Below are 115,343 nucleotides of genomic sequence, written 5' to 3'. Positions count from 1 at the left end.
TGAAGGTGAATTATGGGGTAGTCACTCGATGAAGGGTTCCGCTACCGCGTTCAAAAGCGTCAATATTAGCCAACGTCGTCTCAGCGATATTGGTTAGCGCTTCGGCGGTGAAGAAGGCTTGGTGTCCGGTGATCAGTACCTTATGGAAGGTCGTCAGGCGCATAAATTGGTCATCGTCAATCACGCTTTGAGAGAGGTCTTCGAAGAACAGCTGCTCTTCCTCTTCATAGACATCCAGCCCTAAGCGGCCGATTTTGCCGCTTTTCAGGCCTGCTATAACGGCTTGGGTATCGACCACCCTTCCGCGGCCGGTATTGATCAGCATGACGCCTTCCTTCATTTGCGCGATGGCATCGGCATCAATCAAATGGTGAGTCTCAGGCGTCAACGGGCAGTGCAGCGAGATAATGTCGGCGCTGGCAAACAGCGTTGCTAGCGGCACGTACTCAACAAAGGATTTAGCATCCGGGCTGGGAAACGGGTCGCTGGCCACTACCCGGCAACCAAAGCCGTGCATAATATCGGCAAAAATCAGCCCAATATGCCCAGTTCCAATAATGCCTACCGTTTTACCGTGCAGGTCGAACCCCAGCAGGCCATCCAGGGCAAAATTGCCCTCCCGCACACGGTTGTAAGCGCGATAAGTCATGCGATTAAGGCTCAGCACTAGGGCGACCGCATGTTCTGCCACTGCGTGGGGGGAGTAGGCAGGCCCCCGTACCACTGTGATGCCTAACCGTTCGGCGGCAGCCAAATCAACATGGTTGAAGCCCGCCGAACGCAGCGCCACTAATCTTGTGCCACCGTTATGCAGTTGCTCTAACACGGCGGCATCAAGGCAGTCATTCACGAAGGCGCAAATCGCGTCAAAACCGTTGGACAAAGGGGCCGTATCGAACGTCAGGCGCGCCTCTAAGAAGCTCAACGAGTGACGCTCTGCCGCGTTGGCGCGAGTGATAAAGGTGCGATCGTAGGGCTTAGCGCTAAATACGGCAATGCGCATGTCTTTGTTCTCCCAAAGCAACGTAAAGGTTGGTTATAGGGACAGCATAGGCGACGTGAGTGACACGAGCAGCACCTTTTCGCGCTGGGCGCTGGCAGAGGTTGATCAATGATAAAGGGGGTAGAAAAAAGAAAGCCGCTCCAAGGGAGCGGCAAAAAGACCGTGACTAGCAATGAGAGGGAGAAACCATGACAGTAAACTGGCGGTTTCTGTCGTGGTTGCCAACGTCTCATCAAACGCTGACAATCACACTATAATCATTCTCATTTACCTCGTCAATACAAATACGAATATTTTTTATTTACTTTTTATCGTAGCAACCGCGCGCCTCTATCTGCATTGTTTCTCAGCGAACAGCGATAGTTTAGATGGTTTAACTGACACGCGAGGCAGACAAACACTTAATGAGCATTTGCCCGGATCTTCATTTCGATTGACACAAGATGATAAAAAGAGAGATCCACAAAAAAAGAAAGCCGCTCCAATGGAGCGGCAAAAGACCGTGACTAGCAATGAGAGGGAGAAACCATGACAGGAAACTGGCGATAATTTTGCCGAGCAGCTGTCGTGGTTGCCAGCGTCTCATCAAACGCTGATAAACACACTGTAATAGTTCTCATTTACCTCGTCAATACAAATACGAATATTTTTTATTTAAAGCCTGAGTCTGCCTATCCATCAGCTTACCAATCGCAGCCAAAACGGTAGCGTCGCCATGGCCAATAGGGTTTGTCCGGTGATAATGGCCGCCATCAGTTCAGCATCGCCGCCCAGTTGGCGGGCTAAAATATAGGCAGACGTAGCGGTGGGCAGCGCTGCAAACAGGAGCGCCACGTCACGACTGACCGGATCTAGTTGCAGCACCCAGGTTAATGCCAAGACAAACGCGGGCAGCAGCAGCAGCTTAACGCTATTGGTAGCCAGCACGCCGCGGTCAATACGCATCAACGCCGCCGGGCGCAGCGCTACCCCCACCGCTACCAGCCCCAGTGGCAACGCCGCACGCCCCAATAACTCGACCGTGTCCTGACTCCAACCAGGTAGACCGACACCGGAAAGGTTCAGGCCAATGCCCGCCAAGCAGGCCAGAATTAGCGGATTTTTAATCAGCGCCATTGCGCTTTTACCCACGCTAGCGCCGCCCAGAGTGCCAGCGGCCACAAAGCTAGCCACACACATCACGTTAACCACCGGTACCATTAGTGCCACAGCGACTGCTGCAGTGGTCGCTCCCAAGCTGCCGTGTAGCGCAGCGGCACCAGCAACGCCCACATAAGTATTAAAGCGTACCGCCCCTTGAAACACCGAGGTAAACGCAGCGGGCGTAAGCCGTAACCAGCCCCGTAAACGCCAAAGCAGTATGCCAAACAGCACCATCGCGCCCAGTAATACCAGTGCTAGGCGGCCTACCGGCACTTGGCTCACATCGGCAGTCGCCAACGTTCCCACCAGCATGGCGGGGAACAGTACAAAATAAATAAGCCGCTCCATCTGCGGCCAGAAAGTATCGCTAGGCCAACGCCAATAGCCGAGCACGGTGCCCAGTAAAATCAATAAAAACAGGGGGCCTAAAGCGCCAGTGATACTCTCCATTTGCGTCCCTTTTGCCTGCGACATCCCAGCACAGCGATATCGGCTCGATTACTGTTACCATGGCGAAACACCCGCCTCACGGCTTGCGTAGCGATTATTCTGCCATGAAGATGATATCAAAACCTGCACACCCGGCAGGCTTTCCTGCTTTAAGGGTACTGATACTGGTCACTGGTATAGCGCTGGCTGCCTGTGCCTGGTATGCCTTTGCCCATTGGTTGCACCGCGATAGCGATGTGACTTGGTTTCCCCCCGCTGCAAGCTGCAACTTGCATACAGCGCCTTGTTCCGCCACGTTGGGCGATAAAGGCAGCATCACCCTCCATGTTCAAGCGAGCGGGCGGATTGATGCATTAGAGGTATTACCACTGGAAGTTGAGGTTGATGGCGTTACGGCCACGCAGGTTGACGTTTATTTTGTTGGCCGTGATATGGACTTAGGGCTGCACCGTTTTGCCCTCAGTGCAGGTGCGCCCGGCCATTTTCAAGGACAAGGCCAAGTGGGGATTTGCACCCAAACCGTTATGCCCTGGCGAGCGCGTGTCATACTGGACACTGCAGAAGGCAAAGTGGGTAGTTGGTTCGATTTTGACGTGATTCGGAGTTAACGTATATGGCAAGGAAACCGTTATGGCTAGGCGCGGGGGTGATCGCAGTCTTGCTGGTGACCAGCGGCATAGGCCTCTATCATTATGCTTTCGCCCCCAAAGATGGGGAGCCCGTGGGCGGCCCGGTTGAACTACCCTCTACCCAGGGTGATTTTTCGCTGACCCAGCTGGATGACGATCAGCTAGCCATTTTGTCGTTTGGTTACACGTTCTGCCCTGATATATGCCCGATGACCCAGTCGGTCAAACGCCAAGCCTTGGCTCAACTCTCTGAGGAACAGCGCGAGCGGGTGGTGCCGGTGATGATTACCGTTGACCCCGAACGCGACACCATTGAGCGCATGCAGGAGTACATGGGCTTTTTCGGCGAGGAATTCATTGGTGCGGTAGGCAGTCAGGAGCAGCTTGAGGATGTTGCGTCGCGCTATGGCGTGATATGGCGAAAAGTCGAAGCGCCGGATTCTGCAATGGCATATACCATTGATCACAGCGCCTCGCTCTTTTTAGTTAACCGTGAGGGCGATATTTTGCAGCGAGTGCTCTATTCGCCAACTCCCCATGGGTTAGTCTCGGCATTAGAGAGCGAACTGGGCAGTTAGTCCACTCACTCTGATGCGCTTTCGGGAGCAGTTTGCAAGCGATCCAGCATCGCCAGCAGCGCGCCAATTTGGGTACCGCTACGGGTATCGTGCTGCGGGCTTAGTTGCCACGTACTTTCAGCAAACCCCCACCAGTCCCAGCAGCCCTGCGGGTTCGCCATACTGCTCTCCGCCTGGGGATAAAGCACAATTTGCTGATGCGCTGCCGCCCAGGCATTTAGCCCGGTATAGCGTATGAACGTATCGCCAATCGCTTCTTCATTCATTTGGCAGCCGTGCAGTGCCAGCGTTACCGGGCACTCGCCCGCTTCGCAGCCTTCAGGTATAAACACATAGCCAGTGTCGGCTAAGCCTTTTACCGCAAATTCTGACTGATCAAAGGCAACTAGTTCGCCACCCTGCTCGCCCTCTGGCTGACTACTAGGCTCGCCAGCGTCCGAGGCCTCACGTTCGGGGTAGAGCCAATCCAGCATTTCTCCGGCAATATCTTCATCGCAAGATAATAAGAAACTACCGCCCCCCTGACGACAATCTCCCCACTCCTGGGGCCCAGGGGCGGCTTCACTGGGTAACCGTACCGGCCAACCATGCCCCGCATTTTCGCTGCGCGCAACGCGTAGCTGGTCAGGCGAGTCAAGCCACTGCTGCCACTGCTCAGCCAGCAGGTCGCCGAGCAGTGGCTCAACCACTTCGTCCTCTTCGCCGTGCCACAAATAGGCTCTGAGCTGGCTAAGCGCCTCGGCGCTACCTACCTGTTCAAGCCCGAGATAGCGCTGGTGGCGAGACTCAAGCTCATCTAATGAAGGCGCGCCGCGGCGCGTCATCATGCACTGGTTAAGCGCCAAACTCAGCGAGCCTTGTGCACAACTCCAAGGCCCCGCCGCCAGTACGCCCAGGCCACTAAACCGTTCTGGCCAAGCCACCGCCAGCTGGGTCGCCATATAACCGCCCGACGACACCCCCACCACGCTGGCCTGCTCACTCGCAGCACTCAATGCAGGCAAATCTTCGGGCTCACTGGCCGTCTCGGCTTGTGCTAGTAGCGGTGTGCATAGACCTAAGCAAGCTACTGCCCGAGCAAAAGAATACAGGCTGGAAGAGGGGGTTGAAGTCATCGCTTATTCGACGCCTAACAGTTCAACGCGAAAGGTCAGTACTTCATTGGGTCCAATCGGCCCTTGGCCATTCTCGCCATAAGCAATATTCGCAGGGATGTATAGCATCCAGCTATCGCCAACGCTCATCATCTGCAGCGCTTCCTGCCAACCTTCGATCACTTGGTTGGTTTGGAAACTGACTGATTCACCGCGCTCAAAAGAGCTATCGAAAACGGTGCCATCCAGCAGCATGCCTTCATAGTTCACTTCGACGGTATCTTCAGGGCCAGGCGTGGCACCATCACCAGATTCAAGCACTTCATACTGAAGGCCAGAGTCCGTCACTGTCACTTCTTCACGTTCGGCGTTTTCAGCCAGGAAAGCTTCGCCCTCTTCGAGATTGTTCTGCGCCATCTCTTCAGCTTCGGCTTCACGTGCTTGCATTGATTGCTCTTGGAACGCCATCAACGCTTCAGTCATCTCTTCTTCACTAAGCGCTAAATCATTACCTTCAAACACGTCACTCATACCGCCGTGAAACGCATCCAAGTCGAGGTCTTTGATATCGGCCTGCATGCTTTCACCCAGAGTGACACCCAGGCTGTAAGCCAAACGCTGTTCATCGGTTTCGGGCGCTGCCGCTGCAAAAGGGGCGACCAAAAGCAAACCTGTCAAAGCCGTGGTAGAGAGCAGTAGTTTCATGAAAGATCCTTTTATCTTTTATATGGCGGCGCCGAACGCCTATCTGGGTCACTTAAAGATTAACACCCACCGCCCCAAGCTGCATCTTTAGGGCGGTGGGTGTTAATAAGACCATAAAGCAAGCAAGAGGTTTAACGGATTTAGACGACCAATGTAGGACAGTGAGCGGCGCCAGCAACCCGCTGAGAGACACTGCCCAGCAGCGGATTCTTTTCGCCGTTGGTGCCCTGGGCGCCAATCACGATCAGATCGCACTCTCGTTTACGGGCGAAACGCACAATAATTCGCGAGGGGCGCCCGCCTTTTACAAAGGCACGCACGCGGGAGTCATCAGCGCCCAGCTCAATAGCATGCGCTTTCGCATGTATAGCGATCTCGGTGGCGTACTCTTTTAACGCATCGTCAGGAATATCCAACTGATTGGGCCGCACCATGGAAAGCGAGGCTTCCAACAGGCTGTGGTGTTTAAACACGCACAGCAGATAAAGCTCGGCGCCCGTTAGCATCTGCAAGCCTACCGCCTTCTCCAGTGCCCTTAAGGCACCTTTTGAGCCATCCACCGGGACTAATATGCGATTAAACATTCGCGTACTCCTTGTGGCTGTTTAGCGGAAGGCAACATCGCGCAGGAACAGCGCAATTTGCGGGAACATAATCAACAAGGCGGCCGCTAAAATCAGCATGAAAATAAACGGCGGTGTGCCTTTTATCACATCCCAGTAAGGACGTTTGAAAATCGCAATCGCAGTGAAAATATCGCAGCCGAAGGGCGGCGTTGCCGAACCTATCGCCACCTGCAGTGTTATCAAAATACCCACCAGCACAGGGTCTAAGCCTGTTGCGGCAATAGCCGGTGCGAAAATCGGTGTTAGCACTAGGATGACCACAATCGGGTCAACGAACATGCACGCCACAAAGAAGGAGATACAGATGGCAATCAGCACGCCCGTCGGCCCGGCGTCATTAACACCCACGGACTCTAAGATCATCTGTGGAATCTGAGCAAACGAAATAATCCACGAGAAACCATTGCCCACGGCCACCAGAATAAACACCACCGCGGTGATCAAGCCGGTTGATTTTGCGATGGCATAAATGTCATGCATTTTGAGCGAGCGGAAGACCACAAACTCTAGCAAAACGGCATACAGCACGCAGGCGGCAGCGGCTTCCGTTGGGCTGAAGATGCCGCCGTAAATACCGCCAACGATAATCACCGGGAAACCGAGCGGCCACAGCGCTTGCTGCACGGCCACGGCACGCTGTTTCCAGCTTGACTTTGGTTCGGTAGGTACGTCTTTTACGATGGCATAAATAATGCTGTAGGCCGAAAACATCAGCAGGATCATTAAGCCTGGCCCAATCCCGGCAATAAACAACTCGCCAATTGATGTACCCGAGATAACCCCGTAGATAATCATGCCGATACTAGGTGGGATCAGAAAGGCAATATCGCTGGCATTAATGATCAGCGCCAGCGTAAACGAGTCAGAGTAGCCCGCTTTGAGCATTTTGGGTCGCAATGGTGAGCCCACGGCCACTACCGTGGCCTGAGTAGAGCCTGAGACGGCGCCGAATAGCGTACATGAAGCTGCGGTGCTCACCGCCAACCCACCTTTGATATGACCGATAAACGACATCACCATATCAATTAAGCGATTCGCGGACTGCCCGCGGGTCATGATGTCAGCAGCAAGAATAAACATCGGCACGGCAATCAGCGAAGCAGGCCGAATCCCTGCCATCATTTGCTGGATTAACGTATCCATCTGACCGAAGCCGTTAAACATCATATAGAAGCCGATTACCGCAGCGGTAATCAACGGGATCATCATAGGAAAGCCCAGCAGCAGCAGGGCAATCATAGTGGAGACCATTATTGTCGTCATAGCTATTCCCCTAGAGTGCAGTGCTCTGCATCAGACTTCAGTTTCGGTGTCTTTGTAACCATCCACCACACCCGTCGAGAGATACACATCGTGAGAGGTGAAGTTTTTAACGGCGGTCAGCAGGTATTGAATACCGGTAATCAAAAAGCCTATTGGCACCCATAGGTAGATAATCCAGATCGGCAAGCCCATGGAAGGCAGTACGCGACCTTTGCTATACAAATCCAGAATATAAACAACCGAATAGTAGAGCAGGAAAAACATCACTAGCGCTGTGAAAAGCGCAATGCAGATCATTAGCACTCTGCGCCCACCTACCGGCAATGCATCGTAGATCGCCGACATGCGAATATGGCGACCATGACGAGCGGCATAGCCAATACCCGCAAAGGTAATCATGATAATCAAAATCCGGTTTAACTCACCGGAAAACATGATGCTGTTGCCAAATACAAAACGGGCAACGACGTTGGTGACCGTATTCAGCGCCATTAGCAAAACGCCCATCGCGAGGATCACGGCTTCCATTTTGCTAATTACAGTGTCGATCACACCTAATATCCCCGGCAAACCGGAGTGGTAACTATTTTCCATCTCTTCGTCGGTCATGGCCGGACTCCTTTCTAACGGCTTTAACGGAATCAGTTCAGTGCCGTTGGCACCATTAATACAGCGTTATTCCAGACCCACCCTGCCTATTTAGCGAGGAATTAACTCTAGCGTAACTAGCGTAACGGCATGCCGCCGTGGGTGATTCAACGCTAGATGTACGTAACCAACGGTAATGTTGGTAAAACCCAGCTAAATAATTTGTACCTTAGCCCTGCAACATAAAAAAGGGGCAGCATTTGCTGCCCCTTCGGGTTAATCGCCCATCTAACCGATGCGGTTTGAGGATGATTACTCGTTGCTTACAGCTTCAAGATCGGCTTTAAACTGATCAAGCAGTTCTTGGCCCTTGTCGCCGGTCATTTCCAAGAACGCTTCTTCAACCTGCGGCGCGCGATCACGGAACGCTTGGATTTGCTCTTCATCCAGGCGCGTTACGGTCACTTCGTCAGAGGCTTCCTGAATCTTCGCTAGCGACTCTTCAGCCAAACCTTGGATATGTTCAATGGTGTGGTCGTAAGCCGCTTGCGAAGCTTCTTGAACCAGGGTTTGATCTTCTTCAGACAAGCCTGAATAGAAGTCCTGGTTGGCCATCATCGCGGTAGTGAACCAGCCATGGCCAGTAAACGTTAGGTGCGGAGACACCTCATACAAACCACCTGACTCGATCCAGAAAATCGGGTTCTCTTGACCGTCGATGATGCCAGTCTGGAGACCACCGTATACTTCACCCCATGGTAGCGGCGTTGGGGTAGCACCAAAGGCGTCATAGGTTTCTGACAGTAGCGGGTTGGTCATGGTACGGATTTTCTTATTATCCATATCTTCCGGCGAGCTGATCGGCTCGTCGGTAGTGATGACCATTTCACCCTCTGGGTACATCTTCAGCAGCTCAAGGCCTTGTTCGGCATAAAGCTCTGGGAACATCTCATTAATTGCTTCGCTTTCTTCGAAGAACGTCAGTACGGTCTCTTCATCGGTCGGCAGCAGATAAGGAATGAAGAAGATTTGTGCTTCAGGAATCAGTGCACCGGTAAAGCCGGGCGACTGGTTTACAAACTGCAGAATACCGTTCTGAGTCTGCTCCATTATGTCGTCAGACTCGCCCAGCTCACCAAAGCGGTAAACCTGAACCGTGTGATCGGAATTCTCTTCGATATGCTCTTTAAAAGCATAGGCAAAGACATCCTGTACGTCGCCTTCATACTCTTCATGAGCGTAACGCCAGTTGTCTGCCTGCGCGACAGCCGTCATGCCCATCAACAGTGCACCCACGCTTGCCGATGTGACTAATTTGGTGGTGAAAGAACGATTAAATACGGGTTTGTTTGCCTTCATACGGTGTTCCCCTTTCAGTGGTAAGCGCGCTATATAAGTGCGCAAGAACCTAGATAATCCACGCGTATCTCAACACGACACTGTTATCCGCTATTCAGCGTTCGCTAACAGACAATGGCGCTGCTTTTATTGTGTTAGCCAACGAATAACGCTAGGTATTTTAAAATCAGCTTAAATTCAGGCTAGCGCGCTCCTTGATGAGGGTCAAGCTGACAAGTAAGCGTTTGTAGCGCCTGACACAGTGCCGACGCGGTATTTAAGCTACTCTCCGAGTGGATATTAGGTTGGCTAAAAAGCAGCTGATTTCGCAGCCATTTAGCCGAATCTTGCGGCATTTCGACGATATTAATTACACGTTGCTCATCACTATGCGCTTCTAAAACCCATTCTTGCCAACGTTGAAGGTTCTCACGCTCGGCCATTAGTTCCGCCTGCTTAATGGTTTCCCGCAGCGCAGCCACAGAGTCACTAGACGCTGCCGAGGCTTTTAAATCGCGGCGTAAACCACGCAAAACTGCTGTTACACTGCTCTGCCATTGGCGACGCTGCTTGCGCTGGCGAGCAGCCGCACGCGGGATCGCTTCTAAACCATATGAGTAGAGCCAGCAATGGAATAGTAGCTCGCAAACATCCAGCTCAGCCTCCTCCTGGAGCGTCAGGCAAGCAGTCTCAACACCAGGTTTGGCGTAAAGTGCCAGCGCAAATTCCCATAACGGTGTCTGCTGTAGGCGCTGCAATCGGGTAGAATCAAGCGTATTAGAATCTCGCATCAAATGACCCACTTTCTTCGGGAGAAGGCATGATCGCACTGCGCCAAGTCGCCCTGCAACGCGGCACGCAAACGCTACTCGACAACGCGGACGTTACCCTTAATAACGGGGTAAAGGCCGGGATTATCGGGGCAAACGGCGCCGGTAAATCGAGCCTATTCAAACTCCTGCTCGGCGAGCTTGCGCCCGACCAGGGCGAGGTAGAGATGAGCGGCGGCCAGCGCATCGCGCATATGGCTCAGGAAGTTGACGCCCTCGACCGCCCGATTATCGAGTATGTACTCGATGGCGACTTGGCGCTACGCCAAGCAGAAGCTGACTTACTGGCCGCCCGAGAAGCCGGGGAAGCCCACCGCGAAGCCGAACTGCACGGCTTGATTGAAACCCTGGATGGCTACCGTGCCGAGTCGCGAGCGGCGCAGCTGCTGGTGGGGCTGGGCTTCCTTCAGACCGATCTCACCCGCCCACTCTCGGCGTTTTCCGGCGGTTGGCGGATGCGGGTCAACCTCGCCCGTACGCTGTTTATGCCTTCTGACCTACTATTGCTGGATGAGCCCACCAACCACCTGGATCTGGACGCCCTGCTATGGCTGGAGCAGTGGCTGACCCGCTATCCGGGCACGCTGCTGCTGATTTCACACGACCGCGACTTTTTAGATGCCGTGTGTGACCACATCGTGCATATGCACCACCAAACCCTGGAGCTTTACCGCGGCAACTACTCCCAGTTTGAGCGCACGCGCGCTGAAAAGCTCGCTCTGCAACAGGCTGAAGCCGCCAAACAGCAGGCCCGCAGGGAAGAGATCGAGCGCTTTATCGCCCGCTTTAAAGCCCAGGCAACAAAGGCGAAGCAGGCACAAAGCCGGGTTAAGATGCTGGAGCGGATGGAAGATATCGCTGTAGCCCATGTGGATTCTCCCTTCCACTTCACCTTGCCTGCTGCCGATAAAACATCGCGTCCGCTACTGGTGCTTGATCAGGCGCAGCTAGGTTATCGCGGTAAAAAGGGCGACGGAAGCGACGACAACATCCAGTTGGACAAGGTCAACGTTACCCTGCTGCCCGGCAGTCGCATTGGCCTGTTAGGCCCCAACGGTGCAGGTAAATCGACACTCATTAAATCACTCACCGGCGAACTCGAGTTACTTAACGGCAAGCGCGTGCCCGGCGAGCATTTGGCGATTGGCTATTTTGCTCAGCATCAGCTTGAGAGCCTGGACGTATCATCGACGCCCTTTGTGCACGTGCAGCGTCTCTCGCCTACCGCCAGCGACCAGGAGATCCGCAACTTTCTGGGCGGCTTTGGCTTTAAGGGCGACGACGCCTTCGGCACAGTCGCCAACTACTCAGGCGGTGAAAAAGCTCGCCTGGCGCTGGCGCTGGTCGCTTGGCAAAAACCCAACCTACTACTGCTCGATGAGCCCACCAACCATCTGGACTTAGAGATGCGCGAAGCGCTGACCCAAGCGCTGGCAAGCTTCGAAGGCACGGTTATTCTGGTCTCCCACGACCGTCACCTGCTGCGCGCCACGGTCGATGAGTTTTGGAAGGTGGCGGATAACCGCGTCGAGCCCTTCGATGGCGATTTGGAAGATTACCGGGTTTGGCTCAAAGCGCGCCTGGAAGAGAGTCGTCGGGATTCACGCGGTGAAAAAGCTGAACGCCAGAACCAGCAGCCCAGCGGCGACAGCCGTGAAGCGCGCAAAGCGTCCCGTAAAGCGGCCGCCGAGCTGCGGGAGAAGCTGCGCCCACTGAAAAAACAGCGTGACCAGGCGGAAAAGGCGATGGAGAAGGCCCAGCAGGAACTCGATAAGGTAGAGCAAGTGCTGGCAGATCCAGAGCTATACACCAACAGCGGCCGCAAAGCCGAACTGACCAAGACACTGAGTCAGCAAGCGGAGATTAAAGCACGCCTGGATGCGTCAGAAAGGCAGTGGCTGAGCGCCGAGGAGGCGCTGGAGACAATGGAAGCAGAGCTCCTTGCCAGCGAAGAGACGGCTAGCTAGCAAAAAGCGAAGTCTCTAAAACCGGGCTAGCTTTCCAACAAAAACGTCACCGGGCCATCATTGATTAGCGCCACCTGCATATCGGCGCCAAATTCACCGGTCGCCACGTGCGGCCAGGCAACGCGGGTCTGGGTAACCAGCAAATTGAACAGCGCTTCACCGTGGGCTGGCGGAGCGGCGCTGGAGAAGCTGGGCCGTAGCCCTTTATGGGTATCCGCCGCCAGGGTGAACTGGGAGACAAGCAGCAAACCACCGTTCACCTGCTGCAGGTTGTGATTCATCTTGCCGTCCGCATCGCTAAATACCCGGTAGTGAAGGAGTTTATGCAGCAGCTTTTCCACGTTGGCCGCGTCATCGTGTTTTTCCACACCTACCAGCGCCAACAACCCGTGGTCGATACTCCCGACGATATTGCCTTCCACTTCCACGCTGGCGCGCTTAACGCGCTGGATGAGTGCCTTCACAAAGCTTCTCCGAACTGACAAACGGCCATTATAACGACCGCTTGTTAGTTTTTCCCTAGCAGCTCATCGCGAAAGTCGTCATCCAGGGGGCGCTCGCCCAGCCATATACTGAACATGGCACTGGCCAATTCTGCGTTACCGCCCTCAAATAGCGTTTCGCCATTAAGCGCCAGGCGCAAAGCAGCGCCGTCCCAACTCAACACATAACGATCTTGCGGCTCGACGTCCTGATAGCTTCGATTAAAAGCGTTAATATCGGCTTCTAGCTGCGAATACTCATAGGCAGTGAGGCTCTTCTTAAGGCTTTCTGTGGTGGCCTCGGCGAAGTCCGGGGCGTCGATGGCGTGAAAATAGGCAAGTTCCAGGCGCCGTGGCAGGTCATCCAACGGCTGCGGCTGCGTTTCACCTGCCGCTTGGTAATAGGCGCCCGCGTAGGCAGTCCAAATCATGTAACGAAACACACCGCTACCGATAAGACTATAGCGCTGGCCGTGCTCCTCTACCGTGCGCTCAAACGCTTCGCCTTTCTCAGTCACACTGCTGGCCATCGCCCAAGGCATTAGCAATAGGCCAGTTAACAGCAATGATAATTGTACGGTGCGCCTAGCACCTAATAAGCATGTGGGCATAGAACCTCCTCCTGGCAGCATAACTATACATACCTTTGCGCCAAATAAAGGTTCCGTACAATATTCATTACTGCCCGTACACTATTGAATTACCCGTACTCTCTTGAAATACCCGTATTCTGTTGAATAAATAGTGCCCGCTTACCAAGCGCGGCAGAGCATTAAATCGCAGTGCGGTTCACTTAGCAGCATCTCGGTTAGCAAGCTGGTGTGATGGGGCTGTCCACGGCTGCCGATCATCACGAGATCGGGCGAGTGGCGTTTCATATATGCCTGCAGCACATCGCAGGGTGTGCCTTGCTCTAGCACCAACTCAACATCGGGCACCCCGTCTAACTCGCGCATCAGGCTATCGACTTCGTTACTCAACTGCTCGCGCAGTCGCTGCACTTCATGTTCACGCCAATGGGCGTAATAGGCCTGCGAACCCAGTTCACGTTCGCCGGGCAGTGTCCAGGCGTGCAGCAGGGTGAGCGCCGCTTCAGGAAAGCGGATTAGCGCCTCTTTCAAGGTATGTCGCGCCGTTAGCGAAAAATCGATAGGCACCAGGATATGTTGCCAGGGCTGGGTCGGCTGGTGAGAAGAGACCACCACAGGACATGGCGCACTGCGCAGCACGCGTATGGTGGTGGTACCCGCCAGCAGGTCTTTTTGCCCACGCTTGCGATGCATGCCCAGCACAATCAGCTCGGCGTTACGCTCATGGGCTTCGCGGACGATTTCAACGTGAGGCGAGCCGGTCACGGTTTGGATCAACGTTTTCGGCGCCTCTAGGGCGTAGTCTTCGCGTAGATCCGTCAACATAGTGGTGATGTCTTCCACTACCGCGCTCTCGACATCCAGTAGTACTCGCCTGGGTAGGTAAGGGTCCAGCACGTGCAGCACGTCGAGCTGAACGCCCTGGGCATAGGCCAACCGTAGCGCCCGCGCAAAAGCGGCGCGATTATCAGCGGAAAGATCGGTGGCAAACAGAATAGTGCGAGGCATGGCGAAACGCTCCTCGGCTGAGCAGCTCAGCCTTACAAGCCGTTAAGCAAACACTCTTTATCATGGTGCGCAATATCCATTCTCGCAAGCTAACTGCTGCCCAAATGCTTCAAAGCAGTACACTAAATCACCACCAAGCGTGAAAATGGTGCACCGGGCCGCGCCCTTTCCCCACATTCAAGCGTACGCTCGCCTCCAAGGCCGCATGCAGCCACTGCTTGGCATCGCTGATGGCAGTTACCGGGGCATCCGCATCGGCATCCACGGGGAGCTTCGCCAGACAGGCGGCAATCGCCGAAGAGAGCGCGCAACCGGTACCGTGCAAATTGTCGGTATCGATGCGCGAGGCGGGCAACCACTCATGGCCGTTGGGGGTTGCCAGCAGATCCGGACAGGTCGCTCCACGCAGATGGCCGCCTTTCAGCACCACATAGGGTGCACCCAGCTGCGTTAACCCCGGCAACATCGTTTCCATGGCGTCTAAACTGGTGGGCGACGATGTATCGAGCAGTACCGCTGCTTCCGGCAGGTTGGGGGTAATCACATCGGCCAATGGCACGAGAATATCGCGTACGGCTCGAATGCCGGCGTCATCGACCAGAATATCGCCGCTCTTGGCGACCATCACCGGGTCGAGCACGATCCAGCGTGGGCGCCGCTGACGCAGCACATCGGCTATCACCTCGGCGACCTCGCGGCTGGCCACCATGCCAATTTTGACCGCGTCTAGCGAGACATCATCCAGCAGGTGTTCCAACTGCTCGCGAATAGCCTGGGGCGAGACGGGGTACACCGAGGCCACACCACAGGTGTTCTGAGCGATCACTGCAGTAATCACGTTGGTGCCGTAAACGCCAAGGGCTGAAAAGGTTTTCAGATCCCCTTGCAGCCCGGCGCCCCCCGAAGGATCGGAGCCGGCGATGGTAAGCACATTGCGAAGACGGGAATGGGTAGACATGGGGCTCCTTTTCGTCAAAACCGGCAGCAAAAACGTCACTATGCTCCTAGGATACCCAAGCTGCGCGCCTTATGCTGCCGAAAACGTAAATGCCAAACACACAAAAGCCGCCCGAAGGCGGCTCGTTAATGTGCGTCAAGCACCGGCAAACTATTGCGCGGTATCACCTTCCGGGTTGCGGGCGTTGTAGTACGCCTGCTCGGAGATGGCGTGGTAATCCTCGACCTTCTCTTGGAACGCCTGATAAGAGTCATAGATACGCGTAGCTAATTCGCTCGATTCCGCTAACTCGGCAACCACATCTTGCGAGTGCTCACGCGCCTGGGCCAGTACGTCGTCGGGAATGCGGCGTAGCTCAACATCGTGCTCATTCACCAGGGTTTCCAGCGCATCGTTGTTACGTGCGGTGTACTCATCCAGTACGCTTTGGTTAATGTCGCTAATAGCGGTTCGCAGGATCGCCTGTAGATCCGCTGGCAGCTCCGCGAAAGCTTCTTCGTTAACGATTGCCTCGAACATGACCGTGGGCTCGTGCCAGCCTGGATAGTAGTAATAATCGGCGGCTTGGTGCAGGCCGAATGCCAGGTCGTTGTAAGGGCCAATCCACTCGGTTGCGTCAATCGCACCAGATTGCAACGAAGTAAAGATCTCGCCGCCCGGCATGTTCACAATCGCGACACCCATACGGCTCATTACTTCGCCGCCCAGGCCCGGCATGCGCATTTTCAGGCCGTCGAGATCGTCAACCGAGTTGATCTCTTTGTTGTACCAGCCGCCCATCTGCACGCCTGAGGCACCCGCCACCATGACGTCAACGCCGAAGTCATCGTAGAGCTCGTTCCACAGCTCCATACCGCCGCCATAGCTTAGCCAGGCGTTCATCTCTTGAGCATTCATCCCAAACGGCACGGCGGCGAAGAACTGTGCGGCAGGCGCTTTGCCCTTCCAGTAGTAGGAAGCGGAGTGGCCTAGCTCAGCGGTACCGTCAGAAACAGCGTCAAACACCTCAAACCCCGGCACCAACTGGCCAGCACCGAAGACTTCAATGGTCAGCCGGCCATCCGACATTTCGTCGACCAGCTGCGATAGACGCTCTGGACCCTGGCCAACACCTGGGAAATTCTTTGGCCAGGAGGTGACCATTTTCCAGCGGAACTCGTCCTCTTGCGCCTGGGCGTGATTATCGAAGCTAGAAACCACCAGCAAACTGGCGGAGAGAGCGGTCGTCATCGCGATGGCGACTGGGAGTGTTTTGGCTTTCATACAATAACCCTCTTACTTTCTATTATTACTATTATGAGTAGGGAATACCCCGCCTAGCGTAGAACGCTAGGCGGTTTGCTACAGTCCATTATTTGCTATAAGACACTAATGGCTCGTTGCTGCTTTTTAGTTAGGTTGCCACATATATTCGTTGATAACTGCGTTGATCACAGCAATGCTTTTCAACTTACCTCTTGTTGACTAGAACTGCGAGGGAAGCCAGGTTGCCAACTGCGGGAAGAAGCTAAGCATGAGCAGCATACCCAACTGCATCAGAATAAATGGGATAACGCCACGGTAAATAGCCGACGTCGACACCGACGGCGGCGCGACACCGCGCAAGTAAAACAGCGCGAAACCAAACGGCGGCGTTAAGAACGATGTCTGCAGATTGATAGCAATCATGATGCCCAGCCAAATCGGGTCAAGCCCCATGGCAAGCAGAATTGGCCCGACAATCGGCACCACCACGAAAGTGATTTCGATAAAGTCGAGAATAAAGCCGAGCAGGAAGATCACCAGCATGACGATAATCGTTGCGCCCACCACGCCGCCAGGCATTCCCTCGAACAGCTCGGTCACCATGTGTTCGCCGCCGTAGGCACGAAACACCAGCGAAAACAGCGCTGCACCGATCAGGATCAGAAACACCATGGTAGTGACGTGAGTGGTCGAACGCAGCACGTCTTTCAGGGTCGCCCAATCGAGCTGACGATAAGCCAGTGCCAGCACCAGAGCGCCAAAGGCGCCTACCGCGGAGGCTTCAGTCGGTGTGGCAAAGCCGCTTAGGATCGAGCCTAGCACCGCCACAATCAGCACCACGGGAGGCACCAGACCTTTGAGCAGCAGCATGCCAATGCCTGAGGTGTGGCCAAGCTCAGCCATTAACTCTTCGCGGTCAGCAGCAGGCGCCATATGCGGGCGCAACCACGCCACCAGCGCCACATAGATCATGTACATCACGACCAGCAGTAGCCCAGGCACCAGCGCGCCCATAAACAGGTCGCCCACAGAGACCGTTTTAGGGCTAAAAATGCCCATATCCAGCTGCGCTTGCTGATACGCCGATGACAGAACGTCACCCAGCAATACCAGGGCGATGGAGGGGGGAATGATTTGGCCCAGGGTGCCGGTAGCGCAAATGGTGCCGGTGGCCAACGATGTGCTGTAGCCACGCTTGAGCATGGTGGGTAGCGACATCAGCCCCATGGTGACCACTGTGGCCCCTACAATGCCGGTAGAGGCAGCCATCAACATGCCTACCAGCGTCACCGAAATACCCAACCCACCGCGCATGGCACCAAATAGCAGGGCCATGGCATCCAGCAGCGTTTCCGCCACTTTGGATTTTTCCAGCAAGACGCCCATCAACACAAATAGCGGCACCGCCAACAGCGTTTGGTTGGTCATAATGCCGTAGAGCCGGTTGGGCAAGGCGGCGAGATAGCCGCTATCAAAATTGGCGTCGATACCAATGGCTTCCAGACCCAGCCCCATACCGGCAAACAGCAGCGCCGTTCCCGCCAACGAAAGCGCTACGGGAAAGCCGAACATCAACACAATGCAAATGACGGCAAATAAAATAATCGGCATGAATTCCAGCATCAAACACGCTCCTCAAGATGGTTGCCGCCAGCAGCAGCCGGCACTATCCGTCCAGCCATCACATAGCCATTACGCACGATCTCAACCACGCCTTGCACGATCATCAGCACGGCAAACAGTGGAATTAAGGTTTTCAGTGCATAGACAGCCGGAATGCCACCGTAATCAGGGGAGGTTTCCAGAATGCGCCAGGAGTTGGCCACGTAGCCCAGGCTGGAAGCGATGATAAAGACCATCACGGGAATCAAAAGCGTGATAATACCTACAACATTGATTAACGCCTGACGGCGCGGGGTCATACCTCGATAGAAGATATCCACTCGCACGTGGCCGTCGTGGCGAAAGGTATAGGCAGCGGCAAGCATAAAGACACTAGCGTGCATGTACATCACTAGTTCTTGCATGAAAATGCTGTTGATACTGAACATATAACGAAGCAGTACAATCGCGAACTGAATCAACATCATAATGATGATCAGCCACGCAAGGGTACGCCCGAACCACTCTGAAGCGCGGTCCAGCGCACCAATAAATGCAGGTAGTTGTGTTGTGTCCGACATGGAAGTGTCTCGCGTAAAACGACTAAGGGGAGTCAGCGCCCCAGACAATAGCGCATATACGCGGACAATGCAGCGCTCACAGACGACAAAGACAAGCTTGTTAGCCTAAACACTTAGCCTAAGCGCTTGAGCGAATAGCCGCTAAACAAGCCTCAGGCAGCGGAAGATTGACGGCTATCGGCAGATGATCAGAGAACAGATGATCCAGCACGTGCACTTCCGCGGCCTCTAGCGATTGCGACAACAGAATATGATCCAGCGCATGGCGCGGTTGCCAGGAAGGATAGCTGAAAAGGGGTTTAACCGGGTGCAGGGGCAGCGACAAACTAAAGCGCTCGTGAGCGTGTAGTTGGTCAGGCGTACAATTGAGATCGCCCATCACCACTACGTGGCGCAGCGGCTGAATAATATCGCTTAGATAGTTGAGTTGGCGCACACGACCGCGGTGGCTAAGCGCCAAGTGAGCAACAAAAATATGCAGGGCATCCGGGCCTTCGCCAAAGCGGGCATGAATAGCGCCTCGGCCAGGCATTGCGCCCGGCAAGCGGTGCTCAACAATCTGACTAGGTACCAAGCGCGACAGTAACCCATTGCTGTGCTGGGCAATACGTCCCAGGTTGCGGTTTAACTGCTGAACATGGTGCGGAAATCCCGCTTTGGTAGCGAGATACTCCACTTGGTTAACGCGGCTGGAGCGAAAGCTGCCGCCATCAACTTCTTGTAGCCCAACTATGTCGAACTTACTCAGTACTTCGCCCATCATGTCCAGCCGCTGCTGGCGACGGGGATGCGGCAATAAGTGCTGCCAGCTGCGCGTGAGATAGTGATGATACGCTGACGTCTGGATGCCCACCTGCAGGTTAAACGTCAGCAAACGCAGATGGCCATCTTCCAGCAGCGTCGAGCGTGGGCTGCTTACCTGCGAGTTATCACGCTCTCTCGCTTCACGCAACACGGTTATTCTGCGCGCTCTGCACGCACCTGCTCGACCAGCGCATCAGCGATTTTAGGCATATTTTCCAGGCTACCGGCTGAACTCGGCGAAACAACGTAGCGACCATCAATCACCAGCGCGGGCACACCCATCAACTTCATCTCACGCATACGGTTGTTGGCTTCATTGACATCGCTACGAACACTAAAGTCGGTCAGCGCTTTTTTGGCCTCTTCTTCGCTGACACCGTAGTTAGCGAAGAAAGCGGCAATCTCATCGGCCTCGGTGAGCGACTGATTTTCCTGATGGATAGCATTAAAAAAATCGGCGTGTAGCTCCTCTTCAATACCCAGCGACTCAGCCGCGTAGAAAGCGGTAGCGTGGGTATTCCAGTCGCTGCCCATGGTAGCAGGCATATGTTCTACGCTAACGTCGTCTTCCAGCGTCTCGTACCACTCATTAACCGGTGTTTGTAGGCGGTAACAGTGCGGGCAGCCAAACCAGAACACTTCAGTAACTGCAATTTGCCCGTCTTCAGCGTGGGTTTCTACCGGGGACTCAAGCACTTCATAGTGCTGGCCTTCAACGACATCCTGAGCACTCACTAGCGCAGAAAAACCTAGACCGGCTAGCGTAACCATTAGCGTTTTAAACACTGTTGTTTTAAACATTGTCGTTTTAAACATCGTATAAATTTCTCCATGGGTAAGCGAGGACTAAGACCGTGGTTATATTAGCGGGTTCCCTCATTTCAAGCACATCGGCAAATGAGGGAACCAAACGGCACAAGGAGGTATAAAATTTTGCAGCCTTAATTCAGTCCTAAAACGTAGTTCGCCACAGCTTCCATATCCCTGTCACTCATTTTGGAAGCAATATCGCCCATAATATTATTGGGGTCATTGGTGCGATCGCCGGACGCAAATGCCTGCAGCGTAGAAACCGTATATTGAGCATGCTGCCCGGAAAGGCCAGGATAAACGGCACTGCCAATGCCTACGCCGGTTGGCGTGTGACAGGCTGAACAGGCAGGGATACCCTTGGCCATATCGCCAGCACGGTAAATCTCTTCGCCGCGCGCCAATAGTTCAGCGTCTTCGTCGTTGGTTTGACCCAAGTTAGCGTCTTGTTCCGCAAAGTAGGCCGCGGCATCCCAAGCATCTTGGTCAGAGTAGTCATCCACGATGCCCGCCATTTGAGGCACCACGCGTTCACCGTCGCGGATATCCATAATCTGCTTGGCCAAGTAAGACATTTGCTGCCCCGCCAGGTTAGGGAAAGCGCCCGATGGGCTAATGCCCTGTTGACCATGACAGGCGGCGCAGGTTTGGGCCATTTCCTGGCCAGCGGATGCGTCAGCATCGGCTTGGTAGTCCGTTTGAGCGTGGGCGATGCCAACGGCGCCCATGGTAATTGCCAGGCTTGCCAGTAACTTTCTCATTGCTATTCCACTATGCCGTTTTATGTTTGACTGGTACGCACCCTGGGCGCTTCCCAGGCTCCACAAATTACCAGGGTTAGCTCCGCCAAAACGAACAACGTATCGCATTGGTCGCTGTCGGCTAGAGGGCGATGGTACACTAGCGCCCCAGGTCGCAGATATAAACCGCTTGCATTATAACGAATCACCCCAGCGGCGGGAATGCAAGTCCTGGTCTGCTTTAGGGGTAATTCGTCGCAGTCCTGCTCTCATTTCTCTATTATGCGTCACTACCAAGCGTTCTACTTTACGCGCTGAAGAAGCCATGCTGGGTTGATAGTACGTTGATGATAGCGCATTGATGAGAACATTGATGATAGTGCGTTGAGTAGGCCGCTTTTATGTTCGTTTTTCAGGATTAAGTCCATGACTACCCCCCACGATAGCCCAGTCCCTCGGCTGAACTACCCGACGGCAAGTTTTATTATCAGCGCGCCTACCTTGGCTTTGTGCCCAGATGATACCGGCGCAGAAGTCGCCTTTGCCGGGCGCTCTAACGCGGGAAAATCAAGCGCTATCAACGCCTTAACGCAACAAAATGCGTTAGCGCGCACGTCGCGCACACCGGGGCGCACTCAGTTAATTAACTTCTTCAGTGTCATGAACGATGAGTCGCTGCGTTTGGTTGACCTGCCCGGCTACGGCTACGCCAAGGTGCCAGAATCGGTCAAGCTAGAATGGCAAAAGCACTTAGCAGAATACCTACGCAACCGCTTTAGTCTACGCGGCTTAGTACTGCTAATGGACGTGCGCCACCCGCTCACTGAGTTCGATCAGATGATGCTCAATTATGCCGACCAGCGCGAAATGCCGGTGCATATTCTGCTGACTAAAGCGGACAAGCTTAAAAAAGGGCCCGCCAGCGCTTCGTTGCAGAAAGTACGCTCGCGCTTGAAGGAGTGGGAAGACTTGGTCTCTGTACAGCTGTTCTCTTCGCTTAAGCGCGACGGCGTCGATACACTATCCCAGAAACTCAATCAGTGGCTGTATACACCGCCTGAATGATGCGTTTCCAAGCCCGCCTTTTCTAACATCTCAAGCACGCGGGGCAGCTCTTTCACATGGGCAATACGGTGTACCCGCGGGGGAAGCGGTTGATCCTCCGCTTCAGAAATCCATACCGCGTGCATTCCCAGCTGCTGGGCAGGGAGCACGTCCTCCTGCCACGAATCGCCCACGTGCATGGCGCACTCAGGGGCGACTTTTAAACGCGACAGTGCGGTGAGGAAAGGCTTCGGGTCGGGCTTGGGCGCCAGTAACTCGCCCGCCGCAATGGCGACCGGAAAATAGCCAGCCAGCGGCTGACGTTTAAGATGTATATTGCCATTGGTAATCGCCGCCAACTGATAGCGCTCCGCCAGGGCAGCCAGCAGCCCGGCCGCTTCTGGGTGTGGCGTGACCTGCACGCGTAAGCGGTGAAACTCATTCATCGCCGCTGATGCCCACATCAACGCAGCACTGCGGTGCAGACCTGCGTCTTCTAACTGGGCCTCCAGGGCGCGCAAACGTAGCCAGGTAAAGTCACCGCGCCGTTCAGACACCTGTTTGGCTAACTGTTGACGGCGCTGAAGGTAATCTCGCCCGCCGCCTTCGTGGGTTAGCACCAAGGCAGGCTCCTGACGCGCCGCACGCCAAGCCTCAAGGGCTTCCAGCAGCCAGCGATAGTGCCCCTCTTCGGTGCGCGCCATCACCCCGTGGTTATCCCAAAGCGTGTCATCCAAATCGAAGGTAATCGCCTTCAGCATCGTCATGGTTTGCTCCTGGGGCTATTTTTGCGGTCGCTGGGGCCTCGTTTGGCGCGGGGGTGGGCGGCATCGTAACTGGTTGCAAGATGCTGCCAATCAAGTCGGGTATAGATTTGCGTGGTCGAAAGATTGGCGTGCCCCAGCAATTCTTGCACGGCGCGCAGATCCTGGCTCGACTCCAGTAGATGGCTGGCAAAGGAGTGGCGTAAACGGTGGGGGTGAAGATGTTCGGGTAGGCCACGGGCAAGCGACAGCTGCGCTAAGCGCTTTTGGATGGCGCGATGGCCTAATCGTTGCCCGCGCTGGCCCACAAATAGCGCCTGCTCATTAATGGGGGCTAGCGCTGAGCGGCAACCCAACCACTCAGCCAGTGCCTGTTGAGCGCGACGCCCGACGGGCACCTGGCGCGGCTTTCCCCCTTTGCCAATGACCCTTACCCGGCTATTTTGCAAATCGCCCAAATCAAGCGCGGCAAGCTCCGCTAAACGTAGGCCGCTGGAGTAAAACAGCTCAAGAATGGCCTGATCCCGGGCACCCAGCGGCGAACCATCGTGGGGGGTATCGAGAAAACGCGCCAGGGCGTCGACATCCACGGGGCGTGGCAAGTGGCTAGGCTGTTTGGGCGTGCGCAATAGCCCGACCGGGTTATCGTTCAACACACCCTGCTTGACCAGGTAATCCGCGAACCTGGAAAGCGCCGCCCTTCGCCGGGCAAGGCTTCGAGGCGCCAAGCCCCGGCTGCGTTCTGCGCCCAAAAACGCCCGCAGCAGTGCGGTATCTAACGCCGCAGGATCCGTCACCTCACGGCGATCAGTAAATACGCATAGCGCGGCTAAATCATGCCGATAAGCCTCTACGGTGGCAGGGCTAGCATGGGACGCCAGCGCGGCCAGAAAGGCCTCCACGCGCTTGGCGATCATGGTTTCCACCAGCGGCGTTTCAACCATGATCGCCGAGACGCACCAAAAGACGCGCGACGATATCACCCAAGTACTCGGTGAACAGCGTGTCCATGCTGGCGCGATAGGCGTCAGGGCTGGGGCTGGCCAGCAGCAGATAGCCCAACGGATCACCGGCTGAAAGGCGTGAAATAGCGCAGGAACCCGCTTTACGGGGTGCTTTCACGTGGGGCAGCAGGCACTTCCAGTCACTGACGCTGAGCTTCACGCAGCGGCTGGTGCGGCCATCCAACAGCGCCGCTAGGCGCGCACTCGCGTGCTGATCCAGTACGTGACGCGGCGGCTGGGGTGGCGTTGGCTCACTATCGCTTAAAGAGGCCGGACACCATAGCGCCATGGCCGGGGTTTCAAAGCGCTCGCTAAGCTGAGTGGCCAACGCCTGCGCCAACGCATCGCGATCCGGCGCTTCCACCAGCGCGATTAGCGTTTCCCGCAGCCGACGGTACTGGGACTCGTTATGGCGGGCGGTTTCCAGCAAGTGTTCCAGGCGGCCTTCCGCGGTTTCCGCACGCTTACGCAGATCAAAGACCAAGCGCTCCAACAGCGATACCGCCCCGTCGATGTTCGGGTGGGGAACCTGCAGCTGTTGCAGAAGTCCTTCGCGACCGACGAAAAAATCGGGATGACGCGCCAGCCAGAACGCCACTTGATCAGGATCGAGCGTTTTGCGGGGTTCGGGGGCTTGAGACATCGCCGTTCTCCTCGAATTAATTGAGTGCTACGCGACCATCGAAGACGCGTGTAGCCGGTCCCACCATCGTCAGCGCCCCTTCAGGGTCAGGCCACTCAATGCTGAGCTCTCCACCGGGTAAATGGACTTTTACGGGGCTTTTTAACAGCCCCTGGCGAATACCGCTGGCCACTGCCGCACAAGCGCCCGTGCCGCAAGCGAGCGTTTCGCCGCTGCCGCGCTCGTATACGCGCAGGCGTATTTCGCTGGGTGAGAGTACCTGCATAAAGCCCACGTTAACACGCTTGGGAAAACGGGGATGCGCCTCTACCAACGGCCCGAGGCGTTCCACCGGGGCGCTATCAACGTTCTCAACCTGCATCACCGCGTGGGGGTTGCCCATGGAGACCACACCGATCTGCAGCGTTTCATCACCCACTTGTAGCTGATGTAAGGGCTGATCCCCTGGGGCATCGAACGGCAGCGCCAGCGGGCTAAACCGCGGGCGGCCCATATCCACTCGCACCATGCCATCAAGCTGTACGGTCAGCACCAACGGGCCACCGGCGGTTTCTACGTGGATTTCATGCTTGTGAGTCAGCCGCTGATCGCGAACGAAGCGGGCAAAGCAGCGCGCCCCGTTGCCACAGTTCTCCACTTCACTGCCGTCGGCATTGTAAATGCGGTAGCGAAAATCCATCTCGGGATCGCGGGGTGGCTCGACGACCAACAGCTGGTCAAAGCCAATGCCGAAACGCCGGTCAGCCAGCGCGCGGATCTGGGCTTCGTCCAGCCGGGCGCGCTGAGTGACCAGATCCACCATGACAAAGTCATTGCCCAGGCCATGCATTTTGGTGAAGTGTAAAAGCATCAGCGCCCCCCTTCGGGCAGCAGCGCTTCACCCGTCCACAGGCTGGCAACGGTTTCCCGTGCGCGCACCACATGGCAGCTATCGCCATCGACCATCAACTCGGCGGCACGAGGGCGACTGTTGTAGTTCGACGCCATGACAAACCCGTAGGCCCCCGCCGAGCGCACCGCCAGCAGATCGCCTTCGGCAATTGCCAGCTCGCGCTCTTTACCCAGGAAGTCACCGGTTTCGCACACGGGGCCCACTACGTCATAAAGGGCGCTTTCGCGCGTTTGGCGAGTATCCACCGGTACAATCGCCTGCCAGGCTTGGTACAGCGCCGGGCGAATAAGGTCGTTCATGGCCGCATCGACAATGGCGAAGTTTTTGGTTTCGCCGGGCTTGAGAAACTCTACCCGAGTGAGCATGACACCGGCATTGGCGGCGATGGAACGGCCGGGCTCAAACAGCAGCGTCAGCGCTTCACCACCTTCCCAACGTGAAAGCCGCGCCAACAGCTGGCTGGCGTAATCAAACGGTTGGGGCGGCTTTTCATCGCGGTAAGGCACACCCAAACCGCCGCCTAAATCGAGATGTTCGATTTCGATATCGCGTTCACGCAGGCGCTCCATGAGCATCAGCAAGCGATCAAGGGCATCCAGAAAGGGGGCCGTTTCGGTAAGCTGAGAACCAATGTGGCAATCGAGCCCTTTCACCTTCAGATTAGGCAGACTCGCTGCTAGTTCGTAAACATCCAGCGCTTCATCCACTGGAATACCGAACTTATTGTCCTTCAAACCGGTGGAGATATACGGGTGGGTTCCCGCGTCGACATCTGGATTGACCCGCAACGAGACAGGGGCGATTTTACCCAGCTCCCCCGCAACGCGATTCAAGCGCTCAAGCTCCGGGCGTGACTCAACGTTAAAGCACTTAATGCCCACTTCCAGCGCACGGGTCATTTCATGGGGCTGCTTGGCAACGCCTGAAAACACCACCTTCGCCGGGTCACCACCGGCTTTAAGCACCCGCTCAAGCTCACCGATAGAAACAATATCGAACCCGGCACCCAGCTTGGCCAACAGCCCCAGCACCGCCAGGTTGGAGTTGGCCTTCACCGCGTAACAAATCAGGTGCGGATGGCCACCCAGTGCTTCGGTATAGGCGCGAAAGTGACGCTCAAAAGTGGCTTTTGAGTAGACGTAGCAGGGCGTGCCGTGTTCGTCGGCAATGCGTGATAGCGGCACGTCTTCGGCATACAGCACGCCATCGCGGTAATTAAAATGATCCATGGTGCTCTCCCCTTCTCCTGGGCCTGCAGCTATCTATTCAGACGCCTGACTAGACTGCTCATCAGCAGGTGCATCGTCCGGCAAATAAAGCGGCCCTTTTTGCCCACAGCCTGCCAACCCGGTTAACAGCAGTGTGGTAAGGGTCAAAATTGCCAATGTTTTCATGCGCCCGCCTTGAGTGCGCTGAGTGCCTCACGCGCTCGTTGGGCGGCAGCCCGCACTTGGTTTGGCGCCGTGCCGCCAATGTGGTTGCGGGCAGCTACCGAACCTTCCAGGGTAAGTACCTCGAACACATCCTGCTCGATGGTAGCGGAGAACTGCTGGAGCTCATCAAGGCTCATTTCAGACAGATCTTTTTCGGTTTTTAGGCCGTAGGCCACCGACTGACCGACGATTTCATGAGCGTCGCGGAAGGCCACACCTTTGCGTACCAGGTAGTCAGCCAAATCCGTCGCGGTGGAGAAGCCGCGCCGCGCCGCTTCATACATGCTGGCTTTTTTGGGTTCAATCGCGGGCACCATATCGGCGAAGGCTTTTAAGCAGTCGCGTACGGTATCCACCGCATCGAACAGCGGCTCTTTATCTTCCTGGTTGTCTTTGTTGTAAGCCAACGGCTGGGACTTCATCAGCGTGAGTAGCGACATCAGGTGACCATATACCCGGCCGGTTTTGCCACGCACCAGCTCGGGCACGTCAGGGTTCTTCTTCTGCGGCATGATCGAAGAGCCGGTGCAGAAACGGTCAGGCAAATCGATAAAGTTGAACTGGGCGCTGGTCCACAGCACCAGTTCCTCACTCATGCGCGACAGATGCATCAGTAGAATGCTGGCAAAGCTGGTAAATTCAATCGCGAAGTCGCGGTCTGACACGGCATCCAGAGAATTCTCTGACGGGCGGTCAAAGCCCAGTAGCTCTGCGGTCACATGGCGGTCAATGGGGTAAGTGGTACCGGCCAGGGCAGCCGCGCCTAGCGGCATCACGTTAACGCGTTTGCGACAATCCAGCAGGCGCTCGTGATCCCGGGCCAGCATCTCTTGCCAAGCCAATATATGGTGGCCAAAGGTGACCGGCTGGGCGGTTTGCAAGTGGGTAAAACCGGGCATAATCGTCTCGGCTTCACGATCAGCCAGTTCGATCATGCCTTCGCGCAGGCGCTTGAGTTCCACTTCGATAACATCGATCTCATCGCGCATAAACAGGCGAATATCGGTGGCGACCTGGTCGTTACGCGAGCGCCCGGTGTGGAGTTTTTTGCCGGTAATGCCGATCTTTTCGGTCAGCCGCGCCTCGATATTCATGTGCACGTCTTCTAACGGCACCGACCAGTTAAACTCGCCGCGCTCGATTTCGCCCTGAATCTCGTTCAGGCCGTTAATAATCGCATCGCGCTCGTCATCGGTAAGCACGCCGACCCTAGCCAGCATAGTGGCGTGGGCGATAGAGCCCTGGATGTCCTGGGGGGCCAGGCGCTGGTCGAAATTAACAGACGCGGTGAAACGTGCGACAAAGGCATCGGTGGGCTCGCTAAAGCGACCGCCCCAAGACTGATTCGTAGCTTGGCTCATCGAAGGTATATCCTGCTGACAAAGCGTAAAAGTCGTTATGGAAAGTGGGAGTCGTTGGGGAAAGTGTACCAGAGTCGCCGGTCAGCGAGCAGCAAACACAGGGGGAGATGCCAAAAATGCGCGGAGTGCGTCTAAGGGCATAGGACGAGCGAAGTAGTAGCCTTGAAAGTAGTGGCAGTGGCACTTTTCAAGGTAGGTAAACTGCTCCAGCGTCTCTACCCCCTCCACTAGCACCCCTAGCCCCATTTTTCCCGCCATGGCGACAATACCATCGATAATGGCCGCATCGTTGTGATCGGTAATCACATCGCGCACAAACGAACGGTCAATTTTGATTTTATTAATCGGCAGGCGCTTAAGGTAGCTCAAGCTAGAGAAGCCGGTGCCAAAATCGTCTAAGGCAATATGAACGCCCAACGCAGACAAATCCTCTAATGCCTGGATTGCTTGTTCGGCGCTGTCCATTAAAACTCCCTCGGTAATCTCAAGCTCTAGCAGCACTGGCGCTAAGCTACTCTGGGCCAACACCTGTTCAATAGAGGCCAGAAAACCGGGGCGTTGAAACTGCATCGGAGAGATATTGACCGCCATGGTGATCGGGCCAACACCCATGGCATTAAGCTGCTGGGCATCCCGGCAAGCGGTCGCTAGCACCCAATCACTGATCGGTATGATCTGCCCGGTATCTTCTGCCAAGCTGATGAAATCAGACGGTGGAATATTACCGCGCTCCGGGTGTTGCCAGCGGATTAATGCTTCCACGCCCACTACGCGCCCACTCGGGGCATGGATTTGCGGTTGGTAATACAGCGTAAACTGCTGTTGCTCAATGGCCTGCTGAAGCGCGCTGCGCAAACTTACCCGTTCACTCACTTTGCGGTTTAAATCTTCGGTATACCAATGGTAGGTATTGCGCCCTCGGCGTTTGGCCTTGTACATGGCCAAATCGGCTTGTTGAATAAGCTGGCGAGGGTTTTTCATATTGCCATCGTTGATAGCAATGCCGATGCTGGCGGTAATGCGCAGTTCGCTACCGCGATACCAATAGGGCGGCGAAAGCCTCTGCAGTACGCGTTCAACCACCTGTATCACATCGTTTTCATAGGCTAAATCGGGCAGCAGCACAACGAACTCGTCACTCCCAAATCGCGACACGGTGTCCCAGGGGCGCAGCTCGTCTTCAAGACGCTTGGCGACTTCAATCAAGATAAAGTCGCCTACCTCATGACCCAGGGTATCGTTAATCGGTTTGAAATCATCCAAGTCGATAAACAGAACGGCGATAAAACGCTGGTAACGACGCGCCAGGACGCACCCCTGCTCCAAGCGTTGGCCAAGCATTACCCGATTAGGCAGCCCGGTCAGGGCATCGTGATTGGCGTTATAAGTGAGCTGGGCCTGATACTCGCGCTGCTCAGATACATCGTTTTGAACACCCAGATAGTGAGTCACGTCACCTGTTTCGTCGCGCACTGGCGAAATATACAAGTCATTCCAAAAAATCGAACCATCACGCCGATAGTTACGGATCACTACGAGCACTTCGCGCTGCTCAGTAACACCTTCCCGCAGCAGTTTGACGGTAGCGGGGTCGGTATCTTCGCCCTGTAAGAACCGGCAATTACGCCCCAGCGCTTCACTGCGCGCATAGCCGGTGATGCGCTCAAAGGCGGCATTGACGTAGACCATGGGGAGATCGCTGCTTTGGGCATCGACAATAATCACCCCATTGGTGCTTGATTCCACACTACGCTCTAGCAGCTTCAGCTGATGCTCACTCGCTTTGCGATCGCTAATATCACGGAAATAGACCGTAAGCCCTTCAACGGAAGGATAGACATGTACCTCAACCCATATGCCTAGCCGCGGGTTAAAGGCCTCAAAATGACCTGCCTGCTGTTGACTCGCAGCGCGTTGATACTCCTCGTCAAAGCGGCTGCCTTTTGCATCGGGAAAGCTCTGCCAAATATGCTGGCCCAATAACTCACCTTCACGGCGCTTCAATATTCGCTCCGCCTCGCTATTAACGTAGGTGAAGTGCCAGCGAGTATCTAAGGTAAAAAAGCCATCGGTGATACTATCAAGGATAATGGTAAGCCGTTGTGCAAGTTGGGTGATGTTTTCACGCAGCTGTTTTTGCTCGGTAATATCCTGCGTCGAGCCCTCCACCTGACTGATTTCCCCACGCTCATCGCGCACGGCCTTACCAATAACACGCACCCAGATATGCTTACCTTGGTAAGTGATCACCTCAAGCTCTTCGTCAAAACTCGTCCCTTTTTCGCAGCAGGCGGCGAACACTTCGTGGATACGTGATTGAGAAGAAGGTGTGTAAAATTCAATCGCTTGAGTAACGGTGGGCTGGAAACCGGGAAGCAGACCATGGATACGGCAAACCTCATCTGACCAATTTGGCTGCCCAGCGTCCATATCCACGTACCAACCACCAATAAGCGCGGTTTCACCGGCAATTTGAAACAGCCGCTGATTGCTCAATAACTGCGCCTGAGCAAACTTCTGCTGCGTCACCTCGCGGGCAATAATATAAATAATATCGCCACCGGCACTGGGGGTAATCTCAATCCAGTGCGTTTGGCCTAATATTGATAATGCTCGCACTTCAAAGGCGGCAACAATTTCCCCCCGCTGCATGCGTACCAGCGCCGCTTCAATCACAGGATGATCCTGCGGGTCCACCACGACACCGCAGCGACGACCTAATAACGCATCTGCTGAGTATCCCAATAGCGACTCAAAGGCTGGGTTGACCTGAAGCAACCTACCCTCAAAATCAAGGCAGCAGAACAGATCCTGCGACAGCAGGAAAAACTGATCGAGCTGGCCATGCGGTAACACTATGGACATAAGGCTTCCTAGGGAACTAATGGGTACTTTGCAGGGCCAACATTAACGCCGTTATTTTTACTGTGGCGCTAGGTGCTTTATGATGACACTTATCATAGCTTGACTCGCCGTGTCTGCGGTATAGGGAGAATAACGTGCTATCAATCACCAAACTGCGCATTGCCACACGTAAAAGCCAACTGGCCATGTGGCAGGCTGAGTACGTTCGCGACCGCTTAATGGCGGCCCACGACGGCCTTGAGGTCGAGCTTGTGGCACTGTCTACCAAGGGCGACAAAATTCTCGATACGCCGCTTTCAAAAATTGGCGGTAAAGGGCTGTTCGTCAAAGAGCTGGAAGACGCCATGCTGGACGGTCGTGCCGATATTGCCGTCCACTCGATGAAAGATGTACCCATGCACTTCCCCGAAGGGCTGGGCCTGTCGGTCATCCTAGAGGGCGCCGACCCTACCGATGCGTTTGTATCCAACCATTACTCTAGCATTGATGAGCTTCCCGAAGGGGCGCGTATTGGCACCGCCAGCCTACGCCGCGGCCTGCAGATGCGTGAAGCTCGCCCCGACCTGCAAATTCTTAATCTGCGCGGCAACGTGCAAACTCGGCTGGGTAAATTAGACGCGGGCGAATTTGACGCCATCATTCTGGCGACCTCCGGCCTCAAGCGGTTGGGCTTGGATGAGCGGATTGCCCAGGCACTACCGCCGGAAGTGTGCCTGCCCGCCTGCGGCCAAGGTGCCCTAGGCATTGAGTGCCGCCTGCATGATCCCGAGCTGATTGCCTTGCTAGCCCCGCTTGATGACGCGGATACCGCGACCCGCGTACGCGCCGAACGGGCCATGAACACGCGCTTAGAGGGCGGCTGCCAAGTACCCATTGCCGGCCACGCAGTGCTGGATGTTGACAATGAAACCCTGTGGCTACGCGGCTTAGTCGGCAACCCAGAGGGCACCGAAGTGCTGCGCGCCGAAGGCCGTGGTTCGATGCATGAGCCCGAAGCGCTGGGCATTCGCATTGCCGAAGAGCTGCTTGACCAGGGCGCTGGCGATATTCTGGCCGAGGTTTACGGCCGCGCCATATGAGCCAACCAGTACTGATCTGTCGCCCTGGCGAGCGCGGTGAAGCGCTGGCCGCTGCGCTAAGCGAGCGGGGCGAGAGCGTTGAATCACTCAATGTGATGCAATTGGAAGCCTTGCCAGAAACCCCCGCAATGCGGCGTATCTGGCTGGATATTGATCAGTACCATAAGATAATCGTTATCAGCCCCTTTGCGGCCACTTGCTTAAGCGAAGCGCTGGATCGCTTCTGGCCGCAGTTGCCTATTGGCATTGACTACTACAGCGTTGGCAGCGCCACCGCAGCGACACTTTATGATCAGTTGGGTGTCCGCGTGCATGTGCCTGCGCCAAGTGCCGGCGAAGATACCAGCGAAGCACTGCTGGCGCTTGCCTCGCTCCAGCAGTTAGCGCACCAGCGTATTCTACTGGTGGCAGGCGAGGGTGGCCGTTCACTGCTCGCGGAATCGCTTGCCAAGCGGGGAGCAAAGGTGACTCGCGTGGCGGTGTATCGCCGCACCTATCACCCTCTTGCACCCGCTCTGCAAACGCGTCTTTCTTCAGGTAATTACCGGGCGTTGATCGTCACCAGCAGCGAACTGCTGGAACATCTGGCAAAATGGTGCAATCAGGCGGCCTTGAACCAACCGCTAATCGTTTCCAGTCGCCGTTTGGCTACACTGGCTGGCATACTGGGTTTTTGTGACCTTAAGGTGGCGTCTGGAGCTACGCCAGCTGCGTTGATAGCGGCGTTGGAGACCTGCGACCCACAGGGTGCCGATGTCGATCAAGGAACTTACTAAGGGCTAGCGACACATGAGCAAACAAGTAAACGATCAGGACGATGTACAACCGACGTCCGCCGATGCCTCTCAAGGCGTCCCTAAAACGACCGACAAAGCAGCTTCCACGACCGACGCGACTGAGCCCAGCACGCCAAACACACCGCCGAGCTCAACATCACCTGCGCAAAGTGGGGCTAAAAATAGTCGGTCGCGGCGGCGTGGAAAGGGCTCGTCCACTGCGAGTTCAACCGCTGCCAGCAGCACGGCTAAACCGGCAGATACCACGTCCAGTAGCACGAGCGCCCCTAGCGCGCCTAAAGAGAGCGCCAGCAGCGCGACCTCATCTTCACCGGGTGCAGCTCAACCAAGCCCCTCTTCTTCAAGTGGGTCAGCCTCTAGCTCGCCATCCTCAAGCGCCACCTCGTCAAAGCCGACCAGCGACAAGCCATCGGCGGCGACCACACCGCCCACTGGCCACAAAGGCAGCAGCCAGAGCGGTGGTGGCAAAAGCGGAGGCGGTAAAAGTGGCGGTCTCGCGATTGCCCTGGTGATTATCCTGGCGATTGCCCTAGCGTTCGTCGCTTGGCAAGGTTGGCAACGCCTGGATAGTCAGCAGCAGCGCCTCGACGAACTGGCGCAACAGGCTGAAGGCAGCGCCTCACAGCAGGCGGTTAGCGACCTTGAGTCTCGCCTAGAGAACGACGAAGCCGAGCGCGACGAAGCGCTGCAGAGCACACTGGGTGATCTGCGCGACGAATTTGACAGCTACCGCAGCGACGTCGATGAGACCCTGGGCCAAGTGCTGGATCAGCTCTCTCAAGAGCAGGACACCGACGAGCGCGAGTGGCTGCATGCCGAAGCCGCCTACTTGCTGCGTCTGGCCAATCAGCGCTTACAGCTGGAAGGTGACGTTGACGGCGCTGCAGCGCTACTGCGTACCGCTGATGCCCGTCTGGTTGATGCTGATAACCCGGCGTTAACGCCCGTACGTGAAGCGATTGCTAATGAGCTAGCCGCCCTTGACGCCGTGCCCCAAGTTGACCGTACCGGCCTCTACTTAGCGCTCAATGCCCAGCAGGAACGCATCTCAACTCTGCGACTCTCTCAAGAAATTGAGGAGCAAGCGGTCACTTCCAGCATCGAACAGCCGCCGACCGGCACTTTCCAGCGCCAGCTGGCGCGCTTCGGCGAAGAGCTTAAAGACCTGGTGGTGGTTCGCCATCACGATGAAGCCCTGGAAGCGCTGATTACTCCAGAGCAAGAGTCTTATCTGCGCCAGAGCCTGCGCTTAGTACTTGAGCAGACACAGTTGGCCCTGCTCAACGAAGAGAAAGAGCTTTATGACGCGAGTATCGACAAAGCGCTACAGCTGCTGAACGATTACTACGACACCTCTCGCGAAGAGACACAAAGCGTTATTACGCGCCTTGAAGAGCTTAAGGAAGCTGAAGTAAAACCCGAGTTGCCCGATATCAGCGCCTCACAGCAGGAGCTGGCACGCTTTATCGACAACCGTTATGAGACGCGTGGCCAAAGCGGAGGTGATGCATGAGAAAGCTCGTTCTCCTCATTGTCGCCGGGCTTGCCGTCGGGGCCCTGTTTGGGCACCTGATGATGTCGGTGCCCGGCTACTGGCTGATCCGCGTGGGCGACTCCTCCATCCAAACCTCGTTCTGGTTTGGCTTGGTACTCCTGTTCGCTGCGTTTATCGTGCTGCACTTTGTGTTGCGTCTACTCAGCGGTATTATTCGTCCTATGGGTCGCTTTCGCAGCTGGAACAGCCGTGCCCGTAACCGTCGTGCCATGCAGCGCACTCAGCGTGGCCTGGTAGCGCTGACCGAAGGCCGCTGGAAAAAAGCCGAAAAAACCCTGGTGAATGCCGCCGACGACTCCAGCACACCGTTGGTTAACTACCTTTCGGCAGCCCTGGCGGCCCACTACCAGGGCCACCACGCGAAATCCCAAGAGCACCTCAACCAAGCGCAGCTAACCACCGACGGCGCCGATACCGCGGTGGGCTTGATGCAGGCGCAAATGATGATTGAGCGCCAGCAGCCAGAAGAGGCGCTGGCGATCCTAAACCGGTTGGATAAAAAACTCTCAAACCACCCCCAGGTACTCAAACTGCTGAAACAGGTGCATTTGAGTGTTAACGACTGGGAAGGACTACGGCGCTTGATTCCCCGGCTAGCCGCGCAAAAGCTCATTACTCAGCAAGAGCGTGAGCAGTTGGAATTCAAAGCCTACCGTGAGCTGATCGTATTTGAAGCCCAAAACCCCACCAACATTGAGCGGGTGCGTGGATTGTGGGCCGACATGCCTGACTACCTGCGCGGCAATACTGAGCTGATCGTGCTTTATTCCGAAGCGTTGATCCAAGCCAACGAAGAGCCGATTGCCGAACGTTTGCTCAACCACTCACTTGATCACCACTGGGATGCGCGCTTAGTAAAACGCTATGGCCTGCTAAACGTGGACGCAGGTCGCCAACTGGCGAAAGCGGAGAAATGGCTGCAGGAGCGCCCCAACGATCCTGAGCTGCTGCTCGCTTGTGGTCGCCTCTCGCTGCGTATCGGCCAGTGGCAAAAAGCACTCGAGTACTTTGAAGCCAGCCAACGCCAGCGCCCCAATGGCGAAGTCTGCGCTGAGCTTGCGCGCCTCTATGCAAGCCTGGGCGAGCATAACAAGAGCCAGCTTTACTACCGCCACAGTGTTGAGATGTTGGCCAAATCGCTGCCATCACTACCCCAACCCAGCGATGCTAATGACAGTAAAAAACCCGAAAGTAAGCAAAAAGAGAGCAAAACCATTAAAAAAAGCGCGTAGTGGCGCTTCTGCTATACCGCTCAAGGGCGCCTTCATAGGCGCCCTTTTTAGTGGCTAAGGTTTGGCAGGTGGCATTGGTGGTGGAGCAGATGCAGCTTCAACCGGCGCTTCAGCCTCCACTGGCTGAGACAGCGTCGCTGTGCAGTGGCCACAGCGCGTGGCTTTGATTGGCACCACCATCAAGCAGTAAGGGCACGGCTGCTCGGTAGGGCTCGCGGGCGCCACCGCCTCTTCGCGCTTTAACCGGTTGATGGTGCGCACCAACAGGAACACCACGAAAGCGACAATCGTAAAGCTGACGACCGCATTGATAAAAAGCCCCACGTTCAATGTCACCGCCCCAGCGGCTTGCGCATCCCCAAGCGTTGCATAAGGCCCAGCGACCACTCCTTGGCGTAGCACCACAAACAGGTTCGAAAAATCGACGCCACCTACCAGCAACCCAATCAGCGGGTTCATTACATCAGCCACCAGGCTCTGCACAATCAGCGTAAACGCCCCGCCGATGATGATGCCCACCGCCATATCGACCACATTGCCTTTTACCGCGAATTCTCGGAATTCCTGGAAAAATTTTGCCATCTTCAAACATCCTAACGTTTCGTTGTTAGCCAATACCCTAGGTTATAGCGTCTTGCTAAAAGCATGGGCTAAGGAGTGTTAGGCGACAAGTAAATTTCTGCAGATTGAAAACTGTATCGGGAGGGGTGCGGGCAGATATCACCGTTGCTGTTTATTGGCTCACCGTAATCACAGGACACTTGGCTGAATGGCCCACTTTGTGCGATACGCTGCCGATCACCACCCCCGCCAAGTCGCTTAGCCCTCGGCTGCCCATCACAATGGTATCGACATTATTGGCATTGGCGGCCTCTATAATGGCGCGGGCTGGGTCACCTTGCGTCAGCAACTCTTCAATGTGCTTAGCGCCCTCTGCCTGCGCGGAACTCACCGCCTGGGCAAGGAGTTGTTCACCCACCTTCTCGCGTTCAGCAAGCGTAGTGCCAGCATCAATCGCACCAATGCCCCATACCAGTGTAGTCGCATAGGCAAGCGTTTCAGGTACATGTAGTAAGTAGAGCGTTGAGCCTTCTCTATCCAGCAGCTTACAAGCCACCTTCAAAGCTTGTTTAGCGCTCTCAGAGCCGTCGACAGGAACTAAAATATGCGCATACATGGCAGGTCCACCCCCTCTTATTCTAGCGTTCATTACTAAAGTCGTAGTCGATATTTCGCTTTTAAACGTTTAAATGCTGGTAGCGTTATGGCGCTTGGTTAGGCTGGTTTTAAAGTTGCCTCAATACGTGAAAAGCATCGCCAGCATGCTAACAAGCGAATGACAAAGCCAATATTGTTTAAGTAGCCGCTCATACCTTGGAGGTATCATGGAACTACGCCACCTGAGGTACTTCTGCGTTGTTGCCGAAGAGCTTAACTTTACCTGTGCGGCTGAACGGTTGCATATGTCTCAACCGCCTCTTTCCCGCCAGATCAAACAATTAGAACAAGAGGTGGGAGCTGAACTGTTTGAACGAAGCTCAAGAGGATTGCGCTTGACGCCACCAGGCGTGTTTTTTCAGCAGCATGCTCTGCAGATTTTAGAGAAAGTAGAAGTTACCATCGACGCCACCCGGCACATGGCGCGTAGCAAGCGTGCACTGTTCGGCATTGGCTTTGTACCGTCCGTTTTTTACGGGCAGCTCCCTATGCTCGTGCGTGATTTGCGCCGCATGGATAATATTGAGCTCTCGCTGGCAGAGCTTACGACGGTACAACAGATTCAGGCGCTCAAAGCAGGTCGTATCGACATGGGTTTCGGGCGTTTACGTATTGATGACTCCGACGTCGAACAGGAGATTCTCTTTGATGAACCACTGATTGCCGCCCTGTCGAGCGGTCATCCGCTAGAGGGCACTACCCCTACCTGCGAGGAGCTTGCCCGCTATCCACTCATTCTCTTTCCCGCCAAGCCGCGCCCTAGCCTGGCAGACATGGTGCTCGGCATTTTCCGCCGCCAAGGCTTGAAAGTCGAGGTAGTACAGGAGGCAAACGAGGTACAGACGGCGCTAAGCCTTGTCGCCTCAGGCATCGGTATTACCCTGGTGCCTGAACAGGTTAAGCGGGTTCAGCGGGATGGCATTGCCTACGTCGCGTTGGCTGACAAGACGATTACCTCCCCCGTTATCTGCAGCCGTCGACGAGGAGAAAAACCCTCGCCTCTAATGCAAGAAGCCAACGCCATCCTAGAAGTGCTCGTAGAAAATCGCCGCTCTGGTCGTTATCCATGAAGCCCCCTTTTAAGGACGCAGCACGGCCACGGGGCAAGTCGTCTCGTGTAGCACTTCATGGCTAACGCTGCCGGCCACTACTTGCGAGAGGCCACTACGCCCATGGGTGGTCATGGCCAGCATCGTATTATGGCTTTCCGCTAAATAGCTGACGATAGCGTCGGCGGGGTCGCCATGCAGTACCTCCCAATCAACTTCTAACGCCTGCTCACTCTCGACACGGCGAGCCAGCGCGTTCAGATAGGCTGACTCCATGACATCGGTATGGCCTAGCGTCGTGGGTTTTCTACTGCTGCTGGCCTCAATCACCTGCAGTAGCTGCAACCGAGCACCCAATCGCTTCACCAAGGCTGAAGCATAGGGCAAGATTTGCTCGGATAGCTTAGACCCATCGACACAAACCGCTAACACTTCAATTCGCTGGTGAGCCCGGCTGTCGTAGCGAGGGCCACACAGGTAAACCGGGCGCTGCGATCTTCTCACCACCCCTGCGGTTACGCTGCCTATCAGCATCTCCGGCACTGGGCGTCGACCGTAAGCCATCATACATAGCCCGGTATCCTCGCGACTGGCAAGTTCACCCAAATACTCCTTGGCGCTGTCATGAGCAACAACATCAATGGCCACTGCTTCAAAGCGGTGGGCCGCCAGGCGCCCCTGCAGTTTAGCCCGCTGGGGGGCGATCTCATCTTGCCTCAACACCACCGAGATAGCGCTTACCTCTACTCCCAGCTGGGCCGCAAATATTTGCCCAAACGCCAGGGCATGCAAAGCACTTTCACTATCATCAACCGCCACAACGATCTTTTTCATGGTGCCACTCCCACTACCGCTTAAGTAGTATCACTGTTATTAGGTTTTATGGTTAAGCGAGTCAAAACGTCGATGCAACAGGTTATAGGCAAGCGCCCCAACGACAACTCCCCAGAAGGCGGAGCCTAAGCCTAGAAAGCTAATGCCTGAAGCGGTGGCAATGAACGTAATGACAGAAGCTTCCAGATGGCTCTTTTCGGCTGCGAACGCACTGATATTGCTAGTGATGGCACCCAGCAGCGCAAGACCTGCAAGTACTGCCACAAACTCTCCTGGCAACGAGGTAAATAGTGCGACGATAGTGCCTGCAAAAATAGCACCAAGTAGGTAGAAAACCCCGTTTGCCACCCCGGCAACATAACGCTTAGCAGGATTTTCGTGGGCCTCCTTACTGGTACAGATTGCCGCGGTAATCGCTGCGATTACCGTGGTGATACCGCCAAAAAAAGCGGTAAAAAAGGACGTGACGCTTGCCACGATAACGATTGGCTTGGCCGGAGTTGAGTAGCCAGAAGTGCGCAGAATCGCCATGCCGGGTAAGAACTGACCTGTCAAGCTCACCAGTACCAGGGGAATGGCCAGGCTTAGGGTCGCATTCCAAGACCACTCGGGATGGATAAACTGGGGCTCGGCAAGCTGAAGTGATACTCCCTCCAGACTCGCGCCCTCCAATAAGACTGCTAACGTGATACCGGCTATTAACAGCAGCACCAAGCTATAGCGAGGGGTAAGCCGCTTAAAGAGTAGGTAGGCGATAATCATACCAATGGCCAGCGCTGGCACGCTCTCCAATGAGACGAAGACGCCCACCCCGAACTGGAACAGAATGCCTGCCATCATCGCGCTGGCAATGCCTGGCGGTATCATCCGGATAATACGGTCAAAAGAGCCCGTAACGCCGATCAGAAAAATGATCACGGCGGCCGTTAGGTAGGCGCCCACCGCTTCATTGAGCGTCAATCCGGGGAACAGTGTTACCAACAGCGCAGTCCCCGGCGCCGACCAAGCGGTCACCACCGGCACTTTTAACCACAGGCTTAAAAAGATACCCGAGACGGCTGCGCCGATAGAAATGGCCCAGACCCATGACGTCATCATGGTGCTGGATATTTCGGCGCTCTGAGCCGCCTGGAAAAAAATGGCCAGGGGCCCGGAGTAAGAGACCAGTACCGCTACAAAGCCAGCCGTGATGGCTGGAATCGACAGATCCTTGTGCAATTGCTTATGAAATTGCATGCAACACACTTCTCCGTGTCAGTATTTAACGAGTAGCCGACGGCTCCGGCAAGCAGCTACTTGCCGGGTCCGTATCAAGCAACGCCGAGGTGGGTTTCAAGAATGGCGGGGTTATCTTTTAACCCCTGGGAATCACCGCTATAAACCACTTCCCCCTTGACCAGCAGCAGATGTTTTTCCGCTACCTTCAGCAGGTTATCGATATTTTTATCAACAATAATGGTAGAAATACCGGTCGCCTTTATCTCACCGATGATCTTCCAGATTTCATCGCGGATCAGCGGGGCGAGCCCTTCGGTGGCCTCGTCAAGAATCATCAGATCAGGGTTAGTCGTTAGTGCTCTGCCAATGGAAAGCATCTGCTGCTCACCGCCCGAAAGGAAAGAGCCGTCATGATTGATGCGTTGGCCCAAGCGCGGAAACGTATCCAAGACGCGCTCCAGCGTCCAGGGTGACTCCCCTCGATCATTGGGACGCGCCGCCATAATAAGGTGTTCACGCACACTGATACCGGGGAAAATACCCCGCCCCTCTGGCACGTAGCCGATGCCTTGGCGAATCAGTTGCCAGGGTCGCCGTTTGGCCGCAGAGACTCCCTTGATAAAGACCTCGCCATGCCGCGGTGGAACAAAGCCCAGTATCGACTTCAGTGTCGTGGTTTTACCCATACCGTTACGGCCCAGCAGACTCAGCGTCTCACCAGGCATGAGGGTCAAATCCACCCCATGCAGAATATGACTCTCACCGTAGTAAGTATGCAGCCCCTGAGCATCGATCAATGGCGTATTAGTTTGTTCTGCGCTCATGCGGCTGCTCCCTCTTCATGACGCCCCAGATAGACATCTCGTACCTTTTCGCTAGTACGTATCTGCTCGGTCGGACCGCTCTCCAACACACAGCCATCGACCATGACGGTAATGCGGTCAGCCAAGCGAAAGACAGAGTCCATATCGTGTTCAATTAGTACCAGGGTGTAGCGATCCGTTAGGCTGGCGAGCAATTCGGTGACTTGAGCAGTCTCTTCTCGCCCCATGCCCGCCATCGGCTCATCAAGTAGCATCAGCGTCGGCGCCGTCGCCAACACCATCGCGATCTGCAACTGGCGCTGTTCGCCATAGCTCATTGCTGATGCGGTGGTATAAGCGCGGTGGTTCAATTGACAGGTCTCCAGGACTTCCTGAGCCCGCTCGCTCACCTGCCGTGCAGTTTGGCGAGAACGCCAACTGCCAAATACACCGCCCATATGGATACGCGCCGCCAACTCGCAGTTCTGCAGGCAATTCAGGCGGGGGAAAATATTGGTCTTCTGGTGGCTACGGCCGATCCCCAGGCGTGCAATCTGACGCGCACTTTTGCCTTGAATCGGCTGACCGCGATAGAGCACCTGACCTCCAGAAGGGGGGAACTCACCAGAAAGCAGATTGATCAGCGTGCTTTTACCCGCGCCATTGGGCCCCAAAATGGCGTGTATCTCATGGGCCTTAACGTCAAAATCCACCTCGTTAACCGCCACTAAACCACCAAAACGCCGGGTCAAACCGTGGGTGGCTAAGACAATGTCGTCGCTCATGGCTTAGTTCTCCTTACGCGGGGTAACGGGTTGAGCGGAGAGAGCCACTGCTGCCTTCTCTTGTTCAGACACAGTTTTAGAGGCTGCTTGAGGCTTACGCTGCCAGGGGGGCGCGATAATCAAACCGGCAATCCCGCGAGGAAGCACCAGTACCGCAACGATAATGGTCAGCCCCATCAGGATGGGCCAGTGCGTCGTGGCATGCTCGTAAACATAGAGCAGAATTTCGTAAGCGAAGGCGCCTAAGATGGGACCGAAGATGGTACCCATGCCGCCTAAAATGAGCATCATTAGCACTTCACCCGAGGTGTGCCAGCCCAGCTGAGCCGGATTAGCGAAGCCGTACTGCATCGCCGCTAACATGCCCGCGATCGCTGCCATCACTCCTGCGATAACAAAGGCCACCAGCTTGTAGCCGTTAGTGGCATAGCCTAACGCCTGCATACGGTGCTCATTGTCATGAATACCGTCGAGCACCTGGCCAAAGTAGGAGCGCGTGAGCCAGCGTAGAAAGAAGTAGCCAAGGAGCAACATCCCCAGGCAGAAGTAAAAGAAGCTGTAAGGGTTATCGAGATCTATCAGCGTACGCTCGCCTAACGCCAAGCTCGGTCGGAACATAATAAAAACGCCGTCGGTTCCTCCCGCGAACTGAGACGTACTAATGAAGTAGTAAAGCATCTGGCCAAACGCCAGGGTGGTCATGATGAAGAAGATGCCTTTAGTGCGGATCACTAAGATACCTATCACTAACCCCACACAGGCAGAGACGCCCATCACAAGAGGTAGCATCCACCACATTGACGCTGGACTAAAGTCTGGGCTGGCTAATGCCAGGGTATACGCCCCCAAGCCAAAGAAGAGCGCATGCCCAAGGCTAACCAAGCCCACGATGCCTACCAGCAGATCCAGGCTCATGGCAAACAGCGCCAGGATTAACATCAGCGTCAGTTTCTCCAACATAAAGTTGGCCTGATTACCGAATACGGCCTCTCCCCAGAGAGGAAACGCGGCTACCAACGCCGTTAATACCAACATAATCAACGCAACGCGCTTGGGATATCTATGTAACATTGCTTACTCTCCTCACGCGAACAGGCCGCGCGGTTTCACCAGCAGTACCGCGGCCATAATCAGGTAGATCACCATGCTGGCAAGGCTCGGAATGAGTACCGCTCCAAAGGTAGTGGCCATACCAATGATGATGGCCCCCCAAAACGCCCCCTTAATGGAACCAATGCCGCCGATGACGACGACCACAAAGCAGGTGATCAGGATGCTATCGCCCATGCCTGGCGCGATGGAGGTGAGCGGTGCAGCAATCATGCCGGCGAAGGCGGTAAGCGCCACACCGACGCTAAAGATGAGCGTAAAAAGGGTACGCACGTTGATTCCCAGCCCTTCCACCATGTCTCGATTGACGGCACCGGCACGGATGATGATGCCCAGCCGCGTATGTCGCATCACCCAATAGATCACCCCTGCCAAGGCCAGGCAGACGCCCATTACAAAGAGGCGGTAGACCGAGTACTGCAGGTTATCAGTCAACTGAATACTGGCATCGAACGGTGCGGGCACTGCTACGCGATGCACATCGCCCCCCCAAATGATCCGCTGCGCTTCGTTGAGCACTAAAATCAGCCCGAAGGTTAGCAATACTTGATAGAGGTGATCGCGCTTATAGAGCGTATCGAGAAACAGCCGCTCAATGATGAGTCCCAACACAATAGCGATAGGAATAGCCGCCAGAATGGCCAACCAAAAATTGCCCAACCGCAGAGTGAGGTCGTAAACCAGATAGGCACCAATCATATACATGGCGCCGTGGGCCAGGTTGATGATGCCCATAATGCCGAAAATCAACGTCAAACCGCTGGCAATCAAAAAGAGCAGCAGACCGTACTGCAGACCGTTAAGGAGCTGTACGCTGAAAAATGCGAGATCCATAAGATCCCTCCGAGAATCAGAGTGAGGGGCGGGCCATGCCCGCCCCAGAGTGCATACAGCTACCGTTACATCTGGCAGGCTTCGTCGGGTACTTCGAGATTCTCGGAAGCGATACTAACGACTTCGTGCTTGCCATCACGGATCTCGCGAAGGTAAACATTTTGGATGGGATGGTGGGAGTCAGAGAAGCTTAAAGGCCCGCGTGGACTTGCCAATTGAACATTGGCTAATACATCGATCAGGCGCTCTTGATCAGAGGTGTCGCCTCCTAATACATTGAGCGCTTGCACAAGCATCATGCCCGTATCGTAACCTTGTACGGCATAGGTATCCGGCATTTCACCGTAGGCATTTTCGTAGGCTGAAACGAAGGATTGATTGGCCTCATTTTCGAGAGTTTCAGCGTAGTGCAGCGTGGTCATTACGCCTTCCCCTGCATCGCCTAATGCAGCTAAATTACCTTCGGTAAGAAAGCCCGACCCTAGCAGTGGTATGCTCTCTTTCAAACCTGCTGCGGCATAATCCCGAACAAAGCTGACACCGCCACCGCCTGCGAAGAAGGTATAGACAGCATCAGGCTCAAGGCTGGCTATTTGTGTCAAATAACTCTGAAACTCGGTGCTCGGGAACGGCACTAAAATTTGCTCGACGATCTCGCCGCCTTCAGCGGTAAATGCCTCCTCAAAACCAGTGAGGTCTTCCTTACCACCAGCGTAATCCCAAGTAATGGTAACAATCTTACGATGCCCTTGATCGTAAGCCACTTTACCCATGGGATAGCTGTCCTGCCACATGCTAAATGAGGTGCGGAAGACGTTTGGCATGCACAGTTCATTAGTGGCAGCACCCAACCCTGCATTGGGAATAATGGTGATAGCGCCGGTCTGTTTGGCGACCCGCAGCATCCCCATAGCAACGCCGGAATGTACCGGCCCGATCACGAAGTCAACGTCGTCCCCATTGACGAGACGGCTCATGTTTTGAGGCGCCTTCGAGGGGTCAGCTTCTGAATCAAGCTCGACATACTCCACATCACGGCCACCCAACTGACCACCCTCTTGTTCAATGGCCAGCTTTAAACCGTTCGTAATGGCTTCACCAAGAGCGGTATAAGTACCTGAATAAGGAAGCATCAAGCCGAGCTTCACCGGGTCTTCGTTAGCAGCGACGTTCATAGCTGAAAACATCGCGGTAGCGCTTAGCAGAGTGGCGAGGGAGGTCTTTTTAAATGTTTTCATTATATTTTCACCAGGGTTAAGTTGTTTTTAAATTTTCATTTTCAAATTGCTATCGCTTCACGCGATAGCAAGACAAGCGACATCCCTGTTTTCATCAGCACCAATTACACGTGGTAAACATCAATGACCTGATGGATATAGTCGTTATTCAGCTGCACGACTTTTCTTGTGATCAGTGGGGTCTCGCCCGACACATCCAGGGTGTAGAAGCACGTGCCGAAGAAGCTGTCGGTCTTCTTGTAGCGGTGGTTGAGCGTGTGCCAGTTAAACCGCAGCTCTACCGTGTCGCCCTCGTGCGACAGGATCTCCAGGTTGTTAACCTGGTGGGTGGTGCGCGGCTCCGGTGTACTCGCCCCGCTGCGCTCGGTCTTGATCCGGTAGACCCGGTCTTCCAGCCCGTCGCGGTTGGGGTAGTAGATCAGCGAGATCTCGCTGTGCGGATCGCGGGTCAACTGGTCGTCGTCATCCCAGGCGGGCATCCAGAACTCGGCGTCCTTGCGGTACAGCGTGAGCCACTCGTCCCACTCCCGGTCGTCCAGCAGCCGTGCTTCGCGGTACAAAAACGCTTGGATGTCGTGATAGCTAATGCTCATGGCACTTCTCTCCTCTCTTCTGGCGCTGGGCGCTTAGGCGGACGCGGTGGCGATAAATTGGCTGCGCTCTTTGTCGATGGCGCGCAGCATTTCGCTGACCCAGTGCTTGTGGTGCAGCACGTAGAGCCCTTCGTCTTCCGGGGAGGCGCCGCTGAGCAGGGGCTTCATGTCGATCGCTTGGGCCGTTTCATCGGCGCCTTCAATCCACTGTTGGGCCCCGCGGGAGAGGTCGTTCCATTCGGCCAGGGCGCCGTTATAGCCTTCTTGGCAGGCGCGGAACTCTTCGAGGTCGTCGGGGGTGCCCATGCCGGAGACGTTGAAGAAGTCTTCGTACTGACGGATGCGCACACGCCGATCTTCGGCGGCTTCGCCTTTGGGCGCGAAGCAGTAGATGGTGACTTCGGTTTTGTCCACGGCGATGGGACGAATCACACGGATTTGGGTGGAGAACTGATCCATCAGGTAGACGTTGGGGTAGAGGCAGAGATTGCGCGTCTGGTTGACGATGGAGTCGGCGCGCGCGTCGCCCAGCTGCTCCTGGATCCAGTCCTTATGCTGATAGACCGGGCGCACTTCCGGGTTAAGCAGTCGGGTCCACAGCATCATGTGGCCGTTTTCGTAGGAGTAGAAGCCGCCTTTGCTCTTCGACCAACCGTCGGCATCCACCGCTTTGGTGCCACCGGCGTCGTAGTTGCGGCGTTCCATGGTGGAGGCGTAGTTCCAGTGCACGGAGCTGACGTGGTAGCCATCGGCACCGTTTTCGGCCTGCAGCTTCCAGTTGCCGGTGTAGGTGTAGGAGGAGGTGCCGCGCAGAATTTCCAGGCCTTCGGGGCTTGGTCGACGATGTTGTCGATGATCTTGGTGGTTTCGCCCAGGTGCTGCTCAAGCGGTTGAACATCATCGCTCAGGCTGCCAAACAGGAAGCCTTTGTAGTTTTCAAAGCGCGGTAGGCGCTTAAGGTTGTGGGAGCCATCCTGTTTGAACTGCTCAGGGTAGGCGCCGTTCTTCTCATTTTTGGCTTTGAGCAGTTGGCCGTCGTTTTTGAACGTCCAGCCGTGGAACGGGCAGGTGAAGGTGCCTTTGTTGCCGCGCTTACGGCGGCATAGCGTGGCGCCGCGGTGGGCGCAGGCGTTAATCAGGCCGTGCAGCTCGCCTTGCTTATCGCGGGTGATAATCACCGGCTGGCGGCCCATGGTGACGGTCATGTAGTCACCCGGTTCACTGATCTGGCTCTCGTGGGCCAGGAACAGCCAGTTGCCTTCGAAGATGTGTTTGAGCTCAAGCTCAAAGAAGGCGGGGTCGGTAAACATGCTGCGGTGGCAGCGGAAGATGCCTTGCGCGGGGTCGTCTTGGACGGCGCCGCGCACGCGGGCTTCGAGCTGATCAAGCTGCGTGGTCATGATCTCTCTCCTCGTATTTATTATGTCGCGCTGTTATGTCTTGCTCAGGCGGGCCAAGGGGAAGGCCCGCCTTGCTCAAGGCATGAGGGTTATACCTTGGCGGTACCGGCGAGCTGGCTGGCCAGATCCTGGTCGTCTTCTTTGGCCCGCGGGCGGGCGTGACGCACCTGCAGCTCGGGGCCTCGACGGGGGCCAGCGCCACATCGAACACCACGTGGGAGAAGGGGCCGTCCAGGTCGCGCTTGGCGATCTCGGCGGGGTCTTCAATCCGCTCGGCGGGCACGACGAGCTCTTCGCGGGTGGCAAAGGCGAAGTCGTCATAGGTGTAGGGGTCGCCTGCCAGGTTGATCTGGGTGGTCAGGTGCTGGTGGCCCGGGGCGGAGACAAAGTAGTGGATATGCGCCGGGCGCTCGCCGTGACGACCGAGGGACTTGAGCACCACGTCGGTGGGGCGCCTGCGGGCACGCCGTAGCCGGAGGGAATGATGCTGCGCGCGGTGTAACGACCTTCGCTGTCCGCATAGATCGTGCGGCGCAGGTTGTACTCGGATTGCGAGGGGTCGAAGAAGGAGTAGCCGCCCAGGGAGTTGGCGTGCCAGATCTCGACCTTGGCGCCGGGGATCGGGGTGCCGTCGACGTCACGCACCTGGCCGGTCAGCCACATGGTCTCGCCCTCGGTCGTGTCATCGTCCAGGCGGGCAAAGCCGTCGGCTTCCGGGGCGCCGGCCACGTAGAGCGGGCCTTCGATGGTGCGCGGCGTACCCCCGGTGCGCTGGGCTTCGGCATCAATGGCGTCCTGGCGCATATCGAGGAAGTGGTCAAAGCCGAGCCCTGGCGACAACAGGCCGAACTGGGTCTGGCTACCCAGGGCATTGAGCAGGTTAACCGCCGCCCAGTACTCTTCCTCGGTGACATCGAAGTCATCGATCAGTTTGAACAGGTCGCCCACCAGGCGATGAACGATCTGCTTGGCGCGGTCATTGCCGCCTGACTGATCAAAGCCAGCAACGGTTTTGACAAACTCTTGAACTTCGGGCGTATCGAATATCTTCACGGTCATGATGAAACCCTATCGTTGGTTTTCTTGTTGTCTTGGAGCCCGGCGATAGTAGTAGTACGTTTTGGAGAGCAAGTACGCCTATCAAGGGCCTAAAGACGACAGTTGTTGTTATGTTCGCCACTAATATCGATCATGCCGTGACTTCCCGACCAATATCGTTTGAGTTCCCTTCCATACTTGATAGGTATCTCAGATGAAAGTTATGTAGAATATTCACAACCTAATTCGAATCAGCAAAAAATAGCTAACCTTTTATTTTAAAAGAAAAACTATCAAACAATACTGCTAAGCCTGCTAATAACATTCAGTTTGACTCCTCATTCACTTAAGCTTTAAACCGATATAGTGGCGTTTGTGAGACATAGCTCTCATCTGACCCACTCAAAAGGAGTAACAATTAATTTCAACTTGCGACAAAAGGATAAAGGGACTGTCAAACGTCAAATGGGACAAAAAAGACCCGCACTGCAAAAGCAGACACGGGCCAAGGAGGATAACCACTATAAAGTTGCAGGAGTTGTATGAGATCAGCCGCTCTTTTTAGCTACCTCACGGGTGAAAATAAACTCGAAGTCCTTGGTTTCGAAGATTGCTGAAACGACCACGCCTAATACCAACGCCCAAAACGTGGCGCCGATGCCGAGAATCTGAATGCCGGATGCAGCAATTAAAAAAGCAAACAACGCGCCTATTTCATGTTTCTTGCCTGCAAAGGCGATAGCCATCGAGGAGGTAATGACCCGCATAAGTGCCAGCCCGGCGATAATGGCGATAAAGTAGCGCGGCGTAGCCTCCAGTAGGCTGACTACATAGCCGTAGAAAGGCGCGGCAAGCACAAAGATAGCCCCAGCAATCACCGCCGCCACCCAACGTTTGTCATGAACGCCAGCTTCCGGGGAGGCGCAGACACCGGTCATGGGTGCGGCTATACAAGTACTGTGCAGGTTGAAAAAAGCCGACACCATGGTGCCGACGCCGCCCACCGCAGTGATTCCATTAGCGGGCACTTCTTTGTAACCCATTCCCTTCACTAGGCCGACACCCGCCGGTGTTTCCATTCCGACTAGAATAATAGCGAGTGGCAGGCCGTAGGTCAGAAAAGCTCCAAGAGTAAACTCAGGCATGATGAACTCAGGGAAACGAACGGTTGCTTCTATACCGGACAGATCCACGCCAGTCGCTATCAGGTACAAAATGCCCGCCAGCATCGCCACAACCAGAGGCGGAACCTTACGTAAGAGGCGAGCAGAGAGGAAAAAAGCCAGGATCATGATAGAGGCTGGCACGATAGCGCTCTCCAACGGCTTAACCATGTTGAGGCCAAAGCTAAGTAGCATACCGCCCACCATGCCCATCACTATTGGCATCGGTATCAAACGCATAACGATACCCATCACCCCGGTCACGCCAGCAACTAGCGTAATAGCCCCCGCAATCAAACTTGCACCTAATGCAGCCTCTAAGCCGATTACAGGGATAACCGCTGCGAACATTAATGCACCGGGGATGGAGTTAGCCATTGGCAACGGCAATCGGTAATAGGCTGGCATGAATAGTCCAAACAGGCCGTTGATCATCAGGTAGCTGATCACCCAAATCATGATGAAGGAGGAGTCCAGGCCTGCAGAGGTGCCGGCACTAATGTGAACGACTCCAACGCTGAGCCCTAAAATTCCAGCCACTAGCCCAGTACTGGCATTGTCGGCATTGAGGTCACGCAGGAAGTCGCGGGGCGCATACCTTAGGCTGACGCCTTTCTCAATATGTTTCACGGTTTGCTCCAGGGAATTACTGTACTTAGAGTTATCGTTGATACTTCTTTAGCGTTGCCTTAGATAATTTACTAATAGCCCTGGTCGCCTCCGCCCACTGGCAGCACGCTGCCGGTGATGTAGCTCGCCTCATCAGAGGCCAGGAACAGAATCGGCGCGGCCATCTCGTCGAGCGTGCCGTAGCGTTTCATCAGGCAGCTCTGCTTGGTTTGGTCGATATGCGCCTGGAACCAGGCCCGTTCGGTATCGTTGCGGGGCTCGGGCGTGCCGCGGGAAATCCGGCGCGGCGGTGCTTCCGTGCCCCCGATGGCAGCAGCCGCCACGCGGATCCCAGCATCAGCGTATTCGAAGGCCAGCGACTCGGTCAGCGCATTGACCCCCCCCTTGGCCGCCGAGTAAGGGATCCGGTGGATGCCCCGCGCCGCCACTGAAGAGACATTGACGATCACGCCGCTACCCTGCGCTACCATGGTCGGCAGTACCGCACGGCAGCACCAAAGCGTAGGCATTAGAGAACGGTTGATCTCTGCCGCAATTTGCGACTCGGTAAACTCGGTAAACGGCTTGAAATTAATCGCGCCGCCTACGTTGTTAACCAGAATATCGATACGGCCAAAGTGAGCGAGCGCCACCTGAATCGCTTGCTCAGCGCCTTCCCATGTTTCCAGGTCGGCTTGTACCGCAATCACGTCACTTCCTTGCTTGCTTATTTCAGCGACAACCTCATGGATTTGGTCAGCGCGATCTACCAATACCAAGCGGGCGCCTTCAGCGGCGGCACGCTCAGCCACCCGCTGCCCAATTCCTTGCGCAGCGCCGGTAATCACCATTACTTTGTCTTGAAAGCGGTGTGTCATGATGCGCTCCCTGCTTCATTGGGGGTGAACTTCTCATAGTGGAAGCTCTGAGGCTCGATGCCTTCAGCGTCGAAGTACTTCAGCACGGCATCTACCATCGGGGGTGGGCCACACAGGTAAACGTCCACATCGCCGTCATGCATTACCTCGGCGTCCATGTGGTGCGTCACGTAACCTTTACGCGAATGCTCGCTAGCCTCGTCGACCACTACGGTGGCGTAGGTAAAGCTAGGAATTTTTTCTACGAAGGCATCTAGCGCATCCGTTTTGACCAGGTGGTCATCTTTATTGACGCCGTAAATCATATGAATCGGTGCATCACAGCCCTTTTCGACCAATTGCGCTAACATGGAGAGAAACGGAGCCAGACCCGTGCCGCCAGCAAGCATAAGCACCGGGCGCTTCACTTCTCGCAGGTAGAAGCTGCCCAGCGGGCCAGTCAGCGTAAGCTTGTCTCCCACCGCCGCGCGCTCGGTTAAATAGCCGCTCATTGCCCCGTTGGGGATGTTGCGAATTAAGAAGGTGGCGCGCTTATCCCCCGGCAAGGAGCTGAAAGAGTAGGAGCGGTGCACTCCCGTGCCGGGCACATCAATATGAATGTACTGCCCCGGCAGAAAGGCGAGGCCCTCGGCATCATCCAAATCAACGACTAGCTCAATACTATCTTCGGAAAGTTGCTCAACTGCTGCTACCGTGCTCTCAACCTTGCCCACCTGTGTTTTACACAGCGTGGATGCCACTGGCACTTGAATAACGCAATCCGAAGAAGGCACCATCTGGCACGTGAGCACCTGGCCTTCAGCCGCTTCCTCATCGGAAAGCGCATCTTCCAGATACTCGTCACCCATGTCGAATTCGCCCTGTTCGCAGTGGCCTTTGCAGGTGCCACATACACCGTCAGAGCAGTCCATCGGTAGGTTAACTTTTTGCCGGTAAGCGGCGTCGAGAACAGTCTCCCCCTCTTTACAGCCAATAAAGCGGGTAACGCCGTCCTCAAAGTTGAGGGCAATGGTATAACTCATGGTTAATTCTCCTCTCCCCTCAGGTCACACGTGATATACGTCGATGACTTGATGGATATAGTCGTTATTTAACTGCACGACTTTTCTTGTGATCAGTGGGGTCTCGCCCGACACATCCAGGGTGTAGAAGCACGTGCCGAAGAAGCTGTCGGTCTTCTTGTAGCGGTGGTTGAGCGTGTGCCAGTTAAACCGCAGCTCTACCGTGTCGCCCTCGTGCGACAGGATCTCCAGGTTGTTAACCTGGTGGGTGGTGCGCGGCTCCGGTGTACTCGCCCCGCTGCGCTCGGTCTTGATCCGGTAGACCCGGTCTTCCAGCCCGTCGCGGTTGGGGTAGTAGATCAGCGAGATCTCGCTGTGCGGATCGCGGGTCAACTGGTCGTCGTCATCCCAGGCGGGCATCCAGAACTCGGCGTCCTTGCGGTACAGCGTGAGCCACTCGTCCCACTCCCGGTCGTCCAGCAGCCGTGCTTCGCGGTACAAAAACGCTTGGATGTCGTGATAGCTAATGCTCATGGCACTTCTCTCCTCTCTTCTGGCGCTGGGCGCTTAGGCGGACGCGGTGGCGATAAATTGGCTGCGCTCTTTGTCGATGGCGCGCAGCATTTCGCTGACCCAGTGCTTGTGGTGCAGCACGTAGAGCCCTTCGTCTTCCGGGGAGGCGCCGCTGAGCAGGGGCTTCATGTCGATCGCTTGGGCCGTTTCATCGGCGCCTTCAATCCACTGTTGGGCCCCGCGGGAGAGGTCGTTCCATTCGGCCAGGGCGCCGTTATAGCCTTCTTGGCAGGCGCGGAACTCTTCGAGGTCGTCGGGGGTGCCCATGCCGGAGACGTTGAAGAAGTCTTCGTACTGACGGATGCGCACACGCCGATCTTCGGCGGCTTCGCCTTTGGGCGCGAAGCAGTAGATGGTGACTTCGGTTTTGTCCACGGCGATGGGACGAATCACACGGATTTGGGTGGAGAACTGATCCATCAGGTAGACGTTGGGGTAGAGGCAGAGATTGCGCGTCTGGTTGACGATGGAGTCGGCGCGCGCGTCGCCCAGCTGCTCCTGGATCCAGTCCTTATGCTGATAGACCGGGCGCACTTCCGGGTTAAGCAGTCGGGTCCACAGCATCATGTGGCCGTTTTCGTAGGAGTAGAAGCCGCCTTTGCTCTTCGACCAACCGTCGGCATCCACCGCTTTGGTGCCACCGGCGTCGTAGTTGCGGCGTTCCATGGTGGAGGCGTAGTTCCAGTGCACGGAGCTGACGTGGTAGCCATCGGCACCGTTTTCGGCCTGCAGCTTCCAGTTGCCGGTGTAGGTGTAGGAGGAGGTGCCGCGCAGAATTTCCAGGCCTTCGGGGGCTTGGTCGACGATGTTGTCGATGATCTTGGTGGTTTCGCCCAGGTGCTGCTCAAGCGGTTGAACATCATCGCTCAGGCTGCCAAACAGGAAGCCTTTGTAGTTTTCAAAGCGCGGTAGGCGCTTAAGGTTGTGGGAGCCATCCTGTTTGAACTGCTCAGGGTAGGCGCCGTTCTTCTCATTTTTGGCTTTGAGCAGTTGGCCGTCGTTTTTGAACGTCCAGCCGTGGAACGGGCAGGTGAAGGTGCCTTTGTTGCCGCGCTTACGGCGGCATAGCGTGGCGCCGCGGTGGGCGCAGGCGTTAATCAGGCCGTGCAGCTCGCCTTGCTTATCGCGGGTGATAATCACCGGCTGGCGGCCCATGGTGACGGTCATGTAGTCACCCGGTTCACTGATCTGGCTCTCGTGGGCCAGGAACAGCCAGTTGCCTTCGAAGATGTGTTTGAGCTCAAGCTCAAAGAAGGCGGGGTCGGTAAACATGCTGCGGTGGCAGCGGAAGATGCCTTGCGCGGGGTCGTCTTGGACGGCGCCGCGCACGCGGGCTTCGAGCTGATCAAGCTGCGTGGTCATGATCTCTCTCCTCGTATTTATTATGTCGCGCTGTTATGTCTTGCTCAGGCGGGCCAAGGGGAAGGCCCGCCTTGCTCAAGGCATGAGGGTTATACCTTGGCGGTACCGGCGAGCTGGCTGGCCAGATCCTGGTCGTCTTCTTTGGCCCGCGGGCGGGCGTGACGCACCTGCAGCTCGGGGGCCTCGACGGGGGCCAGCGCCACATCGAACACCACGTGGGAGAAGGGGCCGTCCAGGTCGCGCTTGGCGATCTCGGCGGGGTCTTCAATCCGCTCGGCGGGCACGACGAGCTCTTCGCGGGTGGCAAAGGCGAAGTCGTCATAGGTGTAGGGGTCGCCTGCCAGGTTGATCTGGGTGGTCAGGTGCTGGTGGCCCGGGGCGGAGACAAAGTAGTGGATATGCGCCGGGCGCTCGCCGTGACGACCGAGGGACTTGAGCACCACGTCGGTGGGGGCGCCTGCGGGCACGCCGTAGCCGGAGGGAATGATGCTGCGCGCGGTGTAACGACCTTCGCTGTCCGCATAGATCGTGCGGCGCAGGTTGTACTCGGATTGCGAGGGGTCGAAGAAGGAGTAGCCGCCCAGGGAGTTGGCGTGCCAGATCTCGACCTTGGCGCCGGGGATCGGGGTGCCGTCGACGTCACGCACCTGGCCGGTCAGCCACATGGTCTCGCCCTCGGTCGTGTCATCGTCCAGGCGGGCAAAGCCGTCGGCTTCCGGGGCGCCGGCCACGTAGAGCGGGCCTTCGATGGTGCGCGGCGTACCCCCGGTGCGCTGGGCTTCGGCATCAATGGCGTCCTGGCGCATATCGAGGAAGTGGTCAAAGCCGAGCCCTGGCGACAACAGGCCGAACTGGGTCTGGCTACCCAGGGCATTGAGCAGGTTAACCGCCGCCCAGTACTCTTCCTCGGTGACATCGAAGTCATCGATCAGTTTGAACAGGTCGCCCACCAGGCGATGAACGATCTGCTTGGCGCGGTCATTGCCGCCTGACTGATCAAAGCCAGCAACGGTTTTGACAAACTCTTGAACTTCGGGGGTGTCGAATATCTTTACGGTCATGATGAAAACCTCTATTTTTATAGGCTTTTGTTTTATAAAAAGAACTGGCGTGTCTATCGATAATTAGCTGTCGTCGTCGCGCACTGAAGAGGGGTGACGGCACAGCGGTTTGACGCTGATCTCCATATAGGGGAATAGCGGCAGGTTACTGACGAGTTCCTGCAGCTCAGCGTTGTCTTCCACGTCAAAAATACTGACGTTTGAGTAGCTACCCGCTACCCGCCACAAATGGCGCCATTTACCCTGACGCTGTAGGTCTTGGGAATACGCCTTTTCCGTTGCCTTGATCTTGGCTGCCTGCTCGGCTGGCATGTCAGGCGGCAACTTAACGGTCATCTCAACTTGAAACAGCATATGGCTCTCCTCTTTCTTTACGGGCGAACGCAAACGATGGCTTTTCTTTGCCGTGGCGTTTACTTACGAGACGTTCACTTACGTGACTGTTACTTACGTGAGTAGTGCGCCAACTTATCTTCATCCAGGGTGATGCCGAGGCCAGCCCCTTGCGGTAACTCCACTCCAAACTCGGTGTAGTTGAGAGGGGTAACGACGATGTCGTCTTGCAACAGCAGCGGGCCGAACATTTCCGTGCCCCAAGCCATTGCTGGCAGCGTTGCCCAGGCGTGTAGAGAGGCAGCCGTACCGATAGTGCCTTCCAGCAGGGTGCCGCCATATAAGCCAATGCCAGCTGCTTGGGCGACGTGAGCCAGCTCAAGTACCCCGTAAATACCGCCGGATTTGGCGATCTTTAGTGCAAAGGCACCACTGAAGCCGCCACATACTAGATCAAGCCCGTCGCGGGCATCTTGCACCGCCTCATCGGCGAGCATCGGCACATTGAAGCGGTTAGCCAAGCGAACTAGGCCGGCATGTTCACGCGCGCCAATGGGCTGCTCAATTAACTCGATGCCAGCATCCTGTAGCACCTGAATACCGCGAACGGCGGTGGATTCATCCCACGCCTGATTAACATCAACTCGCACGCTGGCTCGATCGCCCAGCGCTTCCTTGATCGCCGCCACATGGCGCACGTCCTGATCCACCGGGTTAGCACCAATTTTTAACTTGAAGTCGCAGTGCCGACGCTGTTCTAAACGCAGCATGGCCTCATCAATATCTTTGGCGGTATCACCGCTGGCTAGCGTCCACAGCACGGGCAAGTGATCCTGACGTACGCCGCCCAGCAACTCGGCGACGCTCAATCCCAAGCGTTTGCCCTGAGCATCCAACAGCGCCGTTTCTAATGCAGATTTGGCAATCATATTGCCGCGAGCATGGCGGTTAAGCCGAGCACGCAACTGGTGGACATTGTTGGAGGGCTGGCCGACCAGCAGGGGAGCTAGATAAGTATCAATATTGCGTTTAATGCTCTCCGGGCTTTCGGGGCCGTAGGCCAGGCCGCCAATGGTGGTGCCTTCGCCGATCCCTTCGATACCGTCAGAGTGGCGCATGCGCACAATGACCATGGTTTGGCAGGCCATGGTGGTCATGGAGAGTTTGTGAGGACGGATGGTCGGTAGGTCGACCAGCAGCGTCTCAATATGTTGTATGACGGTTGACATGCAGGCTCCAGCGTCTGGCAATCGTTGACTTGATGTCAGTTTGATTGCGTGAGGAAGAGGGAACCAATATTGTTTAGGTGCTTAGCCATACCGAGGAGGTATCAACATAGGGAGATGACTGCCTGTTTTTTAACGGGCAACTATTTTTATTTAACCAACTCGCCCTCTGCTCCGCTTCTTCAGTCCTACCCATCTTCTTTAATTTTCTTTATTAATCAATAGATTGATAAATATGGTGGCGTTTTAACGGCGGTTTATCCATAAATGAGACACGTAATGATGGGTAAGGCATAGCAACACGGTGAGTAGATAATATCTGCGACTAACTATTAACGTGATGGCACACTTTCCATACGCCAAAGCCAGCTGGGTGGTGTTTCTTTTACGACAAAAGAATAAGACACATCATTGAGACATGAGGCGTAAAGCACAGGAAGGCAGCACGACGCTAATCACACGATTTAGTCGTACTGCCAACAATAATAAGCGCTAACTCTCTAAAAACTCACTTACATCTGGCAATCAGCATCGGGTGACTCGAGTAGCTCATGCGCTACCGATAATACTTCGTGCTGACCATCGCGGATCTCACGTAGGTAGATATTTTGTATCGGGTGGTGGGACTTGGAGAAGCGTAATGGTCCACGTGGGCTCTGCAGCTCAACGGCAGCGAGTGCGTCAATGAGTGCATCGCGGTCAGTGGAATCACCTTCGACTGCATCAAGCGCTTGTATGAGCATGGCACCCGTGTCATAACCATGCACGGCATAAGCATCAGGCATCTCACCGTAAGCCTCTTGATAAGCAGCTACGAAGCTCTGATTTTCTTCACTCTCCAGCGTTTCAGCGTAGTGTAGCGTCGTTAACACCCCCTCGCCCGCGCCTCCTAATGCTGCCAAATTACCTTCGGTCATAAAGCCAGAGCCCAACAGGGGAATATTTTCCTTAAGTCCGGCTGCAGCGTAGTCACGCACAAAGCTGACACCCCCTCCACCCGCGAAGAACGTATAAACCGCGTCGGGATTGAGGCTTGCTATTTGCGTCAAATAACTTTGAAACTCAGTGCTGGGAAAAGGAACCAGAATTTGCTCAATAATCTCACCACCGGCTTCCGTAAACGCCTCCTCAAAAGCAGCAATATCCTCTTTACCACCGGCATAATCCCAGGTAATCGTTACCATCTCACGGTGGCCGCGATCATAAGCTACTTTCCCCATGGGGTAACTGTCCTGCCACATGTTATGTGAAGTACGAAAGACATTGGGCATGCAAAGTTCATTAGTTGCTGCCCCCAAACCAGCATTGGGAATAATGGTAATAACGCCGGTTTGCTTGGCCACGCGGAGCATCCCCATGGCCACACCTGAGTGGACAGGGCCAATAACAACGTCGACCTCGTCACTGTTCACTAATCGGCTCATATTCTGGGGGGCCTTGGAGGGATTGGCCTCGGAATCAAGCTGGACATACTCGACTTCACGTCCTCCAAGCTGTCCACTATTCTGCTCAATAGCGAGTTTCAAACCATTGGTAATAGCCTCGCCCAGTGCCGTGTAGGTACCCGTATAGGGCAACATTAAACCTAGCTTTACAGGTTCGCCATCTTCAGCCATTGCAAGCTGGCCTGCCAGCAAAAAGCCTGCCCCAAGTAACGACGTCAGTGTTGTATTATTTGTTTTCATCGTTGCACTCTTTGTTGTAGTTCGTCTTTATAAAAGAAGTTCTTGCTTTAAATGGGTAGCTTTTGGTTCACCCCCAGTTCTCGCTTGTTTCAAACTTCAAGCTATTTTTAGCGGCAATCACATCCTCGTGTGGGTCATGAATCCACAGCCACTCGAAGCGGCTCTCCAGATTGTTAATTAGCTCGGCTTCATCGTCGCCGATGCCCTCTCCTGCATATTCGTAGACATCGCCCGCCTCATGGGAGGTACGCTGCACTTTGCAGCTACGGCTATGGCGTACTTGTTCGAAGGCAGACAACACAGTGCTTACGTTGTGGCTACGGCAACTGGCATCCGCCAGCAGAGTCGCCAGCACATAGGCATCCTCCAGCGCCTGACCGGCTCCCGCCCCCTGGTGAGGCACTAACGCATGGGCAGCGTCGCCCACGATCAGTACGCGGTCGCGCTGGTAGCGGGCAAGCTCAGGTAACTCATGCAGCGCCCAGCGCGTTGGCTCAGGAATGCATTCAAGAATGGCTTGGCAAGCCGGGCTCCAACCTGCAAATACGTCTAGCATTTCCGCCTGGCTGACGGCTTGAACCCACTCTTCGCCTTCGGGCAGTTTAGGGTTCGGTTTCGAACGATCCGTAATGAAGGCCACGACGTTAACGAGTTGAGACTGCTTAACCGGGAAGGTCAGAATATGGCGATCTTTGCCAAGATACATCTGAGGCACCAATGCTAGGCGCTTCTCGCTGCCTTTAGCCTCTAGAGCAATCTCTAGGTCCCTGGTGGGAATCATGCCGCGATAAGCGTAAGTGCCACTCCAGAACGGCGTAATTTCGCCGTACTGCTCCGGGGGTAACACATGGGGGCGCACCGCCGACTTAATGCCGTCAAAGCCGATGATCACATCACCCGTAAAGTGAGTGCCATCGTCGAAGCTGGCGGTGGCGCTGTCGGCGTCTTGCTTAACGCCTATACAGCGTTTGCCGAAGTGGGCGATGCCCTCAGGCAGATTGGCGACAATCGCATCAAGAAAATCGGCACGATGCACCGAGGATTGGCCAACGCCTGGCGCCAGGCTGGCAGTTAAGTAGGTATCATCACTGCCTCGGCGCCACTCGAACCAAACATCCTCAAAGGGCGCGGGCGAGGAGTCGGCAATACATTGATAAGCGTTTTCCAACCCCAATAGCTGAATGGCTTTTACCGCATTGGGGCCAAAGGAGACACCCGCACCAATCTCGGAGAACTGAGGAGCCGCTTCGAAAAGCTGAACATCAAGCTGGCTATCACGGGATAATGCAACGGCGAAGGCGACTCCTCCGATACCACCACCGATGATGCCAATCGAAAGACGTTTTGGCTGTGTATTTGCTACTGTGCTGTTAGCTACCATGATTTAACTCTGCTCAGGGGCTTATCGTTATATGTTGAGCGCTATGCTCTCCCCCTAACGCTATTCGGAAGCGTCAACTGCCACCACACAGCTTCCTTCATTCAGACTATAAACGGCGCTAATAACAAGATGAATCAACCAGTTAAAAACCTCTCTGACGGCTACATTCGACTATTGTGGAATATGTTGCGAGGCGCAAGGTGATGGAGAAACTTGCCAACATTGACCTGAATTTGCTGGTTGTTTTTGACTTGTTGTACCAAGAACAAAATACACAACGGGTGGCGCTGCGCTTGGGTATCACCCAGCCGGCGGTGAGCCATGCACTGAAACGTTTACGCCACTTGCTGGAGGACGAACTTTTCGAGCGCACGTCGCAAGGTCTGCAACCAACGCCCCGTGCCAGTCGACTTCACCCCGGCATTGCGGATGCGCTGGCACGAATGAACGACACGCTGAACCTATGCGACGATTTTAACCCCGCTAAGAGTGAGCGCACTTTCCATATCAACATGACCGATATCGGTGAAATAGTGTTTCTCCCGCGTCTGCTGCAACATCTCTCACACCACGCACCGGGGGTTTCACTCAACACCGTGCGCAGCCACCATAATGACCTAAAAAACGAGATGGAGGAGGGGGAGATAGATTTGGCCGTTGGCCTGATCCCGCAACTAGGAGCAGGCTTCTACCAGCAGCGACTGTTTGTACAACGCTACGTTTGCTTAATGCGCGAGCATCACCCGCTCGCTGCGGAGGAGTTTAGCCTTGAGGCGTTTCGCACAGCGCATCACGCTGTGGTGGTTGCCCGGGGAACCGGGCATGGCATTATCGAAGAGCAGCTTGCGCACGCTGGGGTTGTGCGCCCAGTTCGGTTAACACTGCCGCATTTCGCAGCTGTTCCCTATATCGTCAGCAGCAGCGATCTAGTGGTGACGGTTACCGATAAATTAGCCGAGGCAACGCGAACACGTTTCGGGTTAGCCATTCGTGAGCATCCCCTAACGTTCCCAGAAATCCCGATTAATCTTTTCTGGCACCGTCGCTTTCATCAAGACCCAGGCAACCGCTGGCTGCGTGGGCTGATGTTTTCTCTGTTCTCTGAATAGGGGTCGTTCGGCTTCGCCCACGCGGCGCGGGTGCTATGGGCTGCCGTTTTATTGGTAATTTTCCAGATGCCGTCGACCTTCACCAAGGTAACCACATCGACCCAGGAATCCGCCAGATTGTCGCTATTATCAAAGCCTAGCAGTACGCTGGCGATCTCTCCCGCCTGGGTGACGGCAATAAAGCGGCTCTTCACTTTACGGTGGCTAGCCGCCCAGCGCTCGAAACGGTCGCTGATCAAGTCAGTCGCCAACTTGCCATCAGCATCCACAGCAAAAATCCACGCGTCCTTATGAAACGCCTCCTCCAGCTTTTCTTGACCGCCTTGAAAGCCATCGACATATAGCTGCACTACACGCTTAATCTCGTCAATCTCAGGCGCATCACCCACGACAGTGATATCCGTCATTACTTATCTCCTGCTTATTAATTGTTGGTTTTATTTATTTTATAAGCCAAGTATTTCACGCGCCTGTTGCCAAGTAGCCACCGGGCGCTGGTACTTTTCGCACAACGCTACCGTGCGCTCGACCAGTGCCGCGTTGGATGGTGCCAATGTATCGCTGTCCAGGCGCACGTTATCCTCAAGCCCCGTCCGAGTGTGACCACCTGCAGCAATTGACCACTCATTAAGCAGGTATTGATTGGCGCCGATGCCAGCGCCACACCACTGCGCATCAGGCGCTAAACGCTTGAGCGTCTCAATATAAAAATCAAAAGTCGGCTTGTCCGCTGGCATAGCGTTTTTAACCCCCATCACAAACTGCACGTAGAGCGGCGTCTTTAGCTTGCCTTGCTTGGAAAGGCTCACCGCTTGGTGGATATGTGACAAATCAAACGCTTCGATTTCAGGTTTTACATCGTACTTGAGCATCTCATCAGCCAGCCACTCCACCAGTTGCGGCGGATTCTCGTAAACGCGGTTGGGGAAGTTGTTGGAACCCACCGAGAGGCTGGCCATATCGGGTTTCAGCGGCAGCATCCCGCCCCGGGCTTCTCCTGCACCCGAGCGCCCGCCGGTTGAGAGCTGAATAATCATGCCGGGGCAGTGCTTCTTAAGCCCCTCCATCAGCCGACCAAACTTCTCTGGGTCGGAAGAGGGTGTTTGGTCATCGTTACGCACGTGGCAATGAGCAATGGTGGCCCCCGCTTCGAACGCCGCCTGGGTGCTTTCAATCTGCTCTTCAACCGTGATGGGCACGGCAGGATTATTCTCTTTGCGTGGCAGGCTGCCGGTAATGGCGACGCAGATTATGCAAGGCTGAGACATGGAAAACCCCTTTTGTTCTTATTGCGAACATAAGTTTTTATTGCGAATAAAATAGAGCGGATATTTATCAGCGTCAAATCCGAATCGTTGCCAGTGACGTTTGCAGGCCCGATTTAGAAAGAGACATCGAATACCAGAGGGACGATGGTGTAGAGCGCGACCATAATCACCAGTAAGCCGATAACGTTGAGCCAGATACCTGCACGGATCATGCTCTTAATCGGAAGATCTCCCGTTGCAAAAGCCACCGCATTAGAAGGGGTCGCCACCGGCAACATAAAGGCGCAGCTCACGGCAAAGGTAACCACGATGGTCATTAGAAAAGGTTCAATACCCAGCCCCACGGCAATAGACCCCATAATAGGGAAGAAGGCAGCCGCCGTCGCCGTGTTGCTGGTGAGCTCGGTCAATAGGATAATCACGAGAGCAGTGATAGCCAAAATCACAATGGGCGGCAGTCCCGACAAACCCGAGACGCTCTCGCCAACCCAGGCACTCAAGCCAGTAGCGGTAAACTGAGCTGAGAGTGTTAGGCCACCGCCAAACAAAACCAGTACCCCCCAAGGCACATCACGCGTGGCCGACCACTCCAGCAACGCCCCTTTTCCTCTAGAAGCCGGTATTACAAACATCAGAATCGCCGCGAGAATCGCCACACTAGTATCGTTGATGTTACCCAACCAAGGCAGCCCACTCTGTACTACAGGAATTCTCGCGATTAACGGCACGAAGACCCAGCAGAATACCGCCCCGGCAAAGACCATTAACACACGCGACTCTTCAGGTGACAGTCGACCCATCCCCTTGAGCTCTGTCTCGATCATCGCCCGGCCACCCTGGATGTTCTCAACTTCCGAGCGGAATACCAGCTTGTTGAGAACCAACCAAGCCAATATCAGCATGGTGAATGAGAACGGTACACCCACCAGCATCCAGTGACCAAAGCCGATACTAAGCCCGTGGGTGTCTTCCATATAGGCGCGCATTAGCGCCATCGGCGGCTGGCCGATCAGCGTAGCCATCGAGCCGATGGTGATGGCATAGGCAATGCCCAGTAGAACAGCGGCAGAAAACTTGGGCGTGTCGTCACCGTTACCCAGTGACTTCACTAGCGCGATGATCGAGCCTCCGATCGGCACCATAATGACAGCGGTGGCGGTATTGCTGACCCACATGGTAATAAACCAGCTAGCGAACATCAGACCGAAGACGATTTGAGCGGGCTTGGTGCCCACGGTGAGTACCGTCAGTAGCGCGAAGCGGCGATGTAAATTCCAGCGCTGCGTTGCCAAGCCCAGCAGTACGCCACCCAATACTAGAAAGACAATGCTGTGAGCATAAGGCGAGGCGGTCTCACCGACTGAGGCAATATCGAAAAACGGGAACAGTACAAGCGGCAACAGCGACGTGGCAGGAATGGGTATCGCCTCTGTCATCCACCAGGAGGCCATCAGCATAGCAATGCCAGCAACAAGTCGTGCATCGAAGGCCAGCGTTTCAGGCAGAAAGAAGAAAGCGCCCAAGCCAATGACGATTCCCATTACAAGTGAGATTGGCTTGAAAGCAGAGGATTCAGTGTAGGGCGCTTGTTCAACTGCCCCTGTGGTTTGCGACATGATCTTTTTACCCGCATAGCAATAACAGTGCAGGTGAGTGTTACGACTGATGGGCCAAGTCGCCAATACCTCTCAGGTTGATAGGCATACCTAATTGAGTAAATTGGCATGAAGACAGAAAACTCTATAGAGCTAATAAGATCAGTTATTTAACTATAAAATAGCTGCTATTTTCGTAGTTAACCTATTCGTGACTTTCACAAGGGTTAGGGAATATCCTGCTTAATTACGGCGTATAGTTTACGACTAATGGATGGACTACTGTAAAAAGCGTGGCAATTTCACTACCCGCGTGACGTTTAAGCAAAAGCCTGGATTCATAGAATAACCGCAGCACTTTGGATCACACAGTAGAGGAAGGAGGGCCAGCGCCGGTACCCTCTCGACTTTACCGACCAAAGTGAAGCAGAGCATGGGATACCGACAGCTGACCCAGTCCCAACGATACCAAATTTTTGCTTATCTTGAGACGGGCATCAGCCAGCGACAAATAGCCAAGGCTATTGGGGTTCATAGCAGCACCATTAGCCGGGAGATAAAGCGTAATGGGCTTAAGACTGGCTATGCGCCTGAGCAGGCGCAATCGAGAAGTGATCAACGCCGACGCACCGCCTGGAAAGTGACGAAGCGCCTGCCCAGCCTGATTCGATGGGTCACTGATCAACTGATGGACGAATGGAGCCCCCAGCAAATTAGTGGCTTCATGGCGAATGCCAACGGGGTTTGCGTAAGCCATCAGTGGATCTATGCGTTAATCTGGGACGACCAGAAACGCGGCGGCGAATTATGGAAGCGACTCCGGCTACCACGCCAGCGGCGCTATCAGCGCCGATTGGCCAAGCATGCGGGATTGGGCAAAATTCCACACCGGGTAGGCATTGAACAGCGTCCCGCCGAAGCGGAAGAAAGGCGCCATATCGGCCATTGGGAAGGCGATACGGTGCTCAAAGGCCATAAAGAATCTGGCCTGGTGACCCTGGTCGAGAGACGCAGCGGCTACCTCTTGGCAGCGCGCCTGTCGACGATCACGGCCCCTGGAACGGCCAAAGCGATGACCCGTTTATTAAAACCACGCCGAGGCGCAGTGCAGACCATCACCTTGGATAACGGGTCGGAATTCGCCGAGCACCGACAGGTTGCCAAGGCTGTCTCGGCCAAGACCTATTTTTGCGACCCGTACCGCTCATGCCAGCGTGGCACTAATGAAAACACCAACGGCCTGATTCGCCAATATTTCCCGAAAGGGACGGACTTCCGGAAGGTGAGCGACTCAGCACTGAGGAGAGTCGTTGCCAAGTTGAACAACCGCCCCAGAAAACGCTTGGGGTATCGGACACCGGCACAAGTGTTCCTGGGAGAGTATTCAGGGGCGCTGAAAACCGCGGGTGCTGCGCTTAATGTTTGAATTCAGGAAGCGCTAAGCGGAAGTTTGAACAAAAAGGAGTAGTTCAGGAAAGGGCAGGGCTATTAGATAGCCCATAAGGCAAATGTAAGTACTTTGCCGTAATGATTGTAGTTCCAGCGCCCCTCTAGACATTAAAGCGCGTTTAAGTTATGGAACATTCTACTCAAGCACTGATTGATATAAACAATGTCCTGTTTACTGAAATCGGCAAAGGCTTTTTCCACCAGACGGCTAGTAACTTGCCGAGCAATATCCAGCTTTGCCTCACCCGCATCGGTAAGCTCTACTTCTGTGACACGACCATCTTGCGGGCTGGCTTCTGTTTTAAGCAAACCCGACTCTTGCATTCGGTATACAATTTTGGTGGTAGTTGACAATTTTGCAACAGCGTGTACTGATATATCCGACATGCTAAGGCGCCCATGTTCATGTAGGATCATGAGAATGCGCCACTTAGACGAACTGAGTCCGTGTGGTTTCAGCAGTGTATCGACATCAGCGCTGTATTTAGCATTCAGCCTCGCGACCCAATAAAAAGGAAAATCACGCGAGCGAAATTCATCGGCAAGAGGAAAAAAGGAAGACGATAATTCATCCTTGTCGACCATAAGAAGCACGCCATCCAAAAAAATAGTGGATTATTCTAGCATATATCCATTCAAGTGTAAGTGTCTGGAGCCTCTAGGGATAGAGCGTGCCATCTACTGGCCCAGCCGATATTGCCTCGGCTTCACACCCCAAAACCATCACCTGCTTGGTGCATTGTTGAGGTGAACCATGGGTACAACATCGTTTCTGCTGCAGAAGCACGCTATTCTGCGCACCGATTCACAAGAGGTCATTCGTGAGCATGTCACCCACTTCCTCTGCCCACATCGCATGCGTTTATTTGACGGCCCGCGACTTGCCTCACGTTTGAGTGCCGTCAGCTTTGACCAATTGGCCATTATCGAATTGCAATATGGTGCCAATGTCGAAATTGATCCTGTCGAAGAGTCAAACGTTTACCTGTTTCGTATCACTCTCGAAGGCCAGGGAACCATCGTATACGCTGACCGTCAGGTGAGTATGGTTCAGGGAGGTATTACCGTCACCTCCCCCTGTCAACGCGCCCTCATTCAAACCTCTCCGAACTGCCATAACATTATCGTTCGAGTGCCGCGCCATCAGTTGGAGCAACGCTTGTCGTGTCGGCTCGATCAACGCATTGATCTTCCAATCATCTTTGACCACTACTTTCCCGAGCACTACCCCGGCACAGTTTTTCTTCTGGATACCATCAAGTATTTTGCCCGTCTCACCGAGTCTCTTCACCAACAAAGTGCCCCGCGCCAGCAGATCAAGCTGATGGAAGAGTACTTATATGACAGCCTGCTGGGGTTGTTCATGAACAACTATAGTCATCGCTTGAGTGGTAAGCCCTCTCCTCTTCCACACTATGTAAAAAGCGCCAAAACGCGTATTGACCAGAACCTCAAGCAGGGGATCGAGCTCGATACTCTAGCCTCGATGGTGGGGGTGTCAAAGCGCACGCTGCAGTACGGCTTCCAGCAATTTGTCGGGCTCTCACCCAAAGCCTATTTTACTCAGCAACGTATGAAGAGTGTGCACCAGGCGCTGCTTGATGCCCCTCGCGGTCACCGTGTCACCGATGTCATCATGCAGCATGGAATCAACAGCCCTGGCCATTTCTCCGCACAGTACAAGGAGGTCTATGGGGTGACCCTCGTGCAAACACTGCAGTCAAACCGCGCACATACTACTGGTAACGAATTGGCCAACGTCTTGCTCTGAGCCTACTGTCGCCTCTGCTCTTTTTATTCAGCCTCGGTACGATACTCCTCGATCAGCTCACGCATTCGTTCTGCAAAGGCGTACGCCGGTAGGCCCTGCTGCTCTGCATCCGACAGGATAGTTTCATTGACCGGAGCGAGCTGATCATCCCAACGGCTAGCCTCATCATCGTCAAGCGCTATCACCTCAACCCCCTCTTCCTTTTGCGCCCACTCAAGTGAACGCTGTATATGCTCATCGAGATATTGACCGGTGAAGGCTGCCATCTCCGGCGCCAACTCCTCGATAACCGCCTGTATATCAGCAGGGAGCGCCTCCCACTTCTCTCTCGACATCAGCGCTGCAAAAATGGTGTTAGTTAAGGGATAATCGGTCACGTACTTAGCCAAACGCGCGAACTGCATATCCATTAGCACTTCCCGGGAAGCCGCATACCCATCGATAATGCCAGATTGAAGGGCCTCGCCGGCATCGGCCTGCGACATGCCTACTGCTGTTACCCCCAGTGCATCCAGCGCCCTGGAGTTATCGCCGGAAATTCTGATTTCCAACCCATCCAGGTCTTCCAGTTGACGAATCGGTTCAATGGTCTGGAAATAGGCAGGCTCCGAGGTAAAGGCCGTGATGACCTTGAACTCTTCGAGTTCGGACATCTGGTCACCAAACTCTTGAATCAGTTGGTAAGTCATGCGACTGGCGACGTCTGAATTGACGTCCTGACCGGTCAGGCTTCCGGCCAAGTTGATCAGGGGAAAACGGCCCGGCTCGTAAGAGGTGGCTGAAAGCCCTATATCCGCAACACCATTTAGCACCCCATCGTACATATTGCTGGCCGTGAGCAAGGAGCCCCCGGGAAAGAGGTCGACCTCGACACGACCATCGGTACGTTCATTGAGCTCTTTCGCCCAATGCTCCATCTGAATGGCCGGAAAGCTCTGCGCAGGGGCAAAGAAAGCGTAGCTGAGGGTAATCACTTGGGCGTCGTCGCTAGGCTCATCGACTACCTCCTCCTGCGCATCGCTACACCCTACCAACGCCATTGCAGCGATTAGTAGCGCTAACGTTCCCACCTGTGTACTCGTTTTCATTATGACTATCCTCGGCGAAGGCCTACAGGAACAGCATGTGTTTCCAATAGGCGCTTTATAGGCTGTGAAGGATTAATAACGGGTAGTGACTGTCGGCATCAGGTCAAGTAGCTCAAGACGCTTTAGAAAAGCGTCGGAGCGCTGCCTTCGGTAGTTCGACAGATCGACCCCTGAGTAGTCGAAGAAGCCCACGCCATCTTGGAAGCCTCGACGCTTCTCTTGCATATTCCGGGTAATAACCTCAGGTGACTTGAAGCGGTTATCCAGCTTGTCGCACAGGTAGTTGGAGGCGTAGAAAAGCGTATCGCCACCGCCCCAATCGATGAACTCCAGCACTCCCAGCACCGAATAGCGCAACCCTAGCCCAACCCGGATGGCCACATCGATATCCTCGGCGCTAGCAACGCCCTCCTCGACCATACGCGCGGCTTCATTCATGAGCAGCACCTGCAGGCGGGGAATGATGTAGCCCGGCGCCGCCTCGCATAGCACCGGCACTTTGCCTATCCCTTTAAGCACCGTGAACAGCGCATCGACATAGCGCTGCTCGGTATCCTTGCCCCGACTTACCTCCACTAAGGGCATCAAATGGGCCGGATTAAGCCAGTGGGCGTTCATGAAACGGGCTGGATGGCTAACCATGCAAGCGAGTTCGGTGACCAGAAAAGTGGACGTCGTTGAGGCGATAACAGCCTCTTTATCCAAATGGCGGCTTGCCCAGGCCAGCCCTTGCTGCTTAATCTCGCTGACTTCAGGCAGCGCCTCGAAAACCAGACGGCTTCCCGCCACCATCTGCACCTGCTGGTCATCCACGATACGCAGTTGCTTCACCATTGAAGCGATCTGCTCTTCCTGAATGAGCCGCTTCTCCTGAAGATATTTGAGCTCGGTCACTAGCCGACTGCGAGCCTGCTCATAATAGTGCAGACGCTCTTCAGGGCTACGTGACTTGAAGTCGATCAGCACGACCTCCTTCCCAGCCAGAATGAATGAGAGGGCAATACCCTCTCCCATTCTGCCTGCTCCCAAGACGATGATGTTGTCCTGCATGATGCGCTCTCCTCTATCGGTAGCTCAGGCCTGGATGCCATACGTCAATAAAGAGCGCATCTGCGCCTGGGAGAGCGAATCCAGTCCCAGCATTTCCAGCGTTCGGCCTTGGGCATAAAGATCTTGGCCGGTGATCGCCGAAGCAATGCTCAAAAGCCCCTCCGCCACTGGTGTGGGCTGCCCCGCCCAGCGGCCAACCGACACGATGAAGGAGAGCCCCATTCGGGTGTCCTCCAGCATGTAACGATGGCTATGCAGGTCGATGTTCTCTCGCCAGTCACCACTATCGGTCAGTTTGCCGTGAGCGCCCCGGCCATACATCCACTCCTCTCCTTCGGAGGCATAGTGGTTAGCAAGAGGAAAATGGGAGGGCTGGTAACCCAACTTTTCGCGCACCGCGATACGCTCATTGTCTAGCGCGGTGGTCACGCTGCGGATAGAGGGCTGGGTTCCTTCATTGTGAATATCCCAGGCATCAAAATGCTCTAGTGGCCCCGCATTCATCATAATTAAAGGCGGGTGGATAATAGGGCCAGCGTTCATTAAGGCGCCACTGAGTCCATCCTCGATGGGTTCAACGCTGGGGTAGGCCTCCCGCAATACAGAGAAGGCGTGTGCTGACAGTTCGCTGGGGAATACGCCGGTAGGGAGCCGGGTTGCATAAACGCTAATAACTACCTTATTAGCACCGTGCTTTCGCGCCAAATAAGGAAGCGTTCCCGTTTCACAGAAGGCCACTTGGCTGTCGTTGCCCGCTTTTCGCATCGCTCGGTGGAACAGGTAGCTGCCGAAAGTACCCGGCGGTAGAAAGACCACCTGATCATTGCGTAGTAACGGCCCCAGTTGGTCGGCTAGCGTGTCATGGGAGGTGGCGGGTAACGGCACAATCAGCAGCTCCGCCTGCCGCGTCGCCTCCTCCAGGCTATCTGTTAGCGATAGTTGATCCTTGTGAGTACCAATCTGAATACGCCGTTCACCTTGAGCATCCTTGACGTCCAAATAGCCCAATTGACGCAACTCTTGCAGAGCCTTGCCATCCCGCCGCCACAATGTCACGTCGAAACCTTTCTCCACCATTTCAATGGCTGCCGCATAGCAGCCATGTCCACCGCCAATAACGCTGACTTTCATGCTTATCTCCGTTTCTTGTTAACGCCTTCAAGGTCGTTAAACGGTATAGCCATCGGGTTACTGACGGATATCCACAATACGCAACCGATATTCAAAAAACGCAACTAATAACGGCTCGCTAAAACAGGTCGTCTCTCGATAAAGCCAACCCATCACAGCCCTTTTATGGAAATAAGCGTTGCTAGCCACTATTCGAGGCGTCGAACTTATGGGGTAGTGAGTGTGATTGCACCAAGGTATGCACTTTATTCACCAAGGTGCGCTTGAGTGGTGCTTTGCCAGTAAGAAGTGACGCAATGCGTGGTTACTGTGACTCAACAGAGCAACCTTCGACTCGGGTTAAGTAAATAATAATTTAGGTGTTTTTAAACAACTGGAACTCAACTTGCACCGTTTTCAAATGACGGCTGTTAACTTAACAATTTACTTTACTTTTCATGTGATGTTGAATGTTTATACGCTGTTTCATGACCGGCATTCAACAAACAACAAATAGAGAGGCGTTCCCCATGGCGATCAACATGCACAAAAAACACGCGCTTTTGCAGCACCGACCCTCGCTGCTGCGTTTAAGCAGTCTCTTGGCGGGTGTGATGCTAAGTTCAGCGACCCTGGCTAGTGATATCAGTCTCAATTACGCTTTCTTTGCTCCCGCTCAGACGTTTCCCGGTGTGCAGATGCAGTTCTGGGCCGATGAGCTTGAAAAACGCACTGAGGGGAAGGTCGCCGTCAACACCTTTCCAGGTGGCACTCTACTCACCGCCAGCAACATGCTGGATGGCGTACTTAATGGCGTCGCCGATATTGGCCTTACGACAACCTCCTACGAGCCTGCTCGCTTTCCGCTACTGAACCTGATCGGTGATTTCAGCGGTATCGATGTTAACTCTGAAGTGGCAAGCCAAGTTGCCTACCAATTGGTACGCGAGTTTCCCCAGGAGCAGTTCGGTCTTGAGGATTTCAAAGTGATTACTGTGTTTACCTCCGAACCGGGGTATCTCCAGACGCGAGAACAGGTGAGCACGCTTGAGGATCTATCCGGCCTGGAAATTCGTGTGCCAGGCGAGTCCGACACTCTGCGCACACTCGGGGCCGTGCCGATTGGCATGTCTCAAGCTGAAACCGGCGAAGCGCTCCAGGCCGGCATTGTTCAAGGGGTAGCTTCCTCCCGCGAAACCCTGATGGATCTTCAGTACGCACGCTATCTCGACTATATCGTGGACTACCCTCTCTCCAATGTTGTGATGTTGGCAGTAATGAGCCGTCAACGCTGGGAGTCGCTGCCGGAAGATGTCCAACAGGTCATTGATGAGCTCGGCGCTGAAGCCTCTCAGTACGCCGGGCACTATCTTGATAATCATGTTCGCGAAGCCATCACCTGGGCGCAGGATAACCACGACTTGGAGGTTGTCACCCTGAGTGAAGAAGAGCAGAAGCGCTGGGCGGGGCGTATTGAACCGCTCAATGAGCAACGTATCGAGCAGGTTGCGGCGCAGGGCCTACCAGCAGCGGCACTATACGACCGCATGTTAGCGTTAATCGAGCAATACCAGCAGTAACGTGAATAGATCGGTGGGCCGCCCATCGTCAGTCATGAGGCAAATAGGCAGCCCATCTTCATGTCTCTTTTAGAAAGGGCGTGAATTGGAAAGGGCGTGGATTAGAAAGGGAGTGGACGCTCGGACTTAAGCTTGCGCACCATGGCAGCAAAGAACTCATTGGCGAAACCGCTTTCGCGAATCAGTTCGGCGGTAAGGTCGGCACACTTCTGACTAATTGAGGTGTCGATTTCCACATCCTCGCCACCCAAAGCCCCTGCTGCGCACTGGTTTTCCGCCGCCCGCTGGACGGTCCACAGTAGGAACAGCGCCTTCTCAATCGAGGACTCGCCCACGGCTATCCCATGGTTACGTAGTACCAGCACGTGCTTGTTGTTACCCAGGCTCTCTAGCATGCGCGCTTTCTCGTCGGCGAAGAGCGTGATGCCTTCAAAGTCATGGTACCCCACGCGGCCATAGAGCTGGGCACCGTAGAAATCGTGGTGGGTAAAGCCCTTTTTCTTCTGCACGATGGCCGAGATGGGAACGGTATGGGTATGCAGCAGACAGTGGATATCCTCCCGCGCCCCATGCACAGCGCTATGCAGAGCAAAGCCAGCGGGATTGGCATTGTACTCAGAGGCCTCGACCTTGTTACCGTCCAGGTCGACCTTCAACAGATTAAGCGGTGTCACTTCCGTGTAGTTAAGGCCGAAGGGATTCACCAGATAATGATTATCTGAGCCCGGCACTCGAGCAGAGATATGGTTGAAAATGGTTTCCGTCCAGCCGAAGAAATCGACGAGATGATAACAGTAGGCGAGTTTGAGGCGCTGCTGCCACTCCTCTTCGCTGCAGTGATCGGGTTTGAAAACATTATTCGGCATGAGTAACGGCTTGATAGTCATCTAAGAATTCTCCTTGCCACCGTGGGCATGTGACTGACGAAGAGCGCTGTCTTCAAAGTATCGCGTAAGGTGAAGAATGGACTTGATAGTGGGGACGGGAATACTTCTCCGATCCGCCAATTCGATCACTCCCTCGACGATCGCCGCGAGTTCAAGGGCTCGCCCCTGTTGATAGTCCTGCAGCATAGAGGTTCTGACAGCACCCATGCGCTCGCCAAGATCAAGAAGCTCCTGCAACGTCATCTCAAGGCGACCGCCATAGGCGTGGGCTGTAAGACGCGCTTCTTCAAAAAGTTGGCTTACGATCTTTTGCAGGGAGGGGTGGCTATATAGCTGTGCCAGCGTGGTACCTGTCATCACCGAGAGGGGGTTGGATGTCAGGTTCGCAGCGATTTTGCTCCATACGGCATCTCTAATACGCTCTGTATAGCGCGTCGTGATGCCACTGTTTTCCAATACCTTAACAAGCGTTTCCATACGACCATTCGCGGCGTCGGGCATGGCGACTATATCGCCAACAATCAGTCGCGGCGGGGTATTTGAGATCGCGACGCCCGGTGCCTGCAGATGTGCCGAAATATAGACGACGCATCCGATGATGGCGCTGGCAGGAAGGCAGCGAACCAGCTCACCTTCCGGGTCTACCGCTTTTATATGGACGGTTTCTATAGGGGCTGTGTTGGCGGTACAAGGCTCCACGGCATCCATGAGTAACCACCACGGCGTACCGTTCACCATGGGCACCAAGCATGTATGTTGGCCGAACAGCGGTTGTAGTTGTGGCAACAGGGAGGGTATAGAGTGAGCTTTAGTACACAGAAAGACGATGTCTTGCTCACCGAGCTCACCACCATTATCCGCAGCAATGACGTTGGCGGTGTATTGCCCCTGCTGATCGATGAGGCAGACACCCTTTCGCTTGATGGCCGCCAGTGAATCACCCCGAGCCAACACGCTGACGGTATACCCTGCCACTGCAAGGCGCGCCGCCAGGGTAGTACCGATGGCGCCAGCACCCACGATAGCTATTCTTGGGGAAGCAATGGAGGCTAGCATTAGGTTCCTCCTTAGGGTTTCATTAACACCGATGCAGCAGGAAAGTCCGTTGCCCAGCCCTCTTTCAAGGGGGCTACAAACACATTTTCCGTCCGTGTACGGGTAATTAACCAGCGTCCGTCATCCTGCTTTCTAAAAGCGTTATTAAGACGTGATGAACGCAGAAGCGAGCTACCATCAGAAAAAATCCACGGCTGGCAGTGCACCCACTGCCCAGTCGCTGTATTGCCCTTGACGTGAATCTGTTCAGAGGTCAGGTAGTGCACATTCAGAAGTAATTGAGGATCTTTTTTCTGCCCCCAGAAATTCTCGAAGTGGTGTCGAATAGCCGTAGCGCCCTCTAGACGTCCAAACTGACCGTCGTAATACTCACCGACCCCCTCCCACACTGCATCCTCAGTATAGAGCGCCATGATGTGATTAATGCGCTGCTCGTCGTTCTCGATACCGTACTCCGGCATAGGGGTGTCACAAAGAAACATATATCGGGTTTGAATCCGACGAATTTCGGACTCGGCCTCTAGGGTATCGACACGATCCATAAGTCGTTGAAACGCTGCTGCAGACACTTCTGTCATCTCATTTTCCTCCGGTGGTAGGCGCTATTTTCTACTCTTAGCCGTGACTCGTCAGGGGGTTCCTAGCTGCTCAATAACACGCTCAAGCCCTCCTTTCAGAGCGCTCACCTCCTCCTCGCTCACGCCTTCAAATACCTTCTGCTCATACTCCCGCGCCATTCGCAGCAGCTTGCGCGCCAACTCGCCTCCCTCATTCGTCAAGGCAACGGTAGAGGCGTTATCATCACGGTCACTTACCATCCCCCGGCGGGTAAGACCGCTTAAAGTGTCCTTCAGGTCTTCGATGGGCTGAGCAACGCGTTGGGCAATGGTTTCAAGGGGCAGCGCTCCTCGATCAAGCAGCAGGGTCAGCACTCGCCACTCCTTCTCGTCCACCCCCATGTGCTCGAGGCGAGGGTAGAAATCCTTACGATAGGCAGACAGAGACTGGCGCAACAGATAAAGAAAGTGATGCCCCAGAAGCCCTTCTCCCGTCTCGACCTCCTCTTGAGGAATCGTCATCGGATGGGGCTCAGGCAGCGCATAGCGCCCATTGTGGAAGACTAAAGCCCCCCGACCATCTTGGTAGTCATACTTCAGCACCTCCCCGACGATGATGAAGTGGTCTCCGCCTTCGTATACCTGCCAAGTGCGGCACTCAAAATGGGCCACAGCGCCCACTATTCGTGCGCCGCCCCCAACTCCCTCTTCAAGGTCGATCCCCTGGAACTTGTTCTCACCCCGCTGGGCGAAACGGTTAGAGATGGGCACCTGATCACTGCCCAGCACATTGACTACAAAGTGCTCTGCCTGACAGTAGGCATCCAGGCTATAGGCGTTTTTATCAATGCTCCATAGAATCAGCGGCGGTGTCATGGAGACGGCATTGAAGCTACTTGCCGTTACGCCATAGTGCTCACCTTCCGTATCACGGGTGGTTATCACTGTTACGCCAGTGGCGAACTTTCCCAGGGCGTTTCTGAAGTCTCGGGTATCAATACTCATAAACTGTCTCTCTTGTACTATTTATACAGAGGAGTATCAGCGGCCTAGTTTTTCACCGGTGACGCCACCTATTCCATACTCACTTTTGGGCACCTCGCTGATAATCACCCGAACGTTCTCTTTAGGTGCGCTTATCGATGACACTACGGCATCGGTTACCTCGCTGATCAGCGCTTCTTTTTGCTGCGAGGTTCTTCCTGACATCATGTAAACGTGAACGGTAGGCATAGCTATCCTCATCATCTGCACTCGATTGATGTGCTGGCGGCTGTTAAAAAGCAGTCAGTTCGCGGTACTCGTCATAGCGCTCGCTAAAGTTTTGATACGACTCAATGACATCGGCAAAGTCGTTATCCCGCTGAGCCGCTTCTTCCAGCACCTCCTCTGTGGCCAACTGCAAGGCAGCCAACACCTCTTCAGGGAAGCGTTCAACGGTTACTCCAGCGCTGCGAAACTCTTCCAGGGCGGCGGATTGAGCCTGCATATCGTGGGCAAACATACGAATGCTCAAATCACTGCAGGCATTTCGCACGGCCAAGCGCTGGCTTTCTGCCAATCCGGCCCATACGTCAGCGTTAACCAGCAGTTCATTGAGGCTTCCGGGCTGATGCCAGCCAGGGAAGTAGTAGTGCTTGGCAACTTCAAAGAAGCCCGCACTGGTATCAATGGTGGGAAAGCTGAGTTCAGCGGCACCAATGCGCCCCGTATCAAGCCCGAGAAACGTCTCGCCAGCAGGAATGGAAACCGGCGACACTCCCAAGCGACTAATCACCTCTCCACCCAGACCACTAATGCGCATGCTCATGCCATTGAGGTCTTCAACACTGGTGATTTCCTCGGTGAACCATCCGCCCGCTTCAGAGATCATGCTGCCGCAGGGAATCGGTACGACATTATGGGGTGCGTACAGCGCCTCCCACAGTTCGAGACCGCCGCCGCCATATAGCCAGGACAGGTACTTCGGCACATCGGGGCCGAAGGGAATGCTTTGAAACAGCGCGGCGGCCGGAATCTGACCTGCCCAGTAGCTGGCGGCCGACCAACCTGCGTCCAGGCTGCCGTTACCGACATTCTCCAGAATTTCGAAGGGGGGTGAAAAGGATCCGGCATCATAAGGAGTGAAGGTCAGTTCCCCGTTGGTCGCCGTGGCGACATCCTCGACAAAGCGATGTATTGAGGTATCGATGACCTCAAGACTGAAGGGAAAAGCGGATTGCAGGGTCAAATTCTGGGCCATCGCGGTGGAGGCGAGTAGCGACGCTCCCGTACCGATAAGGGTGCTCTTCAAAGATAACTTCATGGTGTTAACTCCTGTTCTATTTGTTTCGTAAGTTCTATTTCTTAAGTTCTATGTCTTAAGTTCTATGCCTTAAACTCTATGTCTTAAACTCTATGTCTTAGGTTATATGCGGCGGTTGTTGTAACGGCTTACAGCATGAGTAGCCCCGGAAACAGCAGGATCAGTAGCAAGACGAACAGTTGGATGGCGATGAAGGGCAGTACGCCTCGATAAATATCCAGGGTGGCAACGCGATCACCCACGACCCCTTTCAAATAGAAGAGCGATACGCCGAACGGGGGAGTGAGAAAGGAAGTCTGCAAATTGATAGCAAACAGAATGGCAAACCACACCAGCAGCGCTCCACCGGTAAGCCCATTCGACAGTTCCAGCTGGGTGATGATAGGCACAAAGATAGGCATCAGAATCAAGGATATTTCCAGCCAGTCCAGAAAGAACCCCAGCACGAAGACCAGCAATAGGATGAGGATTAACACGCTCCAGCTGCCTCCCCCCATCAGCCCCAAGCTACTGCGAATTAGGCCATCACCGCCGACCCCTTTAAAAATTAGCGAGAAGCAGGTCGCCGTAATGACCAACATCATAATCATGGCAGTCGATACCACGGTCTCTCTCGCCGCTGTCATTACCGATTCCACATCGATTTTCTGCATGACACCGGCAAACCCCAACACCGCCAGCACGCCAACACCGCTAGCCTCCGTAGGCGTCGCCACCCCATAGACGATGGTGCCAAGCACGATGGGAATCAATACGAGGAAAGGGAACAAAGCGAGCAGGTTGCGCCCAACGCCGCCACCTTGCTGCTCATCTGGGCATTTGATATCCGTTAAAGGCGAACGCCGCTGCCCCCATGCAAGGGCAAGCGAATAGAGGGTGTAGAGCAGTAGCAACAAAGCACTCGGGATCAAGGCAGCCTTAAACAGATGGCCGACGGGTACCGACACCAGGCTGGATAGAATGATCAGCATAACGGAAGGCGGCATCAGAATGGCGAGCGTGCCCGAGGCCGATATTAGCCCCGCCGACGCCGATGCTGAGTAGCCAGCATCGAGCATTCGGGGCAACGCCAGTACCGCCAGCAGGACAACGGATGCGCCAACAACACCTGTGGTTGCGGCCATCAACCCGCCGATGAACAGCACCGTCAGCGCGAGATGGCCAGGAAGCCTGCGCAGCAAGCGCTCGCTGACGCGGAAAGCATCGCGGGCCAATCCGGTTCGCTCCAACAGCAACCCCATCATGATGAACATCGGGATGGCAACGTAGAGCCAGTTGCTCAGCGCGTTCGCATACACGCGCGTCAACATGAGACTGGAGAAGGCCAAGGGGAGATCTGAAAACAGCAGAAAAATAGCCGACACCCCACCCAACACCAGCGCCACCGGATAGCCTGACAAAATACCTGCAAATAGCAGCAGCACCATAGATAGAGGCAGCCAATGTTCAAGCATGATCCGAGCTCCCTGACATCAATAACCAAGTTCGTTTCACTAACAGATACACCAGCACCGCCAAAAACAGGGTGATACCGATAGGCAGGGTGGCCTTGATAACGTATATGTCCGTCAGCCCCCCATCTGTCGAGCGCTCACTGGTCAGGTAGGCGCGCTCGACAAATCGATAAGCGGGAAGAAGTAGCAACGCAAAGAAAGGGATACCGAACAGTGCATGCCCGGCAATATCGATCCCATGCCGATAGCGTGTCGATAGACGGGAGTGAAACACATCAACCCTAACGTGCCGATCCAGCAGCATGACCGGGGCGATAGCCATCATGATGGCCACTGTAAACAGCAGCACCTGTAACCCCATCAGAGAGTTGAACGTAATGGCTCCCCCCACCAGCCAATGGGGTGTTTCAAACGCAATGAGTTGCGACACTCCAAACAGGTGCATCAACACCCCCGCACCGATGACAAAGGCGATCAGTAACAGGCACAGGCCACACAGGTTTAGAATCGACTTACAGAGCCTTGTTTTGACGGTGTGCATGCGGTTTCCCTTTACGCTGGCGGATCAAAGATCGATGACGAGACGTGCGCTTTTGGCCCTGGAGCAGCACACGGCAATCTGGTCGTTATCTTCCTTTTCTTCTTCGCTGAGAAAGTGGTCACGGTGATCGGGAGTACCCTCCAGCACCTCGCAGATACAGGTGCCGCAAACCCCCTCTTCGCAGGAAACATTGACCTTGACGCCCGCCGCCTTGAGCGCCTGGGCGATGGACATGCCTTCTTCCACCTGAACGGTGACGCCGCTGGCAACCGCCTCAACTTCAAATGCGCCACCGCTGGTATCCACTTCTGCAGAGAAGTACTCTGAATGCACACGGCTCTGTGGCCACTCCGCCTGACGGGCAGCATTAATCACCCAGTCCATAAAACCGGTGGGGCCACAGACATAGAGGTGGGTATGGGCGGGTTGTGACGCCAGCAACGTCTCTATTTCCAGCCGCTGGGAGGCCTCCCCATCATCAAAGTGCATCACTAACGCTTCGCCAAAGGCGGATTCAAGCTCGTCAATAAAAGCTGCCTTTTCCCGCCCACGGCAGCAGTAATGCAACTCGAAGGAACGTCCGGCATCGCGCAGCTCGTACGCCATGGCAATCATTGGCGTAATACCGATGCCACCGCCCACCAACAAGCTATGCGGTGCCGATCCATCCAGTGGGAATAGATTGCGTGGCACGCCAACCTTCACCTGGACACCTTCATGTAGGCGTTCGTGTACTGCCTTTGATCCTCCCCTCGAAGCGGGATCGAGGAGTACCCCGAGCCGATAACGGTGGCGCTCCCCTGGGGGGTTACTCAGCGAGTATTGGCGCACCAGCCCTTCATCAAGGTGAATATCAATGTGGGCGCCTGCTTCAAAGGCAGGCAGATCAGCGCCACTCTCAGCAGCCAGATCGATCACCGCGATCTCATTGGTATGAATGTCGCGGCGCACAACGTGCAGGGTCATGATGTCATCTTGCATGGTCATCTCCAGATGCTCAGCGCATGTAAATGCCGCCATTGACGTCCCAGCAGGCACCGTTTACGAACGCCGCTTGAGGGCTGGCCAGAAAGCTCACCATTTGTGCGACCAGCTCAGGGGAGCCCAGTTGGCCTACGGGAATATTGGCAAGCGCCTTATCCAGATTGTCACCGAGTACCTCACGCACCATCGGGGTATCCAGTGGCCCCGGCGCAATGGCGTTGCAGGTCGCCCCGTCCGCCGCCAGTTCGCGGGCGAAAATCTTGGTCAAGGTGAGAATGGCGCCCTTGGAGGCTGCATAATGAGCGCCAGTGGCGGTACCGCCGTTCTGCCCTGCCAGCGACGCCAGGTTGACGATGCGCCCATAGCCACGCTCTCTGAAGTGGCGACCAAAGATCTGGCAACCGGCAAAGACACTGCCAGCGTTGGTGGTCATCACTTCGTTAAAGTGGGCTGGGTCAATATCAAACACTCCCTGTACAGCGGTTCGGGCTGCGTTATTGACCAGCACTTCGCAACTGCCCCAGCGCGCGACAATCTTGTCCAGCACGCCCTGGAAATCCTCTGGTTTGGTGACATCGAGTGTCGCAGTCACCGCGGTTTCCCCGGCCAGGTCTAGTTCGGATGCCAACGCTTCGGCGGGCCCGGTGTCGATATCGGTGATAACGACACGAAACCCCGCCTTATGCAGTGCGCGTACGATGTGAACCCCGAGTCCACGTGCGCCGCCGGTTACCACCGCGGTCTGAATTTTGTCGGGTAGTGGTACGCTCATCAGAACAAATAGCTGAACGAATTCAGCACTCCATCAGCGTTGAGTAGACGCACCACCTTTTCCTGAAGACGGAAGCCGGTATCGGTGGACGTGAGGGTGTAGCGCACATTGGCGGCCCAAATGCGCTGACGCCCAAACTTGTCTTCAACCAGGTGCTCAGCGCATGAAACGACAACCGTATTGCCATCGACGGCATCGATCACAAAACGAGACACGGTGCGTACGGTGACGGCAGGGGGTGCCGAAGAGATCGAGAAACCATCCTGGAAGCGTTTAATACGATCCCGGCGCATCTTGTCATCGTCGTAACAGAGGTTTAGCACTGCCGCGTAATCGTCGGCGTCCTCGATAGGAATGATGTACAAGCCCTCTGGCTGCCACAGATCGAGCCAAGCGTCGTACTCTTTTGCGTCCAGAATCGCCGCTTCGTGCCAGATAAACTGCGTGACCTGCCAGAGCAGGTTTTCATTGTCGATTGTGTTCATTTCGTTTACTCCTGCATCATCCGTTTCCACATCGCATAGGCGGCACGCATGCCCGTTTCATCCGATACATGACCACGTGACCCTGCCTCGCCCGGCACTTCCTTATTGATGCCGCGATTGACCAGAATCGGCAGTTCGGCACCGCCCTCGACCCCCCGCTGGATTCGCTCCCAGACCTCGGCATCGTCGGGAGAACCAAAGCCCATGGGGCCCTGAAAGTGTTCATGCAAGCGCAGGCGTACGCGATTGGCGATATCGGGACCTCCCTCCATACCAAGGGCAATGTGGCGAATATCAGTTTTATCAACAGCAACGGGCGTCAACACCCGGAAGAAGGCCATTGAGCACGCCACGTTGGGGAACAGATTAAGGTTGAACCCGGAGCCACCTACCGCGCGCGCAATGCGGCGGACTTGATCTTCCGGATAGCCTTCGTCGCGCAGCGCCTGCGCCAGCTCTGCAAAACGCTCTGGAATCTTGCGATCAAGATCCTCCTCTAGGTCGACGAGCTCGGGAATCATGACCATGACGGAGTGACCGTTACCCAGGTCTTCAACGAAGCCTTCGCCATCAAGGAAGGTGAACGTCTTTTCGGCTTCCTCATCGAGGGATTGCAGGAAGGACTTATGTACGATCGGAAAGTGATAGGCGTCGGTGGTGTTCTCGAGCTGAACCTTCCAGTTCATTGGCACTGAAAACTGATGTTCGCCAAGGGTTTTTACGGGGTATCCACCGCCCTGTTTCATAAACAGATCGATCCACTTCTTGGCAGCACCCAGGAAGTCTTCCAGTGGCTCGATGTCATCGTTGAAAGTAGCGAAGATCATGCCCTGATAGCTTTCCGTACGCAGCTTGAGCAGCCCATGCAGGGATTTGTCAAAGTTATCGCCGTACTGCTCGGGATGCGGCAAGGCGCGCAGGCTGCCATCGAGACCATAACCCCAGCCATGATAGGGGCACTGAAAGGAGGAGGTTTTGCCCTTATGGATTTCGCATACCGTTGCCGCGCGGTGGCGACAGCGATTGACCATTACATGAATATTGCCCTTGCGGTCACGGGCAACGATGACCGGTTCACGACCTACTTTGGACAGCTTGAAAGACCCCTTATCGGGGATCTCGCTTGCATGGGCTACCCACACCCAGGTCTTGTGGAAAATCTTCTCTTGCTCTTGCTCAAATAGCGCTGAGCTGGTGTACATCGGGGTCGTAATCTTATCGTTATGGACCAGTTGATCTGGTTCGAGCGCGATGTTTTTGACGTCGATTAAGTGGTTCATTTTGTTCTCCTCATGCCTTAGCCAGCGGTTGTTGCCTTTTTATTCAGGTACCACCAGCTCACGGCCGATACGCGCTTCGACACGGGCGTATTTCCAGAGCTTATAGGTGCCATCCCCCACTGGGATGGTGCGGAAGAAGTTGCAGGCGGTGACAACGGCCTCGTAATCAGGGACATCGGCCATGATGTAGGCGGTCCAGGGGGCAGTGGCGGAGGGGCCGACCATGATGCGGTCGTCATCCATGATCCCAAGAATGGTCACACCGGGGAGTTCATCGATGCCTTGCATCATCTGGCTGAAGGCTTGCCAGACTTGTTTGCCTTCCTCGGCCGTAGCGTTCATGAAATTTTGGTTGATACCGATGCAGAAAAGTACGCGATGCATAGTGTTGATCTCCGTTGGTTAAACTACGTAGGGCGGTTATAGGTAGCCCGGTAAAGGATTGTGGCCGAAGAATATGGCGCCGGCGTTCTTCCAGGTGATCTCGCCCATAAAGGCGTGTTGGGTGCACAGCTGCGAGTCGCGCAGTATTCGCGATAGGGGGTGGCCGTTGTCGGCACCGGTCATGCCACTGATCTGATACACGCTGCGAATCGACTCAGCGCACTCCTGGGTCAAATGAGTGGTGGAGAGTCGCAGCAGGTTGACCTGCTCACGGCTTGGCTCGCCACCGGCCTGAATGCTTGCCCAGGCGGCGTCGGTACTCTCATAGAAGAAGGCTCGGGCGGCGCGAACTTTGGCCTCGGCCTTGCCGAGGGCAATCTGAGCATACTCACGCTCACCCAAGTTGGGGGCACCGGTGACTGATTTACGCCCACCGGCCATGGCGCGGACGATATCCAATGCCTCCCGGGCCAAGCCCAGGGTAGTCACCGCCAGCACCTGAGCTGCGAAGGAGAGTGATGGGTAGCGGAAGAAGGCGGTATCGACGTTGGGCTTACCGCCGCGCACGAAGGTCCAGGCCTCTGGAACATAGGCGTCCTCGACCACAAGGTCGTGGCTGCCAGTGGCTACCATGCCCAACATATCCCAGGTCGGGTCGATCTTCACTTGGTCGCGGGGCAGCACGGCCATGCGCGGCAGAGCACCCTCTTCGGCGGGGAGAATGCCCACGCCACATAGCGATGCCCCCATACAACCGCTGGCAAATTTCCATCTCCCTTTGATACGGAAACCGTTATCGACCCGCTCAGCGGGTTGGGGCGGAAAAATCCCGCCAGCGAAGACGATGTCAGGGGAATCCCCCCACACTTCCTTTAGGGTCTCCTCGGGTAACGCGGCCAAGTAGGCGGGGTTCATGCCAAAACTCGCTACCCAGCCAGAGGAGCCATCCGCCGCCGAGATCGCTTCGACCATTTTCAGGAACTCGGCGGGCGACTTCTCATCCCCGCCGTAGGTGGCGGGCACCATGGCGCGATAGACGCCAATGGCTTTGAACTCGTCAATGATGTCCATGGGGATATGGCGCAGCTCCTCAAACTCTTTGCGCCGGGATCTGATTGACTTGAGCAACGCATCAAAGCGCTCCTCGCCTCCCCACTGTGATTTATCAATGTGCTGTTGCATGATTCACTCCTGTTTGTTGTTCCTCTCCCGCTGACGAAACCTGACCCATGAGTTGCGAAGCCGCCCGGCAAACGCCTGCGTCATCGCCACGACGTCCGATCAATTGCACGGAGACAGGGAGTGCTTGCTGAGACTCAAGAGGGATCGATAAGGCGGGATGCCCTGAAAGATTGAAGGGGCGCGCAAGGGACGATATTTTCAGATCCTGGTGGCCCGCAAACGCATCCTGAACGGTCATCGGGAAATGCGGCAACGTCGGCAGCACCAACACATCATGCTGCTCTAGCAGTGCATCTACTTCGGCGGTAAAGGCACGACGTACCCGCTCCGCCTCCTTTAGCTCGGCATCGGTCGTCGCGGCAGCGGCTTTCAAACGCTGTTCGACATCCGCGCCCACCTTGCCTGTGGCAAGTAACGCCTCGCAGGCACGGAAAGTTTCGCGATTGATAATCACCATGGCAGCCTCGAACGCCTCGGCCATAAGCGGCAAGGTGACATCCCCACGCGCCAGGCCAGACCGACTGAGCTGGCCTTCGATACTTGCCCAAATGGCCGACTCGGCATTTACGCCGACACACCCCAGTACAGGCCTAGGAGTGTCCTTTGGTAACTGAAAACCAGGGTCAATCGCCGCCATGAACGCCATCAGCATCTGAAGGTCGCAAGCCAAGGGGCCTACACAGTCAAGGCTACTTTCCGCGGGCATAACGCCGCGGCGACTCAATCGCCCGAAGGTGGGCTTAAGGCCGTAGACCCCGCAGCAGGCAGCGGGGACACGAATAGAGCCACCGGTATCTGTACCAATGCCAATATCGGCAAGGCCAGCAGCCACCGCGGCGGCCGACCCACTGGAAGAACCGCCAGGGATAAGGTTGGGGTAGCGCGGATTCTCTGGCGTGCCAGCCCAGGCATTGATACCCGTCATACCGAATGCCAGCTCATGCAGATTAGCCTTCCCCACGATGTGGTAGCCCGCTTTGAGCGTCTGCTCGACGACCTCTGCATGAGCCACGGCAGGCGGTGCGTCAGCAAGGGCTGCGGACCCTGCACAGGTGGGGAAATCGGCGATATCGATCGTATCCTTGACGACCACTTTGCACGGCCCCTGCCCCAGGCTTAACCTCGATGTCAATATAGTCACCTCAGCCACCTCGCTAGACTTATCACATGAAATTTCAAGTAAATAGACATAGAATTTATAGCCATTCATCTAATCGAGTGAGCGTTAAAGGACGAACAATACGATCTGAGGGAGTACTAACAGCAAGGCAATGCACAGCAGATAAGGGGGTATGAAGTAACCCACTCCACGGAATGTCTCACCCATTCGTAACTCTGCATCCAGGCTCTTTACAATGAAAGCGTTCACTCCCACCGGCGGTGTAATCGCCCCCATACTGGTAACGATACAGACCACCACGCCGAACCAAATTGGGTCGTAACCTAAGGCAAGCGCTACGGGAAAGAAAATCGGGATGGAGATAATTAAAAATCCCATCGCATCCATTAGCGCTCCGCCAATCACATAGATCAACAGGATACAGGCCATTACCATTATGGCTGGCAAGGGCAGTGCCGCCGCCCACTCGCCCACCATGTAAGGCAGTCTCGTAATGGTAAGAAAGCGCCCGAAGATGACGGCTCCAGCAACCAACATCAAGATCATGGCCGATGACTTGAGAGCATTAGCGATGGCCTCATTTAAGACGTTCCAGGAGAGCTTTCCTTGTATCAGGGTAATGACCATGGCGCCAATGCAGCCTACCGCAGCAGCTTCTGTGGAGGTAAACCAGCCCGCAAATAACCCCCCTAGTACCAGTGTAAAGAGCGCACCAATTTCGATAATACCCTTAAGCGAACGCCACCTTACGGACCAGCTCGAACGCACACCTGCGGGCCCCATATCGGGGCGACGGCGACAGAGCAGTCCAATCGTCGCGATGAACAGCACGACCAGGATAAGTCCAGGGACAATACTGGCTAGAAACAGATCGCGAATGGCCAGCTCGGCTTGCAGCGCAATAACAATCAGCACAGAGCTTGGTGGGATGATGACCCCCAGTGTGCCCCCCGCTGCGACACTGCCAGCACTGAGCGCGCGGTTATAGCCAAATTTCTTCATTTCGGGGAGAGCAATGGTGCCGACTGTGGCTGCTGTGGCGGTGTTCGAGCCGCTCACCGCGGCAAAACCTGCGCTGCTAAGGATCGTCGTGGTGGCCATGGAGCCACGGAAATGGCCTATCCAAGCATAGGCAGCTGCAAATATCTTTTCCGTTATCCCCGAGCGAAACAGTAATTCCCCCATAAAAATAAATAGGGGTATGACACTCAGAGAGTAACCCGATAACTGCTCCCAGATTCCTGAGCTAATAACGTTATACGCGGCAATAGGGCTTGTCATGTAAAGCATGCCAAAAAAACCCACCATGAACATAGCGAAGCTAATCGGCATTTTTAACAAAATAAGAAGAAACAAACAGAGCACGCCTAACAAAGCTACCAGCGTCATACTCATTGTGTTACCACCTTTTTTAAACTACTCAAAAAGTCTGCTAAAAGAACCAAGCAAAAAGCAGAAAACCCTAATGCCACTAGATAAACAACGGGATAAAACGCAATACGCAATGTTTGCGATAAAGAGCCTCGTTGCATAGCGCTAAAGCCATACTCCCAGAGTTTCCAAGCCACCATGGAGAAGAATAAAAAACTTGCACCTGAGACCAGAACGTAGAGGCCACTTTGCAAACGGACGGGAAAATGTTCGACCAGCAAATCCAGCTCAATATGGGCTTTGGTAAGCTGGGAGTAAGCGAGCGATAGCGCCACTACCACCGCTGTTAGCCAGCCGACCATTTCGGTGGTGCCACCAAATGAAGAGCTAACTTGGCGCATTACGATGTTACCGACCACCAGAAACACCATCATCAGTAATGCCGAGCCGGCTACATAGAGTAAGAGACGGCTAATTACCCAATTAAATTTATTCATGGTAACTACCTAGGTCTATCAACATGGCGCTTACTGGGCGCAAATAAATGCGCTCAGACAAAAAGCGTAGGCAACTATTGGTTTTGTTCGATCAGCTCAATAAATCGATCGCGCAACTCAAAGGCAGGAAATCCTTGAGCAGCCACCTCTTCCAGCCGTTGCGCATTGATGGGCTCCAGCAAGCTCGACCAGCGCTCCGCCTCTTCCTCGGACAAGGAGAGCTGCTCAAGGTCATGGTTCTCCGTTGCCCACGCCAGGGATTCCTGGATGTGTTCATCGAGATACTTACCTGCGTAGGAGGCCATTTCGGCACCCAATGCATCGATCTCCTGCTGAACGTTTTCGGGCAAGGCGTCCCACCGCTGCTGATTCATCACCGCAACGAAGACAACGTTGGTCAGAGGGTAGTCAGTGATATAGCTCACATTGCGGGCATACTGCAGATCCATCAGCGTCTCACGAGAACCTACATAGCCACTAACGATACCGGCCTGAAGGGCTTCTCCCGTTTCTGACTGGGAGAGACCCACAGGCACGCCGCCAAGGGCTTGAACAACGGCAGTGCTGTCGCCTGGCACCCTGATCTCTTGGCCCTCAAGATTCTCCAGCGAAGTCACGGGTTCTTGCGTATGTAGGTAGCCTGGCTCGGAGGTGAACGCCGTAATGACTTTGAACTCTTCTAAGCCCAGCGTCTCTGCAGGGAACTCTTTGATAAGTTCGTACACTGCCTGGCTGGCTATCTGCGAGTTCACGTCGATACCCGTTAGATTTCCGGCCAAATTGAGTAACGGAAAACGTCCCGGCTCGTATGAGGTGGCAGAGAGACCGATATCGGCAACACCGTTTAAGACGCCATCGAACATGTTGGCAGCCGTCAGTAACGTTCCGCCTGGGAAGGTGTTGACGTTTACCTGGCCATCGGTTCTTTCGTTCAGCTCTTTCGCCCAGTGTTCCATCTGTATGGCAGGAAAGGTTTGGGAAGGCGCAAAGAAGGCATAGCTGAGGTTGATGTTATCCGCTAACGCGCTGGTGCTGAGTAACACCCCAGCGCATACGCCGCTCAAGCGTGTCAGTCGGCGAGAAGTTTCGAGCCACAGCTGTTTTTGGCTGGTCATTGGTCATTAGCCCTATTTGTTTTTGTGTTGAATGTCAGGTAAGCCTAGCAGAAACATTCAACATCACATGAAAAGTAAAGTAAATACCCAGACATAAATCTATTTCCTTTTGAGAAAAATCTATGCAAAAAATTCGCCGATTAAAACTAAAACAATAAATATCATAAATATAAGTTAATTTATGAAAATAGCTAGTTGCCTAACTAAGTAGTCAGATGGCTTAGTCAATGCCACAATGCACCAATACTGTGCACAATAAAGGGCATCTGCTCGCTTTTAATTCGGCATGCTCAAGCGAAAGCCTCCACCGCTACTTCTCATTGAGTCCCCCCAAAATAGTTGCCCGAAAACACTGTTTAAACTGAGCCAGAAGGCACAAAAAAGCCCAAACAGACGCTTGGGCAATGAGGACAACGGGAAAGGGCTAAGCGCTACTCAAGCGACTCATAGGGCAAACCGACATAATTTTCGGCGATGGTGGTCATGCCTGCTTTGGAGCTAGTGACGTAGTCCAACTCGGCCAACTGCATGCGACTGTTAAAATCTTCCTCATCAGAGAAATTGTGCAGCATGGAGGTCATCCACCAGGAGAAGCGCTCCGCCTTCCAGATACGCTTCAAGCACGTTTGCGAATAGCGCTCGATCAAATCCGTGCGGCCTTCGTGGTAGACCTTCACCATTAGCCGATAGAGCGTATTGACGTCGCTGGCGGCCAGGTTAAGCCCTTTAGCACCGGTGGGCGGTACAATATGCGCCGCATCGCCGACCAGGAACAATCGCCCGTGCTGCATGGGTTCGACCACGTAGCTCCGCAGCGGCGCGATGCTTTTCTCGATCGAAGGTCCAGTGACAAGCTTGGCGGCCACCTCGTCAGGCAGGCGGCGCTTGAGCTCTTCCCAAAAACGCTCGTCAGACCAATTTTCTACCTTTTCATCCAGCGGTACTTGAAGGTAGTAACGGCTGCGGGTGGCAGAGCGCATGCTACAAAGACTGAAGCCGCGCTCATGGCGTGCGTAGATCAGCTCATCAGAGACCGGCGGCGTATCCGAGAGCATGCCCAGCCAGCCAAACGGGTAGACTTTTTCGAACTCTTTGATGCGCTCTTGAGGGATCGCCTGGCGGGAGACGCCATGGTAGCCGTCACAACCAGCGATATAGTCGCACTCCAGCCGGATCGTTTCGCCGTTGTGTTCAAAGGTGAGATAAGGGCTGTCACTCTCCAGATCGTGGGGCTGGACGTTTTCTGCTTCATAAAGCGTGGTTGCACCAGCGGCGGCGCGGGCCTCCATCAGATCCCGCGTCACTTCGGTTTGGCCGTATACCATCACTTTGCTGCCGCCGGTCAGTTCATCCAGTGCGACCCGCACGCGGCGGTTGTCGAACACAAGCTCAAAACCGTCATGGGGTAAGCCTTCTTTATCCATACGCTGGTCAACACCCACCTCGCGCAGCAGGTCTACCATGCCCTGCTCAAGGACACCGGCGCGGATACGGCTTAATACATACTCACCGCTACGCCGTTCAACAATCACATTATCAATGCCTTGGCGATGCAGTAACTGACCCAGCAGTAGACCAGAAGGCCCTGCGCCAATAATCGCGACCTGTGTCTTCATAGGGGATGCCTCATCATTGTCATTATCTAAAACTTATGACTTGTATTTTTCAATGAAACACGCCGCATAATAAGGCATGATCTAGATCAATTATTGGACATTTAGCGTTTTATTACCCAACCTTAGTCGTAGAGGAGATATAGGTGATGACAGCCTCGTCGGCAACCTCCGTTCCGGTATTTAAGCTCTATGGCGAGACACAGCACTGGCCCACGCCCGACTTGCTCCACTGTGAGTCCATCCCCGAGCGCAGTCGTCTGCACGACTGGCGTATCCGGCCGCACCGCCATGCCGACCTCGTGCATATTCTGTTTATTTCTCACGGTAGCGTTGAGTTAGAGCTGGAGGGAACAAGCCACCGGCTGCAAAGCGCTAGCGCTATCGTTGTGCCCGCAATGGCTATTCACGGCTTTCTCTTTTCACCGGATGTGGAAGGACACATTATCACCCTGGCCAAACCGCTGGCAGACCACTTACATGGACTCATGGGTGAGAGCAGTACGCTAAAAAAAGCCGACTTTTACCCACTGCTACAGGCCAACCGGGCTGAGCGAATTGCCACACTGGTGTCTCAGATCGACCAGGAGTACCGCCAACCGGCCCCCGGCCGGAACAGCCTACTCGAAGCACTTATTCAAGCCTTGGTGGTCGAGCTATCGCGCCTTTGTGCTTATACCGGCAGCACGGCAAAGCGCTACGGCCCCCGCCAGAGTGACAAAGGTCGGCAGCATTTAGAGCACTATCAAGCGCTGGTCGAAGCGCACTATCGCGAGCAGCCGAGTATTGAACAGTTAGCCGTGCAGATAGGCGTGAGTAGCGCACACTTAAACCTGCTCTGCCGCCAACTCGCGGGTCGCAGTGCCCTGCAGTTGCTGCATGAACGTCTGCTGCTAGAAGCCAAGCGCCAGCTCACCTATACCAATATGACCATTGGTCAGGTCTCCGACAGCTTAGGCTTCTCTGAACCGGCTTACTTCACGCGCTTTTTTAAACGCAATACAGCGCTTTCGCCGCGTGAATTTCGGCTTCGACAGCGCGCCCAGGCATAGGCATGAGGCGTTTGAATGCCTGGCAGTCGCCAGAATTGAACCTGATCCAGACCCTATGGAGTAAGAAATGCCGATGCAGCAGGCTCAATAAGAACTATAATGCACATCACAAACCAATGTTTATAAATAATTTTTAATAAAAAACAATACAACTAAGAAATGCATTCGACCAAAGACGAATTGAGGTTTATCAGCCAGAGCCAGAATATGCACTATAATACACATCTCCACGACAACATCTTGAAGATGCCAATCGAACTTGGCTTTCAATTGAATAGCTAATGTTTCGCTATTTCAAAATTTATCGGTTTATTAGCTCTAATTGCTCGGAGACCTCGGTGAAAACTCCATTCATTTATCGCCGCCCTATCCGATGGGGTGACACAGACGCGGCTCGGATAGTTTTCACCGCGCACTATTTTGACATATGCATGGAAGCCATCGAGAGTTTCTTTCACGAGATACTTGAGCTCGATTGGTTCGCTATGACCTGCGAACAGAGCACCGGCACCCCCTTCGTACATGCTGAAGTTGATTTCCACACCCCCCTAACTCCTCGTGATGTTCTGAATATTCGAGTGGATATCGAACGTCAGGGAAATAGTTCGCTCAGCCTGATTCTCTACGGTAACCGGGAAGCAGGAGGTGATTCTGCGTTCACAGGTCATTTCACTTGCTGTTTTAGCGACCTCGAAAATCTCAGGTCGATCCCCATTCCCGATGATATACGTCAACGAATCACTTATTACCAACAACAATCATCCAAGCTCATTACCGAGTGACACTTTTTGCCACCGCTAATGCCGACGCCTGATGCCAATAATAATCTCATTATAAGGAGTCACCATGATTCACCCCGAAGCCACCTCAGACAAGAAGCCATTTGCCGAACCTCGTATCAACATGGAAAAGCGAAGAGACGGTAGCATCCTTCTGAGCTCCGAGATTCCCCTGCAGGATGATTACTCGTGTTGCGTCGGCGAATGGCTCGAGCACTGGGCCCGGGAGGCCCCAGAGCGCACCTGGCTTGCCCAACGAGATGCTGACGACCAGTGGCAACGCATCTCCTACGGTGAGGCTCACCGACGGGTAATAGCCATCGCCACCTGGCTGTTGACACAGGACCTGTCGTCCGAGCGCCCGGTAGTGATCCTCTCCGACAACTCCATCGAACATGCCCTGCTGATGCTCGCCACAATGCACATCGGCGTGCCATCAAGCTCGATCTCTCCCGGCAACTCGCTAATGTCGAAGGATCACGCCAAGCTCAAGGGCAACATCGAGCTGTTGCGCCCGGGGGTCATCTACGCCGATCCCATCGAGAAGTTCCAGCCCGCGCTCAAGGCCATCGCCGACCTGCATGACGCCACTCTGGTCGCTGGCAGCAGCAGTGCCTCGTCATCAGGTACCCTGCCATTCGCCGACATCGAAGCACACAGCGACGAGAATGCCGTGATGGCGGCCTTCGCGGCCATCACCCCCGAGACCATCGCCAAATTCCTGTTTACCTCCGGTTCGGTGAACACCCCCAAGGCCGTACCCAACACCCATCGCATGATGTGCTCCAACCAGAAGGCCAAGGAACTGGTCTGGCCGATGCTCGCCGAAGAGCCGCCGGTGCTGCTCGACTGGCTGCCCTGGAGCCATACCTTCGGCGGCAACCACAACTTCAATCTGGTCCTGCGCTGGGGTGGCACTCTCTACCTGGATGATGGCAAGCCGACGCCCGCGCTGATCGAGAAGACTGCTCGTAACCTCAGGGAGATCTCCCCGACACTCTATTTCAGCGTACCTCGCGCCTACGACATGCTAGTACCACTACTGCGCAAAGATGCGTCCCTGCGAGAGGTTTTTTTCCGCCGCCTCAAACTGGTTTTCTACGCGGCGGCGGCTCTACCCCACCATCTATGGACCGCTCTGGAGGAGATGGCTCGCGAGACCACAGGCCAGGAGATCATGGTCGTTTCTTCCTGGGGTTCCACCGAGACGGCTCCCATCTGTACCGACTGCCATTTCAATGCGACCCGCTCCGGCGTCATCGGCGTGCCGATTCCGGGTACCTCCCTAAAATTGGTTCCCTCTGCCGATAAGCTGGAGGTGCGTGTCAAAGGGCCCAACATCTTCAGTGGCTACTGGAAGCAACCCGAGCTGTCGGCCAAGGCCTTCGATGAAGAGGGCTACTACATGATCGGTGATGCCGTGGAGTTCGTAGACCCCGAGCGTCCCGAGATGGGACTGCTGTTCGACGGTCGCGTCGGTGAAGACTTCAAATTGTTGACTGGCACCTGGGTGCATGTCGGGGCCCTGCGCATGGCCGGCCTCGAGGCCATCGCGCCGGTCGGCCAGGATATCGTGGTCGCCGGCCATGATCGTGACGAGATCGGCTTTTTTATCTTCCCGCATCCTGAGGAGTGCCTCCGTCTGTGCCCGGACCTGCCGGAGAATGCTTCCCTGGAGACGCTGGTGAAGCGCCCTGAGATCATCGAGCGCGTGCATCAGGGCCTTCAGGCCTTGAAGGCCGATGGAGGCGGAACATCGACCTACCCGACCCGTGCCCTGTTGCTAAGCGAGCCACCGTCTGCAGAGGCCGGCGAAATCACCGACAAAGGCTACATCAATCAGCGCATGGTGCTGACACGTCGAGCAGAACTGGTGAAAGCACTCTATGCCGATGTGCCGGATGAGCGTGTCATCACCCTGAATACCCAGTCTTGAAACGCGAGGACACCATGAGCGAGACACTGGTCAAGACATCACTGGATGCCACTATCTACACCATTACCCTGGCGCGCCCCGAAAAGCGCAACGCCGTCAGCGACCGCTTGCTGGCCGCCCTGAAAGAGGCGATAGCCGCTACCCCAGAGGGCACCCGAGTAATCATTCTTGCCGCCGAAGGTAAGCACTTTTGCGCTGGTTTGGACCTCTCAGAGCATCAGCATCGCGAACCGTTCGGTGTAATGAAGCACTCGCGTGGCTGGCATCGCATCTTTGACCGCCTGCAGAATGGCGGCATCCCAGTGGTCGCCGCCTTGCAAGGCGCAGTGATTGGCGGTGGCCTGGAGTTGGCGACCGCCACCCATGTACGCATTGCTGAACCCACCACGATTTATCAGATGCCCGAAGGGCGTCACGGCATCTTTGTGGGCGGCGGTGCTTCGGTTCGCGTGGCCAATATCATCGGTCCAGGTCGTATGTGCGAGATGATGCTTACCGGACGCATCATGGAAGCCGATGAAGGGCAGCGCTTGGGACTATCTCATTATGTAGTCAACGAGGGCGAGAGTCTTAATAAGGCCCATCAGTTGGCCCAACGAATTGCCGAAAATGCCCCAATGGCCAACTGGGCCATGGTGTCAGCCATCTCCCGCATCGCCGATATGAGTAGCGACGACGGCCTATTTGTTGAGTCACTGACCGCCGCTCTAACGCAAACCAGCCCAGAAGTTGTTGCGCGTATCGGCGAATTTCTTGAGCGCAAGAATCAAGGCCCTAGAAGCTAAAATTAGATTTAATTAAGACAGGAGTTTTGCCATGAACTGTAAAGATAATACGTTTCTGATTACCGGTGGTGCCTCTGGCTTAGGTGAAGCCACTGTCCGTGCACTACACACAGCTGGCGCTCGTGTGGTCATCGCCGATCTCAATAGCGAACGCGGCGAATCACTTGCTGCCACGCTCGGTGATAATGCAGTATTCCAGCGTACCGATGTCACCAGTGAAGCTGACGCACAAGCAGCCGTGGATAAAGCGCTAAACACATTCGGCAGCCTGCAAGGACTGATTAACTGCGCTGGAATTGGTGACCCTGCCAAAGTAGTGGGCCGTGAGGGGCCGCAGCCACTGGAAGTTTTTTCTCGTGTCGTGCAGATCAATCTGCTAGGTACTTTCAACATGCTGCGCTTGGCTGCCGCAGCCATCGCTAAAAGTGAGCCCCAGGCCGACGGCGAGCGTGGGGTTATCATCAATACCGCCTCGGTGGCAGCCTATGACGGCCAAATCGGTCAGGCTGGCTATGCCGCGTCCAAAGGGGGCGTCGTTTCGATGACACTACCAATCGCGCGCGAACTGGCTCGTCACGGTATCCGCGTGATGACCATTGCGCCTGGCCTGTTTATGACCCCACTAATGAAAACGCTGCCCGAAGAGGTTCAGCAATCACTAGCTGCCTCAATCCCCTTTCCCAACCGCCTTGGCGAGCCAGATGAGTTTGCCCGGCTGGCTTGCCATATTGTCGGCAATACCATGCTCAACGGTGAAACCATTCGACTCGATGGCGCTATCCGCATGGCCCCACGCTAAACGTTTATTTCACCACACTGACCACGGTGGGTTACTGAATAGCCCACCCTCTCCCATTGATGAATCGGCTACCATCTTCAAGAGGAAGCCACGACCATGATCGACTATCAAGCGCCGCTACGGGACATGCAGTTCATACTCGATGAGCTCGCAGGTCTCGGCCAGATTACCGACCTTCCGCGCTGTGAGGATGCCTCTCCCGATTTGGTAGCAGCTGTGCTGGAAGAAGCCAGCAAGTTTGCATCCGGCGTCCTAGCCCCCATAAACCGTCAAGGCGACTTGCAGGGCTGCCGATTGGAAGGCGAGCAAGTAATAACACCCGACGGCTGGCAGGAGGCCTATGATCAGTTTCGTGAAGCGGGATGGATAGGCCTCTCTCTACCGCAGGAGTTCGGCGGCCAAGGCTTGCCAAAGCTTGTTTCTACGCCCGTTTGGGAAATGTGGTTCTCCACCAACATGGCGTTCGCGATGCTTCCCCAGCTTAATGTGGGGCAAACTGAAGCGCTGATGATTGCCGCCAACGATGAACAGAAGTCCACTTGGCTACATAAGGTGGTCAGCGGAGAGTGGGCGGCCACCATGAACCTCACCGAGCCTCAAGCTGGCTCGGACTTAGGCGCCACACGGATGCGCGCCGAGCCTACCGAAGATGGCAGTTACCGTCTGTTCGGCCAGAAGATTTATATCTCATACGGTGAGCACGAGCTCACCTCTAACATTGTGCACCTTGTGTTAGCAAGACTCCCCAATGCCCCCGAGGGCGTCAAGGGGTTGTCGTTGTTAATAGTGCCCAAGTTCTTGCTTGACGACGATGGCCAGCCAGCCGAGAAAAATGATATCCGCTGTATTTCCATCGAACACAAGATGGGCATCCATGGTAGCCCTACCTGTACGCTTAGTTACGGCGACAAAGAAGGAGCCTCTGGCTACTTGGTTGGTGAGCCGCACCAGGGTTTGAAAACCATGTTCATCATGATGAACGATGCACGTTTCAATGTGGGCGTACAGGGTGTTGCTATGGGTGAGCGAGCCTATCAGGCCGCATTGGACTATGCCCAGCAACGCATACAAGGTCGTAACATCATCAATGGGGCCAGTAACCAGCCGATAATTTCCCACCCTGACGTCAAGCGCATGCTGGTATCGATGCGCGCCCGATTGATGGCTATGCGTGGCCTACTTTATACGGCAGCTAGCTGGTTTGATATTGCTAATCATCATGGTGACACTCAGGTTGCCGATAAGCACAGCCGCTATGTCGACCTTTTGATGCCAGTGGCTAAAGGGTGGTGCACCGAGGTCGGTAACGATATCTGTGATGAGGCCATACAAGTGTTCGGTGGCATGGGCTTCGTCGAAGAGACGGGAGTAGCACAACTGTTTCGTGATGCACGTATTATGACCATCTACGAAGGCACCACAGGCATTCAGGCAAACGACCTCCTAGGTCGCAAAATTCTGCGTGAAAATGGTACCACCCTGCGTGAGCTACTCTTCGATATTCGTACCACTGGCAAGGCGTTGGAACAGGTGGATGAGCTTCGCGATTTAGCTACTGACCTCGACGAGTTAACCACTCAGCTCCACATCACTACCGACTGGGTGCTTGAACAGGACCAAGCACGGATTGCCGACCTCTACGGTGGCGCGACTCCCCTCTTACACTTAATGGGTACTGTTTGCGGTGGTTGGCAGCTGACGCGGATGGCCCTGGCAGCACACGCCAAGCAGAATGCCGCTGGTGAAGACCCTGATTACCTGGCAGGCCTCATTTCATTAGCACGCTTTTATATGGCCACTTTCGCCCCCCAAGCCTACGCCCATGCCCGAGCGGTTCGTTATGGCGGGCAGGTACTGACAAATTTCCCCGAATCAGCCCTTTAACACGGACACAACCTTTAGGAGGCATGATGAAAGTACTCGTCGCGGTGAAACGCGTCATCGACTACAACGTCAAAATCCGCGTTAAAGCGGATCATTCGGACGTTGATCTCACCAACGTAAAAATGGCTATGAACCCCTTCTGCGAAATTGCCGTGGAAGAAGCCGTGCGCCTGAAAGAAAAAGGCATCGCCACGGAAGTAGTGGCGGTCTCCGTTGGCCCCAAAGCCGCCCAAGAGCAACTGCGCACCGCGCTGGCGCTGGGCACAGATCGCGCTATTCATATCGAAACCGACGAGCGCGCCGAATCCCTCGCGGTCGCCAAACTGCTGGCCAAAGTGGTAGATGAAGAGCAGCCCGGTCTAGTGATTCTCGGTAAGCAAGCCATCGACACCGACAACAACCAGACCGGCCAGATGCTCGCCGCGTTGACGGGTCTGCCGCAAGGCACTTTCGCCTCAGAAGTGGCGGTGGACGGGGACAAGGTTAACGTTACCCGTGAAATTGACGGCGGCCTGCAAACCATCGCCCTGACGCTGCCCGCAATTGTCACCACCGACCTGCGTTTGAATGAGCCGCGCTACGCCAAGCTGCCGGACATCATGAAAGCCAAGAAAAAGCCGCTGGATGTCAAAACCCCCGCCGATTACGGCGTGGAAGTGGCCTCCAAGGTCACGCTGCCCAAGGTAGAGTCGCCCGCTGAGCGCAAAGGCGGTATCAAAGTGGCCTCGGTAGACGAGCTGATCGACAAACTGAAAAACGAAGCCAAGGCGCTTTAATAGGAGCGAATCTCATGAGCATTCTGGTACTTGCCGACCTGCATGAAGGCCAACTGGCGGGCGCCACCGCCCACGTAGTCGCGGCCGCTCAGGCCATCGGTGGTGAGATTGATATTCTGGTCGCCGGCGAAGGCGTTCAGGCGGCGGCAGACGCCGCTGCCAAGCTCGACGGCGTGAGTAAAGTGCGCGTCGCCGATAATGCCGTTTACGCCCACCAGCTCGCCGAGCCCATGGGCGCGCTGCTGGTCGAACTGGCCGATGGCTACACCCACGTCCTCGCCAGCGCCTCCACCACCGGCAAAAACGTGCTGCCGCGGCTAGCCGCGCTAAAAGACGTTAGCCAACTGTCGGATGTACTCGGGGTGGAAAGCGCCGACACCTTCCTGCGCCCGATCTACGCCGGTAACGCCATTGCCACGGTGAAAAGCGACGACGCATTAAAAGTCATCACTATCCGCACTACCGGCTTTGATGCGGTCAGCGACGGTAATAGCGCGCCGATCGAAGCGGTCGATGTGGTGGTTGAAAACAGCCAGTCCAGCTTTGTCAAAGAAGAGCTGGCAGCATCGGATCGTCCCGAGCTGGGCGGCGCCAAAGTAGTAATCTCTGGCGGACGCGGTATGGGCAATGGCGAAAACTTCAAACTGCTCGACGGCATTGCTGACAAGCTGGGTGCAGCCATTGGTGCTTCGCGTGCAGCGGTAGACGCAGGCTTTGTCCCCAACGATATGCAGGTCGGCCAGACCGGTAAGATCGTTGCTCCAAATCTGTATATCGCCGTGGGCATCAGCGGTGCCATTCAGCACCTAGCGGGCATGAAAGACTCCAAGGTGATTGTCGCGATCAACAAAGACGACGAAGCGCCGATCTTCCAGGTCGCTGACTACGGCTTAGTGGGGGATCTGTTTGAGATTCTGCCCGAGCTTGAGCACAAGCTGTAAAGCGCTTCTTCGCGCTGAGAACAACATGGGCGCTCCTCCCATTCTCATAGGAGTTGCCCAAGGTTTACATAAGCGGTCATAATGAAAGCCTATAGCTACCGCCATAAGCCTATCTGACAGTCTAAGTTATTAAACGTACATCCCGCCATTAACGTTTAACGTCTGGCCATTGACGTAGGCGGCATCATCGGAGGCCAGGAAAGCCACTACACTGGCCACCTCCTCCGGCAGACCTCCACGCCCCTGTGGAACCCTCGCGATCAACTTGTCGCGAACCTTTTCGGGGATCTGAGCGGTCATCTCGGACTCGATGAAGCCCGGTGAGACGGCATTGATCAGCACTCCCTTGCGAGCAAGCTCCTTACTCAGACTCTTAACGAAGCCGATCACTCCGGCCTTGGCCGCCGAGTAATTGGCTTGACCGAAGTTCCCCTCGTTACCTGAAAGCGAGCTAATGCAGACAATGCGCCCCGACTGCTGCTCCACCATATAACGAGCCGCCTCCTGAGTGCAGATAAACATTGAAGTCAGGTTAACATCTATCACCTGATTCCACTGATCGTCAGTCATTTTGAGGAAAGCGGCATCGCGGGTGATACCAGCGTTGTTGACCAGCACATCCAAACGCCCAAAGTGATCTTTCACTTGTCGAAAAAGTGCCACAACCTGGGTACGATCAGCTACGTTGCAAGCTATCGCTAGGTTATCGTGGCCCTGCTTAGTAAGCGATTCAGACACTTGCTGAGCAGCCTCGCCGTCGATGTCTACTACCACGACTCTAGCGCCCTCGTCGGCCAGCCGCTCAGCCATAGCGGCACCAAGGCCGCGCCCAGCGCCAGTGACGACTGCTACTTTTTCGTGCAATCTCATAAACTCATCTCCAAAAGGAAAGCCCTCCAGATGCAGGGTTCTATGCGAACAAGAACCCATCCAATGTAGGAATTCGTAAAAACTTCACCAGACAAAATACATACATATAAAAAAGGCGAATCATAAAGCGCTATACCGCCTAATGACTCGCCGTTCAAAAGATCAAAACGAGAAAAGGATTTATCTAGACGTCACGTTATTAGAACTTATACATTGCCATAAGCTCTACTTGCTGCCCGCCTGGACGAAGAGGCATCGTAAGTGCGTTACGATCACGCCACTCGACCCCAATGTCCAAATTAGGCAAATAGGTATAAATTAGATTAACGTTAGTTACCTGAAGCGTATCGTCATCTACAGTTGGCGCTACCTCATCAGCGGTCACCTGCCCATAGCGAATATTGCCACGGAGACTATCGGTGAACCGGTGACTGACACCAGCAGAAAATCCTGTCGTGCTAACCAGATCACCGGACGCGTTGACTTCACCTTTAGACGCAATGGTGGGTCCCGGAGCAGCAGCGCCGTTAAACCCCCATCCAGAGGACACATTATTACCCTCCCCTGTATATCCACTCAGGGCAAGAGAGGTGTCACCAAAGTTGAGCTTACCCGCCAGGGAGATCGCAGCGCCAAACTCTGAATCATTGACACCCGTCTCAACCTCCCGACCGGTGACGGCAAGATTAAACCCATGCCCGGCCTCGGTTCGGTACGTATAGGATGCCACCATGTCCGGCATGTCGGCATCACTGTAGAGCGGATCCTGGAAACTGAAGCGCAAACCACCAGTCGTGTAGTGCAAAACGAGATCCGGCCGAACGACGGCCCCACTACCAGCAATGCTACCGATTCCTGTACCGTAGAAATCCAAAATCTCGACATCAAATGGCGCAGTAGCGAAAAACTGGCCATTCCACGTCTGGCCAAGCGTCAGATTGTCGACCTGGATAAAAGCATGACGCAGACGCATGGCGTAACTGGTGTCAGCCGTATCTGTGGCATTGTCCCAGAAGTCCCCCTCCACGAAGGCCGTCACATCATGGCCCTGGACCTCACTGTCGATCTCGAAATTAAGTCGTGACTGACGAGCAGATCCATCAAAAGAGTTATCTCCCCCATCAGGGGTGTTGAAAATCCCTTCAGCTTTAACATAACCGCCAATGCTAAACGTTGTTCCGTCAACTTCACCAATTTCAAGGGCGTAAGCTTGAGAAGACATTGAAGCAACTGCTACGGCTAATGCGAGCCTGTTTTTAATTGTCATACTGTCCATACTCCAGATTGTTTTTATGATGTTAAAAGACTCAATATTTTAATGAGCCAAAAATGGGGTAGCCCCCAGAAAAGTGCTAGCTGTGTTAGCTTTCACTAAGCACTCCGTTCCCAATACATTGCTTGCGTGTTCCTATCCCCTACCTCCTGCGAGTACTCATCCAACTTTGACGATCAGCGCCGCGGCCGAGTCACCGGCAGCACAGCCGGTCACCAAGGCGTAGCCACCGCCTTTGAGCACGGTTTCCTCGATTGCCTCAATCAATAGCCGTGCCAGCGTCGGGCCCTGAGGGTGACCAAATACCAACGAGGTACCGTAGTTGTTGAACTGCATGGCATCCAAGCCAAGTGCCTTGGCTAAGTGCAGGTCATTAACAATAAACGGGCTGTGATTCTTGATCGTGGTGATCTGATCGATGGTCAGCCCCGCCAGGTCAAGTGCTTTTTGAGCCGCCGAAGCAGGAGCCATTGGCATGTGAGCCGCTTTGGTACGAGCATAACCGTAAGAGAGGATCTGCACCGCCAGCATTGAATCCGTACTCAGCTCTGCCGCTCGCTCGCGTGTGGTGACGATGATCCCGGCATTGCCGTCTCCTGGATGGGTCTGGGAGCCAAACGTGTGGATTCCCTCAGGTTGTACGGTACGCAGCTTTGCCAAACCTTCAGCGCTGGTCGTCATTACCCCCTCATCTTCCTCAACTAACTTGGTCTCTTTACGCGATACAGGCACCTCAACCGGGAACATATAGCGCTTTTGGAAAGCACGGTCATTGGCTAGCGCTTCGGCATACTGCTCATAGCGGCACAGCGTCAAATCATCGCCCTGCTCTCGAGTGAAACCATGCTCGCGCGCGACGTTCTCCGCCGTGGTCAACATGTCCTTCCCAGTGGCTGGGTCGGCATTAATATTGTCCATGTTCCAGTTTTCGGCGATCACCTCGCCGCCCGGCCCGGAGGGGTTAGGCCAAATGGTATGTGGCGCATTCGAGGTACGATCAGTGAGTAGGCAGTAAGTGCTTTGCAGACTGCCCGTCTCCACCGCTGCAGCAGCGTTGAATACTGCCGTGGTCGCGGTGGCACATGCCTGGGTGATATTCTGCCCCGGTATCTGGGGAGCCCCCATCATGGCTGCCGCCCAGGGCGCACCGTAGAAAATGGCTTTCTGGCCTACCGAAGCACCTAGATAAAGGTAGTCAAAGATTGTTGGGTCGATTCCCCTCTCAGCTAGCCAGCGTTTGCTGGTCGCGGCACCCAATTCGATCGAATTGCTGTTGGCCAAACTACCCTGCCACTTGCAAAAAGGGCTGCTGTAATAGCCACCGTAGGGAATAAATGCATTCTTGAACATCGAGGTCTCCTATCGTAACGACCGAGTACCGCTCGCCTTCGGTGGAGGCAAACGATAATTTGTGGTTTATCTACCCAGCAGGTTTTCGCGCAGCCCGCCCCACTGCTCTTTGAACAGTTCGGTGGGCATTTCTTTCAGATCGGGTGAGACCTTCGGGGTAAACTCCATTGCGCTGAAAATATCGCGCTGGATATCGATGCCCGGTGCTATTTCCGTCAGCGTAATCTCGCCATCAATGAGTTCGAAGACGCAGCGTTCGGTGATATATAGCACCGGCTTACCCACTTCTTGGGCATAGCGGCCGCTGAATGTGATCTGATCAACGCGATCCACAAACTTCTGGCGGCTGCCTTCCTCACGGATAACGACGCGTTCTTCGACGATCTCAACCTTACTGCCATTGGTGAAAGTGCCGCAGAAAACAACCTTGCGAGCGTTTTGACTGATATTGATGAACCCACCGGGGCCTACAACCTTCTTGCCGAACTTGCTGACGTTGAGGTTGCCCTCATGGTCGGTCTGGGCGAGTCCCAAAAAACATACGTCTAAGCCACCACCGTCATAGAAATCGAACTGGTAACCATGATCGATAATCGCTTCAGCGTTATAGGCAGTGGCGAAGTCCCCACCACTAGCAGGCACGCCGCCATAGGTGCCGAGCTCAGTGGTTAAGGTCATCAGGTCACTGACGCCTTCCTCAGCTGCCACACTGGCGACACCCTCGGGCATTCCGATGCCTAGATTGACGATGGCCCCCGGCACCAGCTCCATGGCAGCGCGCCGAGCAATGATCTTGCGCGGGTCAAGCGGCATCGGCCTGATACCCCCCAACGGCATCTTGAGATCGCCCGAAAGCGCCGGGTTGAAAGAGGTTGCCATCGTCTGCGTATGATTTTCTGGCTTAGCCACTACCACGTAATCGACCAAATCGGCCGGAATTTTGACTTTCTGGGGGTGTAAGGTGCCAGCCTGCGCCAGATACTCCACCTGAGCGATAACAATGCCACCGCTATTTTTAGCCGCCTGAGCCATCGAGAGCTGTTCAAGAAAGAGCGCTTCCCGCTCAAGAGTTAAATTGCCTCGCTCATCCGCAGTGGTGGCACGAATCACAGCGACATCAACTGGGAAGGTGCGGTACATCAACCACTCCTCACCTTCTAGCTCAATAAGTTTTACAAGGTCTTCGGTAGTGACGCTATTGGCCTTGGCGCCCTCAAGCCGGGGATCGATAAAGGTCCCCAGGCCTACTTTCGAAATCACTCCCGGTTTTTTACCGGCAATATGTCGCCATAGATGGGCCATTACGCCCTGCGGTAGCAAATAAGCCTCTATCTTATTTTCAAGCACTAGCTCTACCATGCGCGGTGCCATACCGGTGTGGCCACTGATCAGCCGCTTGACCAACCCTTCATAGCCCAGGTGGCTCATGCCTTTATTCTTGCCATCACCACAGCCACAGCTATGAGCTACCGTCAGATTGCGAGGTGCGCCCGTTTCTAAAAATCGGGTTTCAAGTGCGGCTGCCACCTCTTCCGCAAAGCCACTGAGCCCCGCCGTGGTCCACACCAGCGTATCGTCATGCTTGATCATGCCCACTGCCGTATGAACATCAACTACCTTGCTCACAACCACCCCCTATTGATTAGCTTCCGGTCAGAAACAGCACGATCTCCGGAAAGAAGATCACCAAGGCAACCACAACAATATCTGCGATTAAAAACGTCGTGACGCCCTTGAAAATATCGACCAAAGAGGCGTACTGCCCCGCTACTCCTTTGATAACAAAGATGTTCATACCGACCGGTGGAGTGATCATGCCAATTTCGAGCAGCTTGACCAGCAACACACCAAACCAAATGAGGCTCACATCGTAGAGCTCGAAAACAGGCAACAGCACTGGCAAGGTCACCAGCATAGCGCCGAAGGGCTCCATAAATAATCCGAGGAACAGATAGATCAGCACCACGACCAGCATCAGTTGAAGATACGATGGCTCCCAACCTGTAACAGCGCCGGTGATATATCCCGCTAGGCCACTCAGGCTAAGAAATAGGGTGAACATGCTTGCCCCTACCCCAATGATCAAAAGTGCCGACGTGGTCGAGAGCGTCTCAAGTAGAGCAGTCTTCATCGCCTTCCTATCCAACCGACGAAGAATTAGCCCAATGAGTATCGCGCCAGCTGCTCCCACAGCTCCAGCTTCTGTCGCCGTAAAGAAGCCCGAAAAAAGTCCACCAAACACGAGCAGCCCTAACGCCATAACAGGCCAAATTTCTATCAAAGCCTGCTTGGCACTGATATTCCGTGCGTCAGCGGCTTGACGCGGCACAATGTCGGGACGTAACCAGCTGACTAACAGGATAACAATGCTGTAACTAATGGCTGTCAGCAGCCCAATCGAGATCCCCCCCAGAAACACCTGAGTGATAGATACCTGGGCAAAGACCCCATACACGATCATCAGAATGCTCGGCGGAATTAACGCGCCGATAGTGCCACCAGCAGCAATCGTGCCGCAGGCAAAGCTCGGTTTGTAGCCGCCTTTGACCATTTCAGGAATGGCGATGCGGCCCATAGCAGCAGCACATGCCACGCTTGACCCACTGACGGCTGCAAAGCCGGAACTGGCAAAGATGCTTGAGATAGCCACCCCACCAGGTAACCAGCGGAAAACCACTTTAGCTGCATTGAATAGGCCACTGGTAAGCCCCGTGTGGAAGCATACGAACCCCATCAAAAGAAACATTGGCACCGCACTAAGCGTCCACTTAGCGATGAATTCATACGGCGTAGAAGACAGCATGCCGATAGCCGTGTTCCAACCAAACATCACTGTGATACCCACCAACGACACAATAATCATCGACAACGCAACTGGGACGCGTAACGCCAATAAGACAAGCAGTGCCGCGATCCCGTAGAAGCCAATCTCAACAGACATGGAATTACCCTTCTTGCGAATCGACGGAGTAAGACGTCCCGCTAGCTAGCAACGGAATACGCATAAGGCAAACCAAAGCAGCAAGGCAGAACGATAGCGGTAATACAAAATAGGTAGGCCAAACAGGCATCGGGAAATTCAACGACATAACATAGGAACCGATCTGGAATTGCTCCATAGCTTTTCCCCAGGTGGCGACCATCAATACGAGATAGACGCCTGCTGACAGCAGTGATACCAGGACGTCCGATATGCGGATCAGCATTGGGTGCATTAGGCTTTCTAAAGCTTCGACAGTGATCATCTGCTTACGCCATTCGACCCAGGCAAGGGGAAGTAAAGCCAGAGTAATTAAGTAATAACGCGTTACCATCTCAAGCGTCGCAGGCATCGACGTCGATATCGTGGAGCGAAGAATAATGTCCAGGGTGACATGAAGCATCATTAACATAATTGCAACAGCACCCAGCAGCCCAAGTCCCATAGAAGCGCGATTCACCAGTCGATATATACAGGCCATGCAATAGCCTCCTATACTTGAGGAAGAGCCCCAAGACAGCTAAAAGAGGCCTTGGGGAAATACCAACTCAGGTGCCATAGGTAGTGAAATCTACCTTCTCCCAAACTTCCTGATTGATAGCATCAGCGATAGCTTCTGGATCTTCATCCAGCTCTTCGACGATAACGTTCCATTTTTCAACCAACCCCTGAAAACGCTCTAGCTTGGCGGTTGCATCGCTGACTCCATAGCGGCTCTCAGCCTGTTCAGCGGCATAGACGAGGTCCTCTTCAGCAAAACGCTGCGTTTCTTCCACCAACTCTTCACTAGCTTCAAGAATTTCAATACCGTTATCACGTGCGACCTGATCAGCTTCCGCAGGCATTTCATAGGCCCAGCGCTTAGTGGCGAGTGCACTCGCTCGGGTGGAGGCCCGCGCGACGGCTTTACGGTCCTCGGGAGACAAAGAGCTCCACACTGTTTGGCCAATCGCGTGAGAGGTCGTACTATGGAAAGTGCCAAGCCCGATGTAAGTTAGATAGTCAATGGCATCTTCAAGACGGAAAGAGATGATATCCGCTGAAGAGCCAATGGAGCCCTCAATCACACCCTGAGATAGCGCCTCAAAGGTCTCTCCTACAGGGGTGCTGACAGGTGTGCCCTCCATATGCTCAAGCCAGCGCGACCACTGAGGGCCGCCCACACGCATGCGCATGCCGCGTAAATCCTCAACGGTGGTCACCGGCTTATTCGTCATCAGATGGTAAACATCTGTTGTGTGGGTGCTGGTATAAACAATACCCAGCTCAGAAAACTCTTCCTGACAATCACCACACGTAGCAATGTATTCGGTAACCGCCCCGTTCATGGCCAAGGAGTTGGTACCAATCAAGCCTTGGTCACCGACTAGGTTGAAGTTGGGTAGGTCTGCAGGAAAATAGGCAGGCAGCAAAAGACCAGCCTCCACTAGACCGCTACGAATCGCCGTTCGCATATTGCCCAAGGAGGCAATTTCGGTCCCCATGATCTGACCACCAAGTCGGCCATCAGACTCTTCTGCTAATGTATTTAAAAACTCTGTATAGAGAGGTGTATGAGCAGGGTGAGCGGGAGGAACACCGGGTGCCAAGCGTAGATCACGAGCTTGTACAGCTTGTGCCAGCATGCTGCCAGCTAGAGCCATCATTGCTATGCTTTTTACTAACGATTTCATTTTCATATTGATACTCACTTCATTGGTCTTATTAGTGTGAAATGCAGCCTCAACGACCTACGCCTCGCGGAGAAGCTCCACGCTTCTTTCGCACCGGACATTTAATGCATGAAAGGTAAGAAGCTCTTATTTTTATGCACTATAATTCCACTTGAGCGCATTTATGAACCCGACTTTAGTCTCGACACCTAATAAAATAACGTATATTTTCGATTAAAATACACATAAAATTACTTAAACTGCTGTTTATTAAACATTTATTTAATTAAGTGCCTCGCCATAACTTTTCCCGATATTGATCAAAAAAAAGCATGCATTATAATGCTAACTATATGCTTAGCTTGGTTCGCAGTTGCTGAACTCTTCCTACCAAGCTCTATGCAACTTTTACAAAGTAAAATGAGCCCTTTGATGAAACCAGAAAAGACCGCAAGTGATGTTGAAAATGACAAGGTACAGCCTAATTATGCTGCATCTATCGGCGAACGCGTGCGTGCTTACCGCGCTCGCCGTGGTATTACACGGAAACACCTTTCTGACCAATCAGGCATCTCAGAGCGGTACTTGGCTCAGATTGAAACCGGTAAGGCCAATATCTCTCTCGATCTTCTCATGCGGCTGGCTCAAGCGATGGTTGTTCCCGTCCATGGGCTATTACCGACCAATGGACAGCCAGCTCTTCCGACCTCCCTCAACGATTATTTGCAACGCCTTTCGCCCTCCCAGCTAGAGGAAGCGCACCACCTACTTGTTGAGCACTTCAAACCCGCACGCGAGTGTCACTCAGGTATAGCACTGATTGGGATCCGTTTTGGCGGGAAAACAACACTTGGGGAATTATTATCAACAGAGCTTGACCTTCCTTTTATTCGCCTGAGTCAGGTCATTGAAGCGCAGGGTGGCATGAAAGTTGGCGAAGTTTTAGAACTTGGGGGTCAACGCACCTACCGACGTCTAGAGCGTGAAGCCCTTGAGTGGGTCATTAAAGAGTACCCCTTGTCAGTACTAGAAGTTGGTGGAGGCTTAGTTACCGAGGCTGAGACATTTCAGCGATTACTTAGCAATTTCTACACAGTGTGGCTTAAGGCTGCTCCGAATGAGCTTATGCGTCGCCTGATGGCGGCAGGAGATGTGCGCCCTCTCGAGGGAAACAATTATGATCATGCTTTGGAAGATCTTACTCGCATTCTGACCGAGCGTGATGCCGACTACCGTCAAGCGGACTATCTAATTGAAACGACGGATCGCACAGTAAGCCACTGTTTTCAGGAGCTCCTTGACGTCAGCCAACCCTTAATCAATAAACGTAACGCCATGGGCGTTGAAAGCGATTAATTGTTAGGACTGACTGGGCAGCTCCAACGTTGCCCTTCGCTAGAAAATAGCCAAGTAACTATTCAACAGGTCTCAGGCTAGCCAACCTTTTGTTTCTTTAGACATAGTAACGCCATTCGGCAATCTTGCCATCAAGTAACATGACCATCAGCGATATCAATGTTGAAGAGATTCTGGAACGGGCCCGCCGGTGAGCGCAAGCCCGGCGGCCAGATAAGGTATGAAGACATGATATTGGCGTCCGTCGATGATTCCGACGAGGTCGCCTGACGCGTCAGACTGAGTGAGCTGAATAGTTACAGATAACCTTAAATGAAGTCGGCCAATCTGTGTATATTGGCCTACCCATTTCTGAGGTTAAGTACTAAACAACGATCAAGCAGGCTCTAGCATGAAGCGCGTGAAAAACTCGGTAAGTTCATCAAAGCCATCGAGCGGAAGCACAAGCGAAACGTATTGATCCGGGCGCACCACCACCAACGCACCGGCGCCACGATCAATACCACGCAGATCGAAGATATCCTGGTCGGTACCCAGCACCGGCGCATGGGCTTTCTGGTAGTCCTGAAGGCCGAGAGCCCCTTTGTGCGGCTTGAGGACAGGATGCATATCGGCCCAATCCACCTCAAGATGCGATTGCTGGATGATGCCATGAATATCGAAGATCGCATCCAGGTCAGTCCCTTGTGGGGTAAAGCGTCGGATCGGCGACGCCTCGCTAGCCAAGAAATCCATCAGTTGGTTAAAGCGCGATCCTAGGCTTCTTGGGTCGACCATGTCGGCGAAGGCGTAGAGCCGCCAGCGGCCATCTGCGCGATGGACATGCCCGAGATGAGCCTGCCTGGAATCGCCGAGCCGGATCACCTCGGCCGAATGGAACCGCCGCCCGGGCGGGAAGCCGGTGGCCAAGTGCAGGTGAGTATCGTCACCGGTGAGCAGGTCCGGTGCGTAGTGGGTGGCAAACCCGGCGGTGAACTCACTGTTAGTGACGAACTGGCGCTGCACCTCGGCTAGGCCTTTCATGGCGGCCTGCGGGTCGTCGGAGTCTTGCGCAGCACCGATCGCCCTTGACCAGCGGGTATCCATCTCAATCAGATTTTCGGCGATGACGTGGCGCTCGGCATTGTAGGTGTGCAGTAAGCTGGCTGGGCTGCGCCCCTGCAGCACCGAGATCAGCTTCCAGCCCAGATTGAAGGTGTCCTGCATCGACACGTTCATGCCCTGGCCGGCCTTGGCGGTGTGGGTATGACAGGCATCACCGGCGATGAAGACCCGCGGCGTGCTACTCTCCATCTGGTCGTCATCGACATCGTCGAACTTGTCGGTGACCCGGTGGCCGACACGATAGACGGAGAACCAGGCGGTCTCCTTTACCTCGAAGGTGTATGGCGCCAGTACTGACTGTGCCTTCTCCAGCACATCTTCCTTGGTCAGCCAAGCGTCAGGGGCAATATTGCCCATGTCGACGTAGAGTCGGACCATGTAGCCGCCCTCGCGGGGGATCAGCAGGATGTTGCCTGCGTCGGCGGACTGGATGGTGCACTTGAAGCGGATATCGGGGAAGTCGGTCACCGCCAGCACGTCCATCACCCCCACGCCTTGTCCTCGCCGTGGCCCTGGGGCACCCGGCCGATCGAGTCGCGCACCACGCTGTGGGCGCCGTCGCAGCCGACCACATGCTTCGCCCGGACGGTGACCTCGCCGTCTGGCGTGTTGACGGTCACGGTGACTCGCTCGTCGGCGGCCTCAGGCACCTCCACTTTGACCGTCTCGTGGCTGTAGTCGACCCGCAGGCGGCTAGGAGAGTTCTCCATGTACTCCAGCAGGAAGTCGAGCAGCCTGGCCTGGTTAACGATCACGTGCGGGAACTCGGAAAGTCCGTCGCGAACGTCCTGCACACGACCAAGACGGGTGATCCGGGCCTTGTCATCGGCATCAGGGCCCCAGAAGTGAGTCTCGTTTATCCAGTAGGCCTCTGTGGTCAACCTTCCGGCCAGACCGAAGGCCTCAAACATCTCGACTGTACGACAAGCGATACCATCGGCACGCCCCACCTCCAGCGGCCCCTCAGCCTTCTCCACGACGCGGGTGACAATCTCGGGAGTTGTCGATAACTGGGCTGCCAGCAGCAGCCCGGCTGGGCCGGTACCTACGATCAGGACATCCACCTCCTCTGGAAGCGGACCCTGTTCGGCGCTGCGCCCTTCGGCCAGCGGGTGAATTCGCGGGTCGCCACTGCGGTAACCGTCGAGAAAGTACTGCATCTGCTCGCTCCATCCCGTTTGTTTCGGGCATTCGTTGTTTAATTTTCATCATGAATTTGGTTCGTATCTGAAGTGACAATTGATCACCACCAATATTAATCAGTATTGTGATTAATAAAAAAGGGGGCAATTAGACTTTCCTCCAAGGCCAAGCGTTCTGTGCGGCAGACTCTGGTGACCCGTTACTCTGTCTAGGTATCGACTTTCGGATAATTGATCATTATTGTGATCATCACAATAATGACGTATATCAAAAATCAATCATCCGCATGTATCGACCTTCTCGACTTTGGTCAATACATGGTCAGGCAAGTGCCCTCCCCCAGCGACAAATGACAAGAGAGTTAACAATGATAATTACCTCACACGTTTCGTGCCGCCATACCCTGAGCATAACGCTGCTTTCAGCCACTTTGCTCGTCGTTAGCACACCGCTCATGGCCAAGGAACTTCGCTTAGGTTTGATCACTCCTCCACAGCACATCTGGACGCAAACCGCTGAGCGATTTGCCGACGAGGTTGCCGAGCGCAGCGACGGTGAAATGGCCGTAGCGTTATTTCCTTCTGGCCAAATGGGTGATGAGTCGGCGATGTTTTCGCAAATGGAAACAGGCTTACTCGACATGGGTATTATGACGGCCGCGTTAACTAGCCAACGCGAACCATCGGTAGTCGGTTGGTTTACGCCGTTTCTATTTAATAGCGTGGCCCAAGCGGCCGAGGTGGCCGATACCGACGCAGCCCAGCAGATGCTTAAGAATTTAGAAGACAAAGGTCTTCATGCCTTTGGCTACACATTTGCTGGCATGCGCCATATTTTGATGCGTGACGCTCAGATAGAAAGTGCAGCGGATGTTGCTGGCAAAAATATGCGCATTATTCCCTTTTCAGCGATGAACGCTTGGTGGCGAGCGGTCGACGCTCGACCAATGCCAATCAGTTTGCCGGATGTTTATCAAGGCTTACAGAACGGTATGCTAGATGGCGTGGATATCGATCTTGATGCTTTAGTGGGGTCAGGCTTTTACGAAGTGGCCGAATACCTCACGCTGACCAATCACATGGCCTTCCCTGCCGTGTCGGTAATGAGCCAAGCAACGCGAGCCTCGCTCTCTAATGAAGAGCGCCAATTGATAGACGCGGCCATGGAAGATGCGCTGGCTTGGGGGATCGAGGCACAAATAGAAGCGGAAGAGCGTAATCTCACCATGCTCGAAGACCGCATTAATGTGTATACGCTAGAAAGCGCTGAAGACGCTTTCAGCACGGCGAACCAAGCGTTCGCTGAGCGCTTTGGCGAACACTCGCTTGTCCAAGCATTCCAGCAACAGTCTACCGAACTCCTTAACGCTGAATAAAATGCGTCGGGGCGCTTCTGCGCCCCGAACCAAAGAGGCGTGCCCAAGATGCATTTTCCCCAAAATACCTGGCTAACCAAGGCGAGTCGCCAGCTAGCCAAGGTTGAACAGCTGCTCTGCAACGTACTGATAATAGCTTTTAGCGCGTTGCTTATTACTAATGTTTTCGCACGATACGTACTTAACAGCCCGCTCTTTTTTGCCAATGAGCTAGCCGTATATATTCTGATTTGGATGGCGTTTCTCGCCATCTCTATCGCCATACATAATGACCAGCACGTACGTTTGACCATGCTGATTGCGATGCTGCCTAAAACGGCTCAGCGCGCTTGCTATTGGCTTACTGAGTTGGTCTGTCTGGCGATACTTACTACTGTTCTGTGGTACACCATCGCTTGGCTGCGGTCACCTTCGATCCACTACGATATCGCTATTACGCTCGATTGGCCCAAGTGGCACTTCTATCTCATCGTGCCGCTTTTCTGTGTCACATCGATTTTTCACCTCATCGCTAGGCTTTTTGATCGCTCGCGAGCGAGTTTCGTCCTAGCCAACGACGAGGAGTGACCCTATGACGCTTGCGGCTTTTATTGTGTTGATGCTGCTTGGAATGCCAATTGCCTTTGTCCTCCTGGCTTCAACACTTACCTTCGTGATCACTTCCGGTAACTACCGTCTATTTGAAAACCTACCCCAGGTTATTTTTGGCTCGCTAGAAGTATTTGATCTGCTGGCGATTCCCTTATTTATCCTGTTGGGCGAAATCATGAATGAGGGTGGTATTACACGTCGCATTATTACCGCCACACGTGCCTGGTTTGCGTGGATTCCTCACAGCATTGCCTACGTATCCCTCACCTCGAACTTGATGCTCGCCTCTATTATGGGTTCAGCGACGGCACAGATCGCTATTATGAGTCGGGTAATGACCCCCGAATTGGAGCGTGATGGTTACGACAAGGGGTTCGCCGCTGCATTGACGGCAGGTGCTGGCCTGCTGGGGCCGATTATTCCACCGTCAATGGTGTTTATTATCTATGGCGTCATTGCTCAAGTGTCGATTGGTGCCATGTTCATGGGGGGCATTCTTCCTGGGCTATTGCTGTTTATACTGATCAGCGGCTTAATCGCGATCATGGCGCGGCGCGCGCGTAAGAAAGGAAGCGTTGATCAGGAACGCACGCCTCTATGGCGTGCGACTCGTGGCGCACTGCTCACACTTAGCATTCCCATCGTCATTGTGGGCGGTATCGCATTTGGCATAGTGACGCCTACTGAATCTGCGGCGGCTGCGACGCTAATGGCGGTGGTGATAGGCGCCCTCTTCTTTCAAGAGCTTAAGTGGGGGCAATTACCTGGCGTTTTGAGCCGAACAGCGCGCAATACCGCCATTGTGCTATTTCTTATTGTCGCTGCAAAAGCCTTTGGTTGGGTACTGGTGTACAACCAGATACCTCAACAGGTAGCCGGGCTAATGCAAGGCACCACCGAAAGCCCGCTGGTATTTATGCTTCTGGTGTTCGTGATGCTGATGGTAGTGGGCATGGTACTTGATGGCATCGCTGCGCTGATCATTCTAGTGCCAATTTTGCTCCCGGTGGCGCAGCAAAGTTATGGGATTGATCCCGTCCACTTTGGCATCGTCACCTGTATGACACTAAGCCTGGGACTATTAACGCCCCCGGTGGGTGCAGGGCTCTATGTTGCCTCTGCTATCAGCAACGTTAGCTTGCCCCGCATTACGAAGTGGATCTTGCCTTTCATACTAGCGGCTTGCCTCGTCATTTTGGCGGTCATCTTTAATCCCTGGCTCGTTAACGTTTTCCGTTAACTCTAGCCGCTACCGCCGGCTTACTCTTTATCGATGTGGGGCACTGGCTAGTATCATGCTGGCCAGTGCTCCCATCCAGTGCCTATTACAGAAACTTCTGCTATGGTCACAGCGTATTTTCCCCTTTATAAGACTCCACATGACTCGATCACCGCTATCTGAAGCTTTTGACTTACCTGGCAATCTTTTAAGACGCTGCCACCAAATTAGCGTGGCTATTTTTCTGCGTAAGTGCGAAGCGTTCAACCTTACCCAACTGCAATATATAATCCTTTCTGCACTTGAAGAGATGGGAGCAAGTGACCAAATCTCCTTAGGTGGCTATACGGCATTGGATCGCAATACCATCGCTGTCGTAGTACGAAAATTAGAGGAGCGCGGGCTCATTACCCGGCACCGCAACCCTGAAGATCGTCGTTCGATGGTGGTGAAGCTAACCAAGGAAGGAGAGGCGTTACGAGAAGCCGTAGAGCCTGCTGTTGAAGAGGTTCAAAGTGATATCCTGGCGCCGCTTAACGCCGAGGAGCAACAGATGCTGCTTTCTCTACTGCAAAAGATCGCTAACGATAATAATCATTTAAGCCGTGTGCCCGTGCGCTTAAACGAAAGATAGCACTGTCAACAACTTCACGAAGTTTCATGGTATTTAAGCAAAAAAGCCCAAGCGATCACTTGGGCAATGAGAACAGAATGAGAGTAAAACGTTAAGTATTAACGGCTACTCAAGCGACTCATAGGGCAAACCGACATAATTTTCGGCGATGGTGGTCATGCCTGCTTTGAAGCTAGTGACGTAGTCCAACTCGGCCAACTGCATGCGACTGTTGAAATCTTCCTCATCAGAGAAATTGTGCAGCATGGAGGTCATCCACCAGGAGAAGCGCTCCGCCTTCCAGATGCGCTTCAGGCAGGTTTGCGAGTAGCGCTCGATCAAATCCGTGCGGCCTTCCTGGTAGACCTTCACCATTAGCCGATAGAGCGTATTGACGTCGCTGGCGGCCAAATTAAGCCCTTTCGCGCCGGTGGGGGGCACAATATGCGCCGCATCGCCGACCAGAAACAACCGCCCGTACTGCATGGGTTCGACCACGTAGCTCCGCAGCGGCGCGATGCTTTTCTCGATCGAAGGTCCAGTGACAAGCTTGGCGGCCACCTCGTCAGGCAGGCGGCGCTTGAGCTCTTCCCAAAAACGCTCGTCAGACCAATTTTCTACCTTTTCATCCAGCGGTACTTGAAGGTAGTAACGGCTGCGGGTGGCAGAGCGCATGCTACAAAGACTGAAGCCGCGCTCATGGCGTGCGTAGATCAGCTCATCAGAGACCGGCGGCGTATCCGAGAGCATGCCCAGCCAGCCAAACGGGTAGACTTTTTCGAACTCTTTGATGCGCTCTTGAGGGATCGCCTGGCGGGAGACGCCATGGTAGCCGTCACAACCAGCGATATAGTCGCACTCCAGCCGGATCGTTTCGCCGTTGTGTTCAAAGGTGAGATAAGGGCTGTCACTCTCCAGATCGTGGGGCTGGACGTTTTCTGCTTCATAAAGCGTGGTTGCACCAGCGGCGGCGCGGGCCTCCATCAGATCCCGCGTCACTTCGGTTTGGCCGTATACCATCACTTTGCTGCCGCCGGTCAGTTCATCCAGTGCGACCCGCACGCGGCGGTTGTCGAACACAAGCTCAAAACCGTCATGGGGTAAGCCTTCTTTATCCATACGCTGGTCAACACCCACCTCGCGCAGCAGGTCTACCATGCCCTGCTCAAGGACACCGGCGCGGATACGGCTTAATACATACTCACCGCTACGCCGTTCAACAATCACATTATCAATGCCTTGGCGATGCAGTAACTGACCCAGCAGTAGACCAGAAGGCCCTGCGCCAATAATCGCGACCTGTGTCTTCATAGGGGATGCCTCATCATTGTCATTATCTAAAACTTATGACTTGTATTTTTCAATGAAACACGCCGCATAATAAGGCATGATCTAGATCAATTATTGGACATTTAGCGTTTTATTACCCAACCTTAGTCGTAGAGGAGATATAGGTGATGACAGCCTCGTCGGCAACCTCCGTTCCGGTATTTAAGCTCTATGGCGAGACACAGCACTGGCCCACGCCCGACTTGCTCCACTGTGAGTCCATCCCCGAGCGCAGTCGTCTGCACGACTGGCGTATCCGGCCGCACCGCCATGCCGACCTCGTGCATATTCTGTTTATTTCTCACGGTAGCGTTGAGTTAGAGCTGGAGGGAACAAGCCACCGGCTGCAAAGCGCTAGCGCTATCGTTGTGCCCGCAATGGCTATTCACGGCTTTCTCTTTTCACCGGATGTGGAAGGACACATTATCACCCTGGCCAAACCGCTGGCAGACCACTTACATGGACTCATGGGTGAGAGCAGTACGCTAAAAAAAGCCGACTTTTACCCACTGCTACAGGCCAACCGGGCTGAGCGAATTGCCACACTGGTGTCTCAGATCGACCAGGAGTACCGCCAACCGGCCCCCGGCCGGAACAGCCTACTCGAAGCACTTATTCAAGCCTTGGTGGTCGAGCTATCGCGCCTTTGTGCTTATACCGGCAGCACGGCAAAGCGCTACGGCCCCCGCCAGAGTGACAAAGGTCGGCAGCATTTAGAGCACTATCAAGCGCTGGTCGAAGCGCACTATCGCGAGCAGCCGAGTATTGAACAGTTAGCCGTGCAGATAGGCGTGAGTAGCGCACACTTAAACCTGCTC

General features: G+C 54.7%; 111 protein-coding genes and 2 pseudogenes (1 of these 113 cut by a window edge). 27 read left to right on the top strand and 86 right to left on the bottom strand.

Annotated features, from left to right (window positions below):
- Positions 1–10: 10 nt before the first annotated feature.
- On the bottom strand, positions 11–1,003 hold the full coding sequence (locus KO116_RS01395; RefSeq protein ID WP_035555016.1) for a 2-hydroxyacid dehydrogenase: 993 nt from the start codon (positions 1,001–1,003) through the stop codon (positions 11–13).
- 678 nt (positions 1,004–1,681) lie between these two features.
- Entirely contained in the window at positions 1,682–2,596 is a 915-nt protein-coding gene (locus KO116_RS01385; protein WP_035555010.1) for an AEC family transporter, read from the bottom strand.
- A gap of 104 nt (positions 2,597–2,700) precedes the next feature.
- Here KO116_RS01385 and KO116_RS01380 point away from each other — a divergent pair, with 104 nt between their 5' ends.
- Positions 2,701–3,204 carry a hypothetical protein gene (locus KO116_RS01380; protein ID WP_035555290.1) on the top strand — a complete coding sequence of 168 codons (504 nt, stop codon included), beginning with the start codon at positions 2,701–2,703 and terminating at the stop codon, positions 3,202–3,204.
- Between the two features lie 5 nt (positions 3,205–3,209).
- Positions 3,210–3,803, top strand: coding sequence for an SCO family protein (locus tag KO116_RS01375; protein WP_035555008.1), 594 nt, complete (start codon positions 3,210–3,212; stop codon positions 3,801–3,803).
- A gap of 5 nt (positions 3,804–3,808) precedes the next feature.
- Here the strand turns inward: KO116_RS01375 and KO116_RS01370 are convergent, their stop codons facing one another.
- The 7 genes from KO116_RS01370 to KO116_RS01340 form a co-directional block, all read right to left on the bottom strand.
- Positions 3,809–4,918: a PHB depolymerase family esterase gene (locus KO116_RS01370; RefSeq protein WP_035555004.1), complete on the bottom strand. Its 1,110-nt coding sequence runs from the start codon at positions 4,916–4,918 to the stop codon at positions 3,809–3,811.
- Between the two features lie 3 nt (positions 4,919–4,921).
- Positions 4,922–5,602 (bottom strand): FKBP-type peptidyl-prolyl cis-trans isomerase, encoded by a 681-nt coding sequence (locus tag KO116_RS01365; RefSeq protein WP_035555000.1) that lies wholly within the window; start codon positions 5,600–5,602, stop codon positions 4,922–4,924.
- 140 nt (positions 5,603–5,742) lie between these two features.
- Entirely contained in the window at positions 5,743–6,186 is a 444-nt protein-coding gene (locus KO116_RS01360) for a universal stress protein (RefSeq protein WP_035554995.1), read from the bottom strand.
- Between the two features lie 21 nt (positions 6,187–6,207).
- Entirely contained in the window at positions 6,208–7,491 is a 1,284-nt protein-coding gene (locus KO116_RS01355; protein WP_035554992.1) for a TRAP transporter large permease, read from the bottom strand.
- A 30-nt stretch (positions 7,492–7,521) separates the two neighbouring features.
- Positions 7,522–8,100: a TRAP transporter small permease gene (locus KO116_RS01350; protein WP_035554989.1), complete on the bottom strand. Its 579-nt coding sequence runs from the start codon at positions 8,098–8,100 to the stop codon at positions 7,522–7,524.
- A gap of 291 nt (positions 8,101–8,391) precedes the next feature.
- Positions 8,392–9,438, bottom strand: a complete 1,047-nt coding sequence (locus KO116_RS01345; protein WP_035554986.1) for a TRAP transporter substrate-binding protein — start codon at positions 9,436–9,438, stop codon at positions 8,392–8,394.
- 182 nt (positions 9,439–9,620) lie between these two features.
- Positions 9,621–10,208, bottom strand: coding sequence for a TIGR02444 family protein (locus KO116_RS01340; RefSeq protein ID WP_045812036.1), 588 nt, complete (start codon positions 10,206–10,208; stop codon positions 9,621–9,623).
- Positions 10,209–10,237: 29 nt separating this feature from the next.
- Between KO116_RS01340 and KO116_RS01335 the strand changes: the two genes are divergently transcribed.
- On the top strand, positions 10,238–12,214 hold the full coding sequence (locus KO116_RS01335; protein WP_035554983.1) for an ATP-binding cassette domain-containing protein: 1,977 nt from the start codon (positions 10,238–10,240) through the stop codon (positions 12,212–12,214).
- A gap of 26 nt (positions 12,215–12,240) precedes the next feature.
- Here the strand turns inward: KO116_RS01335 and dtd are convergent, their stop codons facing one another.
- From dtd to KO116_RS01285, 10 genes are all read right to left on the bottom strand, one after another.
- Positions 12,241–12,678, bottom strand: a complete 438-nt coding sequence (gene dtd, locus KO116_RS01330; RefSeq protein WP_035554980.1) for a D-aminoacyl-tRNA deacylase — start codon at positions 12,676–12,678, stop codon at positions 12,241–12,243.
- Positions 12,679–12,722: 44 nt separating this feature from the next.
- Positions 12,723–13,307, bottom strand: coding sequence for a chalcone isomerase family protein (locus KO116_RS01325; protein ID WP_035554977.1), 585 nt, complete (start codon positions 13,305–13,307; stop codon positions 12,723–12,725).
- A gap of 141 nt (positions 13,308–13,448) precedes the next feature.
- On the bottom strand, positions 13,449–14,294 hold the full coding sequence (locus tag KO116_RS01320) for a universal stress protein (RefSeq protein WP_035554973.1): 846 nt from the start codon (positions 14,292–14,294) through the stop codon (positions 13,449–13,451).
- Between the two features lie 127 nt (positions 14,295–14,421).
- The gene (gene thiD / locus KO116_RS01315; RefSeq protein ID WP_035554972.1) at positions 14,422–15,252 is read right to left on the bottom strand and encodes a bifunctional hydroxymethylpyrimidine kinase/phosphomethylpyrimidine kinase; all 831 of its coding nucleotides are present in this window, start codon (positions 15,250–15,252) and stop codon (positions 14,422–14,424) included.
- Positions 15,253–15,402: 150 nt separating this feature from the next.
- Entirely contained in the window at positions 15,403–16,515 is a 1,113-nt protein-coding gene (locus KO116_RS01310; protein WP_035554970.1) for a TRAP transporter substrate-binding protein, read from the bottom strand.
- A gap of 201 nt (positions 16,516–16,716) precedes the next feature.
- Complete coding sequence (locus KO116_RS01305) at positions 16,717–18,120, bottom strand: TRAP transporter large permease (protein ID WP_035554968.1); 1,404 nt, start codon at positions 18,118–18,120, stop codon at positions 16,717–16,719.
- On the bottom strand, positions 18,120–18,680 hold the full coding sequence (locus KO116_RS01300) for a TRAP transporter small permease subunit (RefSeq protein ID WP_035554966.1): 561 nt from the start codon (positions 18,678–18,680) through the stop codon (positions 18,120–18,122). The genes KO116_RS01305 and KO116_RS01300 overlap by 1 nt, the downstream gene beginning before the upstream one ends.
- Positions 18,681–18,798: 118 nt before the next feature.
- A complete protein-coding gene (locus KO116_RS01295; RefSeq protein WP_035554963.1) occupies positions 18,799–19,635 on the bottom strand; it encodes an endonuclease/exonuclease/phosphatase family protein in 837 nt (278 codons plus the stop codon).
- Positions 19,636–19,637: 2 nt separating this feature from the next.
- Positions 19,638–20,270: a thiol:disulfide interchange protein DsbA/DsbL gene (locus KO116_RS01290; protein ID WP_035555284.1), complete on the bottom strand. Its 633-nt coding sequence runs from the start codon at positions 20,268–20,270 to the stop codon at positions 19,638–19,640.
- A gap of 155 nt (positions 20,271–20,425) precedes the next feature.
- Complete coding sequence (locus tag KO116_RS01285) at positions 20,426–21,055, bottom strand: c-type cytochrome (protein WP_035554961.1); 630 nt, start codon at positions 21,053–21,055, stop codon at positions 20,426–20,428.
- 405 nt (positions 21,056–21,460) lie between these two features.
- Between KO116_RS01285 and yihA the strand changes: the two genes are divergently transcribed.
- The gene (gene yihA / locus KO116_RS01280) at positions 21,461–22,099 is read left to right on the top strand and encodes a ribosome biogenesis GTP-binding protein YihA/YsxC (protein ID WP_008956511.1); all 639 of its coding nucleotides are present in this window, start codon (positions 21,461–21,463) and stop codon (positions 22,097–22,099) included.
- Here yihA and KO116_RS01275 read toward each other — a convergent pair.
- The 8 genes from KO116_RS01275 to KO116_RS01245 all read right to left on the bottom strand — a co-directional run bounded on the left by KO116_RS01275 (position 22,072) and on the right by KO116_RS01245 (position 31,040).
- A complete protein-coding gene (locus tag KO116_RS01275) occupies positions 22,072–22,845 on the bottom strand; it encodes an HAD family hydrolase (RefSeq protein ID WP_035554958.1) in 774 nt (257 codons plus the stop codon). The genes yihA and KO116_RS01275 overlap by 28 nt on opposite strands.
- Complete coding sequence (locus KO116_RS01270) at positions 22,842–23,786, bottom strand: tyrosine recombinase XerC (RefSeq protein ID WP_035554955.1); 945 nt, start codon at positions 23,784–23,786, stop codon at positions 22,842–22,844. The genes KO116_RS01275 and KO116_RS01270 overlap by 4 nt, the downstream gene beginning before the upstream one ends.
- Positions 23,779–24,489: a DUF484 family protein gene (locus KO116_RS01265; protein ID WP_035554952.1), complete on the bottom strand. Its 711-nt coding sequence runs from the start codon at positions 24,487–24,489 to the stop codon at positions 23,779–23,781. Before KO116_RS01265 ends, KO116_RS01270 begins: the two co-directional genes overlap by 8 nt.
- Before the next feature lie 16 nt (positions 24,490–24,505).
- A complete protein-coding gene (gene dapF / locus KO116_RS01260) occupies positions 24,506–25,339 on the bottom strand; it encodes a diaminopimelate epimerase (RefSeq protein ID WP_035554950.1) in 834 nt (277 codons plus the stop codon).
- Positions 25,339–26,610, bottom strand: a complete 1,272-nt coding sequence (gene lysA / locus KO116_RS01255; protein ID WP_035554947.1) for a diaminopimelate decarboxylase — start codon at positions 26,608–26,610, stop codon at positions 25,339–25,341. Before lysA ends, dapF begins: the two co-directional genes overlap by 1 nt.
- Before the next feature lie 33 nt (positions 26,611–26,643).
- Positions 26,644–26,775, bottom strand: a complete 132-nt coding sequence (gene lptM, locus KO116_RS24975; protein ID WP_008956505.1) for an LPS translocon maturation chaperone LptM — start codon at positions 26,773–26,775, stop codon at positions 26,644–26,646.
- Positions 26,772–28,175 (bottom strand): argininosuccinate lyase, encoded by a 1,404-nt coding sequence (gene argH / locus KO116_RS01250; RefSeq protein ID WP_035554944.1) that lies wholly within the window; start codon positions 28,173–28,175, stop codon positions 26,772–26,774. Before argH ends, lptM begins: the two co-directional genes overlap by 4 nt.
- 81 nt (positions 28,176–28,256) lie before the next feature.
- On the bottom strand, positions 28,257–31,040 hold the full coding sequence (locus tag KO116_RS01245; protein ID WP_035554941.1) for a bifunctional diguanylate cyclase/phosphodiesterase: 2,784 nt from the start codon (positions 31,038–31,040) through the stop codon (positions 28,257–28,259).
- A gap of 134 nt (positions 31,041–31,174) precedes the next feature.
- Between KO116_RS01245 and hemC the strand changes: the two genes are divergently transcribed.
- The 4 genes from hemC to KO116_RS01225 are packed head-to-tail and all read left to right on the top strand — an operon-like array spanning position 31,175 to position 35,703.
- Positions 31,175–32,119 (top strand): hydroxymethylbilane synthase, encoded by a 945-nt coding sequence (hemC, locus tag KO116_RS01240; protein WP_035554938.1) that lies wholly within the window; start codon positions 31,175–31,177, stop codon positions 32,117–32,119.
- Positions 32,116–32,895: a uroporphyrinogen-III synthase gene (locus KO116_RS01235; RefSeq protein WP_035554935.1), complete on the top strand. Its 780-nt coding sequence runs from the start codon at positions 32,116–32,118 to the stop codon at positions 32,893–32,895. Before hemC ends, KO116_RS01235 begins: the two co-directional genes overlap by 4 nt.
- Positions 32,896–32,908: 13 nt before the next feature.
- Positions 32,909–34,429, top strand: a complete 1,521-nt coding sequence (locus KO116_RS01230) for a uroporphyrinogen-III C-methyltransferase (protein WP_035554933.1) — start codon at positions 32,909–32,911, stop codon at positions 34,427–34,429.
- The gene (locus tag KO116_RS01225; protein WP_035554931.1) at positions 34,426–35,703 is read left to right on the top strand and encodes a heme biosynthesis HemY N-terminal domain-containing protein; all 1,278 of its coding nucleotides are present in this window, start codon (positions 34,426–34,428) and stop codon (positions 35,701–35,703) included. Before KO116_RS01230 ends, KO116_RS01225 begins: the two co-directional genes overlap by 4 nt.
- Positions 35,704–35,757: 54 nt before the next feature.
- On the opposite strand, the gene mscL is transcribed toward KO116_RS01225, so the two are convergent.
- Both mscL and KO116_RS01215 read right to left on the bottom strand, forming a co-directional pair.
- A complete protein-coding gene (gene mscL / locus KO116_RS01220; protein ID WP_035554927.1) occupies positions 35,758–36,285 on the bottom strand; it encodes a large-conductance mechanosensitive channel protein MscL in 528 nt (175 codons plus the stop codon).
- Positions 36,286–36,436: 151 nt separating this feature from the next.
- Positions 36,437–36,880 carry a universal stress protein gene (locus tag KO116_RS01215; RefSeq protein WP_035554924.1) on the bottom strand — a complete coding sequence of 148 codons (444 nt, stop codon included), beginning with the start codon at positions 36,878–36,880 and terminating at the stop codon, positions 36,437–36,439.
- 208 nt (positions 36,881–37,088) lie between these two features.
- On the opposite strand from KO116_RS01215, the gene KO116_RS01210 reads away from it, so the two are divergent.
- Positions 37,089–37,991: a LysR family transcriptional regulator gene (locus tag KO116_RS01210; RefSeq protein WP_035554922.1), complete on the top strand. Its 903-nt coding sequence runs from the start codon at positions 37,089–37,091 to the stop codon at positions 37,989–37,991.
- A gap of 9 nt (positions 37,992–38,000) precedes the next feature.
- Here the strand turns inward: KO116_RS01210 and KO116_RS01205 are convergent, their stop codons facing one another.
- The 22 genes and pseudogenes from KO116_RS01205 to salA form a co-directional block, all read right to left on the bottom strand.
- On the bottom strand, positions 38,001–38,804 hold the full coding sequence (locus tag KO116_RS01205; protein WP_035554919.1) for a universal stress protein: 804 nt from the start codon (positions 38,802–38,804) through the stop codon (positions 38,001–38,003).
- A gap of 39 nt (positions 38,805–38,843) precedes the next feature.
- Positions 38,844–40,040: a benzoate/H(+) symporter BenE family transporter gene (locus tag KO116_RS01200; RefSeq protein ID WP_035554916.1), complete on the bottom strand. Its 1,197-nt coding sequence runs from the start codon at positions 40,038–40,040 to the stop codon at positions 38,844–38,846.
- A 74-nt stretch (positions 40,041–40,114) separates the two neighbouring features.
- Complete coding sequence (locus KO116_RS01195; protein WP_035554913.1) at positions 40,115–40,846, bottom strand: ABC transporter ATP-binding protein; 732 nt, start codon at positions 40,844–40,846, stop codon at positions 40,115–40,117.
- Positions 40,843–41,610 (bottom strand): ABC transporter ATP-binding protein, encoded by a 768-nt coding sequence (locus KO116_RS01190; protein WP_035554911.1) that lies wholly within the window; start codon positions 41,608–41,610, stop codon positions 40,843–40,845. Before KO116_RS01190 ends, KO116_RS01195 begins: the two co-directional genes overlap by 4 nt.
- A gap of 3 nt (positions 41,611–41,613) precedes the next feature.
- Positions 41,614–42,681, bottom strand: a complete 1,068-nt coding sequence (locus KO116_RS01185; RefSeq protein WP_035554908.1) for a branched-chain amino acid ABC transporter permease — start codon at positions 42,679–42,681, stop codon at positions 41,614–41,616.
- Between the two features lie 12 nt (positions 42,682–42,693).
- Positions 42,694–43,554 (bottom strand): branched-chain amino acid ABC transporter permease, encoded by an 861-nt coding sequence (locus KO116_RS01180; protein WP_009286238.1) that lies wholly within the window; start codon positions 43,552–43,554, stop codon positions 42,694–42,696.
- 65 nt (positions 43,555–43,619) lie between these two features.
- Complete coding sequence (locus KO116_RS01175) at positions 43,620–44,792, bottom strand: ABC transporter substrate-binding protein (RefSeq protein ID WP_035554906.1); 1,173 nt, start codon at positions 44,790–44,792, stop codon at positions 43,620–43,622.
- A gap of 104 nt (positions 44,793–44,896) precedes the next feature.
- Positions 44,897–45,385: a benzoate 1,2-dioxygenase small subunit gene (gene benB, locus KO116_RS01170; protein WP_045812035.1), complete on the bottom strand. Its 489-nt coding sequence runs from the start codon at positions 45,383–45,385 to the stop codon at positions 44,897–44,899.
- Positions 45,386–45,418: 33 nt separating this feature from the next.
- Positions 45,419–46,156: an RHO alpha subunit C-terminal catalytic domain-containing protein gene (locus KO116_RS26170; RefSeq protein ID WP_327050457.1), complete on the bottom strand. Its 738-nt coding sequence runs from the start codon at positions 46,154–46,156 to the stop codon at positions 45,419–45,421.
- A gap of 290 nt (positions 46,157–46,446) precedes the next feature.
- Positions 46,447–46,590, bottom strand: a pseudogene (locus tag KO116_RS26165) (Rieske 2Fe-2S domain-containing protein); the annotation flags it as partial.
- A 178-nt stretch (positions 46,591–46,768) separates the two neighbouring features.
- Entirely contained in the window at positions 46,769–47,224 is a 456-nt protein-coding gene (locus tag KO116_RS26235; protein ID WP_442905829.1) for a dioxygenase family protein, read from the bottom strand.
- Positions 47,143–47,844: a dioxygenase family protein gene (locus KO116_RS01160; protein ID WP_442905792.1), complete on the bottom strand. Its 702-nt coding sequence runs from the start codon at positions 47,842–47,844 to the stop codon at positions 47,143–47,145. Before KO116_RS01160 ends, KO116_RS26235 begins: the two co-directional genes overlap by 82 nt.
- Before the next feature lie 527 nt (positions 47,845–48,371).
- Positions 48,372–49,616 (bottom strand): benzoate/H(+) symporter BenE family transporter, encoded by a 1,245-nt coding sequence (locus KO116_RS01155; protein ID WP_035564150.1) that lies wholly within the window; start codon positions 49,614–49,616, stop codon positions 48,372–48,374.
- A 71-nt stretch (positions 49,617–49,687) separates the two neighbouring features.
- The gene (gene benD, locus KO116_RS01150) at positions 49,688–50,473 is read right to left on the bottom strand and encodes a benzoate diol dehydrogenase BenD (RefSeq protein WP_035564152.1); all 786 of its coding nucleotides are present in this window, start codon (positions 50,471–50,473) and stop codon (positions 49,688–49,690) included.
- Positions 50,470–51,495: a benzoate 1,2-dioxygenase electron transfer component BenC gene (gene benC / locus KO116_RS01145; protein ID WP_035564154.1), complete on the bottom strand. Its 1,026-nt coding sequence runs from the start codon at positions 51,493–51,495 to the stop codon at positions 50,470–50,472. Before benC ends, benD begins: the two co-directional genes overlap by 4 nt.
- 24 nt (positions 51,496–51,519) lie before the next feature.
- The gene (gene benB, locus KO116_RS01140) at positions 51,520–52,008 is read right to left on the bottom strand and encodes a benzoate 1,2-dioxygenase small subunit (RefSeq protein WP_045812035.1); all 489 of its coding nucleotides are present in this window, start codon (positions 52,006–52,008) and stop codon (positions 51,520–51,522) included.
- 33 nt (positions 52,009–52,041) lie between these two features.
- Entirely contained in the window at positions 52,042–53,409 is a 1,368-nt protein-coding gene (locus KO116_RS01135) for a Rieske 2Fe-2S domain-containing protein (RefSeq protein ID WP_035563419.1), read from the bottom strand.
- Between the two features lie 89 nt (positions 53,410–53,498).
- A complete protein-coding gene (gene catA / locus KO116_RS01130) occupies positions 53,499–54,470 on the bottom strand; it encodes a catechol 1,2-dioxygenase (protein WP_035563416.1) in 972 nt (323 codons plus the stop codon).
- Between the two features lie 63 nt (positions 54,471–54,533).
- Positions 54,534–54,824, bottom strand: coding sequence for a muconolactone Delta-isomerase (gene catC, locus KO116_RS01125; protein ID WP_035565030.1), 291 nt, complete (start codon positions 54,822–54,824; stop codon positions 54,534–54,536).
- 89 nt (positions 54,825–54,913) lie between these two features.
- On the bottom strand, positions 54,914–56,032 hold the full coding sequence (locus KO116_RS01120) for a muconate/chloromuconate family cycloisomerase (RefSeq protein ID WP_035565033.1): 1,119 nt from the start codon (positions 56,030–56,032) through the stop codon (positions 54,914–54,916).
- Between the two features lie 509 nt (positions 56,033–56,541).
- Complete coding sequence (locus tag KO116_RS01115) at positions 56,542–57,714, bottom strand: ABC transporter substrate-binding protein (RefSeq protein WP_035565036.1); 1,173 nt, start codon at positions 57,712–57,714, stop codon at positions 56,542–56,544.
- Between the two features lie 67 nt (positions 57,715–57,781).
- Positions 57,782–59,095 carry a salicylate 1-monooxygenase gene (salA, locus tag KO116_RS01110; RefSeq protein ID WP_045812034.1) on the bottom strand — a complete coding sequence of 438 codons (1,314 nt, stop codon included), beginning with the start codon at positions 59,093–59,095 and terminating at the stop codon, positions 57,782–57,784.
- Positions 59,096–59,298: 203 nt separating this feature from the next.
- Here salA and KO116_RS01105 point away from each other — a divergent pair, with 203 nt between their 5' ends.
- Entirely contained in the window at positions 59,299–60,204 is a 906-nt protein-coding gene (locus tag KO116_RS01105; protein WP_022521200.1) for a LysR family transcriptional regulator, read from the top strand.
- On the opposite strand, the gene KO116_RS01100 is transcribed toward KO116_RS01105, so the two are convergent.
- The 3 genes from KO116_RS01100 to KO116_RS01090 all read right to left on the bottom strand — a co-directional run bounded on the left by KO116_RS01100 (position 60,147) and on the right by KO116_RS01090 (position 63,088).
- Entirely contained in the window at positions 60,147–60,611 is a 465-nt protein-coding gene (locus KO116_RS01100; RefSeq protein ID WP_035565039.1) for a nuclear transport factor 2 family protein, read from the bottom strand. The genes KO116_RS01105 and KO116_RS01100 overlap by 58 nt on opposite strands.
- 39 nt (positions 60,612–60,650) lie before the next feature.
- On the bottom strand, positions 60,651–61,472 hold the full coding sequence (locus tag KO116_RS01095) for a 3-keto-5-aminohexanoate cleavage protein (RefSeq protein WP_035565041.1): 822 nt from the start codon (positions 61,470–61,472) through the stop codon (positions 60,651–60,653).
- A 113-nt stretch (positions 61,473–61,585) separates the two neighbouring features.
- Positions 61,586–63,088 (bottom strand): SLC13 family permease, encoded by a 1,503-nt coding sequence (locus KO116_RS01090; RefSeq protein WP_035565044.1) that lies wholly within the window; start codon positions 63,086–63,088, stop codon positions 61,586–61,588.
- 412 nt (positions 63,089–63,500) lie between these two features.
- On the opposite strand from KO116_RS01090, the gene KO116_RS01085 reads away from it, so the two are divergent.
- A complete protein-coding gene (locus KO116_RS01085) occupies positions 63,501–64,493 on the top strand; it encodes an IS30 family transposase (RefSeq protein ID WP_035565046.1) in 993 nt (330 codons plus the stop codon).
- 131 nt (positions 64,494–64,624) lie between these two features.
- On the opposite strand, the gene KO116_RS01080 is transcribed toward KO116_RS01085, so the two are convergent.
- Entirely contained in the window at positions 64,625–65,101 is a 477-nt protein-coding gene (locus KO116_RS01080) for a MarR family winged helix-turn-helix transcriptional regulator (protein WP_035565048.1), read from the bottom strand.
- Positions 65,102–65,270: 169 nt separating this feature from the next.
- Between KO116_RS01080 and KO116_RS01075 the strand changes: the two genes are divergently transcribed.
- A complete protein-coding gene (locus KO116_RS01075; protein ID WP_035565050.1) occupies positions 65,271–66,287 on the top strand; it encodes an AraC family transcriptional regulator in 1,017 nt (338 codons plus the stop codon).
- 23 nt (positions 66,288–66,310) lie between these two features.
- On the opposite strand, the gene KO116_RS01070 is transcribed toward KO116_RS01075, so the two are convergent.
- The 3 genes from KO116_RS01070 to KO116_RS01060 form a co-directional block, all read right to left on the bottom strand.
- Positions 66,311–67,375 (bottom strand): TRAP transporter substrate-binding protein, encoded by a 1,065-nt coding sequence (locus KO116_RS01070; RefSeq protein ID WP_035565052.1) that lies wholly within the window; start codon positions 67,373–67,375, stop codon positions 66,311–66,313.
- A gap of 72 nt (positions 67,376–67,447) precedes the next feature.
- A complete protein-coding gene (locus KO116_RS01065; protein ID WP_035565054.1) occupies positions 67,448–68,425 on the bottom strand; it encodes a 3-hydroxybutyryl-CoA dehydrogenase in 978 nt (325 codons plus the stop codon).
- A 24-nt stretch (positions 68,426–68,449) separates the two neighbouring features.
- Entirely contained in the window at positions 68,450–69,556 is a 1,107-nt protein-coding gene (locus KO116_RS01060) for an NAD/NADP-dependent octopine/nopaline dehydrogenase family protein (protein ID WP_035565057.1), read from the bottom strand.
- Between the two features lie 521 nt (positions 69,557–70,077).
- Between KO116_RS01060 and KO116_RS01055 the strand changes: the two genes are divergently transcribed.
- Entirely contained in the window at positions 70,078–71,115 is a 1,038-nt protein-coding gene (locus KO116_RS01055) for a TRAP transporter substrate-binding protein (RefSeq protein ID WP_035565103.1), read from the top strand.
- Between the two features lie 101 nt (positions 71,116–71,216).
- Here KO116_RS01055 and KO116_RS01050 read toward each other — a convergent pair whose 3' ends face one another.
- The 19 genes from KO116_RS01050 to pobA (KO116_RS00960) all read right to left on the bottom strand — a co-directional run bounded on the left by KO116_RS01050 (position 71,217) and on the right by pobA (KO116_RS00960) (position 88,721).
- On the bottom strand, positions 71,217–72,002 hold the full coding sequence (locus tag KO116_RS01050; protein WP_235272467.1) for a class II aldolase/adducin family protein: 786 nt from the start codon (positions 72,000–72,002) through the stop codon (positions 71,217–71,219).
- Entirely contained in the window at positions 72,003–73,058 is a 1,056-nt protein-coding gene (locus tag KO116_RS01045; protein WP_035565059.1) for a ketopantoate reductase family protein, read from the bottom strand.
- A gap of 11 nt (positions 73,059–73,069) precedes the next feature.
- A complete protein-coding gene (locus tag KO116_RS01040) occupies positions 73,070–73,636 on the bottom strand; it encodes a nuclear transport factor 2 family protein (RefSeq protein ID WP_035565062.1) in 567 nt (188 codons plus the stop codon).
- A gap of 51 nt (positions 73,637–73,687) precedes the next feature.
- A complete protein-coding gene (locus KO116_RS01035; protein ID WP_035565065.1) occupies positions 73,688–74,620 on the bottom strand; it encodes a flavin reductase in 933 nt (310 codons plus the stop codon).
- Between the two features lie 36 nt (positions 74,621–74,656).
- Positions 74,657–74,848, bottom strand: a complete 192-nt coding sequence (locus KO116_RS01030) for a 2-hydroxymuconate tautomerase (RefSeq protein ID WP_035565068.1) — start codon at positions 74,846–74,848, stop codon at positions 74,657–74,659.
- A 43-nt stretch (positions 74,849–74,891) separates the two neighbouring features.
- On the bottom strand, positions 74,892–75,920 hold the full coding sequence (locus KO116_RS01025) for a TRAP transporter substrate-binding protein (protein ID WP_035565070.1): 1,029 nt from the start codon (positions 75,918–75,920) through the stop codon (positions 74,892–74,894).
- Positions 75,921–76,048: 128 nt separating this feature from the next.
- A complete protein-coding gene (locus KO116_RS01020; RefSeq protein ID WP_035565073.1) occupies positions 76,049–77,374 on the bottom strand; it encodes a TRAP transporter large permease in 1,326 nt (441 codons plus the stop codon).
- Positions 77,367–77,915, bottom strand: coding sequence for a TRAP transporter small permease subunit (locus KO116_RS24045; protein WP_052703696.1), 549 nt, complete (start codon positions 77,913–77,915; stop codon positions 77,367–77,369). Before KO116_RS24045 ends, KO116_RS01020 begins: the two co-directional genes overlap by 8 nt.
- A 24-nt stretch (positions 77,916–77,939) precedes the next feature.
- Positions 77,940–78,896 carry a PDR/VanB family oxidoreductase gene (locus KO116_RS01010; protein WP_035565076.1) on the bottom strand — a complete coding sequence of 319 codons (957 nt, stop codon included), beginning with the start codon at positions 78,894–78,896 and terminating at the stop codon, positions 77,940–77,942.
- Positions 78,897–78,912: 16 nt separating this feature from the next.
- Complete coding sequence (locus KO116_RS01005; RefSeq protein ID WP_035565080.1) at positions 78,913–79,671, bottom strand: SDR family NAD(P)-dependent oxidoreductase; 759 nt, start codon at positions 79,669–79,671, stop codon at positions 78,913–78,915.
- The gene (locus tag KO116_RS01000) at positions 79,671–80,156 is read right to left on the bottom strand and encodes an aromatic-ring-hydroxylating dioxygenase subunit beta (RefSeq protein ID WP_035565083.1); all 486 of its coding nucleotides are present in this window, start codon (positions 80,154–80,156) and stop codon (positions 79,671–79,673) included. The genes KO116_RS01005 and KO116_RS01000 overlap by 1 nt, the downstream gene beginning before the upstream one ends.
- 5 nt (positions 80,157–80,161) lie before the next feature.
- A complete protein-coding gene (locus KO116_RS00995) occupies positions 80,162–81,436 on the bottom strand; it encodes an aromatic ring-hydroxylating oxygenase subunit alpha (protein WP_035565086.1) in 1,275 nt (424 codons plus the stop codon).
- 39 nt (positions 81,437–81,475) lie between these two features.
- Positions 81,476–81,820 carry a hypothetical protein gene (locus tag KO116_RS00990; protein ID WP_035565089.1) on the bottom strand — a complete coding sequence of 115 codons (345 nt, stop codon included), beginning with the start codon at positions 81,818–81,820 and terminating at the stop codon, positions 81,476–81,478.
- A 36-nt stretch (positions 81,821–81,856) separates the two neighbouring features.
- Positions 81,857–83,002 (bottom strand): acyl-CoA dehydrogenase family protein, encoded by a 1,146-nt coding sequence (locus KO116_RS00985; protein WP_045812033.1) that lies wholly within the window; start codon positions 83,000–83,002, stop codon positions 81,857–81,859.
- Positions 82,986–84,143, bottom strand: a complete 1,158-nt coding sequence (locus KO116_RS00980) for an amidase (protein WP_045812201.1) — start codon at positions 84,141–84,143, stop codon at positions 82,986–82,988. The genes KO116_RS00985 and KO116_RS00980 overlap by 17 nt, the downstream gene beginning before the upstream one ends.
- A gap of 84 nt (positions 84,144–84,227) precedes the next feature.
- Positions 84,228–85,517 (bottom strand): TRAP transporter large permease, encoded by a 1,290-nt coding sequence (locus KO116_RS00975; protein WP_035565092.1) that lies wholly within the window; start codon positions 85,515–85,517, stop codon positions 84,228–84,230.
- A complete protein-coding gene (locus KO116_RS00970) occupies positions 85,514–85,990 on the bottom strand; it encodes a TRAP transporter small permease (protein WP_035565094.1) in 477 nt (158 codons plus the stop codon). The genes KO116_RS00975 and KO116_RS00970 overlap by 4 nt, the downstream gene beginning before the upstream one ends.
- A gap of 74 nt (positions 85,991–86,064) precedes the next feature.
- The gene (locus KO116_RS00965) at positions 86,065–87,105 is read right to left on the bottom strand and encodes a TRAP transporter substrate-binding protein (RefSeq protein WP_035565096.1); all 1,041 of its coding nucleotides are present in this window, start codon (positions 87,103–87,105) and stop codon (positions 86,065–86,067) included.
- A 431-nt stretch (positions 87,106–87,536) separates the two neighbouring features.
- Positions 87,537–88,721: a 4-hydroxybenzoate 3-monooxygenase gene (gene pobA, locus KO116_RS00960; RefSeq protein WP_045812032.1), complete on the bottom strand. Its 1,185-nt coding sequence runs from the start codon at positions 88,719–88,721 to the stop codon at positions 87,537–87,539.
- Positions 88,722–88,867: 146 nt separating this feature from the next.
- On the opposite strand from pobA (KO116_RS00960), the gene KO116_RS00955 reads away from it, so the two are divergent.
- The 8 genes from KO116_RS00955 to KO116_RS00920 all read left to right on the top strand — a co-directional run bounded on the left by KO116_RS00955 (position 88,868) and on the right by KO116_RS00920 (position 97,670).
- Positions 88,868–89,770, top strand: a complete 903-nt coding sequence (locus KO116_RS00955) for a helix-turn-helix domain-containing protein (RefSeq protein WP_045812031.1) — start codon at positions 88,868–88,870, stop codon at positions 89,768–89,770.
- A gap of 281 nt (positions 89,771–90,051) precedes the next feature.
- A complete protein-coding gene (locus KO116_RS24040) occupies positions 90,052–90,552 on the top strand; it encodes an acyl-CoA thioesterase (RefSeq protein WP_052703695.1) in 501 nt (166 codons plus the stop codon).
- Between the two features lie 64 nt (positions 90,553–90,616).
- Positions 90,617–92,485, top strand: a complete 1,869-nt coding sequence (locus KO116_RS00945; RefSeq protein WP_035554892.1) for a feruloyl-CoA synthase — start codon at positions 90,617–90,619, stop codon at positions 92,483–92,485.
- Between the two features lie 14 nt (positions 92,486–92,499).
- Positions 92,500–93,270: a crotonase/enoyl-CoA hydratase family protein gene (locus KO116_RS00940; protein ID WP_035554888.1), complete on the top strand. Its 771-nt coding sequence runs from the start codon at positions 92,500–92,502 to the stop codon at positions 93,268–93,270.
- Positions 93,271–93,301: 31 nt separating this feature from the next.
- Positions 93,302–94,069, top strand: a complete 768-nt coding sequence (locus KO116_RS00935) for a 3-hydroxyacyl-CoA dehydrogenase (RefSeq protein WP_035554884.1) — start codon at positions 93,302–93,304, stop codon at positions 94,067–94,069.
- Positions 94,070–94,165: 96 nt separating this feature from the next.
- Positions 94,166–95,953, top strand: a complete 1,788-nt coding sequence (locus tag KO116_RS00930; RefSeq protein ID WP_035554881.1) for an acyl-CoA dehydrogenase — start codon at positions 94,166–94,168, stop codon at positions 95,951–95,953.
- Between the two features lie 26 nt (positions 95,954–95,979).
- On the top strand, positions 95,980–96,729 hold the full coding sequence (locus KO116_RS00925; RefSeq protein ID WP_035554878.1) for an electron transfer flavoprotein subunit beta/FixA family protein: 750 nt from the start codon (positions 95,980–95,982) through the stop codon (positions 96,727–96,729).
- A gap of 14 nt (positions 96,730–96,743) precedes the next feature.
- Entirely contained in the window at positions 96,744–97,670 is a 927-nt protein-coding gene (locus KO116_RS00920; protein WP_035554875.1) for an electron transfer flavoprotein subunit alpha/FixB family protein, read from the top strand.
- A 129-nt stretch (positions 97,671–97,799) separates the two neighbouring features.
- On the opposite strand, the gene fabG is transcribed toward KO116_RS00920, so the two are convergent.
- The 7 genes from fabG to KO116_RS00885 form a co-directional block, all read right to left on the bottom strand.
- Complete coding sequence (gene fabG / locus KO116_RS00915; RefSeq protein ID WP_035554872.1) at positions 97,800–98,540, bottom strand: 3-oxoacyl-ACP reductase FabG; 741 nt, start codon at positions 98,538–98,540, stop codon at positions 97,800–97,802.
- A gap of 199 nt (positions 98,541–98,739) precedes the next feature.
- Positions 98,740–99,807, bottom strand: a complete 1,068-nt coding sequence (locus KO116_RS00910) for a hypothetical protein (RefSeq protein WP_035554869.1) — start codon at positions 99,805–99,807, stop codon at positions 98,740–98,742.
- A gap of 165 nt (positions 99,808–99,972) precedes the next feature.
- Positions 99,973–101,163 (bottom strand): thiolase family protein, encoded by a 1,191-nt coding sequence (locus tag KO116_RS00905; RefSeq protein ID WP_035554866.1) that lies wholly within the window; start codon positions 101,161–101,163, stop codon positions 99,973–99,975.
- Positions 101,164–101,229: 66 nt separating this feature from the next.
- Complete coding sequence (locus KO116_RS00900; protein ID WP_035554862.1) at positions 101,230–102,789, bottom strand: acyl CoA:acetate/3-ketoacid CoA transferase; 1,560 nt, start codon at positions 102,787–102,789, stop codon at positions 101,230–101,232.
- A gap of 16 nt (positions 102,790–102,805) precedes the next feature.
- Positions 102,806–104,104 (bottom strand): TRAP transporter large permease, encoded by a 1,299-nt coding sequence (locus tag KO116_RS00895; protein ID WP_035554859.1) that lies wholly within the window; start codon positions 104,102–104,104, stop codon positions 102,806–102,808.
- 4 nt (positions 104,105–104,108) lie between these two features.
- Complete coding sequence (locus KO116_RS00890) at positions 104,109–104,624, bottom strand: TRAP transporter small permease (RefSeq protein WP_035554857.1); 516 nt, start codon at positions 104,622–104,624, stop codon at positions 104,109–104,111.
- 67 nt (positions 104,625–104,691) lie between these two features.
- Positions 104,692–105,789: a C4-dicarboxylate TRAP transporter substrate-binding protein gene (locus KO116_RS00885; RefSeq protein WP_235272465.1), complete on the bottom strand. Its 1,098-nt coding sequence runs from the start codon at positions 105,787–105,789 to the stop codon at positions 104,692–104,694.
- 438 nt (positions 105,790–106,227) lie between these two features.
- On the opposite strand from KO116_RS00885, the gene KO116_RS00880 reads away from it, so the two are divergent.
- A complete protein-coding gene (locus KO116_RS00880; RefSeq protein ID WP_052703694.1) occupies positions 106,228–107,151 on the top strand; it encodes a helix-turn-helix transcriptional regulator in 924 nt (307 codons plus the stop codon).
- Positions 107,152–107,526: 375 nt separating this feature from the next.
- Here the strand turns inward: KO116_RS00880 and KO116_RS00875 are convergent.
- Positions 107,527–109,415 (bottom strand): annotated as a pseudogene (locus KO116_RS00875) (FAD-dependent monooxygenase).
- Positions 109,416–109,852: 437 nt separating this feature from the next.
- On the opposite strand from KO116_RS00875, the gene KO116_RS00870 reads away from it, so the two are divergent.
- The 4 genes from KO116_RS00870 (at position 109,853) to KO116_RS00855 (ending at position 113,217) form a co-directional block, all read left to right on the top strand.
- Positions 109,853–110,773, top strand: a complete 921-nt coding sequence (locus tag KO116_RS00870; protein WP_052703816.1) for a TRAP transporter substrate-binding protein — start codon at positions 109,853–109,855, stop codon at positions 110,771–110,773.
- Positions 110,774–110,821: 48 nt separating this feature from the next.
- Positions 110,822–111,340 (top strand): TRAP transporter small permease, encoded by a 519-nt coding sequence (locus KO116_RS00865; RefSeq protein WP_035565839.1) that lies wholly within the window; start codon positions 110,822–110,824, stop codon positions 111,338–111,340.
- A gap of 4 nt (positions 111,341–111,344) precedes the next feature.
- Positions 111,345–112,604: a TRAP transporter large permease gene (locus tag KO116_RS00860; protein WP_045812029.1), complete on the top strand. Its 1,260-nt coding sequence runs from the start codon at positions 111,345–111,347 to the stop codon at positions 112,602–112,604.
- A 139-nt stretch (positions 112,605–112,743) separates the two neighbouring features.
- The gene (locus tag KO116_RS00855) at positions 112,744–113,217 is read left to right on the top strand and encodes a MarR family winged helix-turn-helix transcriptional regulator (protein WP_035565156.1); all 474 of its coding nucleotides are present in this window, start codon (positions 112,744–112,746) and stop codon (positions 113,215–113,217) included.
- A gap of 105 nt (positions 113,218–113,322) precedes the next feature.
- Here the strand turns inward: KO116_RS00855 and pobA (KO116_RS00850) are convergent, their stop codons facing one another.
- Positions 113,323–114,507, bottom strand: a complete 1,185-nt coding sequence (gene pobA, locus KO116_RS00850; protein ID WP_045812028.1) for a 4-hydroxybenzoate 3-monooxygenase — start codon at positions 114,505–114,507, stop codon at positions 113,323–113,325.
- A 146-nt stretch (positions 114,508–114,653) separates the two neighbouring features.
- Between pobA (KO116_RS00850) and KO116_RS00845 the strand changes: the two genes are divergently transcribed.
- Positions 114,654–115,343 carry the 5' portion of a helix-turn-helix domain-containing protein gene (locus tag KO116_RS00845; protein ID WP_045812027.1) on the top strand. It continues 228 nt past the right edge of the window, so 690 of the gene's 918 nt are visible here — the first part of the coding sequence; its start codon is at positions 114,654–114,656; its stop codon lies beyond the right edge, outside the window.

Source organism: Halomonas sp. KO116 (assembly GCF_000734975.2).
GTDB classification, from domain to species: domain Bacteria; phylum Pseudomonadota; class Gammaproteobacteria; order Pseudomonadales; family Halomonadaceae; genus Vreelandella; species Vreelandella glaciei.
This window is presented reverse-complemented; position numbering and strand designations above follow the sequence as displayed.

Excerpts from the sequence above, each read along its gene's own strand:
- KO116_RS01395 (WP_035555016.1), bottom strand. The coding sequence starts at position 1,003 with ATGCGCATTGCCGTATTTAGCGCTAAGCCCTACGATCGCACCTTTATC.
- KO116_RS01385 (WP_035555010.1), bottom strand. The coding sequence starts at position 2,596 with ATGGAGAGTATCACTGGCGCTTTAGGCCCCCTGTTTTTATTGATTTTA.
- KO116_RS01380 (WP_035555290.1), top strand. The coding sequence starts at position 2,701 with ATGAAGATGATATCAAAACCTGCACACCCGGCAGGCTTTCCTGCTTTA.
- KO116_RS01375 (WP_035555008.1), top strand. The coding sequence starts at position 3,210 with ATGGCAAGGAAACCGTTATGGCTAGGCGCGGGGGTGATCGCAGTCTTG.
- KO116_RS01370 (WP_035555004.1), bottom strand. The coding sequence starts at position 4,918 with ATGACTTCAACCCCCTCTTCCAGCCTGTATTCTTTTGCTCGGGCAGTA.
- KO116_RS01365 (WP_035555000.1), bottom strand. The coding sequence starts at position 5,602 with ATGAAACTACTGCTCTCTACCACGGCTTTGACAGGTTTGCTTTTGGTC.
- KO116_RS01360 (WP_035554995.1), bottom strand. The coding sequence starts at position 6,186 with ATGTTTAATCGCATATTAGTCCCGGTGGATGGCTCAAAAGGTGCCTTA.
- KO116_RS01355 (WP_035554992.1), bottom strand. The coding sequence starts at position 7,491 with ATGACGACAATAATGGTCTCCACTATGATTGCCCTGCTGCTGCTGGGC.
- KO116_RS01350 (WP_035554989.1), bottom strand. The coding sequence starts at position 8,100 with ATGACCGACGAAGAGATGGAAAATAGTTACCACTCCGGTTTGCCGGGG.
- KO116_RS01345 (WP_035554986.1), bottom strand. The coding sequence starts at position 9,438 with ATGAAGGCAAACAAACCCGTATTTAATCGTTCTTTCACCACCAAATTA.
- KO116_RS01340 (WP_045812036.1), bottom strand. The coding sequence starts at position 10,208 with ATGCGAGATTCTAATACGCTTGATTCTACCCGATTGCAGCGCCTACAG.
- KO116_RS01335 (WP_035554983.1), top strand. The coding sequence starts at position 10,238 with ATGATCGCACTGCGCCAAGTCGCCCTGCAACGCGGCACGCAAACGCTA.
- KO116_RS01325 (WP_035554977.1), bottom strand. The coding sequence starts at position 13,307 with ATGCCCACATGCTTATTAGGTGCTAGGCGCACCGTACAATTATCATTG.
- KO116_RS01320 (WP_035554973.1), bottom strand. The coding sequence starts at position 14,294 with ATGCCTCGCACTATTCTGTTTGCCACCGATCTTTCCGCTGATAATCGC.
- thiD (WP_035554972.1), bottom strand. The coding sequence starts at position 15,252 with ATGTCTACCCATTCCCGTCTTCGCAATGTGCTTACCATCGCCGGCTCC.
- KO116_RS01310 (WP_035554970.1), bottom strand. The coding sequence starts at position 16,515 with ATGAAAGCCAAAACACTCCCAGTCGCCATCGCGATGACGACCGCTCTC.
- KO116_RS01305 (WP_035554968.1), bottom strand. The coding sequence starts at position 18,120 with ATGCTGGAATTCATGCCGATTATTTTATTTGCCGTCATTTGCATTGTG.
- KO116_RS01300 (WP_035554966.1), bottom strand. The coding sequence starts at position 18,680 with ATGTCGGACACAACACAACTACCTGCATTTATTGGTGCGCTGGACCGC.
- KO116_RS01285 (WP_035554961.1), bottom strand. The coding sequence starts at position 21,055 with ATGAGAAAGTTACTGGCAAGCCTGGCAATTACCATGGGCGCCGTTGGC.
- yihA (WP_008956511.1), top strand. The coding sequence starts at position 21,461 with ATGACTACCCCCCACGATAGCCCAGTCCCTCGGCTGAACTACCCGACG.
- KO116_RS01275 (WP_035554958.1), bottom strand. The coding sequence starts at position 22,845 with ATGACGATGCTGAAGGCGATTACCTTCGATTTGGATGACACGCTTTGG.
- KO116_RS01270 (WP_035554955.1), bottom strand. The coding sequence starts at position 23,786 with ATGGTTGAAACGCCGCTGGTGGAAACCATGATCGCCAAGCGCGTGGAG.
- KO116_RS01265 (WP_035554952.1), bottom strand. The coding sequence starts at position 24,489 with ATGTCTCAAGCCCCCGAACCCCGCAAAACGCTCGATCCTGATCAAGTG.
- dapF (WP_035554950.1), bottom strand. The coding sequence starts at position 25,339 with ATGCTTTTACACTTCACCAAAATGCATGGCCTGGGCAATGACTTTGTC.
- lysA (WP_035554947.1), bottom strand. The coding sequence starts at position 26,610 with ATGGATCATTTTAATTACCGCGATGGCGTGCTGTATGCCGAAGACGTG.
- lptM (WP_008956505.1), bottom strand. The coding sequence starts at position 26,775 with ATGAAAACATTGGCAATTTTGACCCTTACCACACTGCTGTTAACCGGG.
- argH (WP_035554944.1), bottom strand. The coding sequence starts at position 28,175 with ATGAGCCAAGCTACGAATCAGTCTTGGGGCGGTCGCTTTAGCGAGCCC.
- KO116_RS01245 (WP_035554941.1), bottom strand. The coding sequence starts at position 31,040 with ATGTCCATAGTGTTACCGCATGGCCAGCTCGATCAGTTTTTCCTGCTG.
- KO116_RS01235 (WP_035554935.1), top strand. The coding sequence starts at position 32,116 with ATGAGCCAACCAGTACTGATCTGTCGCCCTGGCGAGCGCGGTGAAGCG.
- KO116_RS01230 (WP_035554933.1), top strand. The coding sequence starts at position 32,909 with ATGAGCAAACAAGTAAACGATCAGGACGATGTACAACCGACGTCCGCC.
- KO116_RS01225 (WP_035554931.1), top strand. The coding sequence starts at position 34,426 with ATGAGAAAGCTCGTTCTCCTCATTGTCGCCGGGCTTGCCGTCGGGGCC.
- mscL (WP_035554927.1), bottom strand. The coding sequence starts at position 36,285 with ATGGCAAAATTTTTCCAGGAATTCCGAGAATTCGCGGTAAAAGGCAAT.
- KO116_RS01215 (WP_035554924.1), bottom strand. The coding sequence starts at position 36,880 with ATGTATGCGCATATTTTAGTTCCTGTCGACGGCTCTGAGAGCGCTAAA.
- KO116_RS01210 (WP_035554922.1), top strand. The coding sequence starts at position 37,089 with ATGGAACTACGCCACCTGAGGTACTTCTGCGTTGTTGCCGAAGAGCTT.
- KO116_RS01205 (WP_035554919.1), bottom strand. The coding sequence starts at position 38,804 with ATGAAAAAGATCGTTGTGGCGGTTGATGATAGTGAAAGTGCTTTGCAT.
- KO116_RS01200 (WP_035554916.1), bottom strand. The coding sequence starts at position 40,040 with ATGCAATTTCATAAGCAATTGCACAAGGATCTGTCGATTCCAGCCATC.
- KO116_RS01195 (WP_035554913.1), bottom strand. The coding sequence starts at position 40,846 with ATGAGCGCAGAACAAACTAATACGCCATTGATCGATGCTCAGGGGCTG.
- KO116_RS01190 (WP_035554911.1), bottom strand. The coding sequence starts at position 41,610 with ATGAGCGACGACATTGTCTTAGCCACCCACGGTTTGACCCGGCGTTTT.
- KO116_RS01185 (WP_035554908.1), bottom strand. The coding sequence starts at position 42,681 with ATGTTACATAGATATCCCAAGCGCGTTGCGTTGATTATGTTGGTATTA.
- KO116_RS01180 (WP_009286238.1), bottom strand. The coding sequence starts at position 43,554 with ATGGATCTCGCATTTTTCAGCGTACAGCTCCTTAACGGTCTGCAGTAC.
- KO116_RS01175 (WP_035554906.1), bottom strand. The coding sequence starts at position 44,792 with ATGAAAACATTTAAAAAGACCTCCCTCGCCACTCTGCTAAGCGCTACC.
- benB (WP_045812035.1), bottom strand. The coding sequence starts at position 45,385 with ATGAGCATTAGCTATCACGACATCCAAGCGTTTTTGTACCGCGAAGCA.
- KO116_RS01160 (WP_442905792.1), bottom strand. The coding sequence starts at position 47,844 with ATGACCGTGAAGATATTCGATACGCCCGAAGTTCAAGAGTTTGTCAAA.
- benD (WP_035564152.1), bottom strand. The coding sequence starts at position 50,473 with ATGACACACCGCTTTCAAGACAAAGTAATGGTGATTACCGGCGCTGCG.
- benC (WP_035564154.1), bottom strand. The coding sequence starts at position 51,495 with ATGAGTTATACCATTGCCCTCAACTTTGAGGACGGCGTTACCCGCTTT.
- benB (WP_045812035.1), bottom strand. The coding sequence starts at position 52,008 with ATGAGCATTAGCTATCACGACATCCAAGCGTTTTTGTACCGCGAAGCA.
- KO116_RS01135 (WP_035563419.1), bottom strand. The coding sequence starts at position 53,409 with ATGACCACGCAGCTTGATCAGCTCGAAGCCCGCGTGCGCGGCGCCGTC.
- catA (WP_035563416.1), bottom strand. The coding sequence starts at position 54,470 with ATGACCGTAAAGATATTCGACACCCCCGAAGTTCAAGAGTTTGTCAAA.
- catC (WP_035565030.1), bottom strand. The coding sequence starts at position 54,824 with ATGCTGTTTCAAGTTGAGATGACCGTTAAGTTGCCGCCTGACATGCCA.
- KO116_RS01120 (WP_035565033.1), bottom strand. The coding sequence starts at position 56,032 with ATGTCAACCGTCATACAACATATTGAGACGCTGCTGGTCGACCTACCG.
- KO116_RS01115 (WP_035565036.1), bottom strand. The coding sequence starts at position 57,714 with ATGAAAACAAATAATACAACACTGACGTCGTTACTTGGGGCAGGCTTT.
- salA (WP_045812034.1), bottom strand. The coding sequence starts at position 59,095 with ATGGTAGCTAACAGCACAGTAGCAAATACACAGCCAAAACGTCTTTCG.
- KO116_RS01105 (WP_022521200.1), top strand. The coding sequence starts at position 59,299 with ATGGAGAAACTTGCCAACATTGACCTGAATTTGCTGGTTGTTTTTGAC.
- KO116_RS01100 (WP_035565039.1), bottom strand. The coding sequence starts at position 60,611 with ATGACGGATATCACTGTCGTGGGTGATGCGCCTGAGATTGACGAGATT.
- KO116_RS01095 (WP_035565041.1), bottom strand. The coding sequence starts at position 61,472 with ATGTCTCAGCCTTGCATAATCTGCGTCGCCATTACCGGCAGCCTGCCA.
- KO116_RS01090 (WP_035565044.1), bottom strand. The coding sequence starts at position 63,088 with ATGTCGCAAACCACAGGGGCAGTTGAACAAGCGCCCTACACTGAATCC.
- KO116_RS01085 (WP_035565046.1), top strand. The coding sequence starts at position 63,501 with ATGGGATACCGACAGCTGACCCAGTCCCAACGATACCAAATTTTTGCT.
- KO116_RS01080 (WP_035565048.1), bottom strand. The coding sequence starts at position 65,101 with ATGGTCGACAAGGATGAATTATCGTCTTCCTTTTTTCCTCTTGCCGAT.
- KO116_RS01075 (WP_035565050.1), top strand. The coding sequence starts at position 65,271 with ATGGGTACAACATCGTTTCTGCTGCAGAAGCACGCTATTCTGCGCACC.
- KO116_RS01070 (WP_035565052.1), bottom strand. The coding sequence starts at position 67,375 with ATGAAAACGAGTACACAGGTGGGAACGTTAGCGCTACTAATCGCTGCA.
- KO116_RS01065 (WP_035565054.1), bottom strand. The coding sequence starts at position 68,425 with ATGCAGGACAACATCATCGTCTTGGGAGCAGGCAGAATGGGAGAGGGT.
- KO116_RS01060 (WP_035565057.1), bottom strand. The coding sequence starts at position 69,556 with ATGAAAGTCAGCGTTATTGGCGGTGGACATGGCTGCTATGCGGCAGCC.
- KO116_RS01055 (WP_035565103.1), top strand. The coding sequence starts at position 70,078 with ATGCACAAAAAACACGCGCTTTTGCAGCACCGACCCTCGCTGCTGCGT.
- KO116_RS01050 (WP_235272467.1), bottom strand. The coding sequence starts at position 72,002 with ATGACTATCAAGCCGTTACTCATGCCGAATAATGTTTTCAAACCCGAT.
- KO116_RS01045 (WP_035565059.1), bottom strand. The coding sequence starts at position 73,058 with ATGCTAGCCTCCATTGCTTCCCCAAGAATAGCTATCGTGGGTGCTGGC.
- KO116_RS01040 (WP_035565062.1), bottom strand. The coding sequence starts at position 73,636 with ATGACAGAAGTGTCTGCAGCAGCGTTTCAACGACTTATGGATCGTGTC.
- KO116_RS01035 (WP_035565065.1), bottom strand. The coding sequence starts at position 74,620 with ATGAGTATTGATACCCGAGACTTCAGAAACGCCCTGGGAAAGTTCGCC.
- KO116_RS01030 (WP_035565068.1), bottom strand. The coding sequence starts at position 74,848 with ATGCCTACCGTTCACGTTTACATGATGTCAGGAAGAACCTCGCAGCAA.
- KO116_RS01025 (WP_035565070.1), bottom strand. The coding sequence starts at position 75,920 with ATGAAGTTATCTTTGAAGAGCACCCTTATCGGTACGGGAGCGTCGCTA.
- KO116_RS01020 (WP_035565073.1), bottom strand. The coding sequence starts at position 77,374 with ATGCTTGAACATTGGCTGCCTCTATCTATGGTGCTGCTGCTATTTGCA.
- KO116_RS24045 (WP_052703696.1), bottom strand. The coding sequence starts at position 77,915 with ATGCACACCGTCAAAACAAGGCTCTGTAAGTCGATTCTAAACCTGTGT.
- KO116_RS01010 (WP_035565076.1), bottom strand. The coding sequence starts at position 78,896 with ATGCAAGATGACATCATGACCCTGCACGTTGTGCGCCGCGACATTCAT.
- KO116_RS01005 (WP_035565080.1), bottom strand. The coding sequence starts at position 79,671 with ATGAGCGTACCACTACCCGACAAAATTCAGACCGCGGTGGTAACCGGC.
- KO116_RS01000 (WP_035565083.1), bottom strand. The coding sequence starts at position 80,156 with ATGAACACAATCGACAATGAAAACCTGCTCTGGCAGGTCACGCAGTTT.
- KO116_RS00995 (WP_035565086.1), bottom strand. The coding sequence starts at position 81,436 with ATGAACCACTTAATCGACGTCAAAAACATCGCGCTCGAACCAGATCAA.
- KO116_RS00990 (WP_035565089.1), bottom strand. The coding sequence starts at position 81,820 with ATGCATCGCGTACTTTTCTGCATCGGTATCAACCAAAATTTCATGAAC.
- KO116_RS00985 (WP_045812033.1), bottom strand. The coding sequence starts at position 83,002 with ATGCAACAGCACATTGATAAATCACAGTGGGGAGGCGAGGAGCGCTTT.
- KO116_RS00975 (WP_035565092.1), bottom strand. The coding sequence starts at position 85,517 with ATGAGTATGACGCTGGTAGCTTTGTTAGGCGTGCTCTGTTTGTTTCTT.
- KO116_RS00970 (WP_035565094.1), bottom strand. The coding sequence starts at position 85,990 with ATGAATAAATTTAATTGGGTAATTAGCCGTCTCTTACTCTATGTAGCC.
- KO116_RS00965 (WP_035565096.1), bottom strand. The coding sequence starts at position 87,105 with ATGACCAGCCAAAAACAGCTGTGGCTCGAAACTTCTCGCCGACTGACA.
- pobA (WP_045812032.1), bottom strand. The coding sequence starts at position 88,721 with ATGAAGACACAGGTCGCGATTATTGGCGCAGGGCCTTCTGGTCTACTG.
- KO116_RS00955 (WP_045812031.1), top strand. The coding sequence starts at position 88,868 with ATGACAGCCTCGTCGGCAACCTCCGTTCCGGTATTTAAGCTCTATGGC.
- KO116_RS24040 (WP_052703695.1), top strand. The coding sequence starts at position 90,052 with ATGTTTCGCTATTTCAAAATTTATCGGTTTATTAGCTCTAATTGCTCG.
- KO116_RS00945 (WP_035554892.1), top strand. The coding sequence starts at position 90,617 with ATGATTCACCCCGAAGCCACCTCAGACAAGAAGCCATTTGCCGAACCT.
- KO116_RS00940 (WP_035554888.1), top strand. The coding sequence starts at position 92,500 with ATGAGCGAGACACTGGTCAAGACATCACTGGATGCCACTATCTACACC.
- KO116_RS00935 (WP_035554884.1), top strand. The coding sequence starts at position 93,302 with ATGAACTGTAAAGATAATACGTTTCTGATTACCGGTGGTGCCTCTGGC.
- KO116_RS00930 (WP_035554881.1), top strand. The coding sequence starts at position 94,166 with ATGATCGACTATCAAGCGCCGCTACGGGACATGCAGTTCATACTCGAT.
- KO116_RS00925 (WP_035554878.1), top strand. The coding sequence starts at position 95,980 with ATGAAAGTACTCGTCGCGGTGAAACGCGTCATCGACTACAACGTCAAA.
- KO116_RS00920 (WP_035554875.1), top strand. The coding sequence starts at position 96,744 with ATGAGCATTCTGGTACTTGCCGACCTGCATGAAGGCCAACTGGCGGGC.
- fabG (WP_035554872.1), bottom strand. The coding sequence starts at position 98,540 with ATGAGATTGCACGAAAAAGTAGCAGTCGTCACTGGCGCTGGGCGCGGC.
- KO116_RS00910 (WP_035554869.1), bottom strand. The coding sequence starts at position 99,807 with ATGACAATTAAAAACAGGCTCGCATTAGCCGTAGCAGTTGCTTCAATG.
- KO116_RS00905 (WP_035554866.1), bottom strand. The coding sequence starts at position 101,163 with ATGTTCAAGAATGCATTTATTCCCTACGGTGGCTATTACAGCAGCCCT.
- KO116_RS00895 (WP_035554859.1), bottom strand. The coding sequence starts at position 104,104 with ATGTCTGTTGAGATTGGCTTCTACGGGATCGCGGCACTGCTTGTCTTA.
- KO116_RS00890 (WP_035554857.1), bottom strand. The coding sequence starts at position 104,624 with ATGGCCTGTATATATCGACTGGTGAATCGCGCTTCTATGGGACTTGGG.
- KO116_RS00885 (WP_235272465.1), bottom strand. The coding sequence starts at position 105,789 with ATGATGGCTCTAGCTGGCAGCATGCTGGCACAAGCTGTACAAGCTCGT.
- KO116_RS00880 (WP_052703694.1), top strand. The coding sequence starts at position 106,228 with ATGAAACCAGAAAAGACCGCAAGTGATGTTGAAAATGACAAGGTACAG.
- KO116_RS00870 (WP_052703816.1), top strand. The coding sequence starts at position 109,853 with ATGGCCAAGGAACTTCGCTTAGGTTTGATCACTCCTCCACAGCACATC.
- KO116_RS00865 (WP_035565839.1), top strand. The coding sequence starts at position 110,822 with ATGCATTTTCCCCAAAATACCTGGCTAACCAAGGCGAGTCGCCAGCTA.
- KO116_RS00860 (WP_045812029.1), top strand. The coding sequence starts at position 111,345 with ATGACGCTTGCGGCTTTTATTGTGTTGATGCTGCTTGGAATGCCAATT.
- KO116_RS00855 (WP_035565156.1), top strand. The coding sequence starts at position 112,744 with ATGACTCGATCACCGCTATCTGAAGCTTTTGACTTACCTGGCAATCTT.
- pobA (WP_045812028.1), bottom strand. The coding sequence starts at position 114,507 with ATGAAGACACAGGTCGCGATTATTGGCGCAGGGCCTTCTGGTCTACTG.